Origin of the sequence: Kitasatospora sp. NA04385, from assembly GCF_013364235.1 — a bacterium.
Lineage (GTDB): Bacteria > Actinomycetota > Actinomycetes > Streptomycetales > Streptomycetaceae > Kitasatospora.
In genome coordinates this window covers 7,432,127-7,547,469 of the sequence record NZ_CP054919.1, presented here as the reverse complement: position 1 = coordinate 7,547,469, position 115,343 = coordinate 7,432,127, and the positions used below count along the sequence as shown (strand labels likewise).

The window sequence follows — 115,343 nt, the reverse complement described above, 5'->3', positions numbered from 1 at the left end:
GGCGGTGTCGGCGGTATAGCCGGCCAGGGTGTCGTGGCCGAGGACGACGCTGGTGCGGCGGCCGTCGGGGTCGGGGACGTCGAGGCGGTGCAGGATGCCGCCGCGGTCGAGCACCTCGGCGCGCACGCCGGTGCCGGCGTCGAGCGTCCAGCGGTCGACGGGGGTGCCGTCGGGCAGGGTGCCGAACGGGCTGCGGGTCACGGACGGGAGCGGCAACGGGTGTCCTTCGGCGGTGGTGGGCGGGGGCTCAGCCGCGGTGCGCGGCGCGTCCGGCGGTGGACTCGCGGACGACCAGGGTGTGGCTGGGCAGGATGCGGCGGGGCGGTGGCGGGGTGCGGCCGGGGGCGGCCTCGATCCGGCCGATCAGGCAGTCGACGGCGAGGCGGGCGATGGCGGCCTTGTCGGGGGCGATGGTGGTGAGGGTGACGGCGCCGTAGCGGCCGTCCTCGATGTCGTCGAAGCCGACCACGGCGACCTGTTCGGGCACCTTGACGCCGCGTTCGGCCAGCACCCGCAGCGCGCCGAGGGCGACCAGGTCGTTGTAGGCGAAGACGGCGTCGGGCGGTTCGGGCAGGTCGAGCAGCCGGGTCATGGCGACGGCGCCGTCCAGGCGGTCGTAGCCGTCGGTGGCGATCACCAGGTCCTCGCGGGGGGTGCGGCCGGCGGCGAGCAGTTCCTCGCGCCAGCCGCGCAGCCGCAGGTGGGCGGGTTGGCGGCGGCTGTCGCGGCGGGCGCCGACGAAGGCGATCCGGTGGCGGCCGAGGCCGAGCAGGTGGCGGACGGCGAGCCGGGCGGCGGCGACGTTGTCGATGGCGATGTGGTCGAACGGGGCGTCGTACTCGCGTTCGCCGAGCAGGACCAGCGGCGGCCGCTCGGGGCGGTGCAGCAGGTCCTCCTTCTCCAGGTGGATGGGGCTGAGGATGAGCCCGTCGATCAGGTGGGAGCGGAAGCCCTGGGAGACCAGGGTCTCGTTGGCGCGCAGCCCGGCGGTGTGGTCGAGCAGCACGGTGTGGGCGTGGTGGGCGGCGGCGTCGATGACGGCGGTGGCGAGGTCGGCGAAGTAGGGGTTGCCGAGTTCGGGGACGGCGAGGGCGATGATGCCGCTGCGTCCGGTGCGCAGCTGCCGGGCGGTGGCGTTGGGGCGGTAGCCGAGTTCGTCGATGGCGCGCTGGACGCGGTCGCGGGTGCCGGCCCGCACGTGCGGGTAGTCGTTGACCACGTTGGAGACGGTCTTGACGGACACTCCGGCCCGCAGCGCGACGTCCTTGAGGCTCACGCCCATGGCCCTGGTCCCTCTCGTTCGGTTCTGGTCGGATCGGGCGCGCGGCGGGCCGCCGGGGGCCCGGCGGCGGGCGCGGGCGCGGCGCTCACTCGTCCCGGCGTCCCCGGTTGAGCAGAGCCTGGGCGAGCACCACGGCGGCCAGGAAGGCGCCGTTGACGGCGTCGGTGACGGCGGAGCCGTACTGGGAGGCGGAGCGGTCGATCAGGTTGTGGACCACCGACAGCAGCAGGACGCCGGCGACGGTGCCGCCGACCGAGCCGCTGCCGCCGGTGAGCAGGGTGCCGCCGATCACCACCGAGGCGATGGCGGTGAGTTCGTAGCCGACGCCGACGGTGGTGACGCCGGAGCCGAGCCGGGCGCCGCCGAGGGCGCCCGCGGCGCAGGCGAGCGTCGCGGACAGCACGTAGACCAGGGTCTTGGTGCGGGCGACGGGCAGGCCCATCAGGGTGGCGGCGTGCTCGTTGCCGCCGATCGCGGTGGTGGTGGCGCCGAACCGGGTGCGGGTGAGCAGCAGCGCGCCGAGGCCGAACAGGGCGGCGGAGATCAGCACCGGCGTCCAGGTGCCCTCGCCGAGCGAGCGGAACGCCGAGCCGCGCGGCACCAGGTGGGTGTTCGCGCCCTCGTCGGTGACCAGTTGGAGCAGGCCGCGGGCGCCGAGCAGGCCGGCCAGGGTGACGATGAACGGGGCCATCCGGGCCCGGGCGACCAGCAGTCCGTGCACGCAGCCCCAGGCGGCGCCGACCGCGAGCGGCAGCAGCAGGGCGGCCCAGGTGCCGTACCGTTCGGCCGCCCAGGCGGCGAGGACGCCGCCGAGCGCGTACATCGAGCCGACCGACAGGTCGATGCCGCCGGTGAGGATGACGAAGGTCAGGCCGAGGGCGAGCAGCCAGACGAAGGCGTTGTTGCCGAGGATGGCGCCCAGGTTGTCGGTGCTCGCGAAGCCGGGCGAGAGCACCGAGGCGCCGATCACCAGCAGGGCGAGCACGGTGAGCGCGCCGTGCCGCTGGATGCGGGCGGCGAGCCGTTCGGCGGGGCTCTCGGCGGGGCGCCGGTCCGCGGTGAGGGTGGTGGGGGTCATCGGGTACCACGCTCCTGGGAGGCGTAGACGGCGGCGCAGATCACGACCGCCTCGACGATCTTGGTGAGGGAGGCGGGCACGTCGTGCTGGGTGAGCACGGCGGCGGTCAGCTGCATGAACAGCGCGCCCGCCACGGTGCCCAGCACCCGGACGCTGCCGCCGGCCAGCGGGGTGCCGCCGACCACGACGGCGGTGATCGCGTCGAGTTCGATGTTGCGCCCCTGGTTGGCCGGGTCGGCCTCGGCGCCGTGCCCGACGATCACCGCGCCGGCCAGCGCGGCCAGCACGCCGGAGAGCAGGTACACCGTCAGCAGCACCCGCCGCACCGGCAGTCCGGCCAGCCGGGCGGCCCGCCGGTTGTCGCCGATCGCGACCAGCTGCCGCCCGAACGTGGTGCGGTGCACCAGCACGGCGGTCAGCGCCACGCAGGCGGCCGCCAGCCAGGCCGTCAGCGGGACGCCCAGGAGGGCGTCCGAGCCGAGGGTCAGCAGCGCGTCGTCGGTGACCGGCTTGGCGGAGGCGCCGTTGACCAGCGAGGCGACGCCGCGCACGCCGATCATCAGGGCGAGCGTCGCCACGATCGGCTGCACCCGGGTGAAGGCGACCATCGCGCCGCCCGCCAGCCCGCTGAGCGCCCCGAGCGCGACCGCCACCAGCAGCGCCACCGGCAGCCCCCACCCGATGTAGAGCGGGATCACGGCGGCGGCCAGCGCGATCACCGCCCCCACCGACAGGTCGATCCCCTCGGTGCCGATCACCAGCGCCATCCCGAGCGCGACCAGCAGCGTCGGCGCGACCTGGAACAGCTGGATCCGCACGTTCCCGGTCGACAGGAACCCGGTGTCCAGCACCACCGCGGCCAGGAACAGCACCCCCAGCGCCAGGTACACCCCGTAGCGTCGCAGCACCCGCAGCACGGGAGCCCGCCCGCGCAGGACCCCCGCAGGGGCGAGAACGCTCATCACTGCGCTCCGTTCGTCTCGTCGTCGGCCGGGGGCCGGGTTCCGTCGGCCGGGGGCCGGGTTTCGTGGGCCAGCGCGGCGAGCAGCTCGTCGGGGTTGACCCGGACGCCGGTGAGCTCGTCGACGGGGGCGCCGTCCTTGAGGACCAGGACGCGGTCGGCCCCGGCGATCAGCTCCTCCGCGTCGGAGGAGATCAGCAGGACGCCGAGGCCGTCGGCGGCGAGTTCGTCGATCAGGGTCTGGACCTCGGCGCGGGCGCCGACGTCGATGCCGCGGGTGGGTTCGTCCAGCAGCAGGACCTTGGGGGCGAGGCAGAGCCAGCGGGCCAGCAGGACCTTCTGCTGGTTGCCGCCGGAGAGGTCGGCGACCTTCTGCTCGGGGCTCGCGGCCTTGATCCGCAGCCGGGCCATGAACTTCTCCACCACCTCGTCCTGCCGGGCGCGGGAGACCAGGCCGGCCCGGGAGAGCCGGGGCAGCGCGGCCAGCACGATGTTCTCCCGGACGGACAGCCCGGGCACGATGCCCTCGGCCTTGCGGTCCTCGGGCAGCAGCACGACACCGGCCCGGATCGCGGCGGCGGGGCTGCGCCGGGTCAGCTCCGCGCCGTCCACCTCGACCCGTCCGGCGTCCGCGCCGAGCGCGCCGACCACGGCCTTGGCGGTCTCGCTGCGCCCGGAGCCGAGCAGTCCGCCGAGGCCGAGCACCTCGCCGCGGTGCACGTCGAAGCCGACGTCGTGCACCCGGTGCCGCACCCGCAGGCCGCGGGCGCGCAGCGCGGGCCGGGCGTCGGGGTCGGGCACGTGCCGGGCGGCGCGCTCGCGGGCGGCGCCGAGGGTGCGGCCGAGCATCAGGGCGACCAGGTCGCGGCGGCCCAGGGCGGCGAGTTCGCCGGTGTGCACGACCCGGCCGTCGCGCAGCACGGTGACGTCGTCGCAGAGGGTGTAGAGCTCGTCCATCCGGTGGCTGACGTACACCACGGCGGTGCCGCGCGCGGTGAGGTCGCGGACGACGGCGAACAGGGTGTCGACCTCGCGGGGCTCCAGCGAGGAGGTGGGTTCGTCCATCACGACGACCCGGGCGTCGACCTGGACGGCGCGGGCCAGGGCGACCATCTGCTGGGCGCCGAGGCCGAGTTCGCGCAGCGGCCGGGTGACGTCGGTGTCCACGCCGTAGCGGAGCAGCAGCTCGGCGGCCTCCCGGTGCATCCGGCGCAGGTCGAGCAGGCCGCGGCGGCGCGGTTCGCGGCCCAGGTGCAGGTTGCGGGCCACCGACATCATCGGGACGAGGTTGACCTCCTGGTAGACGGTGGAGATGCCGGCCCGCTGGGCCTCCAGCGGGGTGCGGAACTCCCGTTCCTCTCCGGTCAGTTCGAGCCGTCCGGCGTCGGGTCGGTGCACGCCGGTGAGCACCTTGATCAGGGTCGACTTGCCGGCGCCGTTCTCGCCGACCAGGGCGTGCACCCGTCCCGGCCGGAGCGTCAGGCCGACGCCGTGCAGGGCGTGGACGCCCGCGAAGCTCTTGTCGATCCCGGTCGCCGCCAGCACGGGCGCCTCGACGGGGCCGTCGGGCCGGTCCGTCCGGGTCATGGGGGTTCCTCCTCCTGCGGTTGTCCTGCGGTTGTCGTCGGGCGGGGACGGGGCCGGGGGCCGCGGGCGGGCGGCCCCCGGCGGCGGGGCGGCGGGGCGGCGGGTCAGTACACCAGGCCCTGGTCGAGCGCCTGCTTGGCGCTGTCCGCGGTGAAGTGGCCGTCCTTGATGATCACCTTGGGCTGGACCCCGGCGGTGCCGTAGAAGTCCTTCAGCGACTGGAAGGCGAGCGGGCCGAACCGCGGGTTGGTCTCGATGTCGGCGACCAGCTGCCCGTCGACCACGCCCTGCACGGCCTGCCGGATGCCGTCGATGGACACGATCTTGATGTCCTTGCCGGGGGTCTTCCCGGCCGAGCGCATGGCCTGGATCGCGCCGAGCGCCATGCCGTCGTTCTCGGCGTACACGGCGTTGATGTCGGAGTGGGCCTGGAGCAGCTGCTCCATCACCTTCTGGCCCTCGGTCTGGTCGAAGTTCGCCGTCTGGGAGGCCACCACCTGCATGTTCGGGTACTTGGCGGCGAGCTGGTCGGTGAAGCCCTTGGTGCGGTCGGCCGAGACGTTGTTGCCGGGGGTGCCCTGGAGGATCGCCACGTGCGCCTGGCCGCCGGTGGCGCCGGCCAGGTCGTCGGCGGCGATCTTGGCCTGGCCGTAGAAGTCGGAGCCGATGAAGGCGACGAAGTCGGAGCAGGCGGCGCCGCCGACGGTGCGGTCGATGGTCAGCACCGGGATCTTCTTGGCCTTGGCGGCGGCCAGCGCCGGGCCCAGGCCGTCGGAGTTCTCCGGGGCGACGATCAGCACCTGGGCGCCCTGCGCGATCATGTCCTGGATCTGCGCGTTCTGGGCGTTGACGTCGGCGTTGGCGTTGCGCTCGATCAGCTTCACGCCGAGCTTCTTGGCCTCCGCCTCGATGCTGGCGGTCTCGGCGGCCCGGAACGGGTTGCTGGTGGACTCCGACTGCGAGAAGCCGACGACCGTCTTGCCGTCGGTCAGGTCGAGCTTCGGCGCGCCGTAGGTGTCCGCGGTGCAGCCCGGCCCGGCGGCCGACGCCGTGGGCGAGACGACCTGCTGGGCGGCCGCGGTGTTGTCGGGGGCGGCGGCGGTGTGCCCGGAGGAGCCGCTGTCGCCCTGGTTGGTGCAGGCGGACACCGACGCGCACAGCCCGGCGAGGAGCAGTGCGGCCATGACGGACTTGGCGCGCGGGGTGGGGTTCATACGCCCGATCACATCCTTGACTGCGAGGGAGGGGGAGGGAGCTCGGAGGAGTGGGAGGAGCCGTCGGAGGCACCGGCTACCCGCCGGTTTCCAACGTTGCAGAGGGACAATGAGCCATCCGCCGAGACGGTGTCAAGAACTTGCGCACCGACCGGCCGCTTCGGCCCGCCGGGCTGACTGCCCGTCAACCGGCCGCTTCCTGCGCTGATCTGCGATCCCGTCGGCGGGTCCGCCCCGATCCCGGCGCGAGGTCTGGACAACGCAGGCCGGGCCTGCTGTGATGCCTGCGCGACCGGATTTCCAACGTTGTGAAAAGGGTTTCCTGACATGGACACCGACCCGCTCCGGGCAGCGGCGGGCCGCCGCGGGTGCAGCCGCCGCGACGGTTGTCCGGCATGCTCTCCGCTTCCCCGGGTAGCCGGTCGGCGTCGCGGACGGCACGGTGCCGTCCGGGGCGAGAGGGGACGTGGACCATGACGCAGAAGATCGTGAGCGGGTACGACGGATCCCCGCGGGCACGCGCCGCGACGCGCTGGGCGGCGGAGGAGGCCGCCCGGCGCGGCGCGGAACTGACCCTGCTCCGGGTCTGGCCCTGGCTGGGGGCGGCCGACCCGGAGGGCCCGGGCGCCGACCCGGTGCAGCAGGCCGAGCACGACGAGCTGGAGGCCCTCGCGGCGGACCTGCTCGCCGCGTACCCGGACCTGGCGGTGGCCACCCAGGCCGCCGCGGGCGACCCGGCCGACATCCTGGTCGAGGCCGCCACCGGCTACGACCTGGCGGTGCTGGGCTCGGGCGGCCCGGGCGCCGCCGCCGACCTGCTGGGCGGCTCGGTGGCCCTGTCCGTGGCCGCGCGCGCCACCTGCCCGGTGGTGCTGGTGCGGGAGCGGCCCGCCGACGAGGACGCGCAGCTGGTCGAGGAGGACGCCCCGCTCACCGCGGTGGCGGAGGCCCCCGCCCCGGCGGCGGTCCCGGTCGGGGCACCGGCCCCGGTGACGTCCCCGGTCGGACTCCCGGACGGGCTCCCGATCGAGTCCCCGCTCGACCCCCCGGTCCACGACGGCGCCCCGCTCGGGACGGCGACGGCCACGGCCACCGCGACCGCGCCGCCGCCCGCGGAGGCCGCGCCGCTCACGACGGCCCGCCGCCGGCCGCGCGGCCGGGGACGGCCGCCGCGGGCCCGGACGGGCCGGAGATCGTGGTGGGCCTGGCGGGCGACTCCTCGCTGGCCGCCGTCGAGTTCGCGCTCGCCGAGGCGGCCCGCTCGGGCGGCCGGGTGCGGGCGGTGCACGGCTGGGAGATGGTGCCGCTGCTGGCGGCCGCGCCCGGCTGGCTGCCGCCGAACCCGGACGCCGACCACCAGGGCGAGCAGATCGAGGCCGACCTGGACCGGATGCTGGCCCCCGTCCGGGCCGCCTTCCCGGACGTCGACCTGCGCGTCGAGGCCGGTCTCGGCGGCGCCACGGGCGCGCTGCTCGCCGCCGCCGAGCACGCCGACCTGCTGGTGATCGGCCGCCACCCGCACCTGTTCGGCCACCGCCTCGGCCCGGTCGTCCACGCCGCCGTCCGGCACAGCACGGCCCCCGTGGTCCTGGTCCCGCACGAGTGACCCGCGACTGACCCGCGGGGCCACCCCGTGTTTCCGCCCGCCCGGATGAGCGAACCTCAGCCCCGGGCGGGCGGAATCAGTTCCTCCCGGCGCGCCGACCCGGCCTCCCGGGGCGCCGACCCGGCCTCCCGGGGCCGGGCCGTCCCTAACGCACCGGCTGGCTCCGCCCGCGGGCCTTCCGCCCGGCCCAGCGGGCCAGCAGCGCGCGGTCCTCGTCCCGGCCCGCCGCGACCACGTTGACCAGCCGGGAGCGGTAGGTCGGGGCGAGCAGCGCGGACGGGGCGCAGGCGGTGACGGTGCGCCGCGCGGTGTCCACCACGTGGATCTCCTCGTACGCCTCGGCCAGCAGTTCGACGAACTCCTCGGCGTCCGCCCCGCACCCGGCCAGTTGCGGCGGGCAGAACTCGGCGAACAGCACCGGCCGGTCGCGCACCAGCAGGCGGCGGGCGCCGCGCAGCGCGTGCACGTCGTAGCCCTCGACGTCGATCTTCAGCACGTCCACCGGGCGCGGCCCGCCGTGTTCGGCGAACAGCACCGGCAGCCGGGCGTCCAGCGCGACCTGACGCACCGCCAGCCCGCCCCCGCCCCCGCCCCCGTGCCCGGCCGTGTCTCCGGCGGCGACCCGGTGCAGTCCGATGTCCTCGGCCAGCCGCAGGGTGGTGCGGCCCTCGCACGGGCCGACCGCGTGCGGCTCGATCCGGACGGCGGGGCCGGGGCGGCCGGGGTTGCGGCGCAGGTTGGCCTCCAGCCGGGCCAGGTTGCCGGGGGCGGGCTCGTAGCAGACCAGCAGGCCGTCGGCGGGCATCGCGCGGGCCGCCAGGCAGGCGTACGCGCCGAGGTTGGCCCCGACGTCGACGACGGTGCGGCGCCGCGCGCACAACTGCTCGAACAGGTCGAGTTCGCGCTCCTCGTAGAAGCCGCCGAGCAGGCCCGCCGCGATCGACGCGCTGGCGGTCGGCACCGCCAGTTCCAGGCCGCGGAACGCCGCCAGGACCTCGCCGTCGCCGTGCCCGGCCTGCACGAACCAGCGCAGCACCGTCCCGGCCAGCGGCAGCCGGCCCACCGCCGTGCCCTTGAAGCACGACCGGCCCGCCCGCACCACCGCGTCCGCCGCCCGCCTGCGCAACTCCCGTGCCATCGCTCCGCCTTCCGCCGCTCCGCCGCCGACGCCGTGCCGCCGTGACGCCCTGCCGCCGTGGCGACCAGGTATCGCCGATCGGCCGCGGACCGGGCGGGCAGCCACCCCGGCGGTCACCGCGGACCACCCGGGCGGCGCAGCGGCCACCGGGCCCTCCGGGTGAATCACGAGCTGACAGTGCGTCAGCGAACCGACCGCGGTCAATGGCTGTGCGGGCAGCCCGGGTGAAGGCACCCGGGTCCGACCCCTCCTGTCAGGAGCATCCATGACCAGTCCCCCCAGGGGCGTGCTGCGCTGCGGCGCGGCCGCCCTGCTGTTCGTCTCCGGCGCCGCGCTGGCCGCACCCGCCGCAGCGGCCGCGCCGGCCTTCGACACCCTGGCGCCCGTCGCGGGCAGTTACCCCGTCAGCAACGGCACCCTGACCGCCACCAGCCGGACCACCGGTCTGGCCCCGGGCAGCAGCGTCGCCGTCACCGGCGGCGGCTACCAGCCCGGCGGCACGATCGAGTTGACGCTGTTCTCGACGCCCGTGGCGCTCGGCACGGCCACCGCCGACGGCTCCGGCACGTTCAAGGCGACCGTCAAGCTGCCGGCCGACACCGCCCCCGGCACCCACACGATCCAGGCCGTCGGCCCGGACGCCCGTGGCGGCACCCGGGTCGACACCTTGACCGTCGAGGTCGGCGGCAACGGCGCCGCTGACGGCAAGGGCGGCCGCCACCTGGCCGACACCGGTGGCGCCGCCACCGCGTCGGTCGGCTGGAGCGGCGGCGAGGCCGCGGGCGTCGCGGCGGCCGGGGTGGCGCTGGCCGTCGGCGCGGCGCTGACCGGCCGGCGGATGTACCGCAGGTCGCGCGGCTGAACGGGCGGCGATGACGCAACCTCCGGCATCCGCCCACGCGGTGACCGCCGACGGGCCGGTGGCCCGGAACTCCGCGGAGGAGTTCCGGGCCACCGGCCCCGGTCTGCCCGTCGGCCCGACCGCCGCCCTGGCCGGCGGACTGCTCGCGCTGCGCGGGCTGACCGACCTCGGCCTGCACACCGCCGCCGGGCACCTCCTCGGCCCCGACCGCTACGGCGCCCTGGCCGCCGTGCTCGGCCTGCTCGCCGCGGTCGGCGTCGCCCTGGCCGCCGTCCAGACCGTCGTCGCCGCGGCCGTCCTGCGCGCCACGGCCGCCACCGCGACAGGCGCCCCCGGTGCCGGGGCCGCCGGCCGGGCCCGGGGCCGACCCGCGTCCGCTGCTGCTGCGGGCCGTCCGGTACGCCGCGCTGGCCGTGCTGGTGGCCGCGCCCGCCGCCGTTCCGCTCGCGCGGGTGCTGCGGCTGCCCGGGCCGCTGCCGGTGCTGCTGACGCTGGCGGTGCTGGTGCCGAGCACGGCGGTGGCGGTGCTGTGGGCGCACGCGCTGGGCAGCCGGGGGCCGCTGGCCGCGTCCTGGCCGCTGCTGGGCGGGGCGTCCGTCCGGCTGCTGGCGGCCGGGGGCGCGCTGTGGTGGGGGGCGGGGGTGAGCGCCGTGCTGGCGGCCACCCTGCTCGGGGAGTGCGTGGCCGCGCTGCTGCTGGCCGTCCGGCTGCCCGCCCGGCGGGCGGGCGGGGAGCCGCTGCGGGTCCGGCCCCGGGTCCTGGTGCGCGCGGTGACCGGGTTCGCCGGGCTGTGGGTGCTGACCGGCGCGGACCTGCTGTGCGCCCGGCACTGGCTGAGCGCCGAGTCGGCGGGCGGGTACGGCGCGGGCGCGCAGCTCGCCAAGGCCTCGCTGGCCTGCGCCAACCTGATCGTGCTGCTGCTGATCGGCCGACTGGCCTCCGCGGACCGCCGCACCGCGACCCGCGCGCTCACCCGCGCGCTGGGCGCCGCCGTGCTGGCGGGGGCGGGCGTGGCGCTGGTGCTCGCGGTCGGCGGCGGCACGGTGCTGCCGCTGGTCTTCGGCCCGGGTTTCGCCGTCGGCCCCGGCCTCGGCCTGCTGCTGGGCATCGACGCGACCGCGCTGCTGGTGCTGACCGTGCTGCTGCACTACCGGGCCGCGCACGGCGGCGCCCCGCTCGGCGGCTGGGCGGGGGCGGCCGCGTTCCCGCCGCTGGTCGCGCTCTTCCCCGCCACCGCGCAGGGCATCGCCGCCGCGCACGCGCTGGCCGTGCTGCTGGCCGTGGCCTGCGCGCTGCCCGGCACCGGCCTGCGCCTGGGCCCGCGCCCCCGCGCCGGGACCGGGACCGGCCGGGTGCTGCCCGTGGCCCGCGCCGAGCACGAACTCGACCGCGCCGCCCGGGTCGAGATCAGCGTGGTCGTCCCGTACTACAACCCGGGCCCGGCCGTCGCCCGGCACCTGTCCGGGCTGTTGCGGGTGCTGGACCGGCACGGCGCCAGCTACGAGGTGCTGGCCGTCGACGACGGGTGCACCGACGGCAGCCGGCGCCGGGTCGCCCGGCTCGGGCACCGCCGGCTGCGGCTGCTCGGGCACGCCGCCAACCGGGGCAAGGGCGCCGCGCTGCGCACCGGGTTCCGGCAGTGCCGGGGGCGCTGGATCGCCTTCATCGACGCCGACGGCGACCTGCCGGCCGAGCTGCTGCCCGGCCTGCTGGACGCCGCCCGCCGGGCCGGTGCGGACGCCGCCGTCGGGGTCAAGCACCTCCAGCACGGGCGGGTCCGGCGGCTGTGCTCGGGGGCGTTCCGGCTGCTCGCCCGGGTGCTGTTCCGGCTGCCGGTGCGCGACACCCAGACCGGGCTGAAGGTGTTCCGCCGCGAGGCGCTGGCCGGGGTGCTGCCGCTGTGCCGCGAGGACGGCTTCGTCTTCGACCTGGAGCTGCTCGCCCTGCTGCACCGGTACGGCCACCGCCGGATCGCCGAGGTCCCGGTCGCCGTCCGCCCCCGCACCGGCAGCACCGTCCGCCCCACCACCGCCCTGCGGATGCTCGCCGAAGCCCTCCGCCTCGGCGCCCGCCTCCACCTCACCCCCCGCACCACCCCCGCCCCCACCGACCCCCGCCACCTCCTGCGCGCCCTCCCCGACAACGCGGGCTGACCCCCCGTCAGCCTCAACCCCCGACGCCCCGCACCCCCGACCCACGACCCGAGCCCGCCCCGCAGAGGCTTCCCCGCCGTCTCCCTCCCACGACCCGAGCCGAAGCCCCACCACTCCCTCCCCAACCCCCCGAGCCCGCCCCGCAGGGGCTCCCCCTCCCTCTCCCGCCCGCACCCCACCCACGACCCGAGCCGAAGCCCCACCACTCCCCCACCCCCCGAGCCCGCCCCGCAGGGGCTCCCCCTCCCACACCCCACCCACGACCCGAGCCGAGGCCATGCGCATCTGCGTCTTCAACTGGAAGGACACCACCCACCCCGAGGCCGGCGGCGCCGAGGTGTACACCGACGAGGTGGTCACCCGGTGGGCCGCCGCCGGGCACCGGGTCACGCTGGTGACCTCGGCGGTGCCCGGGGCCCCCGGCCGGGAATCGCGGGGGGACGTGCGGATCGTCCGCGGCGGCGGCCGGTTCGGGGTGTACCGGGCGGCCCGGCAGTGGTACGCGGCGCACGGGGCCGGGCGGTTCGACCTGCTGGTGGACGAGGTGAACACCCGTCCGTTCGGCTGCGCCGCCTGGTCCGCGGGGACGCCGTCCGTCGCGCTGGTGCACCAGGTGGCGCGGGAGATCTGGGACGCCAGGTTCCCGGCGCCGCTGTCCTGGCTGGGCCGGTACGTCGCGGAGCCGCTCTGGCTGCGCGCCCTGCGCGGGACGCCGGTGCTGACCGTCTCGCCGTCCAGCCGGGAGTCGCTGCGCGCGTACGGGCTGCACGACCTGCACCTGGTGCCGGAGGGGCACACCCGGCGGGCCCGGCCGCCGGTGGCGCGGGAGCAGGCGCCGACGGTGGCGTTCCTGGGGCGGCTGTCGGCGGTGAAGCAGGTGGACCACGTGCTGGCGGCGTTCGCGCTGCTGCGCCGCCGGATGCCGCAGGCCCGGCTGTGGGTCGTCGGCGACGGCCCGGAGCGGGCCCGGCTGGAGCGGCTGGCACCGCCGGGGACGGTGTTCCACGGGCGGGTGCCGACCGCGCGGCGGGACGAACTGCTGGCGCGGGCGCACGTGTTGGTGGCGACCTCGATCCGGGAGGGCTGGGCGCTGGTGGTGGATGAGGCCGCGGCGATGGGCACCCCGACGATCGGCTACCGGCGTCCGGGCCTGTGCGACTCGGTGCCGGCCGCGGGGGGCCGGCTGGTCGCCCCGCATCCGGCGGCGCTGGCCCGGGCGCTGGCCGAGGAGCTGCCCGGCCTGGTCGCCGCTCCGGCGCCGGCCGGCTGGCGGGCGGGCGCTGCCCTGGGACGAGGTCGCGGAGGCCGTGCTGCGCACCGCCGTCGCGGCCGTCGGCCGCTCCCGCTGCCCGCCCCGCGGTCTCCGGCGGTGCCGCGCAGTGACCACGACCGTTCCCACCCCGCCGCCCGGCCGTCGCCGCCGCGCCGCGCTCCGCCCGCCGTCTGCTGCGCACCGCGCGCGGCCTGGCGTACCGCCACCGTGACGCGCTGCTGCGCCACGCCCTGCCGGGGCTGGTCGCGGCGGTGCTGCCGCTGCTGTGGTTCCGGCCCGGGCGGGACTTCGCGACGGGGGACGTGGGCCCGTTCCGGCGGGAGGCGCTGGGGGCGGAGCTGGGGAGCGTCTGGGGCCACCAGATCACCGGCACCGGCGGGCCGTCGTACGAGGTGGTCCGGCTGCCGGACCTGCTGCTGGTCCGGGCGTGCGGCCTGTTCGGGCTGGGGCCGGGGGTGGCGCAGGCGGTGCTGTACGCGCTGGTGCTGGCGGGGGCGGCGACCGGGGCGGCGCGGCTGGCGTCGGTGTGGCTGCGGCACCCGCTGGCGGCGGCGTGCGCGGGGCTGCTGGCGGTGGTGAACGTCTACACGCTGGTGTCGCTGCTCAATCCGCTGCCGGTGCTGGCGACGGCGCTGGTGGCCTGGTTCGGCGGGCACCTGCTGCACGCGGCGGCGGGGCGGCGGGTGCGGGCCCGGACGGTGGCGCTGACCTCGCTGCCGCTGTGCTACCTGGGGATGAACCCGCCGCTGCTGGCGGTGGTGACGGGGGCGACGGCGGTGCTGGCGGTGGCGGCGGCACCGCTGACCGGCGGGCGGTGGCGGCCGGTGCTGGGGCTGGTGGGCCGGGCGCTGCCGCTGCTGGTGCTGGCGCAGCTGTGGTGGCTGGTGCCGCAGGCGGTGACGCTGTCCGGCGGCGGTGCGGGGACGGACTTCAGCGCGCAGACCAACGTGCAGGCGTGGGCGTGGACGCAGGTGCGCAACACGCTGCCCAACATCCTGGCGCTGAACGCCCACTGGGGGTGGACGCACCCCGAGTACTACCCGTTCGCGGCGGCGGTGGACCGGGCGCCATGGGGGGCGGCGCGCTGGGTCCCGGCGCTGCTGGCGCTGGCGGGGGCGGCGCTGCCGCCGGGGCCGCGCCGCACCCGGTGGGCGGTGCGGTCGCTGGCGGCGGCGACGGGGGTGCTGGTGCTACTGTGCAAGGGGCTGCACCCGCCGCTGGCGGCGGTCAACGGGTGGCTGTACGCGCACGTGCCGGGGATGTGGCTGTTCCGCGAGCCGATGAGCAAGTTCGGCGTGCTGCTGGTACTGGCGGTGGCGGTGCCGGCGGGTGCGGCGGTGCAGCGCGCCCTGGACGCCGGGCGCAGGGCCCCGGCGGTGGCCGCCGTCGCGGTGGCCGCCGCGCTGGCCCACCCGTGGCCGCTGTGGACGGGGGCGGTGGTCACCCAGGCGCGGCCGCCGCTGCCGTCCGCGTCGGTGGCCGTCCCGGCGGACTGGCAGCGGGTGGCGGACGCGGCGAACGGCTCGCCGGTGCCCGGGAAGGTGCTGGAACTGCCGTTGCAGGGCTACTACCAGGTGCTGACCGACTGGGGTTTCCACGGCGTGGACGACGTGCCGCGCAACCTGCTGACCCGGCCGCTGCTGCAGCGGTTGCCGGGCGGCTACTTCGACAACGCCTCCGGCCCGGCCCGGCTGCTCGCGCTGGCCGAGCGGAGCCTCGCGGCCGGGGACGGCGACGCCGCCACGGGCGCGCTGCGGGCGCTGGGCGTCGGCCAGGTGCTCCTGCGCCGGGACTTGCGCTCCACGGCGGGCGACGCCGTCACCGCCGACCCGGCGGTGCTCGGCGCGGCCCTGGACCGGCTGCCGGGGGCGCGCCGCGCCCTGGCCACGCCGGTCGCCGACCTGTACGAACTCCCGGCCCCCGGGGGCGGACCGGCCGCTCTGGTACTCGATCCGGCGGCCGATCCGCGCACCGCCGCCGAGGCCGCGCTGCACGGCGCGGCCACCACCGCCGACCCGGCGGTGCCGGTGGACGCGGCCCGACTCGCGTTCACCGCCCCGGCGCCGCCGAGGTGCGGCTGCGCGCGGACGGCGGCCCGTACGCGGCGCGCGCCGACCGGAGCGCGGGCACTGCGTACCTGCCCGCGCGCACCGAGCGGGGTGCGGCCGACGCCGGGCGGGCTGAGGTGGACGGCGTGCCCGCCCGGCCGCGCCGGAGCTGGACCTCGACCTGCCGGCCGGCGCCGAGCCGGCCGCGCTGCTGGTCGGCCCGGAGGTGCTGCCCTGGCAGCCGGGCTGGCCGGTGGCCGTCCGCCCGGGCGACCGCGTCGCGGTGGCCCTCGCCGACGGCCCCGGGCTGGCGGCCGACCTGCGGGCGCAGGCCGACGGCGGCTGCGGCGGCGTCACCTCCCGCGCGGAGGACGGAAGTTGGGCGCTGCGGGCGGAACAGGGTACCGCCTGTGTCCGGCTGCCGCTGGCCGGTCCGCCCGCCGACGGGCTGATCGAGGTCGCGGTGGAGTACCGGGGCGGCGCGCCCCGGATCTGCCTGTGGCAGGACGGCCCGGACCGGTGCGCGGTCGAGCGCGCGCTGCCGGCCGCCGCCGACTGGCGGAGCTTCCGCACCGTACTGCGGCTGGCCCCCGGCACCACCGGCGCCGTGCTGTACGGGTACGCCGACGCGGACGGCGCCCGCCCGGGCGACGCCGCCTACCAGCGCCGCGGGCCACCGCGTTGGCGTCGCCGCCGGGGCCGCGGCCCCGCCGACGGCCCGTCGCTGCCGCTCGGCCCGGCCCGCACCGGGTCACCGCCGATCCGGGCCTGCCCGCCGCCGGGGCGCCGGTGTTCAGCGCGCTGCAGGACTGCGGCCGCACCGACGGGCGCGGCTTCGCCGAGGCCGGCCTGTCCGCGACGGCGCTGGGCCCGGACGGCGTCCGGCTCACCGCCCGGGCCCACACCGCCTGCGTCCGCGTCCCCGTCGACACCTTCGAGCCCGGCACCGGCCACCGGCCCGGCAGCTACCGGCTGACCGTCGACTACCGCACGCTGAGCGGCAGTCCGGCCCGGCTGTGCCTGTGGCAGGGCGGCCCGGACCGGTGCGCGGAGCTGCCGCGCACCGTGGACGGCGCGCAGCGGCACACCCTGGACACGGTGGTCACCCCGCCCGCGGACGTCCGCGACCTGGCGCTGTACCTGTACGCCGACGGCGACGACGTGGGCACCACCGAGGTCGAGTACACCGGCCTGCGGCTGACGCCGGTGCTGCCGCTGACCGTCCGGATCGACCCCGCCGGGCCGGGCGCCGGGCCCGCCGTGGTGGCCGCCGAGCCGGACGGCGCCGGGCGCTACCGGGCCCGGCTGAGCGGGGTCGGCGGCCCGGTGGCGGTCGCGCTGCCGGACTCCGCCGACCCGCGCTGGGAGCTGTCCGGGCTGCCCGCCGGGTGGAGCGCCCGCCCGCTGACCCTGGACGGCTACCGGGCGGCCTGGCTGGTGGACGGGTCCGGCGACGCCGACCTGCGGGTCGCGTTCGGGCCGGACCGCTGGTGGCGGATCGCGCTCGCGCTGTCCGCCGCGACCGTGCTGGCCTGCGTCACCGTGCTGCTGCCGCGCCGCCGCCGCACCTCCCCCGATCCCCTCCTGGAACCCGTGAGGCCGCCGATGCCCCCCGTCCCGTCCACCCCGTCCACCCCGTCCGCCCGGCCGCGGATCGCCGTGGTCGTCCCCACCCGGGACAGCGTCCCGCAGCTCGGCCGGCTGCTCGACTCGCTGGTGCAGCAGCGCGAGGGCCTGGAGGTGCTGGTCAACGAGGACGAGCGGACCAGTCGGCCGCTCGCCCCCGCGCTGCCCGCCTTCCACGCCCGCGGCCTGGACGTCCGTCTGGCCCGCGACAACCCGTCCCGGGCCGCCGGGCGCCGCCGCGGGGTGCGGCTCACCAGTGCCGCCGTCGTCCTGCACCTGGACTCCGACATGACCGCCGGGCCCGGCCTGCTCGACGAGTGCCGCCGGCTGATCGAGGACGAGGGCTACGACGCCCTGGTGATCCCCGAGGTGTCGGTCGGCGAGGGCTTCTGGTCGCGCTGCAAGGTGCTGGAGAAGCGCTGCTGGGACGGTGACGGCGCCGTGGAGTCGCTGCGCTGCCTGCGCCGCGAGCTGTACGACCGGGTCGGCGGCCACGACGAGGAGCTGGTCTGGTCCGAGGACAAGGACCTCGACCTGCGGGTGCGCGCCACCGGCGCCCGGATCGCCACCACCCGCAGCGTCCTGGTCCACGACGAGGGCCGCACCACGCTGCGCGCCGCGATGCGCAAGAAGGCCCACTACGCGGCCACCGCCGGGCGCTACGCCGCCCGCCACCCCCGGCACTTCGCCGCCCAGGCCGGGCCCTGGCGGCTGCCCGTGCTGGCCGCACGGGCCTGGCGGCTGAGCCGCGACCCGCTGCTGACGGCCGGTCTGCTGCTGCTCAAGAGCTGCGAGTTCGCCGCGGCCGGGACCGCGCTGCTGGTCTCGGCGCTGCCCGGCGGGCGCCGCGGCGGGCGGGGGTGAGGCCCGCCCTGCGCGTCGCCTCCGGCGCGCTCGCCACCACCGCCCTGCTGCTCACGGCGGTCGCCACCCCCGCGTACGAGCCCCCGGCGCGACCGCCCGCCGCCGCGCCCGCGCTCGCCGGTGCCCCGGCCGCGGCCCCGCCCCCACCGCTCCCGCCGACCCCGGGGGCGCCGCGCCGCCGCGCCCCGCGCCGGGGGCGGAGCTGGGCACGCTGACCGTCCCGCGCCTGGAGCAGCTCGGCCTGCCCTCGGTCTTCCCGGTCCGCGAGGGCGTCGACCGGGACACCGTGCTCGACTCCGGCGCCGTCGGGCACTACGCGGACACCCAGCTCCCGGACGAGCCGGGCAACGTGGGCCTGGCCGGGCACCGCAACGGGCACGGCGAGCCGTTCCGGTACCTGGACCGGCTCGCCCCCGGCGACCGGGTGGTGCTGCGCACCGCCGGGGCGGTCCACACCTACGTCCTGGACCGCGAGCTGCCCGAGACCGGCGCCGACAACTACGAGGTGCTGGACCCCGTCCCCGCCCAGGCCGGGTACACCGCCCCGGGCCACTACCTCACGCTGACCACCTGCACCCCGGAGTTCACCTCGCTGTACCGCCTGGTCTGGTGGGGCCACCTGGTCGCCGACGCCCCGGCGGCGCCCTGAGGACGCGGCGCGGGCGGGCCCGGACGACCGGCTGCCCGGCCCCGGACGGTGACGTCCGGGACCGGGCAGCCGGGGTGCCGGTGGCCGTGGTGCGGGTGGCCGTGGCGCGGGGCGGCGCCTACGGGTAGGCGACCACGTTGACCGGGACGGTCCCGGTCGGGGTGACGCCCCCGGTGTCGTTGATGACGTGCGAGATGGTGCCCTGGTAGCCGAGCGAGACGCTGAGCACGTCGTGGAACTTCACGCCCGCCGTGTTCGGCACCTCGAACGCGTGGTAGGCGTTCACGGCCGGGTTGACGTTGAAGTAGCAGTAGCTGCCCAGGCCCCAGGCCTCGTGGCTGGTGACGTTGCTGCCGACCTTGTAGGCGGCGTAGCCGTTCAGGCCGGACGGCGACTTCCAGGCCGCCTGGTTGGGCACGTCGTACGGCATCTCGTTCTGGAAGAAGATCGTCCGGCCGTTCTGGCCGTTCCAGGTGACCTCGTACTTCTGGTAGTGCTCGACGAACAGGCCGGTCGCCAGGACGTTGTTGCCGTTGACGACCACGCCGTTGTCGGCGGTGTTGACCGTCCAGCCCACGGTGCCCGCGTTGCCGTGGTCGGCGCGCCAGGCCCAGATGTGGTCGATGATCGTGTTGTTGCTGTTGACGACCAGGCTGGTGGTGGCCTTGCCCGCGAACTCGCCGCCGATCCGGAAGAACACGTCCTGGATGGTGGTCGGGTCGGCGGCGTGGTTCGCCGTGGAGCCGCCGGCGCCGACGGTCAGCAGGGCGGCCGAGTTGGTGGTGCCCGCGTCGAAGAGCAGGCCCTTGAGGCGGACGCCGTCGACGTCGGCGACCTGCATCGCGTTGACGCCGTTGTCGGGGACGAAGGTCGGGTAGCCGATGCCGAGGACGACGGTGTCGGCGCGGGTCACGTTGAGGGTCTGGTTGAGGTGGTAGACCCCGGGGGTGACGAACAGGTTGCAGCCCTGGGAGAGCGCGTTGTTGATGGTCGCGGCGGTGTCCCCGGCCTTGACCACGTAGAACCGGCTCATCGGCAGCGAGCTGCCCGGGGTGCTGCCGGACGCCCAGCTGGGGCCGGTGGCGTTGGTGCGCAGGGCGGGCAGGAAGACCCGGTACTTGCCGGAGCCGTCGACGTACAGGTAGGGCACGTCACGGGAGACCGGGGTGGTGGCGAGGGTGGTCTCCGGCGGGTTGGGGAAGGTGTTGGCCGGGGCGCCCTGGACGCCGGAGAAGACCATGTTCCACACGCCGCCGTCCCAGCTGCCGAGGCTGCTGTCCCGGGTGTACCACTGCTGCTGGGAGATCGAGGCGGCCTGCCCGGTCACCTTGCTGTCGGCGACGTAGCCGCCGCTGGCCCAGCCGTAACTGGCCGGGTACAGCGCCAGGTTGCCGTGCACGTCGATCCGCCGGAACGGCGCGGCCTGGGCGACCGCCCAGCGGTTGGTGCCGCCGCCGGGGTTGATCGCCAGGTTCTCGGCGGAGCGCCAGAAGTTCTGGGTGGCGTTGCCCGCGTCCGAGGCGTTGAAGGCGTCGACGGTGATGTTGCCGTTGATCGTGACGTCGTCGGGGTTCTGGCCGAGGCCCGCGACCGAGGTGTAGAAGCCGACGTTGTCGTTGACGTTGTAGGTGCCGGGCTTGAACAGGTCGGCGACCCGGTTCTCGGCGAACTGGGCGCTCTGGGTGTCCTTCATCTGGTTGAAGTGGGCGTCCAGTTGGGCCTGGATGGTGGCGCTGGACATGCTCGGGTCGTAGATGTGCACGTTGGGCCCGAAGTTGGGCGTGTCGGACTGCGCCGGGCAGGTGCCGGTGCCGGTGGGCGTCGGCGTGGGTGTCGGCGTCGGGCTGGGCGTGGGCGTCGGGCTGGGGCTGGTGGTGCTGCCCATGGTGAAGGTGAAGTGCGGGCTGTCGTACTGCGGTCCGCTCTTCTCGTAGGTGAACCAGTACTCGACGGCGTTGCCGGTGGCCAGCGAGCCGACGGTCCAATTCCAGGTGCCCGCGCTGTTGGTCATCCGGATGTTCTGCTGGTTCGCCCCGTTGACCAGGTAGTGAACGTCCACGTAGAGCGCGGACGTGGTCGGGGTGAAGGCAATCTTCAGCTGGGTGGCGCTCAGTTGGGTGGCGCTCTGGGTGTAGTCGGCCGCGGCGGAGGCGGGGCCCGCGGTGGCGGCCAGGCCGAGCAGGGCCGCGACGGTCAGCGCCAGCGCGGTGAGCAGGGCGAGCACGCGCGGACGCGGCTGCCGCGCGCGGGGGTGGGGGTGGGAAAGGGCGGTCGTCCTTCGCATGGGGGTCCTCTCGTCTGGCTTCGCAAAGTGAACGCCAGTCCGAAGTGGGGGAAGGGGTTGGTGTCGCCTTTCTGATGAGCCCGGGTGGTCGAGATCGGTTGAGAGCGCTCTCTGAGCTCGTACGGAAGTGTTGGGGCGGTGAAGGCCCACCGTCAAGTGGCGTGCTGCCTTCATCTCTCGAAGGCAGCACGGAAGCAGCCGACCGGGGCCGGGCCGGGGCCGACGACCGGTGCAGACCCGGGCCGACGACCGGCGCGGGCGGGGTCGGTGCGGGCGGGGTCAGCCCTCCCAGTAGTCGAGGTCGGGCAGCTTGAACCAGCGGTCGGCGGGGCCGGTGACGGCGCGGGCGTCGGCGGGCCGCAGACCGGCGAAGGCGCAGGCGGCGGCGACCGCGCTGCGGCGGTACAGGTACCCGTCGAGGACCCGGTCGGCACTGTCCCCGGAGTCCGGGCCGCCGCCGGGGTGCAGGTCCCAGGCTTCGACGGTGCCGTCGCGGACGATGCTGCCCTGGTTGCCGCTCTTGGGGTTGGCGTACAGGCCGTAACCGAAGGTGCCCGCGGTCAGCCGGGCCATCGCGCCCGGGGTGGAGGGGGTGTAGCCCCAGGGCTGGGTGACGACGCAGCCGCCGGGGACGGTGGTGGCGCCCGCGATCAGCAGCCCCTCCTCCATCTCGTACGCGTACGGGTCGTCCAGGAACTCCTCCAGGTACTCCGCGTCCAGCGGTTGGCCGCCCAGCCGGCGGACGGCCTCGGCGGCGTCGATGCCCGCGACGCAGGCCAGACCGGTGCCCTCGTAGGGGAACTCGCCCAGGGCGGCGACGAGTTCGCGCCCGCTCCGGACGGTCTCCCGTTCGGTGGGCGTCAGTTCGGTGGCCACCGGTTCCGCGGTCGTCGCTCCGGTGGCCGCGCCGCCCCCGGCGGGCCGCGGGAACAGGTCGGGGACGGGCCCGGCGAGCGCGAGGCGGCCGGGCGACCAGCCGCCGAGCTGCGGACGCCAGGGGTCGGCCCCGGCGGCGGCCAGCACCCGGGCGTTGTCCGGCCGGTCGGCCAGCACGGCCCGCCACAGCGCGGTCGTCCCGTGCTCCCGCGCGTCCACGTCCGCGACCCGGGCGGCGAGTTCGGCCACCACCTGCGGGGAGCCGTAGGCCGCCGCGTGGTGCAGCGGACGACCGGCACCGCACCACTCCGGGTCGGCGCCCGCCCCCAGCCGGGCCAGGACCTCCGCGTGGTCGCTCCAGCCCGCCCAGGCGATCCCGTCCCAGCCCGTCATCGCACCCCTCCGTCCGCACCACCCCGGCGCAGCCGCCGAGTTCGTCCGCACACTGTCGCACCCGGGGCCGACACCCCGGCGCGCCCGCCCCTGCGGCGGCCCCTGCGGCGGCGTTCGGCAGCGCGCGCCGGAGGCCGGGCCGGGGCCTGCCGCTGCGCGGCGGGAGCGCCGGGGAGCGAAGCGGAGGCAAACCCTCCCCCGGCGAAACGGCGTCGATCGACCAAGCGTCAGGCCCCCGAGGCAAAGGGCTGGTTCGGATCGGCGCCGACTCCTTGTTGGGCATGAGCATGACCCCCTAGTGTCGAACGCCAGTCCGCCCCCACGCGGACACCCGGCCGAACGGCAGCCCGAACCCCGCCTTCGCGCCCGCCCCGCCGCGCTCCCGGAACACCATCCGTCCGCGCGGCCCGGCATGCACCGCTTCCGGTCACCCCAGCCAAGGAGGCACTTCCGCATGCGCACTTCCGCCACCGCCCGCCGCACCGCCCTCGCCGTCGCGGGCACCGCCGCCCTCGCCCTCTCCGCCCTCACCACCGCCGCCCCGGCGGGCGCGACCGCCGCCCCGCAGGCGCGCACCGGGGGCGGCACGTCCTGGGTCCGGGCCTGCGACACCCTCGCCCACGGCGACACCGTGGCCTGCCACGCCCTGCGCGTGACCAGCACGGTGGAGCCGGTCGCCGCGTTCGGCGTCAGCCCGCACCTCACCCCGTCCGGCTTCGGCCCGAGCGACCTGCTCGGCGCGTACAAGCTGCCCGCGAACGGCGGCGCGGGCACGACCATCGCCATCGTCGACGCCTACAACGACCCCAACGCCGAGTCGGACATGGCCGTCTACCGCGCCCAGTACGGCCTGCCCGCCTGCACCAAGGCCAGCGGCTGCTTCAAGCAGGTCAACCAGAGCGGCGGCAGCAGCCTGCCCGCGAACAACTCCGGCTGGGCCGGGGAGATCTCCCTCGACCTCGACATGGTCTCCGCCATCGCCCCCAACGCGCACATCGTGCTGGTCGAGGCCAGCAGCGCGACCATGGCCAACCTCGGCACCTCGGTGAACACCGCGGTGAGCCTGGGCGCCAAGTTCGTCTCCAACAGCTACGGCGGCGGCGAGTCCTCCGCCGACACCTCGTACGACACCTCGTACTTCAACCACCCGGGCGTCGCCATCACCGTCTCCTCCGGCGACTCCGCGTACGGCGCCCAGTACCCGGCCGCGTCCAAGTACGTGACCGCGGTCGGCGGCACCGCCCTCAAGCGGGACAGCAGCAGCCGCGGCTGGTCGGAGAGCGTCTGGCTGACCAACTCCACCGAGGGCACCGGCTCCGGCTGCTCCAAGTACGACACCAAGCCGACCTGGCAGAAGGACACCGGCTGCACCAAGCGCACCATCGCCGACGTCGCCGCCGTCGCCGACCCCGCCACCGGCGTCGCCGTCTACCAGACCTACGGCGGCAGCGGCTGGGCCGTCTACGGCGGCACCAGCGCCGCGGCCCCGATCATCGCGGGCGTCTACGCGCTGGGCGGCGCCCCCTCGGCCGGCTCCAGCCCGGCGTCCTTCCCGTACGCCCACACCACCGCCCTGTTCGACGTCACCTCCGGCTCCAACGGCTCCTGCTCCCCCGCCTACCTGTGCAAGGCGGGCACCGGCTACGACGGCCCGACCGGTCTCGGCACCCCCAACGGCACCACCGCCTTCAAGGGCTGACCCCGCGTCGACCCGGGAGGCCGCCACGCCGTCCGCGTGGCGGCCTCCGCCGCTGCCCGGCTGGGCTGGGCAGGGCTGGGCTCAGCTCAGCCGGAGCGTCACCGCGTGCTCCGAGCGGACGAGCCGCAGCATCGGGCAGCGCTCGTCGGCGGCGGCCAGCAGCCCGGCCAGCGTCTCCGCGGGCACGTCGCCGCGCAGGTCCACGGTGGCCGTCAGGTCGTACGGGACGGCGGGCGCGTCGGTCGGCACGCCGAAGAACCGGGCGTCGTTGTTGCGGGCCCGGACCTCGACCTCGGCCCGGTCCAGCGGGACGTCCTCCAGTGCGGCGATGCACAGCAGGGTGTGGGTCAGGCAGGTGCTGACCACCGCGCACAGCAGTTCCGGCGAGGACGGCCCGAGGTTGAACCCGCCGATGTCCGGGCCGCCGTCGCCGAGGAACGACCACTCCCCCACCCGCACCTTGCGCACCCCGGTCGCGTCGTCGGCGACGCAGACCGCGCTGACCTCCTCGTCCCAGTCCGCACTGCTCGGCCGCCGCCGCGCGGCGTCCCGCATCGCCGCGCCCTTGTCCTTCAAGTGCTCGGCCAGGCCCGGCCGTTGAACCGGATATGTGTTCGTCATGGCCGCTAGCGTAGAGGGCCGGGGGGAGCCGGCCACCCGGATGTCCGCCGTCCGGGCGCCGCCGGGGTGGCCGCGGTGGCGGCCGTCGTCGTGCCCACCGGCACCGGCGCGGCGGCGGACGGCGCGGTCCGGCGCCGCGCCGCGACCGGCCGGTCAGCGCACGGCGAGCAGGTTGTTCCGGCGCACCACGTCCAGGGACAGGGTGCGGTAGCCGACGCTGTCGAAGAGGACCGTCAGGTGGCGGTCCTCCTCGCTCATCACCGCGCCCTCCCCCCAGTGCTCGTGCCGCACCAGCGCGCCCGGCCGGAACGGGTGCCGGTCGTCGGCGAGGGCGGCCGAGTCGTCGTCCGGGGCGGACGGCCCGGGCAGCGGGCCGCCGGTGCCCGCCAGCACGGCGGGGCCGCCCGCCGGCCCCTGCCGGGAGAGCTCCGCCGCCTCGCAACGGTCGCAGGAGCCGCAGGAACCGGTGTCGGACGCCTCCCGGGGCTGGCCGAAGTAGCCCAGCAGGAAGCGCCGCCGACAACCGGCGCTCTCCGCGTAACCGCGCATCATGTCCACCCGGGAGCGCTCCAACTGCTGGTGGGCGTCACCGAGTTCCACCGCCTCCCGGGCGGCGTCCACCGGGTCGACGTCGACGGTCGGCTCCAGGTCGCCCTCCCCGGTGGTGGCCACCGCGCCCACCTGCTCCAGCAGGTTCACCACCGCGGTCAGCCGACTCGCCGTCAGCCGGGTCTCGGCCCGCAGCTCACCGGGGTGGACCGGCCCGTCGCAGTCCGCCAGGGTGCTCGCCACCCGGGCGACGGTGTCCGGGTCCGGACGACCCGCCGCGAAGAACCGCTGCAGCCCCAGGTCCTGCGGCCGGTAGGCGAGGATCGCCCGCGCCGGCTCCCCGTCCCGCCCCGCCCGCCCGATCTCCTGGTAGTAGGCGTCCAGCGAACCGGGAACGGAGGCGTGCAGCACGAACCGCACGTCCGGCTTGTCGATCCCCATCCCGAACGCCGAGGTCGCCACCACCACGTCCAACCCGCCCGCCAGGAAGCGGTCGTGGACGGCGGCACGCTCCGCGGCGGGCAGCCCCGCGTGGTAGGCCGCCGCGTCGAAGCCGAGCTGTTCGAGCTCCACCGCGTACTCCTGCGCCTCCCGCCGCGTCGCCGCGTACACCAGCCCCGGTTTGGGCTCGGCCGCCGCCCGCTCGACCACCGCGCGCCTCTTCACCGCCGCGTCCCGGAACGGCACCACCTCCAGGTGGATGTTCGGCCGGTCGAAGCCGGTGACCACCTCGTGCACCTCGCGCATCCCGAGCTGCGCCACGATGTCCGCCCGCACCGGCGCCGCGGCACTCGCCGTCAGGGCCAGCACCGGCGGCCGCCCTATCCGGTCGATGACCTGGCCCAGCCGCAGGTAGTCCGGCCGGAAGTCGTGGCCCCAGGACGACACGCACTGGGCCTCGTCCACGACGAACAGGGCCGGCCCCGCCGCGGCGAGCTGCTCGACCACCTCGTCCTTGGCCAACTGCTCGGGCGCCAGGAAGAGGAAGTCCACGTCCCCCTCGCTGATCCGGTCCCAGACCGAGGAGTTCTCCCGTCCGCTCTGCGCCGAGTTGACCGCCGCGGCGTCCGTCCCCGCCCGGCGCAGCAGGCCCTGCACCTGGTCGCGCTGCAGCGCGATCAGCGGCGAGACCACCACCGTCGGTCCGGGCAGCAGCAACCCCGGCACCTGGTACACCGCGGACTTGCCGGCCCCGGTGGGCATGACCACCAGGGTGTCGCGCCGCTCCATCACCGCCTCCATCGCCAACAGCTGCTCCGGCCGCAACCGCTCCCAGCCGAAAACCTCCCGCGCGCTCCGCTGCAACCGCCGCGCCGACGAAGTGGCCATCTCGCTCCTCGGGTTCAAGCCCGTCCGGCACACCGGCCGGCCCGGGGACGGCGTGCGAATACCCCGCCAGGACGAACTGACGCGTCCTCACCGGCCCGGTGCGCGACCATGGCCCCATGACCGAGAACCAGCAGGTCGAGCACACCCCCGACGGCCACCACGTCCTGATCGGCGGCCGGCGCTGGCGGGCGACCGACCCGGAGGTGCCGGAGGGGGTCCGCGACCGCCTCACCCACCACCTGATGGCAGCCCGCCGGGCCCTCGCCCGCCTCACGGACGACCCGGACGCCGAACGGGCCGCCCGGGCCCGCGTGCGGCTCGCCAAGACCGGCCTGGGCGAACGGGGCACCCCCTGGTGGGAACAGACCCTCCCCGAACGCCGCCGGCGCTGGGAACACAGCCTGCGCGCCCTGGACGACGCGGACCGGCCGCCCCGACCGGCCGACGGCTGAGGACGCGACCGCGGGGCCGCCGCGCGGCCCGGGGATCCGGGCCCCCGGGTCAGCGGGCGGCGGGCGGCACCGGGTCAGCGGGCGGCGGACGGCACCGGGCCGGTGCTCTCGCGCTGGACCAGGCGGGTGGCCAGTTCGACCCGCGGGAGGTCGACCTGCTCGCCGTCGACCAGGCGCAGCAGGGTGCGGGCGGCCATCGCGGCCATGTCCTGGAGCGGCTGGCGGACGGTGGTGAGCATCGGGTCGCTCCAGCGGGTCACCGGGACGTCGTCGAAGCCGACGATGCTGATGTCCTGCGGGATGCGCAGGCCGCGTTCGCGCAGCGCCGTGTAGGCGCCGAAGGCCTGGAGGTCGCTGGCGGCGAACACCGCGGTGGGCGGCTCCTGTCCGGTCGCGGCGAGTTCGTCGAGCAGGGCGGTCAACTCGTGGCGGCCGGAGCGGTCGTTGAACTCGCCGAAGCGCAGCCAGCCGTCGGGGACCGGGAGTTCGGCGCGTTCCATGGCGGCCCGGTAGCCGTCCGCGCGGGCCCGGCTGCACAGCAGCTGCCGGGGGCCGGCCAGGTGGGCGATCCGGCGGTGGCCCAGGCCGATCAGGTGGTCGACGGCGGAGATCGCGCCGGCCCAGTTGGTGGCGCCGATGGTCGGGACGCCGGCGTCCGCGGTGCCGACCGGGTCGACGAGCACGAACGGCACCTTCAGCGCGGCCAGCCGGGCCCGCTGGCGCGGCGTCAGGTCGGAGACCACCAGGATCGCGCCGTCCGAGCGGCGGCCGGCGATCTGCTCCAGCCACTCGCCGGTGCCGGTGCTGCTGCCGTGGACGGCGGAGAGCACCATGCTGACGCCCGCCTCGGCCAGGGCCTCCTGCGCGCCCCGGATGATCTCGATCGACCAGAGGCTGTCGAGCTCGTTCATCACCAGGTCGACGATGCCGCCGCGGCGGCGCGGGCGGCGGCGCTGGTAGTGGTGGCGGTCCATGATCTCCTGGACCCGCTCGCGGGTCGCGGCGGAGACGTCGCTGCGGCCGTTGAGCACCTTGGAGACGGTGGCGTTGGAGACACCGGCCTCGGCGGCGATCTCGCCGATCGTCACCTTGGGTCGTGCCTGGCCCGCCATCTGTCGTCCGTTCCTCGTGGTCCGCGGCCCGGGGGCGGTGGGTGGTGCGCCGGTGCCGCCCCGGGTCACAGCAGGATAGTGCGGGCGGCCGCCGGCCGGGTCGGCGCTCACCGCGGGGCGAGGTAGGACGGGGCGGAGAACGCGGCGGGCATCCGGGCGCCGGTGAGGTCCTGGGCGCAGACGCTGGTGAAGGCGCCGGTGAAGCCCCAGCTGGTGTAGTGGCCGGTGTGCGCGTCGCCGACGGTGGCGTAGTCGTCGGAGAGCCGGGAGGCGTCGAGTTCGGGCCCGGCCGGCCGCCAGCGGGGGGCGCCGCCGGCCGGGGTCCAGGCGAACCGGGCGGCCGCGCCGTGCACTTCGAGCCGCAGCCGCAGCGGCCCGGCGCCGACCGGGGCGGGGGCCGCGGGCTCGGTGTAGCGGCCGCGGTCGCAGACGCCGAGCCGCAGGACCCGGCCGAGCGCCTCGTCCCAGCTGAGGTGCAGGTAGTGCCAGAGCTCGGTGTTGTAGAGGTGCACCAGTCCGGCGGCCTGGCGGGGCGAGCGGGGGTCGGCGTCCACCGTCGCCTCGAAGTCGAACTCGGCGTGCGTGCGGCGGCGGGCCAGCAGGCTCTGCCGGTGCCGGGAGGAGAGCGACTCGTCGCCGCGCAGCAGCAGCCGTCCCCGGTCGAGGGCGATCCAGGACGGGTCGGGGTGGCGGCGCAGGGTCATCCAGCCGGGGCCGGGGCGGTCGGTGCCGAAACCGACCGGCGGCTCGGGGGCGGGGGTCGGCGTCGCCGCGCCGCGAGCCGGGGTCGGCCGTCGGCCGTCCACTCGACCCGCTGGATCGCGGTCTCCCGGCCGAGCACGCAGGCGCCGAGCGGGTGGAACTGCTACGGCGCCGACTTCTACCAGCAGGCGTTCGCGTACATCAAGGGCCGGATCGACGCCCTGGGCGCGAACAACGTCGCCACCGTCTGGCAGTCCGCCGCCTGGCCGCTCAACGCCGGGGCCGGGCGCTGGGAGCAGCCGCTCACCGTCAAGTCCGGTGACCGGGTGACGTACTGGTTCGACTACCAGCGCTCCGACCAGACCTTCCAGGTCTCCACCCCCGCCTACAGCGTCACCCTCTGACGCCCCCGCCCCCGCCCGCGCCCCCGCCCCCGCCCCCGCCCGCGCCCGGGGCGGCGGTGGCGGCGGTGGCGGTACCGTCGGAAGGAAATTCTCACCGACCTGTCGGATTCGGCCGCGGCTCTTCGTCGTACGGGTGAACCGTTCGAAAGGGGAATGCCGTGAAGTACGTGCTGTTCATCGCCACCGACCCGGCCGGGGAGCCGATCGACCAGGACCCGGAGGCGTGGGTCGAGGAGTGGAACGGCCGGGGCGTCCGGCTGGAGGGGATGCCGCTGAAGCCGGTCGCCGAGACCAGCACCGTCCGGGTCCGCGGGGAGCGGGTGCTCGTCACGGACGGCCCGTTCGCCGAGACCACCGAGTGGATCGCCGGGTACGACCTGCTGGAGGCCGCCGACCTGGACGAGGCCATCGAGGCCGCCGCCGCGCACCCGATGGCGACCGGCGGGCGCGTCGAGATCCGCCCGGTCGAGCCGCTCGACCTCGGGCCCGGCACCGCGAACCTCCCGCACGCGGGCGACGCCCCCGCCGCCCGCTACCTGGGCGTCTTCCGGGCCGACCCGGACGCCCCGGCCCCCGGGCCGGACCGGGCCGAGGTCGCCGAGTGGGTCCGCGCCGGGCTCGCCTCCGGCCGCTACCTCGGCGGGGAGCACCTGCGCCCCGTCGAGGACGCCACCCTCGTGCGCCGCCGCGCGGGCGAACTGCTGGTCACCGACGGGGCGTACGCGGACGTGCCGCAGTGGGTCACCGGCCTGGTGTTCCTCGACGGGGAGCGGCAGGAGGCCCTCGACTACCTCGCCCGTTCCCCGATGGCCCGCACCGGCATCGCCGAACTGCGCGAGTTCTGGGCGGACTTCGCGTGACGGCCGGGCCGGCGGAGGTGCGGGCGGCGCTCGCCGCGGCGCACCGCGCCGAGTGGGGCGTCGTCTTCGGCACCCTGGTGCGCCTGACCGGCGACTGGGAGCTGGCCGAGGACTGCGCGCAGGAGGCGTTCGCCCGCGCCCTGCCGGCCTGGGAGCGCGACGGCGTGCCGGACCGGCCGGGCGCCTGGCTGGTCACCACCGCCCGCAACCGGGCCCTGGACGTGCTGCGCCGGCGGAGCACCGAGCACGGCAGGCTCGCCGAACTCGCCGCGGCCGAGGCGGTCCGCGAGCCGCCGCCGCCCGGGGACGAGCGGCTGCGGCTGGTCTTCACCTGCTGTCACCCGGCGCTGCCGCTCGAATCCCGGGTCGCGCTCACCCTGCGGGCGGTCGGCGGGCTCACCACCCGTGAGATCGCCCGGGCCTTCCTGGTCTCCGAGGAGACCGTCTCGCAGCGCGTCCTGCGCGCCAAGCGCAAGATCGCGGCGGCCGGCATCCCCTACCGGGTGCCGCCGCCCGGCGCGCGGGCCGAACGCCTCGGCGGGGTGCTCGCCGTCCTGTACCTCGTCTTCACCGAGGGGTACGCGCCCAGTGACGGCAGCGCCGTCCGCGACCCGCTGGCCGAGGAGGCGATCCGGCTCGCCCGGCTGGTCGTCGCCGAAGCCCCGGAGGAGCCGGAGGCGCGGGGGCTGCTCGCGCTACTGCTGCTCCAGCACTCCCGGCGGGCCGCCCGCTTCGGCCCGGACGGGGCCCCGATCACCCTGGCGGACCAGGACCGCGGCCGCTGGGACCAGGCGCTCGTCACCGAGGGCGCGGCCCTGGCCCGCACTGTGGCAACGTCCGGCGGCCCCTACGCGCTCCAGGCCGCGATCGCCGCCCGGCACGCCCTGGCCCCGGACGCCGCCGCCACCGACTGGGCCGCGATCACCGCCCTGTACGACCGGCTGCTCGCCCTGCGGGCCAACCCGGTCGTCGAGCTCAACCGGGCCGTCGCCCTCGGCATGCGCGACGGTCCGCAGGCCCAGCTGGACGCCCTCGACGCCCTCGGGACGCCCGCCGCGCTGGCCCGCCACCACGCCCTGCCCGCCGTCCGCGCCGACGCCCTGCACCGCCTGGGCCGCACCCGCGAGGCCGCGCGGAGCTACCGGGCGGCCCGGGACCTCGCCCCCGACGGGGCGACCGCCCGGGAGTACGCCCGGCGGATCGCCGAACTCGGCTGACGGCGCGCCGGTGTCCGCGCCCCGCGACGACACCGGCGCGCTGCCCTCGCCCGGACGATCCCGTGCGCGCGGGGCCGATAGGATGCGCGTGCAGGTGATCGGGTGGGAGGAGGGCACGTGAGGAATGCGCGTGCTGTGCCGACGCTCGATTCCGTCGGGACGGGCGACCACGTCTGCTGGCTGGTCGGCCCCGGGGACGATTTCACCGCGACGGCCCGGGCCTTCGCCGCCGACGGCGCGCTCTTCGGCGACAAGGTGCTGCTCATCGGCGCGCCCGACAGCCGGTGGTCGCTGGACGGCACGCCCCAGGGGCTGGTCGTCGACCCCGTCGCCGAGCGCGCGGGCGGGGCGGCGTGGGGCCCGGCGACTATGCTGGACATGGTGCACCGGGAGGCGGACGCCGCGAGCCGCCAGGGCTTCCGCGCCCTGCGGGTGCTCGCCCGGATGGACCGGGTGTGGCCCGGCGGCGCGAGCCCGCAGGAGATCGCCCGGCACGAACTGGACCTGGACGGCGTGGTGCTCGCCAGGGCGGCCGTCGTCGTCTGCGCCTACCACCGCGCCGGCTTCCGGCCCGGCGCCCTGGAGCAGGCCACCGGAGTACATCCCCACCTGCTGGGCACACGCGCGGAGATGCCCGGTTTTCGGATGTACAGCGCGGGAACGGACTGCTGGAGCGTGAGCGGCGTGGTGGATTTCGAGGGCGTCGAGTCCTTCCGCACCGCCCTGGACGCACTGGTCGCCCGTTCGGCCACCGTGCGGCTGCGCTGCGAGGGGCTGGAGCTGGTGGACGCCGCGGGCATGCGCGCCCTGGTCGACGCGGCCTGCGGGTCCCCCGGCCGCCGGATCGTGATCGAGAACCCGGACGAGACGTTCCGGCGCTGCTGGTCGCTGCTCGGCTACGACGTCCCGCAGATCCCCGTGGAGCTGGCACCGTGAGCGAGAACGGCACGACGCGCCCGGAAGCCCCCTCCCAGGACTCCGCCTTCCGGCACGAGCTGTACCCCTACGACGGGGACGCGCAGTTCCTCGACGGCGCCATGTCCTTCATCCACGACGCCCACGCCGGGAGCGAGCTCGTCCTGGTCGCGGTCGGGGAGCCGAAGGAGCGCATGCTGCGCAGCGAGTTGGCGGGCACGGACATCGCCGGGGGCGTCACCTTCCTCGACACCGCCGCCCTGGGCCGCAACCCCGGGCGGCTGATCCCCGCCTGGCGCGACTGGGTCTCCAAGGCCGCGGAGGGCCATCCGGTCCGCGGCATCAGCGAGTCCGCGTGGAGCGACCGCTCCCCGGCGGAGAGCACCGAGTTCGGTTACCACGAGTGGCTGCTGAACCTGGCGTTCGCCCAGTCCCCCGCCTGGTGGCTGCTGTGCCCCTACGACACCGCCGTGCTGGAGCCCGCCGCGATCGAGTCGGCCCGGCGCTGCCACCCGATGCTGCTCAGCGAGGGGGCCCACGGCCCCAACAGCGCCTACGTCCAGGAACCGTACGCCTTCCCCGAGTTGACCCCGGCCGCCGACCATCCCCAGGAACTCCCCTACCAGCGGGGCCTGCTCTCGGCGGTGCGCGCCCACATCACCGCCTGTGCGAACCGGCACGGCCTGGAGGAGACCCGGCTGCGCGAACTGCTGATCGCCGCCACCGAGGTGGTCGGCAACAGCATCAAGCACGGCGGCGGCCGGGGCGTCCTGCGCACCTGGGTGGAGGGCACGGACCTGATCTGCGAGTTCCACGACGCCGGCCACCTCCAGGACCCGCTGGTCGGCCGGCTGCGGCCCACCGCCGACCAGGTCGGCGGCCGCGGGCTCTGGCTCGTCCAGCAGCTCTGCGACCTGGTCCAGATCCGCTCCACCGCGGAGGCCGGCACCACCGTCCGGCTGCACACCCGGCTCCTGGGCTGACCGCGCCCGGCCGATCCGGATATCGGCGGGAGGGATGCGCCCGTCCCCGGTTTTCCCGGGCCCGGGAACCCGGCATTCGCCCGGGGCGGGGCGAATTGCGGGGCGAATGTGGTGGATGGGTTCGGTGTGACGGGTGTGATGTGAGGGCCGTTTTGTTTTCGGGGGCGGTTTTTCGTGGTGTTCCGGTCCAATTCTCGTTTTAACGGGCGGGGGGAGTAATCGCTTTACTCTATCGGCGGGTGGAGTGGCGATACATGCTGACCCAGAGGAACGCGTGGGGGCGGTGGTTCGCCGGCGGTCGGGGCGGTTGTCCGGGCGGGCGGCCGTTTCCGCGCGCTGTCCGGCCCGCCCGATGCCGGCCGCGCCCGTCCGTCGTACCCGCCGTGCCGGTCAGGCACGCGGTCCGGCGGGCGCGCGGGCGTGCGGGTGGCGGGTGCCGTCGCGCCGTTCGCCTACCCGGAGGAACCCCATGGACGACTCCCCCCAGTCCTACACCGTCGTGTCGAACGACGAGGAGCAGTACTCGATCTGGCCCGCCGGTCGGGACCTTCCCGCCGGTTGGCACCACGCCGGTGTCACCGGCACGAAAACCGACTGCCTGACCCACATCGGCACCGTGTGGACGGACATGCGACCCCTGAGCCTGCGTCGGGTCTCGGAGTAATCCCCCCAGTTCCAGCCCCCACTTCTCCCGGCAGTGAAGGATGACGCGCGACATGGTCCTCAACGAATTCCACGCCCGAGTGATCGAAGCACCCGACACCATCGCCGTACAGGACGGTGAGCTGGAACTGACCTACGGTGCGCTGGCCGCGCACGCCCACGCCCTGGCGGCCGACCTCACCGACCGGGGCGTGGGCCCCGACAGCGTGGTGGCCGTGTACGCCGACCGGTCGGCGCACCTGGTGGTCGCGGAGGTGGCGGTCCTGCTCGCGGGCGGGGCGTACCTGCCGCTGGACCCGGCCCACCCGGCGGCGCGGGTGCGCCAACTCCTGGACGCCTCGGGCGCGGTGGCCGTGCTGACCACCGCCGCGCTGGCCGCCGGCGACGCGCCGCTCGGCGAGGACGTCGTCCTGGTGGACCTGGAGCGCGAGGTTCCCGGCGGCGCCACGCCCCCGGCCCCGCCCGCGGTGGACGGCGCCTCGCTGGCCTACGTCATCTACACCTCCGGCTCGACCGGCCGCCCCAAGGGCGTGGCCGTCAGCCACGCGAGCCTGGCGAACCTGATGCGCTGGCACCACGCCACGTACCTCACCCGCGCCGACGACCGCAGCACGCTGCTGGCCAGCCCCGGTTTCGACGTGTCGGTCCAGGACATCTGGTTCACCCTGACCGCGGGCGCGACGCTGGTCGTGCCGCCCGCGCGGGTGCGGACCTCCCCGCCGGAGCTGACCACCTGGCTGGCCGACGAGCGCATCACCGTCACCTTCCTGCCCACGCCGCTGGCCGAGGCGGTCCTGGAGGAGTCCTGGCCCGCCCACACCGTGCTGCGGACCCTGCACACCGGCGGCTCGGCGATGCAGCGCGGCGTGCCCGAGGGCCTGCCGTTCGCGGTGGTGAACCTGTACGGGCCGACCGAGGCAACGGTGAAGGTGACGGCGGGCGAGGTGCTGCCCGGCGGGCCGGTGCCCCCGCCGATCGGCGTGCCGGTGGACGGGGTGCGCTGCTACGTGCTGGACGGCCTGGACCCCGTCCCCGACGGCGAGGCCGGCGAGCTGTGCCTGGCGGGCGCGTGCGTGGCCCGCGGCTACCTGCACGAGCCGGCGGCCACCGCCGCGGCGTTCGTCCCGGACATCCTGGTGCCCGGCGAGCGGATGTACCGCACCGGCGACAAGGTGCGCCGCCGCGCGGACGGCGTGTTCGAGTACATCGGCCGCTACGACGACCAGGCCAAGATCCGCGGGTTTCGGATCGAGCCCGGCGAAGTGGCGACCGTCCTCAAGCAGCACCCCGGCGTCCGGGACGCCTTCGTGGCGGTCGAGCACTCGGGGCAGCCGAACGCCCGCCTGGTGGGCTACGTGGTCAGCGCCGTTCCCACCGCCGAGCTGGTCGAGTTCGTCGCCGGCCGGCTGCCGTCCTACATGGTGCCGGGGGCCGTGGTCGCGCTGTCCGAGCTGCCGCTGACGCCCAACGGGAAGGTCGACCGGGCCGCGCTGCCCGCGCCGGACCGCTCGGCGTCGGGGCTGGCCGCCGACGCGGCGGCGCCGAGCACGCCCACCGAGGCGGCGCTGGCGCGCATCGTCTCCGGGCTGCTGGGCGGCGCCGAGGTCGGCGTGCACGACGACTTCTTCGCCCTGGGCGGCAACTCGCTGCTGGTGGCGGGCCTGGCGGCCAGGATCGCCGCGGAGCTGCACGTGGTGGTGACCGTGCCGGAGCTGTTCGGCGCGCCGACCATCGCCACGCTCGGCGAGATCGTCGACCGCCGCCACGCCGACGGCGCCGATGCGGACGCGGGCGCGGTCGAGGCGCCGGCCCCCACCCCGCCGCCGCTGCGCCGCTCCGCCCGCAACCGCCCCGTCCCGCTGTCGCTGCCCCAGGAGCGGGTCTGGTTCTTCGAGCAGCTCTCCCCGGGCAACCTCGCCTACAACTTCCAGGCCACCGTGTCCCTGCAGGGCGAGGTCGACGTCGAGGCCCTGCACGCCGCGCTCGACGAGATCGTCCGCCGCCACGAGGTCCTGCGCACCACGTTCGTCTCCGTCGGCGGCGTCGGCTACCAGCGCCCGCTGGCCGAGGCCAAGGCCTCGCTGCTGGTCCTGGACGTGCCCGCGGAGCAGGCCGACGAGGCGGTGGCCGCGCAGCTGCGCGAGCCCTTCGACCTGACCAAGCCCCCGCTGGCCCGCTGGGTGCTGCTGCGCCACGGCGACGGCAACAACACCTTCCTGCACGTAGAGCACCACTTCGTCCACGACGGCTGGTCGCTGTCGATGTTCCTGTCCGAACTGCGCGCCCTCTACCCGGCGTTCGCCGCCCACCAGCCCTCCCCGCTGCCCGAACTGCCCGTCCAGTACGCCGACTACGCCATCTGGCAGCGCGACTGGATGAGCGGCGAGGTGCTGCGCGCGCACGTCGACCACTGGACCGCCCGGCTGGCCGGCGCCCCCGACACCCTGGAGCTGCCCGCCGACCGGCCGCGCCCGCCGGTGATGACCTTCCGCGGCCGCGCGCCCCGCATCCTCGTCCCCGCCCCGCTGGCCCGCCGGATGCGCGCCTTCAGCCGCGAGAACCGCATCTCGCTGTTCACCACCATGTACGCGGGCTTCGCCGCGCTGCTGTACCGCTACACCGGGCAGCAGGACATGCTGGTGGGCACCGGCGCCGCCAACCGCAACCTCCCCGAGCTGGAACCGCTGCTGGGCATGCTCGTCAACACGCTGGTCCTGCGGACGAAGGTCTCGGGCGACCAGCCGTTCAGCGAGCTGCTGGCGCAGGTGCGCCAGAGCGTGGCCGAGACGCTGGCCTGGTCGGACACCCCGGTGGACGCGGTGATCGACGCGATCGACCCGTCCCGCGACCCCTCGCGCACCCCGCTGTTCCAGGTCATGTTCAGCTTCCACGACTCCGCGGTGCCGGACATCGACTTCGGCGGGCTGACCGGCAAGGTCACCGAGCGCTCGAACAAGTCCGCCAAGTCCGACCTCAACGTGATCGTGATCCCGCGCGCCGAGCAGCGGATGGGCCGGGCCCCGCGCCCCGAGGACGACGACCTGGCGATGATCTGGGAGCACTCCTCGGACCTGTTCGACGAGGCCACCATGGATCGGATGATCGCGCACTACCTGACCCTGCTCTCCGACGCGATGGAGCGTCCCGACAGCACGGTGGGCAGCCTGCGCCTGCTCTCGGACGCCGAGTCGGACCAGCTCCGGAGCTGGACCCTGGGCTCCGCCGGGGACACCTCCGCCGCAGAGGGTGCCGAGGGCGCCGAGAGCGCCGGAGCGTCCGACCTGCCGGTGACCGAGCTGATCGCCCGCCAGGTCGAGCAGCGCCCCGACGCCGACGCGGTGCGCTGGAGCGGCGGACGGCTCAGCTACGCGCAGCTGTGGCAGCGCGCCGGAGCGCTGGCCGCCGAGCTGCGCGCCGCGGGCCTGGCCGCCGAGGAGCCGGTGGCGGTGTACGCCGAGCGCTCCGCGGAGCTGGTGGTCGGCGAGCTGGCGGTCCTGCTGGCCGGCGGCTGCTACCTGCCCGTGGACCCGAGCTACCCCGCCGAGCGGGTGGCCTTCATCCTGCGGGACGCCGGTGCGCGCACCGTCCTGGCCACCGGCCGCACCCGCCCGCAGCTGCCGCCCACCGAGCAGGACCTGCGCGTCCTGCTCGTCGACGCGGACGCGCCCGTCGACCCGGCCGCGGCGGTGCAGGCCGACGCGCTCGCCCCCGACCGCCTGGCCTACCTCATCTACACCTCCGGCTCCACCGGCCGCCCCAAGGGCGTCGCCCTGGAGCACCGCGGCCTGAGCAACCTGGTCGCCTGGCACACCGCCCAGTACGCGCTGGACCCCGCCCACCGCACCACCCTGTTCGCCAGCCCCGGCTTCGACGCCTCCACCTGGGAGATCTGGCCAGCCCTGGCCGCCGGCGCCACCTTGAACGTCGTCCCCGACGACCTGCGCGCCGACCCGGCGGCCCTGGTGCGCTGGCTCGCCGCGGAGGGGATCACCACCTCGTTCCTGCCGACCCCGATCGCCGCGGCCGTCCTGACCGAGAGCTGGCCCGCCGACACCGCCCTGCGCAGCCTGCTCACCGGCGGCGACGTGCTGCCCGCCGCACCGCCCCAGGGCCTGCCCTTCGACCTGTACAACCACTACGGGCCCACCGAGACCACCGTGGTCGCCACCGCCGCCCTGGTGCCCCCGCAGACCCACGTCGGACGGCCGCCCATCGGCCGCCCGATCGCCGGCACCACCGCCCACGTCCTGGACGCCCAGGGCCGCCCGGTGCCCACCGGCGTGCGCGGCGCGCTGCACATCGGCGGCGCCGGCGTGGCCCGCGGCTACGTCAACCGCCCCGACCTGACCGAGCAGAGCTTCGTCCCCGACCCGTTCTCCGACACCCCCGGCGCCCGCCTCTACCGCACCGGCGACCTGGTCCGCTGGCTGCCCGACGGCCAGTTGGAGTTCCTGGGCCGCGCGGACGAGCAGGTCAAGATCCGCGGCTTCCGGATCGAGCCCGGCGAGGTGGCCGCCACCCTGCGCGAGCACCCCGACGTCAAGGACGCCGCCGTGCTGGCCCGCACCCCGGCCCCCGGCGCCGACACCACCCTGGTGGCCTACGTCTGCACCCACGGACACGGCGAGAGCACCTCCGAGGACAAGCTCACCGCCTTCCTCCAGGACCGGCTGCCCGTCTACATGGTCCCCGAGCGCGTCCTGCTGCTGGACGCGCTGCCGCTGACCGGGCACGGCAAGGTCGACCAGGACGCCCTGGCCGCGCTCGCCCTCGACGTCCCGGCCGCCGCCCGGGAGCGGCAGGAACCGCAGGGTCCGACCGAGGAGCGGATCACGCAGATCGCCTCCGCGCTGCTGCGCGACCAGCCGCTGGGCCGCAGCGACGACTTCTTCCGGGCCGGCGGCCACTCGCTGCTCGCCGCCCGCCTCGTCGCGCAGGTCAACGAGGCCTCCGGCACCGCCGTCCCGATCGCGGTGTTCCTGCAGCGGCCCACCGTCGCCGGCCTCGCCGAGGCCGTCGACGCCGCCGCCGCGACCGGCTCCGGCCCCATCCTGCCGCGCGCCCGCCGCGCCGCCGCCCCGCAGGAAGACGGGGGGCGGCAGTGAGCACCCCCCTGGGAACCGGCGCCGACGAGGACGACCGCGCTCCGCTGTCCTACGCCCAGCAGCGCCTGTGGTTCCTCGACCAGCTCCAGCCCGGCAGCTCGGTCTACAACGTCCCGCTGGGCTACGACATCACCGGCCCGCTGGACGCCGACGCCCTCCAGCAGGCGCTGACCGAGACCGCGCGCCGCCACGAGATCCTGCGCACCGCCTTCCGCTCGGTCGCCGGGACGCCCCACCAGGTGGTCCTGGCGCCCGCCCCGGTGGCCGTCCCGGTCACCGACCTCACCGGCCCCGGCCGCAGCCCGGAGCAGGTCGCGGCGCTGGCCGCGACCCTGGCCGACGAGGAGGCCGCCGTCCCCTTCGACCTGGTCGCCGGACGCGTCGTCCGCGCCCGCCTGCTGCGCCTGGGCCCCGAGCACCACCGCCTGCTGCTGACCGTGCACCACCTGGCCTGCGACGCCCCCGCGGTCGGCACCCTCGGCAAGGAGATCGAGGCCCACTACCGCGCCGCCCTCGAAGGGGGGAGCCCGCAGTCCGGCGAACTGCCCATGCAGTACGCCGACTTCGCGCACTGGCAGCAGGAGACCCTGGCGGGCCCGGAGCTCGGCCGCCTGCTGGGGTACTGGAAGCAGCACCTGGCGGGCATGCCCGCGCAGAACCTGCCCACCGACCGTCCCCGCCCGCCGGTGCAGAGCTACCGCGGTGCCGCGCTCACCTTCACCCTGCCCCCGGAGGCCGTCCGGCGCCTGGAGGAGCTGGGGCGCGGCGAGGGCGCCACCCTCTACAGCGTCCTGCTGGCCGCGTTCGCGGTCCTGCTGCGCGCCCACGTGGGCCAGGACGAGGTCGTCGTCGGCACGCCCGTCTCGGGGCGCGAGCGCCCCGAACTGGCGCCGCTGATCGGCTTCTTCACCAACACCCTGGTGCTGCGCTGCGACCTGGCCGCCCGTCCCACCTTCCGCACGCTCGTCCAGCGCCTGTGGGAGGAGGTCAAGGGCGCCCTGGCCCACCAGGACCTGCCCTTCGAGAAACTGGTCGAGGAGCTCCACCCCGACCGGGACCTCGCCCAGAACCCGCTCTTCCAGGTGCTGTTCAGCTACCGCCACGAGGACCGGGACGGCGGCCTGCAACTGCGGGGCTGCCGGGTGACCCCGGTCCTGGGCGACACCGGCGCCGCCCGCTTCGACCTCACCCTGAGCCTCACCCGCACCCCCGACGGGGTCACCGGCCGCCTGGAGTACAGCACCGACCTGTTCGAGGCGGCCACCGCCCGGCGGCTGGCCGACCGCTACGCCCGGGTGGTGGCGGCCGCCGCGCAGGACCCGGACCTGCCGGTGGACGAACTGGCCGTCCTGCCGCCCGAGGAGCTGAGCACCCTCGCCGCCTGGCAGGCCGGCCCCCCGGCGCACGGCTCCGAGGCCCTGGTGCACCGGCTGCTGGCCCAGCGGGTGGCCGCCACCCCCGACGCCACCGCGCTGATCGCCTCCGACGCCACCTTGACCTACCGCGAACTCGACGCCCGCGCCGAGCAGTTCGCCGCCCGGCTGCGCCGCCTGGGCGTGGCGGCGGACGAACCGGTGGGCGTCCACCTGCACCGCACCTCGCTGCTGATGGTGGCCCTGCTGGGCATCCTCAAGGCGGGCGCGGCCTACCTCCCGCTGGACCCGGACTACCCCTCCGGCCGCCTGGCGTTCATGGTCGCCGACGCGGGCGTGCGCCTGGTGGTCGCCGACCCGGCCAACGCCGCCTCCGCCGGACGGCTGGGCGCCGCCCGGGTCGTGGTCCCCGGCGAGCAGGACGACGAGCACGGCGGGGACGGGCACATCGGCGTCGGGTACACCGGCGACGGGCACAGCGGCGCCGCCGCCGGTCCGGAGGTGACGCCGGACAACCTGGCCTACGTGATCTACACCTCCGGCTCCACCGGCAAGCCCAAGGGCGTCATGGTCACCCACCGCAACGTGGCCAACCTGTTCGCCGGCATGAGCGAGACCTTCGGCGAGGACGAACCCAGCACCTGGCTCGCCCTCACCAGCGTCTCCTTCGACATCTCCGTGGTCGAGCTGCTGTGGGCGCTCACCCACGGCCACCGCATCGTGCTGCGCCGCGAACCCCCGCTGCGCGCCGCACCCGCCGGCGGCGGCCCGGACCTCCAGGCCCGCTCCCGTCCGATCGACTTCAGCCTGCTCTACTTCGGCAGCGACAGCGAGGCCAGCCCCGAGGACCGCTACCGGCTGCTCCTGGAGGGCGCGAAGTTCGCCGACCGCAACAACTTCGCCGCCGTGTGGACGCCCGAACGCCACTTCCACCAGTTCGGCGGCCTCTACCCCAACCCCTCCGTGATGGCCGCCGCGGTCGCCGCCGTCACCGAGCGGGTGCACGTCCGCGCGGGCAGCGTCGTCATGCCGCTGCACGACCCGCTGCGGGTGGCCGAGGAGTGGTCGGCCGTCGACAACCTCTCGGCCGGCCGGGTCGGCATCTCGCTGGCCTCCGGTTGGCACGCCAACGACTTCGTCCTGGCCCCCGACCACTACGCCGCCCGCAAGCAGCTGATGATGGACGGCCTGGCCGAGGTCCGCAGCCTGTGGAGCGGGCAGAAGACCACCCGCCGCAACGGCGTCGGCGCCCAGGTCGAGGTCGGCATCTACCCCAAGCCGGTCCAGGACCGGCTGCCGGTGTGGCTGACCAGCGCCAAGCACCCCGAGACCTTCCGGATGGCGGGCGAGGCCGGCACCGGCGTCCTCACCCACCTGCTGGGGCACAGCCTCGACGAGCTCGCCGAGAAGATCGCGCTCTACCGCAGGACCTGGCGCGAACACGGCCACGGGCCCGGCGACGGCCACGTCGCGGTCATGGTGCACACCTTCGTCGGCACCGACCTCGAAGAGGTCCGCGAACTGGTGCGCGAGCCGATGAGCCGCTACCTGGAGACCTCCTTCGACCTGATCGCCTCCCTGGGCGCCACCACCGGGAGCGCCGAGGACTTCAAGGCCCTGCCGCCCGGGGAACTGCGCGCACTCGTCGACCGGGCCTTCGAGCGGTTCTTCGCCACCGCCAGCCTGCTGGGCACCCCCCAGGTCTGCGCCGACATGATCGACCGCATGAAGGCCGCCGGGGCCGACGAGGTCGCCTGCCTGGTCGACTTCGGCGTCGAGGACAAGGCCGCCCTCGACGCGCTGGCCCACCTGGTCACCGTCCGCGACATCAGCGAGGAGCGCAGGGCCGCCGCCCTGGCCGAGAGCGAGGAGCCCCTCGCCGAGCAGCTGCGCGCCCACGAGGTCACCCACCTGCAGTGCACGCCCTCGCTGGCCCGCGCCCTGCTGGCCGACCAGGACACCCGCGCCGAACTGCCCCGGCTCGCCCGGCTGCTGGTCGGCGGCGAGGCGCTGCCCACCAACCTGGCGCACGCCCTCGCCGGCACCGTCGCGGGCACCGTCCACAACATGTACGGGCCCACCGAGGCCGCGGTGTGGGCCACCACCTCCCCGGCCGGCGCCGACGGCCCCGCCACCATCGGGCGCCCGCTGGCCGGCGTCCGCGCCTACGTCGCCGACCAGGACCTGCGCCTGTGCCCGGTCGGCGTCCCCGGGGAGCTCCTGCTGGCCGGCGACGGCATCGTCCGCGGCTACCTCGGCCGCAACGGCACCACCGCCGAGCGCTTCCAGCCCGACCCGTTCTCCGGCACCCCCGGCGCCCGGCTCTACCGCACCGGCGACCTGGCCCGCTGGACGTCCCGGGGCACCCTGGAGTTCCTCGGCCGCCTCGACGACCAGGTCAAGTTCCACGGCCACCGGATCGAACTCGGCGAGATCGAGGCCGCCCTGGCCCAGCACCCCGCCGTGCGCTCCGCCGTCGCCGTCATCCGCGGCACCGGTGCCGAAGGACGCCTGATCGCCTACTACGTCCCCGCCCCCGGGCGCACCGCCACCGCCACCGAGCTCCGCGCGCACCTGGCCACCCGGCTGCCCGGCTACATGCTGCCCGGCGCCGTGCACGCCATCGACGCCGTCCCGCTGACCCCGAACAAGAAGGTCGACCGCAACGCCCTGCCCGACCTGGCCGAGAGCCGCCCCGAGGGCACCAGCGCCTACGCCCCGCCCACCAACGACACCGAACGCCTGGTCACCGAGGTGTGGCGGGACGTCCTGGGCGTCGAACGCGTCGGGCTGGACGACAGCTTCTTCGCCCTGGGCGGCAACTCGCTGCTCGTCGTCGTCGCCCGGGCCCGCCTGCTCGAACAGCGGGACAGCGCCCTGTCCCTGGTCGACATGTTCCGCTACCCCTCCGCCCGGGCGCTGGCCCAGGCCATCGACCGCGCGCCCGGGTCCGACGACGACAGCCCGGCCGCGGGCGCCGCCGCCCGCGCCGCCGCCCGCCGCGGCGCCAAGCACTCCGCCGCACGCCGCGCCGGCAGGACAGGAGCGTGAGCGTGCCCACCACCACACCGATCCGGCAACGAGCACGAGGGGGCCTCGGGTGAGTACCGAGACAGAAGACAGCATGGAACCGATCGCGGTCGTCGGGCTCACCGCACGGCTGCCCGGCGCCCCCACCGTCGACGCGTTCTGGCGCAACCAGCGCGACGGGGTGGAGTCGATCTCCCGGTTCAGCACCGAGCAGCTGACCGACGCCGGCTGGCCCAAGGAGATGATCACCCACCCCGACTACGTGCCCGCCGCCGGGGTCATCGAGGACGCCGACCGCTTCGACGCCGACTTCTTCGGCTACACCCGCGAGCAGGCCGAGATCAGCGACCCCCAGCAGCGGATCTTCGCCGAGTCCGTCTGGCACGCCCTGGAGGACACCGGCCACGACCCGGCCCGCTTCGACGGCTCGATCGGCGTCTACGCGGGCTGCTTCGCCAGCAAGTACCTCCCGCTCAACCTGCTGGCCAACGCCCGCTTCCGCGGCTCCCTGGCGGCCTTCTCCGCCCGCCCGTACAACGACAAGGACTTCCTCGCCACCAGGGCCGCCTACCTGTGCGACCTGCGCGGCCCGGCGATGACCGTCCAGTCCGCGTGCTCCACCTCCCTGGTCGCCATCCACCTCGCCTGCCAGGCCCTGCTGGGCCACGAGTGCGACATGGCGCTGGCGGGGGGAGTCGCCCTGCCCATCCCGCTGATCGGCGGCTACCCCGTCGTCGCGGGCGGCATCTTCGCCCGCGACGGGCACTGCCGCCCCTTCGACGCCTCCTCCAGCGGCACCGTGCCCGGGTACGGCGTGGCCGTCGTGGCCCTGCGCCGCCTCAGCGACGCGCTCGCCGACAACGACAACATCCGCGCCCTGATCCTGGGCAGCGCCCTCAACAACGACGGCTCCTCGAAGTTCGGCTTCAACGCCCCGAGCATGCAGGCCCAGGCCGAGGTGATCGCCACCGCCCAGGCCGTCGCCGGCGTCGGCGCCGAGAGCATCGGCTACGTCGAGGCCCACGGCACCGGCACCCCGCTGGGCGACCCGATCGAACTCGCCGGCCTCACCCAGGCCTTCGGCACCGAGGAGCGCGGGTACTGCGCGATCGGCTCCACCAAGGCCAACATCGGCCACCTGGACGCCGCCGCCGGAGCCGCCGGCTTCACCCGCGCCGTCCTGGCCCTCCAGCACGCCGAGATCCCGCCCAGCATCAACTACGACGCGCCCAACCCGGCCCTCCTGCTGGAGCGCACCCCCTTCTACGTCCCGACCACCGCCCGCCCCTGGCCGCGCGGCGCCACCCCGCGCCGCGCCGGCGTCAGCGCCTTCGCCGTCGGCGGCACCAACGCCCACATCGTCCTGCAGGAGGCGCCCGCGCCGCGCCCCGCCGCACCCGGCTCGCGCGAGCACCACCTGCTCCTGCTGTCCGCCCGCACCCCCCGGGCGCTGGACGACGCCGCCGCCGCCCTCGCCGAGCGCCTGGAGGGCGACGAGGACCTGCACCTCGCCGACGTCGCGCACACCCTCCAGGTCGGCCGCCGCGCCTTCGCGCACCGCCGCCACCTGGTGTGCCGCGACCGCGCCGAGGCCGTGGCCGCCCTGCGCGAGGCGGCCGCCCCCGGCGCCGCGGGGACCGCGAAGGCCCGCCGCAGCATCTTCGTGCTGCCGGGCAGCGCCGGTCACCGCCCCGGGGCCGCCGCGGAGGTCTACCGCAGCGAAGCCGTCTTCGCCCGCGAGGTCGACCACTGCGCCGAGCTGGCCCGCCCGCTGCTCGGCCAGGACCTGCGCGCCCTGCTCTTCCCCGCCGACCCGGACGGCTCCCGCGCCGCGGCCGACCGCGGCGCGGACGCGGACCGCACCGACCCGCGCGCCACCGCGCTCGCCGCCTTCACCCTCCAGTGGGCCCTGGCCCGGCTGTGGCAGTCCTGGGGGGTCCAGCCCGCCGCCGTGATCGGCGATGGCGACGGCGAGTACGTGGCGGCCTGCCTGGCCGGCGTCCTCGACCTGCCCGACGCCCTCGCCGTCACCGCCGCGGCCGCCCTCGCGCGCGCCCGCACCGCCGCCGACCCCGGCTCCGCCGACGCCCACGCCGCGGCCTTCGCCGCCGACGTGGTGGGCCGCAACCCCGGGCCGCCCCGGCTGTTCTACAGCACCGCGGCCACCGGCACCTGGGCCACCGCGGAGGACACCGCCGACCCGGCCGGCTGGGCCCGCCAGCTGAGCGCTCCGGCGCCCTTCGCCGACGCCCTGCGCGCGGCGGCCGCCCTGGCCGACCACGTCCTGCTGGTGATGGGGCCCGCCGACCGCCTCACCGCGGACCTCGGCCGCCAGGAGGACACCCGGCACCTCACGGCGCTGCCCTCGCTCGGCTCCGCCGACACCGACCGGGCCGGCCTCGCCACCCTGCTGGACACCCTCGGCACCCTGTGGCGGGCCGCCACCGACATCGACTGGGACGCCGTCCGCGGCACCGCGCGGCCGCGGCGGGTGTCCCTCCCGGGCTACCCCTTCCAGCGCACCCGCTACTGGATCGGCCCGGACACCGGAAGCTACGAACCCCTGGGTCTGGAGGAGCCGTCATGGACGAGCCGCTGATCGCCGTCGTAGGTGCGGGCGTCATGGGCACCGGAATCTCGACGCTCGTCCTCGGGCAGGGACTGCCCGTCGTCCTGGTGGACATCGACCAGGGCGTGCTGGACCGCGCCACCACCGCGATCCGGCACGGCCTGCGGCACGCCCAGCTGACCGGGGCGCTGCCCGCCGGCACCGCCCCGGGCCGGCTGCACACCACCCTGCGGCTGCACGACGTCGCCGACGCCGCCGTGGTGATCGAGGCCGTCACCGAGGCGCCCGACCGCAAGGCGGAGGTCCTGGCCGCCGTCTCGGCGCTGGTCGGCCCCGGGACGCCCGTCATCTCCAACACCTCCGGCATCCCCATCGACGAGATGGCCGCCTGGGTCAAGGACCCCGGCAGCCTCATCGGCACCCACTTCATGAACCCCGCCTACCTCATCCCGATGGTCGAGGTCATCCGCGGGCCCCGGACCACCGACCGGACCGTCGAGCGGGTCCTGTCCACCCTCACCCGGATCGGCCGCCGCCCGGTCGTCGTGCGCGACGCGCCCGGCTTCGTCACCAGCCGGCTGCTGCACCCCATGATCAACGACGCCGCCCGCATCGTCAGCGAGGGCACCGCCACCGCCGAGGACGTCGACACCCTCATGCAGGGCTGCCTCGGCCACCCCACCGGCCCGCTGCGCACCGCGGACCTGATCGGCATCGACAACCTGGTCGACGCCCTGGAAGAACTCCACGCCCGGACCGGCGACGAGCGCGCTCGCCCCAGCGAGCTGCTCCTCGAGAAGGTCCGGCGGGGCGAGCTCGGCCGAAAGAGCGGCCGCGGCTTCTACTCCTACACCAGTGAGGGACAGTCATGACCCCCGAGCAGCACACCGCCAAGGCGCCCCTCGACACCGACGCCGTCATCGACCGGATCACCCGCTTCGTCGCGGAGGAGACCCGCACCACCCCCGACGCCGACCAGGACCTGTTCACCACCGGCCTGGCCAACTCGATGTTCGCCATGCAGCTGGTGGTCTTCCTCGAGCAGACCTACGCCGTCACCGTGGCCGGGCCCGACCTGCAGCTGTCCAACTTCCGCACCGTCAAGAGCATGGCCGCCCTGGTCGGCCGGCTCCAGGCGCAGGCCGCCACCGATGTCTGACGCGCCGACCCCAGGGGACCGGGACATCTGGAACCTGGTGCGGCGGGAGGCCGGTGCCTGGGACACCGCCGGCGAGATCCCCCGCACCGTCCTGGGCGAACTGGGGGCCGCCGGCGTGCTGTGCGCCGAGGTCCACAAGCAGTACGGCGGCCTCGGCCTCACCAGCCTCGACAGCGGCGAACTCACCGCCCACGCCGGGAGCCTGTGCAGTTCGCTGCGCAGCGTGATGACCTCCCAGGGCATGGCCGCCTGGACCATCCAGCGGCTGGGCAGCGCCGAGCAGCGCGCCGCCTTCCTGCCCCGGCTGACCGGCGGCCGCCTCGCGGCCGTCGCGTTCAGCGAACCCGACGCCGGCAGCGACCTGGGTGCCATGAGCACCCGGGCCCGGTACGACGGCGACGACGTGGTCCTGGACGGCGAGAAGACCTGGATCACCGCCGCCGCCTACGCCGACCTGATCGTGGTCATCGCCAGGAGCGGGGACGGCGCCGTCGCCGTGGTCGTCCCCGCCGACGCCCCGGGCGTGCGGATCGAGAAGGTCGTCCACCCGATGGGCTGCCGGGCGGCGGGCCACGCCCAGGTCCACCTGGAGGGCGTGCGCCTGCCCGCCGCCAACGTGCTGGGCGGCGCCGCGCTCGCCCTGCCCTTCCTGATCACCACCGCCCTCGCCTACGGCCGGATGTCCGTGGCCTGGGGCTGCGTCGGCATCCTGCGCGGCTGCCTGGCCGCCGTCACCGAACACGCCGCCACCCGCCGCCAGTTCGGCCGGCCGATCGGCGAGCACCAGCTCGTCGCCCGCCGGATCGCCGAGCTCTACGCCTCCGAGCGGATCGCCACCGGCGTGTGCCGGGAGGCCGCCGGGCACTGGGAGGCCGGCTCGCCGAACCAGGTCATCTCCACCGTCCTGGCCAAGCACGTCAGCGCGACCCAGGCCGTCCTGGGCAGCGCCTCGGCCCTACAGGCGATGGCCTCCGCCGCCGCCGTCGACGGCCACGTCGTCGCCCGCGCCTACCGCGACGCGAAGCTGATGGAGATCATCGAGGGCAGCAGCGAGATCTGCCAGCTCGAACTCGCCAGGCACGCCCTGGCCACCGGGAGAACCACCGCGCGAAAGGAGTCGGCGCAGTGAGCGGACCGCAGCCGTCCGACCAACCGCCCCCCACCGTCAAGTGCGTCGTCTGGGACCTCGACAACACCCTGTGGAAGGGGACCCTGCTGGAGGGCGACGACGTCGCCGTGGACGAGCGGATCCGGGAGACCGTCCTCGGCCTCGACGCCCGCGGCATCCTCCAGGCGGTCGCCAGCAAGAACGACCACCGGCCCGCCTGGCAGCGCCTGGAGGACCTCGGCCTCGCCGAGTACTTCGTCCAGGCCAGGATCGGCTGGGGCCCCAAGTCGACGTCCGTCCGGGAGATCGCCGACGAGCTGAAGTTCGCCCCGCACACGATCGCCTTCGTCGACGACCAGCCCGCCGAGCGGGCCGAAGTGGCCTTCCACCTCCCGCAGGTGCGCTGCTACCCGGCCGAGGCCGCGTCCGGGCTGCTGGACCTGCCCGAGTTCACCCCGGCCACGGTCACCGTCGACTCGCGCCGCCGCCGCCAGATGTACCAGGCCAACGCGCGCCGCCAGGCCGAGCAGGAGTCCTTCGAGGGCCCCTCGCAGGAGTTCCTGCGCTCCCTGGAGCTCGCGATGGAGATCCGCCGGGCCACCCACGAGGACCTCTCGCGCATGGAGGAACTCACCCTGCGCACCAGCCAGATGAACGCCACCGGCGTGCACTACTCCGACGCCGACCTGCGCGCGCTCCTGGACGACGCCCGGCACGAGGTCCTCGCCGTCACGATGAGCGACCGCTTCGGCTCGCACGGCGCCGTCGGCGTCGCCCTGGTCGAACGCGGCCCGGCGGTCTGGCACCTCAAGCTGCTGGCCACCTCCTGCCGCGTCGTCTCCTTCGGCGCCGGCGCCACCGTGCTGAACTGGCTGGTCAGCGAGGCGGCCGCGGCCGGCGCGCACCTGATCGCGGACTTCCGCCCCACCCCGCGCAACCGGGTCATGGAGGTCGCCTACCGCTTCGCCGGGTTCACCGACGAGCTCTGCGCCTGCCTGGCCCAGCTGTCCCAGCCCGAGGGCGGCCGGACGCAGCGGCTGCACATCACGCCGGCCCCCAGGCCGGCGCCCGAGACGCTGCGCCTGACCGCGGTCGCGCTGGCCGCCGCGCCCTGACCCGTCGCTCCCCCTCCGGCGCGCCTTGCGGGCGCGCACCGGGCAGCGGCGCCCGCGCCCGTCCGTCCCCGCCCACCGGCGGGAGCGGGCGGGCGCAGGCGCGTACGGGAGCAGGCGCGTACGGGAGCAGGCGCAGGCGCGTGCGGGGCTGCGTGTCGGCGTTCCGGCACACGTGCAGGCGTCCCGGAACGCGGCGGAGTCCCCCGACCGGCGGTCGGGGGACTCCCTGGTTCCTCGGGTCACCGGGCCCGTCTCCGGGGCCGCGGTGTCAGCGCTTGCGGGCCAGCGTGATGCCGTCGGCCATGGTGAGCATGGAGACGTCCACCCGGGGATCCTCGTGCAGCGCCGTGTTGAGGGCCCGGACCGCGACGGTGTCCGGGTCGTGGCTGTCGGGGTCGACGACCCGGCCGAAGAACAGCGTGTTGTCGATCACGATCAGCCCCTGCGGGCGGGTGAGGCCGAGCGCGGCCTCGTAGTAGGTGCCGTAGTTGGCCTTGTCGGCGTCGATGAAGACGAGGTCGAAGCTCTCCTTGCCCCGTTCGTCGAGGAGGGCGCCCAGGGTCTGCGCCGCGTCGCCGAGCCGGACGTCGATCCGGTCGGCGACGCCGGCCCGCCGCCAGTAGTCGGCGCCGATGGCCGGCCACCGCCCGTGGAGGTCGAGGGTGACGAGCGTGCCCTGCGGCGGCAGCGCACGGGCCATGCACAGCGTGCTGTAGCCGGTGAAGGTGCCGATCTCCAGGACCGACCGGGCGCCGGTCAGGCCGACCAGGAGCCCCAGCAGCTGGCCCTCCTCGGCCATCACCTGCATCGCCGAGCCGCCGGGCAACCCGGCGGTCTGCTCCCGCAGTTCGGCCAGCAGCGGGTCCTCCCGCAGGGAGACGGCCCGCACGTACTCGCGGATTTCCGGGGTCGCGACGATCTGCTCCGCCATGGCGCGGTCACCGCCGCCGGGCGACGCAGGAGAAGGACAGCGGGATCGGGTCGCCGGGGATGCGCCAGTTGTGCTCGCCGTCGGGCACCATCAGCGGGAGCCGCTGCCGGGCGTCGTAGGGGACCTCGCGGACCCGCTCGATGGTCAGGCCGGCCTTGACGAGGGCGTTGATGACCTGCTCCACGCTCCAGCGCCAGCCGTAGATGCTGTGGGTCTCCACCTCCACCTCGTCGGCGATCTTGTCGGCGTAGCTGGAGGACATCTCGTGGTGCACGTCCCGGGACTTGAACAGCGAACGGGCGATCCGCAGTTCGCCGTCCACGTCGCTGCACAGGGTCAGCATGGGGTGGATCTCGACCACGGTGAGGGTGCCGCCCGGCTTGACGTACTGCGCCGCGATCTCGGCCCAGCGGTCGATGTCGGGCAGGAAGGACAGGGTGCCGTACCCGGTGAAGACCATGTCGAACTGGCCGTCCAGGACGTCGGGCAGGTCGTAGAGGTTGGCCTGGACGAAGCTGGCGTCGAGGTCGAGGTCGGCGGCCAGTTCGCGGGCGATGTCGATGGCCTCGTCGGAGATGTCGGTGCCGGTGACCTTCGCGCCCAGGCGGGCGAGCGAGAGCGAGTTGACGCCGATGTGGCACTGGAGTTCGAGCAGGGACTTGCCGCTGACGTCGCCGAGCTCCTCCTGCTCCAGCTTGCGCAGCATGTTGTAGCCCTGCTTGAACCGCTCGACGCTGTAGTAGGAGGACTGCATGTGCGCCCGTGCTCGCAGGTTGAAGCCTTCCCGGTTGGCCGATATCTTCTCGAGGTCGCTCATGGAGGTCATCGCTGTTTCCCTTCGACGTGGACGGGCGGTTGGATGCGGTCGCCGACGACCAGCGGGCCCAGCTCGCGGCGGTTGGCCACCCCGAGCTTCTGGTAGGCGCGGCCCAGGTAGTTGTCGACGGTGCGGGCGGACAGCGCCAGCCGGTGTCCGATGACGGGGCTGGTGGAGCCGCCCGCGGCCAGGAGCACGACGTCCCGTTCGCGGCTGGTGAGCCCGACCAGGGGTGCGGTCAGTTGCAGCAGCGGGGTCGTCGCGGTGGGACAGGCGAGGGTGCTGGGGGGTGCGCAGGTGCGGCGCAGGGCGGCCGCGGCGGTGGCGGTCTCCGCGGCGAGCAGGTCCATGCCCAGCTCGGTGAACTTCGCGGTGACGAGGTCCAGGGCCGCGGGGTCGGAGCGGGACAGGGCGGCCGCCGCGTCGGCCAGGGTCGGCACCACCGGTCCGGGGACCAGGTGGGTGAGCGCGGCCAGGCGGTGGCGGACGGCGTGCGGGTTGCCCAGCCGGGCCGCGTCGTAGCTCGCGGTGGCCTCGACGGCGTACTGGCCCAGGGCCATGGCGGTTTCGGCGGCGGCCAGGGCCTGGCGGGCGGCGAGGGTGGTGTTCCCGCCGGCCGCGGTGGCCCAGGCCCGGCTGAGCGTCGACCAGGGGAGGAAGAGGCGCTCCTCGTGCTGCCCGTCCCGGTCGGCGGCGGCCTGGTCGCCGAAGACGGCGAGTGCGGCGGGGCGCGGTGCCAGCATGAGGCGGGGAGCGGGGAAGCCGAACGGGTGCGCGGCGCCGACCGCGTCGGTGACCCGGCCGCGCATCGCCAGCCAGCCGTCGGCCCGCGCGGTGTTCCCGGCGGCCACCTCGTGGCGGTAGCCGTTCTCGGCGATCCGGCACGCGTGGCGGACCTGACCCGCCATCAGCAGCGCGAAGCAGTGCGCGTAGCCGATCTCGGCGAACCAGGGCCGGCCCGGCTCGGGCGGGTCGGCGGCGGGGGCCCGGGCCGCGACGACCAGGGTGGTGACCGCCGGCCGGATCGCCGCGTCGAGCACGTGCCGCCCGGCCGGGGACGGTTCGGGGGCGGTGCCCCCGGCGGCGCAGCCGTCCAGGAACAACAGGTCGGCCCAGTGGTCCCGGGCCTCGTGGCCCTCGGCGCCGTCCTCCGTTCCCGGGCGGGCGACCGCACCGGCGGCCGCCCCCTCCCAGGGGGAGATGGCGGCCGCGGTCACCGCCCAGTGGGTGCAGCCGACCGGGGCGTCCGCCGGATGGTGGGGCGGCGGCTCGGCCAGTGCGAGAGAGCCTAATCGGTGTCCGGCGGATTCGTTCGCCGGTGTCGCTTTCACGGTGCCGCTGCCGGTGATCACGATGCCGACTCGGTGCGCCGGTCCCGTCTCGACAATTGACTGCACAACAAGGAACCCCCCCTGCATCATGAAAGGATACATTTCGTGCTGCGATCCCCGCCCGGAATGTGACCGGGCGGGGGGCAAACGGAATTCCGTCCGTCCGTTTTCCGGCAGGGTGCGGGACGCCGCCGTTCGCGCGACGTTCCGTACCGCTCCTGCCGGAGCCCGCGGCCGGTCCGTGGTCCACGGAACGACCGGCGGGCATTCGCGGATTCCCGGCGTCGGAACCGACGCCGGGAATCCGCTCCGGACCGGTGCCGCGCCGTTCCGGGGCCCGGGTGGCGCGGCCGCGGGGTGCGGCCTAGGCGGCGTCGACCGCCTTCTCGACGGGGGTCGATCCGCCGACCACCACGTAGATGCGGCCGGCCGTGGCGGGCCGGTCGATGAGCGCCTCCAGGACGCCGGCGACGTCCTCCCGGGCGACCTGGTCGAACCTGGCGTGCCGGGGGGCGACCCTGGCGCCGGCGGTGAGTTCGACGGTGCCCTCGCCGCCGCCGTCGGTGAGCACGCCGGGCCGCAGGACCGTCCAGTCCAGCTCGGTGCGGGAGAAGACGTGCTGCTCGGCGGCGTGCTTGGCCCGCAGGTAGACGGCGTATCCCTCGCCGATGCCGCGGTCCTCGGCGCAGCCGACGTTGATCGAGCTGACGTGCAGGAACCGGCGCACGCCGGCCTTCTCGGCCGCGTCCATGACGAGCACGACGGCGGCGCGGTCCATCTTGTCCCGGCGGGCGGCGGTGGCGCTGTTGCCGGAGCCGGCAGAGAAGACGACGGCGTCCGCTCCGGCCACGACCGCGGCCACCTCGTCCACCGTCGCGCGTTCGAGGTCGAGCAGGGCGGCGTCCCCGCCGATCTTCCTGATGTCCTCGACGTGGCGGGGGTTGCGCACGATGCCCACGACGGAGTCGCCCCGTCGCGCGAGCCGCCGGGTTAACCTCATGGCGATCTTTCCGTGGCCGCCGGCAATGACAATCTTCATTCGTTGACCTTTTCCAGATTCAGTGCTTCGGGTTTCCCCGGATTCGGTACCCAGGGTGTGCGGAACCGCCCCGCCCAGCCCGTGCCGCACCCATGGTCCGGCCCGGCGGATTGCCCGGTCCGGACCTCGGTGCGCACGTTCGAAAAAGCAAAATCGTGCCGTCTCCCGGTCGGCCGCCGTGGCGGCTCCGGGCGTTTCACTCGAATGGTGAATGAGTCAAGCACCGGTCACGTCGATCGGTCAATCGTGCCTGACCCGTTGTTTTCGCGGGGGTCGGGGTCGATCGGCGGACGGGCGGCCAGCGACCACAGGTAGCTCAACGGCTCGCCGTCGGCCTCGTCGGCGCACTCGGCGATCAGGGCCTCGATCCGGCGGTGCAGCGCGTCCACCGACTCGGGCCGCAGCCGGAGCACCCCGCGCTTGGCGCCGCGTCCGGAGTCCTTGCCCGCGGCTATCAACTCGGTCCGGTGGGCGCCCAGGACGGCCAGGTCGACCTGCTGGGCCAGACCGGAGTCGTCGGGCGGGATGATCAGCCCCCGGGTGCGCGCGGTGGCCCGGTAGGGCCGCTGGAGCGCGCCGTGCTCGCCGGTGCAGACCGGTTCCGCCACCAGGAAGTCGGTCTTCACCAGTGCGCGGACGTGGCGCAGGGTGGTCGCAGGAGCGAGGTCGAGTTCGACCGAGAGCTCCTTGTTGGTGAAGGCGCGGTCCAGGCACAGCCGCAGGATTCGCCAGCGTACCGGGTGTCCGAGGGCTTTGAGGTCTTCGATGGTCGCTTCCACGGACTGGACTCTACCTTGCCAACGGGCCGTCAGTTTGCTTGACTGCGTATCGATTTCATTCTGTGCAATCGGTTGGAGGGTCTGTGATCAAGCAGCTCCAGGAGTGGGTCGAGGCCCGCGATCTGGACGGTGAGCTGGCGGACTGGATCTCCCGGCCGAGCGTCAGCCGCACCGGTGAGGGCATGGCCGAAGCCGCCGCCCACGGCTTACGCCTCTTACGGGCCTCCGGCCTGGAGGCCCGCGAGGTCGACACCGGCGGCTGGCCCGCCCTGGTGGGCACCGCCGACGGCCCCGGACCGCACGTCCTGATCTACGGCCACTACGACGTCCAGCCGGCCGGACCGCTGGAACTGTGGACCTCACCCCCCTTCGTCCCCTCCATCCGCGACGGCCGCATGTACGGCCGCGGCACCGGGGACAACAAGGGCCAGCACCTCGCCCAACTCCTGGGCCTGCGCGCCCTGCGGGAACTGACCGGCGGATTCCCCTGCCGCGTCACCGTCCTGCTCGACGGCGAGGAGGAGATCGGCAGCCCCAACCTCGCCACGGCCGTGCGCCAGGTCGGCCGGCCCGACCTGGTGATCTGGAGCGACGGCCCGGTCGACGACTCCGGCCGGGCCAGCGTGGTCCTCGGCGTCCGCGGCATCCTGATGTTCGAACTGCGCGCCCGGGGCGCCGACCGGCCCCTGCACTCGGGCAACTGGGGCGGGATCGCCCCCAACCCCGCCTGGACGCTGGTGCAGCTGCTGGCCACCATGCGCACGGCCGACGGAACCGTCACCGTCCCCGGCTTCGCCGACCGGGTCGCCCCGCTGACCGACGGCCAGCTCGCCGCCCTGGCCGACCTGCCCGTCGACGTCGCCGCGACGCTCCGGGGGATCGGCGCGACCGGCATGGAACCGCCCGCCGCCCTGGGGTTCCACGAACGCCTGGCCCGGCCCACCCTGACCGTCAACTCCCTCAGCTGCGAGGACTCCGGCGACCACCGCGCGGTGATCCCCGACGTCGCCGTCGCCCGCTGCGAGGCCCGCCTGGTCGGCGGCCAGAGCCCCGAGCAGGTCGCCGACGCCATCCGGCGCCACGTCGCCCGGCACGCCCCCGACGTCGAGTTCGTCCCCGGCGCCGCCATGGCCCCCTCCACCACCCTGCCCGAGACCCCCTACACCGCCACCATCCTCCGGGCGGTCGAGGACGTCCTGGGCCAGCGGCCCCTGCTGGTGCCCTCGCTCGGCGGCAGCCTGCCCATGGCCGTCCTCAGCGACGTGCTCTCCTGCCCCTGCTACGGCGTGCCGCTGGCCAACGCCGACGAGGCCAACCACGCGCCCGACGAGAACCTCGACCTCGACCGGTTCCGCCGCGGGATCGTCGCCGCCGCCAGCATCCAACTCGCCCTGGCGGCCCACTCATGACCCTCTGGGGAGCCTGGCCCGCGAAGGACGGCTTCGCATACGTCGGCGACGAGTCCGGCCGCCCGCAGCCCTGGTTCCAGACCTGGGACGGCGAACGGCGCATCCTCCCGGTCGAGGGCGCGGTCACCCGCCTGGCGTGGCGGCCCGACGAGACCCGGCTGCTCGCCGTGGTCGACGTCACCGGCGGCCAGGACTACCGGCTGGCCGAGATCGACCCCGCCACCGGCGAGGTGGAGTGGATAGCCCGGGAGCCCGGCGTCCGGCGCGAGATAGGCGTGCCGTACTCCACCGCGAGCACCCCCTACAGCCCCGACGGCCGCCTGCTCGCCTACGCCACCAGCGCCCGCGACGCCACCTGCCTCGACGTCTACGTGCGCGACCTGGACACCGGCGCCTGCACGATGGTCCTGCAGGGCGACGACCGCTACGTGCCCGTCTGCTTCTCCCCCGACTCCCGGCAGCTGCTCGTCCTGAAGTTCCACCAGAACACCGACCAGGACCTGTACGCCTGCGACCTCGCCACCGGCCTCAGCCGGCACCTCACCCCGCACGAGGGCCCCGCCAAGTACCAGCCCGGCGGCTGGAACGAGGACGGCATCCACCTGTGCACCACCGAGGGCCGCGACCACCTCGGCGTCGCCCTGCTCGTCCCCGGCCGCCCCCTGCGGTGGATCGCCACGCCGGACGCCGACATCGAGAACGTCGTCGTCGGCCCCGACCGGGTCGTGTGGGCCCTGCCGGAGGACCAGCGCACCGTCCTGTGCTCCGCCGGCTCCCCCGACGCCCCCGGCATCCGGATCGAACTGCCGGGGTTCGCCTCCCAGCCCTTCGGCTACGACGGCTTCGTCCCGCGCTTCAGCTCCGCGGGACACCTGCTCGCCCAGGTCGGCGCCCCCGACCGGGGCACCGAGTTCTTCTCCGTCGACCCGGACACCGGCCGCACCGAGCAGCTGACCCGCTTCGGCGAGGACCTGCCCGACGACCTCGTCGTCCCGCGGACGGTCCGCTTCACCTCGGCGGACGGGCTGGAGATATCCGGCCTGCTCTACCGCCCGCCCGCCGCGACCGGCCCCGTCCCCGCGGTGCTGACCATCCACGGCGGCCCGGAGTGGGCGGCCCTGCCCGTCCACGACCCGCTGATCCAGCGCCTGGTCCGCGCCGGCATCGCCGTCCTGGCACCCAACGTCCGCGGGTCCACCGGCCGGGGGCTGGCCTACCAGCGCCTGATCTACCGCGACTGGGGCCGCGGCGACCTCGCCGACTTCGACGCCGCCGCCCACTACCTGCGCGCGCTGCCCTGGGTGGACGGCGACCGCCTCGGCGTCCACGGCATGTCCTACGGCGGCTTCGCCGCACTCAGCTGCCTGGCCCGGCTGCCGCACCACTGGAGCGCCGGGATCGCCATCTGCGGGCCCGCCGACCTGGAGACCGACATCCGCGCCCTGCCGCCCACCTGGAGCCGCCGCGTCACCGAATGGATCGGCGACGTCGACGACCCGCAGGACCTGGCCAGGCTCCGGGAGGCCAGCCCCCTCACCCACGCGGCCGCCATCCGGGCGCCCCTGCTGCTCGCCCACGCCGAGGGCGACACCACCGTGGCCATCAACGCCACCGAGCAGCTCCACGAGAAGCTCGCCGGCCTGGGCAAGACCGTGCGCTTCATCCGCCTCTCGCGCGGCCACCTCCCCGACGACCGGGACGAGCGCGACGCGCTCGACGCCGCCTTCGCGCAGTGGTTCCACGACCACCTCCAGCCCTGACGGAACGGCAGGACGACGGCCGGCGGACACCGCCGCCCGTCCGGACACCGAGCCGTCCCGGGCAGCCGACCGGGCTGCCCGCACCCATCACCGAAAGCACGCCCATGAGACAGATCGCGCACACCGCACCGGCCGCCTCCCGGCCCGGCCCGACCGGCCGGGGCAGCACGAGCGCGGCCCCGCCGACCGGCACCGGCCCGTCGCACCCCCCGCACCACTGACCAGTACTCGAAGAACCCGGAAGGGACAGGCACATCCCATGCCTTCTGCAGTCGCCGGCGCCGGAGCGCCGCCTCGCCGACGCCTCGGCTTGATCCTGGCACTGCTGGCTTTCGCCCAGTGCATCTACGCTGTTGACTACAGCATCGTCTTCGTCGCCCTGCCGGAGATCCGGACCGGCGTCGGCTTCTCCGCGCAGACCCTCCAGTGGGTCGTCAGCGCCTACGCCGTCGCCTTCGGCGGCTTCCTGCTGCTCGGCGGCCGCGCCGCCGACCTCTTCGGCCGCCGCCGGATGTTCACCTTCGGCCTGTTCCTCTACGCGGTCTCCTCGCTGGCCGGAGCGCTGGCCGGCGACCCCACCACGCTGATCGTGGCCCGCGCGGTCCAGGGCATCGGCGGCGCCTTCCTCGCCCCGTCGACCCTCTCGCTGGTCACCACCACCTTCGCCGAGGGCCCCGAGCGCAACCGCGCGCTGGCCATCTGGGGCGGGGCCGGCGGCAGCGGCATGATCCTCGGCTCCCTGCTCGGCGGCGTCCTGACCGGCGCCTTCGGCTGGGCGTCGATCTTCTTCGCCAACGTCCCGCTGGCCGGCGGCGCCATGCTGCTCGCCTTCGCCATCATCCCCAAGGACACCCCCCAGAGCCTCGGCGGCCGCAAGTTCGACCTGCCCGGTGCGCTCACCGCCACCGTCGGATCGACCCTGCTGGTCTTCACCCTCGTCCAGGGCCCGGAGTCCGGCTGGACCTCCCCCACCATCCTGATCACCGCGGCGATCGCCGTGGTCATCCTCGCGGTCTTCTTCACCATCGAGGGCCGCGGCCCCGACCCGCTGCTGCCGCTGCGCCTGTTCCGCAACCGCAACCTGAGCACCGGCACCGTGGTCACCTTCATCTTCATGGGGACCTTCGGCGCGCTGCCCTACTTCTTCACCCTGTACTTCCAGAGCGTGCACGGGTACTCCGCCACCAAGAGCGGCATCGCCTTCCTGCTGCCGTGCGTCGGAGTGCTCATCGGCAACCTGTCCGGCGGAAAGCTGGCCACCCGCTTCGGCGTGCGGGCCACGCTGTTCGGCGCCCTGGTGCTGGGCCTGATCGGCACCATCGCCTTCGCCTTCTCCGTCTCGCCCGGCGGCAGCTACCTGCAACTCGTCCCGGGCGTCCTGATCCTGAGCCTCGGCCAGGGCACCATCTTCACCGCCATGTACGCCGCGGCCACCACGGGCGTCGCGGCCGAGGACCAGGGCATCGCCTCCGGCGTCGCCGCCACCGGCCAGCAGGTCGGCGCCGCGGTCGGCCTCGCCGTCCTGGTGGCGATCGCCAACTCCGGTCACGAGGGACTGACCGGCGAGGCCCTGCGGGTGGCCACCTCCGACGGGGTGCGCACCGCCATGTGGGCCACCGCCGCCGGCATCGTGCTGATCATGCTCGTCGTGCTGAACTTCAGGCGTCCGCCCGCGGCCCCGGCCGCCGAGGAGCCCGAGCTCCAGGACGGCGTGGCGTCCGCCGTGTGACGTGAACGGGCGGCAGAAGGTGGTTCCACTCCGTGTGCACCGAGCGCGGGTGGGATCACCTTCTGCTTCCGCCCGACGACCCGACGACCCGTCAGCCCGTCCCGTCCGTCTGCCCGCCCGTCCGCCCGCTACCGCAACCCGCACCGCGAACACCCCAGATCCCCGAAAAGAGAAGGAGGCGCCACCAGTGCACCGGATCGTGAACGTGGTCGGTGTCGGCGGTTCGAGCCGGCCCGGGTCCACCGCCGAACAGGCCCTGCGGATCGTCCTGGACGCGGCACAGAGACGCGGCGCGTCGGTGCAGCTGATCGCGGGCCCCGCACTGGCCATGCCGATGTACGACCCGCGCAGCGGCACCACCACCCCGCAGGCCAGCCGGCTGCTGTCCGCCATCTCCGGCGCGGACGGCCTCGTGCTGGCCAGCCCCGCCTACCACGGCGGCATCTCCGGCCTGGTCAAGAACGCCCTCGACCACGTCGAGGAACTGCGCGAGGGCGACCGGCCCTACTTCAGCGAACGGGCCGTCGGATGCGTGGCCGTCGCCAACGGCTGGCAGGGCGCCGCCTCCACCCTGGCCGCCCTGCGCGACGTCACCCACGCCCTGCGCGGCTGGCCCACCCCGCTGGGCGCCGCCATCAACACCTCGACGACCCGCTTCTCGCCCGCCGGGGACTGCAAGGACGACCGCGTCCAGGCCCAACTGGAGGAGATCGCCGCCCAGGTCGTCGACTTCGCCACCCGGCGGGTGCTCGCCGGGGCCCCGGCCGAGAGCCTGCGCTGAGCCCCGGCCACCAGCCCCCGCCGCTGTCCCCGTCAGCGGCGGGTCCGCCGACGGCCGGGGACGGGCGGCCCCCGGAACCCGTCGTTCCGCGGGGCACCCGTCCCCGGCCGTCGGTGCCGGGCCGCCGCGCGCTCCGGCGCGGCCGGTCGGGTCAGCCGATCGGCGCCGCCAGGTACTCCAGCGCGTAGCCGGTGCCGGCCGGGCTCACCCGGGCGATGCCGGGGGAGTCCAGGTGCGCCCCGGCCACGAAGTGGTCCGGCCGCGCCAGCCGTTCGAGCAGGCCCGCCCGCGCGGCCCGGGCCCGGGGCTGGTCGCCGTCGAGCTCCCAGGACACCTCCGGCCGGTCGAACTGCAGCGTCGGCACGTGGACGGTGTCGCCCCACACCAGCAGGTGCCCGCCACCGCTGCTGATGTCGTAGACGGTGTGCCCGGGCGTGTGGCCGGGCGCGGGGAGCGCGGTCGCCCACCCGTTGATCGCGACCTCCTCCGACACCGGCACCACCCGGTCGCGGATCGGCTCCAGCCGACCGGTGAACACGGACGCGTCGGCCGCGCCGATCCACACCCGTTCGAGCTTGCCGAACGCCTCCGAACCGTCCGGCGCGATCAGCCCGCTGACGTGGTCCTCGTGCCGGTGGGTGATGGCCACGTCGGTGATGTAGCCCCGGTCGATCCCCGCCTCCTCGAACGCCTCGTGGAGCAGGCCCATCGTCGGGTCGTGCCAGACGTTCGACGCACCGGTGTCGATCAGGAGCGACCACGTGCCGTCGGTGACGAAGAAGGCGTTCACCGACAGCCGCAGGTTCTCGCCCGCCAGCGGAACGGCGGCCGGGAGCACGTCGAGCACCCGCCCGTCCTCCCCGCGCAGGCGGGTCGGCGGCATGTCGATGTACCCGTCCCGCAACGACACCACCTGCAGATCACCGAACTCGAACGTGGCGTGGAGCCGGCCACTAGAGACCAGACGCATGGAACCTCCAACGTGCTGTGCGTCTTCTACGCACGGACCGTCCCACCCTCCATCCCCACGGCCCCGACCGCGGCCGAACCGCCCCGGGATCACCCGTTCGTGGCCCACCCGTCCCTCCCCGGAGCGGCGCGCCCGGCTCCGGCCGCCGGGGTTACGCACTCCGTTCGGGGGACGCCGGAAGGTCACGCCCGCTCCCCCGGCCAAGCGAAATCCCGCCCCCAGGCGGCGCACGGCCGCAGCGTCGTCGGGCCGGTCGCGGCGGGGCCTCGCCTTGCATGGACGGCATGTCAACTCTTCGACACGGGCGTCACCGCACGCTCCGGTCCGGTTCGCTGCTGCGCTGGGTGCGGCAGACCTGCGCCCCCCGGCGGCGCCCCGCCGTCTCCGCCGCGGCCTGGCGCTCGCTGCTGGCGGTGACCGCGCCGGCCGGTGCCGGTCTGCTGCTCGGACGGCCCGCCGAGGGGGTGATGGTCGCGCTGGGCGCGCTCTCGGCGGTGCTGACCGACGTGGCCACCGCCTACCGGCACCGGGCGGTCACCATGCTGCTGCCCCAACTGCTGGGCATGGCCGGGGCGTTCGCGACCCTGGCGGCCGAGGGCGGCCCCGCCGCGCCGTACCTGCTGCCCGGGCTGGGGGTGGTCGCGGGGGTGCTGGCCTGCCTGAGCCCGGAGGGCTCGCTGGGCGCGATGATCCTGCTGATGGACGCCCAGGTGGCGCTGGACCTGCCGCTGCCCGGCCCGCTCTGGCGGCCGCCCGCGCTGATGCTGCTGGGCGGGCTGTCGGTGGTGGCGCTGGCCCTGGCCGGACGCCCGTTCTTCCGGGGCCGGGCCGAACGGGCGCTGCTGGCCCAGTGCCTGACCGGCTGTGCGGCGGTGCTCGAACCGGACGCGGCGGGACCGGCCGGGACCGCGCGGCGGCGCGGGCTGCACGACGCGCTGGAGCGGGCCCGGCACACCGGCGCGGTCGGCGGCAGCGCGCTGCTGGCCCGGCACCTGCCCGGGCTGCTGGCGCTCGCCGAGACGGCCTGCTCGGCCGGGGCCCGGGCGCTGCCCTCCGACGGCGCGCTGCGCGGGCGGCTGCGCGCCGAGGCGGAGCGCGTCGCGGCGAACCGCCCGCCGCTGGACGCACCGTGGCCGTCCGGGCCCGGCCCGCTGGACGCCCGGCTGGCGCGGGCGGCGCGGGCGGCGATCGTTCCGGGGCGCCCGCCCGGTCCGCGGCCCGGTCCACGGCCGGGGTGCCGCCGGTGCGGCGCCGGATACGGGTACGGCGCCGGATGCGGCTCCGGCCGGGCCGGGTGACTGGCGGGCGGGGCGGCGGCGGGCGGTGGCCCGAGCGGTGCTGGCCGACCCGCAGTCCTGGCTGTGCGGTCTGCGCGTCGGCCTGGCCCTGCTGCTGGCGGGCACGGCGGCCACGGCCCTCGGCCTGCCGCACCCGTACTGGGCGGTGCTGAACGTGACCTTCGTCTGCCGTCCGGACATCGGCCCGGTCACCGGCCGTGCGCTGGAACGGTTCTGCGGGACGGCACTCGGGCTGCTCTGCAGCGGCCTGGTCCTGGCCTGCGGCGGCCCCGGCTGGGCGCTGCTGGCCGTCCTCGCCCTGGCCGCCGGGCTGGTCCCGGCGCTCTCCGGCACCGGCTACCTCTACCAGGCGGCGGCCCTGGCCACCGTGGTGCTGATGGTCACCCAGATCGCCGGTGACCCCGGTCTCCCGCTGCTGCTGCCCAACCTGGCCTGCTGCGCGATCGGCTGCCTGTCCGCCGTCCTCGCCGGCGAACTGCTCGCCCCGCACCACCGCCAGCTCGCCGTGGCCCGCCGCCTGGCCGCCGCCGTCGAGCAGGCCACCCTCGCCCTGACCCCGCACCGTCCCCGCACCGCCCCGACCCCCCACCTGCACCTCGCCGCGGCGCGGGCCGAACTCGACCGCGCCCGCCGGGAACCCCCCTGGCGCCAGTCCTCGACCGCCCGCTGGGCCGCCCTGGCCGAGGAGGTCGAACGCACGGTCGACGCCGTCCTCCCGCTCACCCCCGCCGACCACCGCCACTTCGACACCACCCGCCACCACCTGCACCGCCTGGCCGACCGGCTCCCCCACCCCGACCACCGCCACCGCCCGGCCCCGCCCGCACCCCGCCGCCCCGAGGCCGCGCCCGGCGTCCGGACCGGGTAGCGGCTCGGGTAGCGGCACGGCCGGTCCGGGCTTCCCCGCGCGGCCGGGCCCTTGACGGCGGGAGCCCTCCGTCGGGAGCATCTGCGGGTGAAGATCCTGGCCCTGATCGGGCGCCGCGCCGTCCTCCTGCTCTGGCCGCTGTTCCTCGCCGCCCTGGTCGCCGTCGGCTCGGGAGCGGGCTGGGGCCTGGTCGAGGGCGCGGTGCTCTACGCGTGGTGGATTCCGGCGCTGGGCTTCCGGCGGGCGACCTGGCCGCGCCGCCACCAGAACCTGGCGTTCGGGTGCTTCGTCGGCGTCCTCGGGTCGCTCTTCCTCGCCCTCACCGCCGGTGCCCCGCTGCACCTGGCCACCCGCTGGCCGATGTGGGGCTGCGCCCTGGTCGCCCTCCTGGCGGGGACGGCCGTGACCGCCGCGATGTGGCCCGCCCAGCGCCGCTTCTACGCCACGACGGCGCCGACCGGCGGCCGAAGCGCCGCGACCTGACGGCGGTTCACCACCCGGGCCGGGCCGCCGGTGCCGGAGGGGCGGGGGCGGGGGCCGCTCTGCCCGCAGCGAATCTGCGGCGGGCAGAGAAACGTCCGGAGGCGGGTGCCGGGGGGCAACAGTGGGGTGACCGACCCGACGTCACCCCACTTCCGGGAGAACCGATGACTCCACTCAGCACGCTCCGCCCCCGGGCGGAGGACGGCGAAACCCCGCCCAGCCCGTTCGACGACCACCTGGCGGCGCTGCTGCTGGCCCGCCGGATCGTCCTGCTCGGCACCCAGGTCGACGACGTGTCGGCGAACCGGGTCTGCACGCAGCTGCTGCTGCTCTCGGCGGAGGACCCGGGCACCGACATCAGCCTGTACATCAACAGCCCGGGCGGCTCGGTGACGGCGGGGCTGGCCATCTACGACACCATGCGGCTGATCCCGAACGACGTGTCGACCCTGGCGATGGGGTTCGCCGCCAGCATGGGGCAGTTCCTGCTGACGGTGGGCGCGGCGGGCAAGCGGTTCGCGCTGCCGAACGCGCGGATCATGATGCACCAGCCCTCGGCGGGGATCGGCGGCACGGCCTCCGACATCGAGATCCAGGCGGAGAACCTGGAGTACACCAAGCGGGCGATCGAGCGGATCACCGCGGAGCACACCGGGCAGAGCCGGGAGACCATCGCCCGGGACGGCGACCGGGACCGCTGGTTCACGGCGGAGCAGGCCCGCGAGTACGGGATGGTCGACCGGGTGCTGGAGTCGCTGGCCGAGGTCGGCAGCGGCGCGTCGCGGCGACGGGCGGGGCTGTGACATGGCCTCCTACCCGATTCCCTACGTGATCGAGCGGACCGCGCAGGGCGAGCGCTCGTACGACGTGTTCAGCCGGCTGCTCAACGAGCGGATCGTCTTCCTCGGCACCGAGATCGACGACGGCGTGGCCAACGCGGTGATCGCCCAGCTGCTGCACCTGGAGTCCGCGGGCCCGGAGCAGGAGATCGCGCTCTACCTCAACTCCCCCGGCGGGTCGTTCACCTCGCTGATGGCGATCTACGACGCGATGACGTTCGTGCAGTGCCCGATCGCCACCTACTGCGTCGGGCAGGCCGCGTCCACCGCGGCGGTGCTGCTGGCGGGCGGCGATCCCGGGCGGCGGGCCGTGCTGCGGCACGCCCGGGTGCTGCTGGGGCAGCCGGCCAGCGGCGGGCGGCGGGGGACGGTGTCCGACCTGAGCCTGGCCGCGAAGGAGGTGCTGCGGATCCGGGCCCAGGTGGAGGAGGTGCTGTCCCGGCACACCGGCCACTCGGTGGAGACCCTGCGGGCGGACATGGACCGGGAGAAGGTGTTCGGCGCCGAGGAGGCCGTCGCCTACGGGCTGGCCGACCGGGTGCTGAACAGCCGCCTCCCCGCCGCGGGTTGACCGCACGGGCCGGTCCGGCTCCGCCCGTACGGGCGCGGGCTGCCGCTCAGGCCGCCAGGCAGAGCCCGCCGTACCGGCCCGCGGTCGCCGTCCGGCCGGACAGGGTGCTCGCGCTGCGCACCGCGACGAGTTCCTGCTGCACCAGCGAGAGCACGTCACCCAGGCCCAGGCCGAGCGCCCGGGCGGCGGCGGCGAGCACCTCGGAGGAGGCTTCCTTGCGGCCGCGCTCCAGCTCCGAGAGGTACGGCACCGAGATCCGGGCGGCGTCCGCGACGTCCTTCAACGTCCGTTCCTGGGCGAGGCGTTCGCGCCGCAGCACCCCGCCCACCACGTCGCGCAGCAGCGGTTCCCTGGGCTGCGGCGCGGGCGCTTCCGGCCGGGGGCGCAACGGGACGACACGGGCCGGGGAGGAGGGTCGAGTGCTCATTGCTCCAGCCTAGACAGCGCCCGGCGCGGCGCCAGTGCGCGTCGCTCTGCCCTCAGCAGAACGGGGAAGGGCCGGCCGCCGGGGGGCGGGAATCCCCCCGGCGGCCGGCCGTGCGGACGGTGGTGCGGGGCGGCGGCTAGGGCACGGCGAGGATGCAGAGCAGCGAGCAGGCGACGGCCGAGGAGCGGGCGGTGGTGGTCGGGGTGGTGCCGGCGGGCGAGTTCGCAGCGACGAAGCTCGCCGAGGCGGTGTTCTTCAGCGGGAGGGCGAGCAGCAGCGAGTCGCAGTGGACCTGGCGGCTGGTGCCGGCGGCCAGCGCGAAGGTGCCGGCGGCGGTTCGGCAGGCGGGGGTGGACGGGTCGTCGACGGTCACGGCGGTGGCGTCGACCGGGCCGGCGTTGGTGACGGTGATCCGCCAGTGGGCGGTGCCGAGCAGGCCGAGCAGGCCGACGGGGCTGGTCTTGGCCCAGGGCCCGGGCCCGCCGGGGGCGCAGTCGTGCGGGTTGAGCGAGCCGCAGATCTCCTTCTGCACGCTCACCTGGGGCTGGCAGCCGGTGCCGGGCGCGACGGGGGCGGTGACGGTGTTGGAGGTGAGGGTGCCGGTGGCGTCGGTGCCGGTGGCGGTGTTGCTGACGGCGGTGGTGGCGCAGTCGGCGGCCACGGTGGTGCGGAAGCAGATCTGCGGCGCGTCGCCCCGGTACTCGACGACCAGCATCGGGTGGTTGGTGGCGGTGAAGTCGCCGGTGGTGGTCAGCACCAGTTGGGCGGTGACGGTGAGCGCGGGGTGGGCGGCGGGGTCGACGCCGGACAGGTCGACGGTGCCGTCGGGGGCGAGGCCGGGGCTGGCGACGGGGGTGCCGTCGGGGTCGGTGACCAGGACCCGGGAGGCGGCGAGGTCGAGGTGCGAGAGGTCGAGGTCGGTCAGCCGGGCCCGGGTGTAGGACTGGACGTGGCCGGTGCCGCCGTCGCAGTAGAAGTCGGCGGGCCTGAGCGTGACGGTGGCGCCGCTGTGCAGGCAGGGGCTGGCGGCGGTGGCCGGGTCCATCGAGAACAGCACGCCCGCGTCGCCCAGCCCGATCAGGCAGCGGGTGGTGCTGTCGTAGCTGTAGCCGTAGTCGCGGGTGGTGCCGCCGTTGGCGGTGGGGTGGGTGGCGGGCAGCGGGAAGCCGGCGCAGGGGGCGGCGGTCCGCCAGTCGTAGCAGAGGGTGGCGCCGTTGCCGCCGCTGCCGCCCCAGGCCGGGAAGTAGCTGCGGGTGCCGGTGTCGGTGCTGACGGTCTCGGGGTCGAAGGTGAGGGTGTTGCCGCTGAGGGTGGCGAGGATGCCGGGTGCGGTGAGCGGCGAGCCGTCGACGGCGTAGCAGGTGGTGAGGACGTTGGCGCCGCCGACGGTGCTGGTGCAGACGCCGTCGGGGTGCCCGGCGGTGTCGTAGGCGGTGAAGGCGTCGTAGGTGTAGTAGGCGGAGCCGGGTCCGGCGGGGTGCGGGGTGCTCCAGCCGGTGCAGACGGCGTTGGTGGCGGTGTCGAAGCAGCCGAGGACGGGCGCGCCGGGGACGGTGGAGCCGCCGGCCTGCGGGGCGGAGGAGGCGAACACCTTGTCGCCGACGGCGGTCAGGCCGCCCTGGTAGAGGGCGCCGGGGTTGCCGGGCAGGTCGTGGTTGGCGGCGACGATCTGCGCGTAGGGCTGGCCGGCGCAGGGGGTGCGGCCGGGCAGGGTCATGCACAGCACCCGGCCGGTGTTGGCGACCGCGTACAGGTTGTCGCCGACCTTCACCAGCCCGGCGATGTTGTTGGCGCTGCTGGGGGAGGTGCCGTTGGGGGCGAGCGCGGTGTAGCCGCAGTTGGCGTGGGCGGCCAGGTCGAGGCAGCCGATGCCGACGCCGGTGGCGGTGTTGGCGGGGTAGTACAGCAGGTTGGGCTGCTGCGGGTCGAGGACGTACTTGGAGGTGAGCGGGCTGCCGAGGTCGCCAGTGGCGCCGCTGCCGAGCGGTCCGGTCGCGGTGTTCAGCGGGCGCGGCCAGGGGCCGCCGGTACAGGGCTGGCCGGTGGTCAGGCTGCTGCACACCACCTTCGGCGCGGCCGGGGCGGCGTGGTGGTAGATGTTCCAGGCCTGCACCTCCCCGGTGGGGGTCCGGTACAGCACGGGGGTGTAGCCGTCGCCGCCGGTGGCCTGCGCGGTGGGCTGGACGGGGGCGAGCAGCAGCGGGGAGATCCCGGTGCCGCCGGAGCGGGCGACCGGGTTCTCGGCGCGGACGGCGACGGTGGCCGCGCCGGTGTCGTCGGGTCCGAAGGTGCTGCCGTCGGTCGACCAGGACGGGGTCCAGCCGGGCGGCACCTTCAGCGAGCCGGGCACGTAGGCGCCGGCGCCGGTGACCGGGTCGGTGATGCGGGCCGGGGCGGCGTCGTCCCCGGTGGCGTTGTTCCGGTAGCTCACGGTCCAGTCGAGGGTGTCCCCGTGCTGGGCGGTGGCGGCGCCGGGGTGGGTGGCGTTCCGCACGCTCTTCACCAGGGTGGAGCCCGTCCCGGTGTCGGCGGTGGTGGCGGTGGTGACGGCCCGGCCGCTGGCGGGGGCGGTGCCGCCCAGTCCGAGCAGCAGCAGGGCGGAGCTGAGCGCCACGGCCAGGGTGGCCCGGCGGGGGCGGGGGCGGGGGCGACGGATCGGCAGGGGCGGACGCGGGCTTTGCAGCACTGTTTCTCCACCTCGGATCGACAGCTGGCCTGACGGTTCGTCAGGTCACGCCGCGGACCAAGGTAGGGTGGCGGCCCGTTCGCCCCGGACCTGAATTTTCCTATTGGTCACATCATGACCGAATACGACCGCGCGGCTTCCGGCATACCCGGCCGCGGCCGCCCCGGGAAACGAACACCCGGCCGCCGGTCGCGCCCGGGTTCGCTCCCGCCCCCGCCCTGCCCCGACTCACCCCGGCCGGTGAGGGGCGGCCGGGAGTCAGGGGTTTCGGGGGTGGTGCGGTGGACCAGGGCGGCGGCGGCGAGGGTGGTGGTGGCGAGGACGGGCCAGAGGACGACGGGGGTGAGGGCGGTGAGCACGGCGGGGGAGACGGCGAGGCCGAGGCCGGTGGAGAGTTGGAGGCGGGCCAGGGCGCGGCCGCGGCGGAGGGCCGGGGTGCGGGCGGTGACCAGGGCGGTGGCGCTGCCCGCGTAGAGGATCTCGCCCAGGGTGCAGGGCACCGCGACCAGGGCGACGGCGAGCGGCCCGAACGGGGTGGCGAGCAGGAACGCCAGGTAGCTCACGGCGAGCACCACCCCGGCCAGGACCAGGACCCGGGCCCGCGACCAGCGGGCGCCCGCCCACGCGGTGACGGGCACCTGGAGGGTCACCACCAGCACGGTGTTGGCGACGAACACCGCGGCCGGCCAGGCCGGCGAGGCGTGCAGGACGGTCACGAGCACCAGCGGCAGCGCCACTTCGGGCACGTTCAGGCAGAACACGTACACCACGTTGGCCAGCAGGAGCGCCCCGAGCCGCGGTGCCGCCCCGTCCGCCGCGGGGGCGGTCCGTCGCGCCGCCCCGTCGCGGACCCGGACCGAGCGGGCCAGCGCCGCCGCCGTGAGGAAGCCGAGCCCGGAGGCCAGGGCCAGCGCCCGCAGGGCGGTGGGACCGCCGGCCAGGCAGGCGGTGGCGAGCAGCGCGCCGGCGCCGAGTCCGGCGTTGCGGGCGGCCCGGGCGGCCGCCAGGACGGTGTCCCGCAGGTGTTCCTCGGCGACCGAGGCGACCAGTGCGGCGTGCGCGGCGGGCCAGGACTGGTTGCCGATGCCGAGGAACAGCGCGGCGACGGTGAACAGCGCGACGCCGCCGGTGGGCGCCGCCAGCAGCGCGGCCACGCCCAGCACCCGCACCAGCATCGACGCGGCCACCGCCGTGCTGCGCGTGCCCCGGTCGAGCCAGCGCCCGAGCGCCGGCATGCAGGCCAGCCCGGCGACGATGCCGCCGGTCATCGCCAGGCCGGTGGCGGCCGTGCCGAGGTCGAGCACGGTGATCCCGTACAGCAGCAGGAACGGCCGCAGCAGGCCGGTGCCGAGGGCGTCGACGAGCAGCGCGGCGGCGTAGCGCGGCCCGCCGCCGGCCCGGACGAGCTGCCGGACCGTCGGACGGGTCGACGGCGGGGGCGAGGGGCGGACCGGTGGCCGGGTCGGCGGTGGCTGGGTCGGCGGTGGCTGGGTCGGCGGCCGGGGCGTGGTGGTGCGGGCGGCAGGGGGGCTGGTGGTCATGGCGCCAAGGTGCGGGCGGGGGCGCGGCGCGGTCACGTCGATTGACGCTTTCCGTCAACCGGTGCCGGTGGCGCGGCCGTGGACAGCGAGAATGCGGGGGTGACCCTGCGCATCGACCTCGCCGGGACGCCGCCGGAGCGCATCCGGTTCGGCGTCTCGCCGCTCGCCGAACTGACCGCGATGCTGCACGTGCTGGCCTCGCCGGAGCACCACCCGCACCTGGCCGGGTGGGCGGCCGGGGTGTGGGCGGGCCTGCGCCCCGAGCTGGCCGAGCGGCTGCGGGAGGCCGAGTTCCTGTGGCGGTCCTCGCGGGCCGACTTCCTGGTGCCGGCCCGGCCGCGGGCCACCCTGGCCGCGGAGCTGGACCAGGTCGACCTGATCGGGGACGAGCGGTACGCGCACGCCGCGCTGGTCACCACCTGCGGCTCGAACCGGCGCACCTTCGCCGGCCGCTCCCCGCTGCACGACCCGGCCGCCCGCGCCGACGCGCTGGACCGGGCGCAGGCCCGCGGCCCCGTCCAGGAGGCGTTCGCGGAGCGCCTGCTGGCCGATCCGCCGGCCGTCCGGGCCCGGCTGCGGGAGACCCTGGAGCAGTGCGCGGAGGCGTTCTTCGACACCGAGTGGCCCGCGCTGGCCGCCCGCCTGGGCCGGGACGTCCGGGACAAGACCGAGCTGAGCCGCCGTCAGGGCCTGCCCGCCGCGCTCGCCGAGGTGTCGACGGCGATCGCGCTCACGCCCGACGGCGGCTCGCTGGTCCTCGACAAGCTCCAGGACTCCGCCGCGCAGGCCGGCCCGGCCGGCGTCACCTTCCTGCCCAGCGTCTTCGGGCATCCGCACCTGGTCGCCGTGTACGCCCCGGGCTGGCAACCCGTCGTCCAGTACCCGGCCGCAGACGGCGACCGCCCCGCGGCCGTCCCGCTGGAGACCGTCGCCCTCCGCCTGGAAGCGCTGGCCCACCCCGTCCGGCTGCGGCTGGTCCGCACCCTGGCCCGCGGCCCGCACACCACCGGCGAACTCGCCTGCGCCTGGGAGCTCACCCCGCCCGAGGTCTCCCGGCACCTCGCCGTGCTGCGCCGGGCGGGCCTGCTCACCGCCCGCCGCCGCGGCCGCCACGTCCATCACGCGCTCGACCTCGGCGCCACCGCCGTGCTCGGCGCCGACCTGCTCTCCGCCGTCCTGCGCTGAGCACCGGCGCCGTCCCGCGCCGTCCGGTGCGGGGTGCCTCCCGGTGCGGAGTGCCGACCGGTCGTCAGGGCGCGGTCGGCGGTTCGGCGTGCAGGCTCGGCAGGTTGACCACGATCGCCTCCTGGGTGCTGCGGGCGATCACCACCACGGCCTCGTGCGCGGGGTCGGGGTTCTCCTCGCGGTGCGGGACGTACGGCGGCACGAAGATGTAGTCGCCCGGCCCGGTGCGCAGCCTGACCTCGACCGGCTCGCCGGAGGAGTGGTCCAGGAAGACGAACTCGGGGTGGCCGCTGACCACGTGGATCGCGGTCTCCGACTCGCCGTGGTGGTGGTCGGAGGAGGCGGTGGCGGGGGCGACGTGGGTCTGGCCCATCCAGAGCTTCTCCGAGCCGACGGTGCCGCCGCTGATCGCCGCGAACCGCCGCATCCCCCCGGTCTGCGCGGTGTCGCCGTCGAGCGCGTCGGCCCGGATGTGGTGCAGGCGGGCGCGGAGCGGGACGGCGGCGTCCGGGCCGGCGGCGTCCGGCGCGGGCAGGTGCGGGTGGAAGCCCTCGCCGGCACAGGTCCGCCCACCCCCGTCGGTCGCCGGGTCGGGGCGGTGCGGTGCGGTGGACACGGGGTCTCCCGGGTGGTGGGCGCGGTCGGCGGGGTGCCGGGGATGGGGGGAACGCTAGGCGCGGCCGGAAAAGGATGTCAAGAGGTGTCCTTTCATCCCGCGCGTCGTCCCGCGCGTCGTCCCGGGCGCCGGAACGCCCGCCCCGGACGGGACTTGATGATCGCCCGGCCCGGTGGATACTTCGGGGTATGCATATTTCCGCCAAGGCGGACTACGCCGCCCGCGCACTGGTCGAGCTGGCTTGCGACACGGGGCGTCCGCTCACCTGCGAGGCGATCGCCTCGTCCCAGGAGATCCCGTTCCGGTTCCTGAAGTCCGTGGTCGGCGACCTGCGCCGGGCCGGCCTGGTCCGCAGCCAGCGCGGCTGCGAGGGCGGCTACTGGCTGGGCCGCCCGGCCTCGGACATCACGCTGCTCGACGTGGTGCGCGCCGTGGACGGCGAACTGATCACGCTCCGCGGCGAACCGCTGGCGGGGCTCGCCTACCCGGGCCCGGCGGACGCGCTGCCGGGGATCTGGCGCGAGGTCGAGGAGCGCACCGGGGAGGTGCTGGCGGGCACCACCGTGGCCGCGCTGGTCCGCCGCTCCGGACGCCCGCTGCCCCGGCCGGTCGCGGAGGCGGTGTGACCGGCCGGGACAGCGGGCCGGAGACCGCCCGGCCCGGGGGCGGGCCCGCAGGCGAGACCGCGCTCGAACCCGTCCTCGAACCCGTCCTCGAAGTCGTCGAGTTCACCGACCCGTTCTGTCCGTGGGCCTGGGGGTCGGAGCCCGTGCTGCGGGCGCTGCGCCGGGTGCTGGCCGGGGCCGCCGCACACCGGCGGGTGTTCGGCATCCTGTTCGACGACGACGAGGACCCGGCGCCGGACCCGGCCGCGGAGGCCGCCTGGTACGGGGAGTTCGTGGCCCGGGTGTCGGCGCACACGGGTGCGCCGCGACCGGCCCGGCTGCGCTGGGTCGCGGCGAGCAGCTGGCCCGCCTCGCTGGCCGCCGCCGCGGCGGAGCAGCAGGGCCGCAGGTGGCCGAGCGGGTGCTGCGGCGGCTGCGCGAGTCGGCGTTCGTCCTGGGCGAGCCGGCCGACACCCCGGAGCGGATCGCGGCGGCGCTGCGCGGGTGCCGGGCCTGGACGCGGCGGCGCTGGCGGCGGCCGCGGCCTCGGCGCAGGTGCGGGAGCGGGTGGCGCGGGACCGGGCCGAGACCCGGGCGCCGCGCCCGGAGGTGGTGGGGCTGCGCGGGCCGGGTCCGCACCCGGGCGGGGCGAAGGAGCTGGCGGACGGGCACCGCTACGCCCTGCCCACGCTGCTGTTCCGGGGCCCGGCGGGGTGCCGGGTGGTCCCGGGCTGGCGTCCGTCGGCGGAGTACCTGGCGGCGGCCCGGGCGGTGTGCCCGGGCCTGCCCGCGGGGAGGCCGGAGGACCGGCCCGATCCGGCCGAGCTGCTGCGCCGCTACCGGAGCCTGACCGCGCCGGAGTCGCCGGACGGCCCGCCGGACGGCGCGGTGACGGTCGCCACCGCGGGCGGCCCGCTGTACCTGTCGCCGGAGGAGGCCGCCGTCTCCCCGCTCCTCCCCGCGCCCTGAACCCCGGCCCCGGCGCCCTCCGCCACCCGGCCTCCGAATCACCGTTTCCCACCAAGTGAGACATCTCTTCCCGGATCACGAGACGCCCGGCGCGACCGCCGATCGGCCCGCAGCTCACCCCCCGCGGCCCGACGGTCCGTCAGTTTCCTTCCGCTGCGGTGCGATTGGCAGCTCGCGCCGCAGCCCGCAGCTGCCCCGGCGGCCCGCCGCCCAATGGGACACCTTTTGGTGTCCATTGACACCGGGCCCGCCCGCCCGACAGGATGGCGGCATGCTTTCGACGCACCCCAACGTGGTGTGCCGCTACGTGGACTTCCGGCGCACCAGCAGCGATCTCTGTCTCTGAGTGCCCCCCTCCGCGCCGGTGGCACCGTCCGCCCGCGCTCCCGGAACACGGCCGTCCCGTGCCGTGCGGCAGGCCCCGGCCGCCGTTCCCGGGCCTCCTCCTCCTGCCAGGCTCCGTCCCGCCCGTGACCGGGCGGCGGCGGCCGCCGCCCCCTCCCCCTGCCGGTGCCCTGTCGCGCCGTCGTGCCCGTTCCCCGCCGTCCGCGGTCCCCCCGCGTCGACGCCTGCGTCCGGGCACCCGCCGCGCCGTGAAAGGTGACGCACGCCCATGACCAGCTCCGCCCTGCCCTCCCCCGCCCTCGCCAGACGCTCCTTCCTCGGCCTCGGCCTGGGCGCGGGAGCCGCGCTCGCCCTGGCCGCGTGCGGCGGCGCCACCGTCGCCCAGACCGGCTCGGCCGGGACCTCCGGCACCCTCAAGTGGGGCTGGGCGCTGCCCACTTCGTGGGACCCGGTGTTCTCCTCCGCGGGCTGGGACGTGCACGTGCTGTCCCTGGTGTACGCCGGTCTGACCAAGCTCGACGAGAGCGGCAAGGCCGTGCCCGCGCTGGCCACCGGCTGGACGTACAGCGCCGACGGCACCAGCCTGACCTTCACCCTGCGCCCCGGGCTGGTCTTCGAGGACGGCACGCCGCTGGACGCCGCCGCCGTGAAGAAGAGCCTGGACCGCGGCCGCACCGAGCCCAAGTCGCTGGTCGCCCCGCAGCTGACCCAGGTCAAGCAGGTGCTGGCCCCCGACGCCGCCACCGTGGTGATCGAACTCGCCTCCCCCGACTACCAGTTGCCCAACCTGCTGGCCGGCAAGACCGGCCTGGTGGTGAACCCGAAGGCGTTCGAGTCGGACGCCGCGGGGCTGGCCTCCAAGCCGGCCGGCGCGGGCCCGTTCAGCCTGGTCTCCTACGTGCAGAACAGCAAGGCCGTGCTGCGGCGCAACCCGCACTACTGGGACGCCGCCTCGATCGGGCTGGAGAACTTCGAGGTCTACCCGCTGCCGGACGCCGCCACCGTGGTCGGCGGCCTGCAGTCCGGGCAGTTCGACGTCGCGCAGATCCCCGGCAGCCAGGTCGAGGCCGCGAAGGCCGCGGGCCTGGAGGTGCAGGAGATCCCGTCGCTGGTGGTGGCGGTGCTGGACGTCAACACCACCAAGGCGCCGTTCGACAACCCGGACGTGGTCGAGGCCCTGAAGTACGCGATCGACCGCGAAGCCCTGGTGAAGACCCAGCTGTTCGGGCACGGCGAGGCCAACTACCAGCCCTTCCCCAAGGGTTACGTGGGCTACGACCCGGGCTCGGCGGACCTGTTCCGCTACGACCCGGACAAGGCGCGGGCGCTGCTGGCGAAGGCCGGGCACCCGGACGGCGTCGACCTGACGCTGACCACCAGCGCCGCGCAGGGCCTGCCCGAGCAGCTGCAGGCGCAGCTGAAGGAGGTCGGCATCCGGGCCACCATCGAGGTGATCCCGGCCGCGCAGGCCACCCAGATCGTCTACGTGCAGCACTCCAAGGCGCTGTTCACCGACCAGTTCGCGGGCCGCGACTCGGCCGCCCAGGCGTTCCAGGTGCTGTTCGGCGAGCAGGGGCTGATGAACCCGGGCCGCAGCACGCCGCCGGAGCTGCTGGCGGCCGTGCAGCAGGTGTCGCGCACCCCGCTGGACTCGCCGGAGTACCCGAAGGCGCTCCAGGCGGCGACCGCGCTGGCGGTGCGGACGATGCCGAACGTGTTCCTGTACAGCGTGCCGCGGCTGCTGGCCCGGCGGAAGTCGGTGTCGCCGATCCCGGCGTTCACCGTGGTGCAGCGCTTCGAGGGGGTGAAGGTCGCGTGAGCGCGGCGCTCCCGGCGGCGGGCTCGCGGGCCGCCGGGTGGGTGGTGCGCCGGGCGGCCCGGGCGCCCCGCTCGCTCGGCCGGGTGCTGGCCTCCGCCGCCACGGTGTTCCTGCTCTCCTCGGTCCTCACCTTCGGGCTCGGCGCGGTCTCCGACGCCAACCCGGCGGCGGCGGTCCTCGGCGAGACCGCGACGCCCGCCGACATCGCCCGGCTGAACCACGAGTTCGGCCTCGACCGGCCGCTGTGGGAGCAGTTCGGCGGCTGGCTGGGGCACGCCGTCCAGGGCGACCTGGGCCGGTCCTGGTTCACCACGCTGCCGGTGGGCGACTCGATCGCGGCCGCCCTGCCGGTGGACCTGTCGATCGCCGGCCTGGCGCTGCTGTTCGCCGTGCTGCTCGGTGCGGCCGCGGGCATCGCGGCGGCGCTGCGCCCCGGCAGCCGGCTGGACCGCTCGGTCACCGCGCTGTGCACCCTGCTGGGCACGCTGCCCGCGTTCGTGGTGGCGATCGGCCTGATCACCCTGGTCTCCGTGCAGCTGCGGCTGCTGCCCTCGGGCGGCTACGTGCCGCTGGAGCAGGACCCGGGCCAGTGGCTGCGGTTCGCGGTGCTGCCCGCGCTGGCGCTGAGCCTGGACGCGGCGGCGGGCATCGCCCGGCAGCTGCGCACCTCGCTGGTCGGCGCGCTGCGGGAGAACTGGGCGACGGGCGCCACGATGCGCGGGCTGTCGCGCCGCCGGGTGCTGTTCGGGCACGTGCTGCGCAACGCCGCCGGACCGGCCGTGACGGTGCTCGGGATGAGCGTGCCGATGCTGATCGGCGGCGCGGTCGTCACCGAGCGGATCTTCAACCTGCCGGGGATCGCCCAGCTGTCGCTGCGGGCCGCCGAACAGCACGACGTGCCGGTGATCCAGGGCACCCTGCTGGTGACCGTCGCCGTGGTGCTGGTCGCCAACCTGGCGGTGGACGCCGGGCTGCTGGCCCTCAACCCCGCCGCCCGCCGGCGCCCGGCCCGGGCGGGTGCCCGGTGAGCGCGGCGCTGCGCCGCCCGGTGGTGCGGGCCTCGCTGGCGGTGCTGGGCGCGGTCGTGCTGCTCGCCGTGCTCGGCGGCCGGCTCGCCCCGCTCGACCCGCTCGCCCAGGACACCGCGCACCTGCTCCAGGGGCCCGGCGGCGGGCACCTGCTGGGCACCGACTACCTGGGCCGGGACGTGCTGAGCCGGCTGCTCGCGGGCACCGGCCCGTCGGTGGCCGCGGCCGCCGAGGCGGTCGGCACGGCACTGCTGCTCGGCGTGCTGCCCGGGCTGGCCTCGGTGCGCTTCCCGGCCGTGCCGGCCTGGCTCGCGCTGCGGGCCGTGGACGCCCTGATGACGCTGCCGTTCACGCTGTTCGCGATCGCCGCGGTCGGCGTCCTCGGCAACGGGCTGCACCAGGCGATGCTGGCGCTCGGCGTGCTGCTGGCCCCGCTGTTCTTCCGGGTCGCCCGGGCGGCGGCGCTCGGCCTGGACCGGGCGCAGTACGTGGAGGCCGCCGAACTGATGGGCGCCGGACGGCTCACCGTGCTGCGCACCCACGTGTGGCGCAAGGTGCTGCCGACGATCGCGGTGACCACGGCGCACGCGCTGGCCACCGCGCTGCTCACGGTCGCCTCGCTGACCTTCCTCGGCATCGGCGTCCAGCCGCCCGCGCCGACCTGGGGCGGGATGCTCGCCAGCGACCTGGGCTTCCTCGCCCAGCAGCCGTGGGCCCCGGCCGTCCCCACCGTGCTGATCATGCTGACCGTCGGGGCGCTCAACCTGCTGGCCGACGCCCTGCGGGACGCCGAACCGGCCGGGTCCGCCGGGTCCGCCGAACCCGGCGCCCCGGCGCAGGCCCCCGTCCCGACCCCGCTGCGAGCGCCGGAGGAGGCCCGCGATGACCACCGCGTCCGTGTCTGACCGCACCGAGTCCGGCCGTCCCGGGCCGGGCGGCCCCGTCCTGGCCGTCGAGGGGCTGCGGGTGACCGTCGGCCACGGCGCCGCCGAGGCGGTGCGGGAGGTGTCCTTCACCGTGCGCGCCGGGCAGTCCGTCGGCCTGGTCGGCGAGTCCGGCAGCGGCAAGACGCTGACCTGCCGGGCCGTCCTCGGGCTGCCCGCGCCCGGCGTCGAGGCCGCCGCCGACACCCTCGCCCTGGGCGGCACCGACCTGCTCGGCCTGGACGCGCCCGGCTGGCAGCGGCTGCGCGGCGACCGGCTCGGCGCGGTCTTCCAGGACCCGGGCTCCTTCCTCAACCCCTCGCTCACCGTGGGCCGGCAGCTCGCCGAGCCGCTGCGGGTGCACGGCGGCCTGTCCCGGGCGGACGCCCGGCGCCGCGCCGTCGAGCTCTTCGACTCGGTGGGGCTGCGCGACCCGGACGCGGTGTACGACCGCTACCCGCACGAGCTGTCCGGCGGCATGCTGCAACGGGTGCTGATCGCGATCGCGGTCAGCGGCGACCCGGAGCTGCTGGTCGCCGACGAGGCCACCACCGCGCTGGACACCGTCGTCCAGGCCGAGGTGCTCGACCTGCTGGCCCGCCTGCGCGAGGAGCGCGGCCTCGGCCTGCTGCTGGTCAGCCACGACCTCGCGGTGGTCGCCGACGCCACCGACCGGCTGCTGGTGCTGTACGCGGGCGAGGTCGTCGAGGACGGCCCCACCGCGAGCGTGGTGGCCGCCCCCGCCCACCCCTACACCGAGGCCCTGCTCACCGTCGCCGGCCTCGGCCCCGGGGAGCGCACCCGCTTCCCGGTCATCCCCGGCCGTCCGCCCGCCGCCGGCACCCCCGCCCCGGGCTGCCGCTTCGCCCCGCGCTGCGCGTACGCGGCCCCGGAGTGCACCCTCGTCCCCGTCCCGCTGACGACGGCGCCGGACGGCCGCAAGGTGCGCTGCCTCCTGCCGCGCTGAGAGGCAACCCCGCCAGGGGCTCGGGGAACGGCGAGTCCGCGCTGCTGACGGCCGGAGCCCATCGGAAAGTCCGTGCTGCTTCGGGCCGTGGCAACAGGACCCGAAGCCACCGCGCGCACGAGCAGTGCACCCGCGGCGGCCCCGGCCCCGCCGTTCCCCGGGCCCCTGATTTCTCCCGCGATTTCTCCCGCATTCGACCCACCGGAGGTGCCTGTCATGACCGCTCTGCTCGAAGTCCGTTCGCTGGAGGTGGAGTTCGACCGCGGCGCCCCCGTACTGGACGGGATCGACCTCCAGGTCCGGGCCGGGGAGATCCTCGGGGTGATCGGGGAGACCGGCTCCGGGAAGACCACGCTGGCGCGGGCGGTGGTGGGGCTGGCGCCGGTCGCCGCGGGGCGGATCACCGTGGACGGGCGGGACCGGGCCCGCCTGCGCGGGCGGGCGCTGCGGGCGGCGCGGCGGGCCGGGACGGTGCAGTACATGTTCCAGGACCCGCTGCGCTCGCTGGACCCGGACCTGACGGTGCTGCGGCTGGTGGGCCAGCCGCTCGCGGTGGCCGGCGTCCCGGTCGGCGAGCGGCGGCAGCGGGTGCTGGCGGCGCTGGACCTGGTCGGCCTGGACCACGCGCTGGCCGAGCGCCGACCGGCGCTGCTCTCCGGCGGGCAGCGCCAGCGCGTCGCGCTGGCCCGGGCGATCGTCACCCGGCCCCGGCTGCTGCTGGCCGACGAGCCCGTCTCGGCGCTGGACGCCTCGAACCGCAACCACGTGCTGCGGCTGCTGGACGAGTTGCGCCGGGAGCTGGACCTCGCGGTGGTGCTGATCTCGCACGACCTGGAGTCGCTGGCGGGGGTCGCCGACCGGCTGGCGGTGCTGTACCGGGGCCGGATCGTGGAGAGCGGCCCGGCGGCGGACGTGCTGGGTCGGCCGCTGCACCCGTACACGGCGCTGCTGGCGGCCTCCGCGCCGGGCGGGGGCGCGGCCCGGCGGGCCGAACTCGCGCTGCTGCGCGCTCCGGCGCCCGCCCGGCCGGAGTCCTCCGCGTGCGCGTTCGCGCACCGCTGCCCGTTCGCCGGGGCCGGCTGCGCGGACCGCCCGGCCGAGACCGAGCCGCTGCCGGGCCGGACGGTGGCCTGCCACCGCGCCGCCGACTGGCGCACCCGCCCGTCCGGCTGACCCCGCCGACCTCCCGTCGCCCTCCCGTCGCCCTCCCGTCGCCCTCCCGTCGATCCCTGGAGCCCGAACGCCGTGTCCAGTCTTCCCACCACCTCGCACTGGGGTGCCTTCCGGGTCCGCCCGCGCCCCGCCGGCGGGGTGCTGGTCGAGCCGCACCCGGAGGACCCGGCGCCCTCCCCGCTGCTGGCGGGCGTCGCCGGGTCGCTGGACCACCGCACCCGGGTGCGCCGGCCGGCCGTCCGGGAGGGCTGGCTGCGGGGCGGGCCGGGGACGGGCGCCGGGCGCGGGCGGGAGCCGTTCGTGGAGGTGTCCTGGGAGCGGGCGCTCGACCTGGTCGCCGGTGAACTGGCGCGGGTGAAGCGGGAGTTCGGGCCGCAGGCGGTGTTCGGCGGCTCGTACGGCTGGGCGTCGGCGGGCCGGTTCCACCACGCACAGAGCCAACTGCACCGGTTCCTGGCCCTGTTCGGCGGCTACACGGCATCCCGGAACTCGTACAGCCTGGGCACCTCGCTGGTGCTGCTGCCCCGGGTGGTGGGGGACGCCGAGGCGGTGCTGCGGGCCGCGTCCTCCTGGCCGACGATCGTCCGGCACACCCGGCTGCTGGTCGCGTTCGGGGGCGTCCCGGCGAAGAACGTGTACGTCACGCCCGGCGGGGTGACCCGGCACACCACGCCCGGGTTCCTCGCCCAACTGGCCGACGCCGGAACGGAGGTGGCGCTGGTCTCCCCGCTGCGCGACGACCTGCCGGACGGCCCGGCCACCGACTGGCTGCCGATCGCCCCGGGCACCGACACCGCGCTGATGCTGGCGCTCACCCACACCCTGGTCGCCGAGGACCTGCACGACCGGGCCTTCCTGGCACGCTGCACCAGCGGCTGGCCGGTGCTGGAGCGCTACCTGGACGGCCGGGCCGACGGCACGCCCAAGGACGCCGACTGGGCCGCGCCGATCTGCGGCCTGGCCGCGGAGCGGATCCGCGCGCTGGCCCGGAGGATGGCCGCCACCCGGACGCTGGTCACCGTCACCTGGTCGCTGCAGCGCGCCCGGTACGGCGAGCAGCCGGTCTGGGCGGCGCTCGCCCTGGCCTGCGCGCTCGGCCAACTCGGCCTGCCCGGCGGCGGGTTCGGCCACGGCTACGGCTCGATGGGCGACGTCGGCGACACCGGCCCGGCGCTGCGTCTGCCCTTCCTGCCCCAACCGGCCAACCCCGTCGAGGAGTTCATCCCCTGCGCGCGGATCGCCGATCTGCTGCTGCACCCCGGCGAGGAGTACCGCTACGACGGCACCACCCGCCGCTACCCGGACGTCCGGCTGGTGCACTGGGCGGGCGGCAACCCGTTCCACCACCACCAGGACCTGGGACGGCTGCGCCGGGCCTTCGCCCGTCCGGAGACGGTGGTCGTCCACGAGCCGCACTGGACGGCCACCGCCCGGCACGCCGACATCGTGCTGCCCGCCACCACCCCGCTGGAGCGCGAGGACTTCGGCGGCGGTCGGCGCGACACCCACCTGATCGCCATGCACCGCGCCGCCGCCCCGGTCGGCGAGGCCCGCGACGACCACGCGATCCTCGCCGCGCTCGCCGAACGCCTTGGCTTCGCACCGGAGTTCACCGAGGGGCGCAGCCCGCGCCAGTGGCTGGAGCACCTGTACGGGCAGTGGGCCGGGCGGCTGCGCGCGGACGGCGCGGGCGACCCGCCGCCGTTCGACCGGTTCTGGGCCGACGGCGAGTGGCGGCTGCCCGAACAGGCCGCCGAGCGCACCCTGTTCGCCGAGTTCCGGGCCGACCCGGAGCGGCACCCGCTGGCCACCCCGAGCGGCCGGATCGAACTGCACTCCCCCGCGATCGCCGCGCTCGGCCTGCCCGACTGCCCCGGCCACCCCGCCTGGCTGGACCCGCCCGAACGGCTCGGCACCCCGGCCGCCCGGCGCCACCCGCTGCTGCTGGTCGCCAACCAGCCCGCCACCCGGCTGCACAGCCAACTCGACGTCGGGGCGGCCAGTCTGGCCGCCAAGGTGGCCGGCCGGGAGGCCGTCGAGCTGCACCCCGCCGACGCGGCGGAGCGCTCGATCGCCGACGGCGACCTGGTGCGGATCTTCAACGACCGGGGCGCCTGCCTGGCCGGGGCCCGGCTCAGCGACCGGCTGCGGCCCGGCGTCGTGCGGCTGCCCACCGGCGCCTGGTTCGACCCCGTCCCCGGCACCGAACCGCCGCTGTGCGCGCACGGCAACCCCAACGCGCTCACCGCCGACCTGCCCAGCTCGCAGCTCTCCCAGGGCTGCACCGGTCAGCACGCCCTGGTCCAGCTCGAACGCTGGACGGGCGGCGAGCCCCCGCCGGTGACCGTCCGGCACCCGCCCGCGCTGCTCCGCGACACCGAGACCGACACCGACACCGAGACCGCCGGCGGCACCAGCACCGCACCCGCACCGCCCACCACCCCCGTCCAGTCCACCGCACCCACGCCCGTCCAGCCCACCGCACCCGCGCCCGCACCGTCCCCGGAGGCCGCCCGATGACCAGCCACGCCCCGCCCGTCCTCCCGGCCCCGCCCGCCTTCGCCGCCCCGCCCGCCTTCCGGGCCCCGGCGCTGGACCGGCTGCCGGAGGTGACCGCCGCCCTGGCCGGCTGCGCCGCCGAGCACGACCGGGACGCCGAACTGCCGCTCGCCGACTTCGAACTCCCGCACGAAGCAGGCCTGTTGACCGCCACGGTGGCCACCCGGCACGGCGGGCCGGAGGCCGGGCTGGCGGACACCGTGCGCATCCTGCGGGCGCTCGGCGCGGGCGACCCGGCGGTGGCGCTGGTCACCGCGATGACGCTGTTCACCCACGCCGCCGAGGCCCGCGCCCCGCACTGGCCGGCCGGCCCGCTGGCCGACCTGCTCGCCGAGTCCGCCCGCCGCCCGGTGCTGGTGAACGCGCTGCGGGTGGAGCCCGAACTCGGCAGCCCGGTGCGCGGCGGCCTGCCCGCCACCACCGCCCGCCGCCGGGGCGACGGCTGGGAGCTGACCGGCCGCAAGATCTACTCCACCGGCGCGCACCTGCTGGACTGGCTGCTGGTGTGGGCCGCCACCGACGAACAGCCGCCCCGGGTCGGCTCGTTCCTGGTCCGGGCCGGCAGCCCGGGCGTCGGCGTCGAACCGGTCTGGGACCACCTGGGCCTGCGCGCCTCGCGCAGCGACGACGTCCGCCTGGACGCCGTCCCGGTGCCCGGCGACCGGGTCGCCGCCCTGGCGCCGCCCGGCGCGGACGGCGGCGCGACCCGGTCGGCGGCGCCTGGAACGGCCTCGGCCTGGCTGCCCTCTACCTGGGCGTCGCGGGCGCCGCCCGGGACTGGCTGCTCGGCTTCCTGCACGAGCGCACCCGAGCGCGCTCGGCGCGCCGCTGGCCTCGCTGCCCCGCTTCCAGGCCGCCGTCGGCGAGATCGAGGTCTCGCTGGCCGGGGCCGACCGACTGGTCGACGCGCTCGCGGCGGCCGTGGACGCGGGCGAGCCGGGCGCCGCCGAGCAGGCCGGCGGCGCGAAGGTGCTCGGCACCCGGGCCGCGATCGACGCCGTCCAGCAGGCGGTGGCCCTGGTCGGCAACCACGGCCTGACCCGCCGCCACCCGCTGGAGCGCCACCTGCGCGACGTGCTGTGCGCCCGCGTCCACACCCCGCAGGACGACTCGGTCCTGCTCGCCGCCGGACGCGCCGCACTCGGCCGCGTCCGCCCCCTGTGACCTCCCCGTACTCCCCTCCTCCCGAAAGGACCACTGCCATGCCCGTCGAGTTCGTCGGCATGATCTCCACCCACGACGTCTCCGAGACCCGCCCGGCCACCGGCCCGGTGGTGGACGTCGACTACACCCGCCGGTTCGCCCAGGCCCACGAGCAGGCCGGCTTCGACCGCATCCTGATCGCCCAGTCCTCGGGCAGCCCCGACCCGAACCAGGTCGCGGCGTTCGCCGCCGCGCACACCGAGCGCCTGGGCCTGCTGGTGGCGCACCGCCCCGGCTTCCTCGCGCCGACCGTCGCGGCCCGCACCTTCGCCACCCTCGACCAGTTCTCCGGCGGCCGGGTCGCGGTGCACATCATCACCGGCGGCCACGACGCCGAGCAGCGCCGCGACGGCGACTACCTGACCAAGGACGAGCGCTACGCCCGCACCGACGACTACCTGACGGTGGTGAAGCGGGCCTGGACCTCGGACGAGCCGTTCGACCACGAGGGCCCGTACTACCGCCTGGCCGACTTCCGCTCCGACGTCCGGCCGGTGCAGGAGCCGCGGATACCGCTGTACTTCGGCGGCTCCTCCGAGGCCGCGTACCGGGTGGGCGGCAAGCACGCCGACACCTTCGCGCTGTGGGGCGAGCCGCTGGCCGAGACCGCCGAGCAGATCGCCCGGGTCCGGGCCGCCGCCGAGGCCGCCGGGCGCACCGACGTGCCGGGCATCAGCGTCTCCTTCCGGCCGATCCTGGGCCGCACCGACGAGGAGGCCTGGGAGCGGGCCCGGGGCATCCTGGGCACCATCGAGCAGCGCGGCAGCACCCTCGGCTGGCGCCGGGGCACCCAGCTGTCCGGCGGCGCGGCGCCGGAGAACGTCGGCTCGCAGCGGCTGCTGGCCGCCGCCGCCAAGGCCGACCTGCACGACCGGGCGCTGTGGACGGCCACCGCGAAGGCCACCGGCGCCGGGGGCAACTCCACCGCGCTGGTCGGCTCCCCCGAGACGGTGGCGCAGGCCCTGCTGGACTACGTGGACATCGGCGCGACCACGCTGCTGATCCGCGGCTACGACCCGCTGGACGACGCCCTCGACTACGGCCGCGAGCTGCTGCCGCTGGTGCGCCAGGAGGTCGCCCGCCGCGACGCGGCCGCCGCCCGGGCCGCCGCCGAGGCCGCCACCGCCGTCCCGGCCGCCGGCGCCCGGTGACCGCGCCCGTGCTCGCGCTCGCCACCGCCGAGACCGCCGCCACCGGGTCCGGGACCGACCCGGCACCGGACGGCCGTTGGGAGCCCGCCCCCGGCACGACCGTCCGGGGCACCGTGGTGCTGCTGCCCGGCCGGGGCGAACACCCCGGCGTGTACGCCCGGTTCGGCCGCCGGCTGGCCGCCGACGGCTACCGGCTGCTTGTCCCCGCGCACGCCGTCCCGTTCGCCGACCCGCTCCGCACCTCCCCCGCCGACGGCAGCGCCGGGAGCACCGGGATCGCCGGGAGCCCGGTCGTCCTGTTCGCCCGGGCGCGGGCCGAGCAGGACGACGGCGGGCCGGTGGTGCTGGCGGGTTCCGACCTGGGCGCGCTGCTGGCGCTGGCCCTCGCCGCCGAGGTCCGTCCGGACGGGCTGCTGCTGGCCGGGCTGCCGGGCGGCGACGGGCCGGTCCGGACGGCGGACGAGCTGTCCGCGCGGACGGCCTGCCCGGTGCACCGGGGTCTGCTGGCCGGTGATCCCGGGTTCCGGCCCGGTGCGCTGTTCGAGCCGGTGCCCGCGGCGCTGGCCGGGGCGGCGGCCGCGGCCCGCCCGGCGGTGCCGGTGCTGGCGTTCCACGGCCTGGCCGACGAGGTCGCCCCGGTCGGGGCGCTGCGGGAGCTGGCCGGTCGGCTGCCGTCCGTCGAGGCGGTCGCGGTGGCCGACGGGCGCCACGACGCGTTCAACGACGCCGCGCACCGCAGCGTCGCGGCCCGCACCGTGCTGTGGCTGGAGCGGCTGCGCGCCGGTCTCGACCGGCTGCCGTCCCCGTCCACGTCCCCGCCGCCGCCGCTGCTCGTCCCGCTCGACCTCCACGGGTGAACCGCCCCGGCCCGGGCCCGTCCGCGGCCGCCCGGGCCGGCGGTCCGCTCCTCCCTCCGCTCGAAAGGACCGTCCGATGACCACGCTCGACGAACGCCCGCCCGCCGGGGCACCCGCCGCCCCGCCCGCCGAACTGCTGCGCAGCACCCTGCGCCGGCACGCCTCCGGGGTGGTGGTGATCACCGTGCCGGGCCCGGCCGGGTTCACCGCGACCTCGTTCACCTCGGTGAGCCTGGAGCCCGCGCTGGTCTCCTTCTACCTGGCCGCGGGCGCCTCCACCGCCGCGGCGGTGCGCGCGGCGGACGCGTTCACCGTGCACGTGCTGCGCCGCGAACAGGAGCCGCTGGCCCGGGCGTTCGCCCGCAGCGGCACGGACCGGTTCGCCGGGGTGCAGTGGCGGGAGGGCCCGTACGGGACGCCGCTGCTGGAGGGCGTCGCGGCCCGGCTGACGGCCCGCCGGACGGGGGTGCACCCGGTCGGCGACCACCTGCTGGTGGTGGGCGAGGTGGTGGCGGCCCAGGTGCCCGGCGGGGAGCCGCTGGTGCACCACGACGGCGCCTTCGGCGGGTTCGCCCCGGGCGCCGGGGAGGGCCCGTGGCACTGACGGTGCACTGGTTCCTGCCGACCACCGGGGACAGCCGCGAGGTGGTCGGCGGGGGCCACGGCTCCACGCCGGGGGCGTCCGGCGGGGACCGGCCGCCGTCCCTGGGCTACCTGGGGCAGGTCGCCCGGGCGGCCGAACAGCTGGGGTTCTCCGGGGCGTTGACCCCGACCGGCCCGTGGTGCGAGGACGCCTGGCTGACCACGGCGATGCTGACCGGCCTGACCGAGCGGCTGCGCTTCCTGGTGGCGTTCCGGCCGGGCCTGCTCTCGCCGACGCTGGCGGCCCAGATGGCCACGACCTACCAGAACCTGTCCGGCGGCCGGCTGGCGCTGAACGTGGTGACCGGCGGCGAGTCCCGGGAGCAGCGGGCGTACGGGGACTTCCTCGACAAGGACGGCCGGTACGCGCGGGCCGGGGAGTTCCTGTCGGTGACCGGGCGGCTGTGGCGGGGCGAGCGGGTCGACCACGAGGGCGCGCACCTGCGGGTGGCGGGCGCGGAGCTGACCCGGCTGCCCGATCCGGTGCCGCCGGTGTACTTCGGCGGTTCGTCGGCGGCGGCGGAGCGGGTCGCGGCCCGGCACGCGGACGTGTACCTGACCTGGGGGGAGCCGCCGCCGCTGGTGGCGGCGAAGGTAAAGCGGATCCGGGCGCTGGCGGCCGCGCACGGGCGCCGCCCGCGGTTCGGCGTCCGGCTGCACACCATCACCCGGGACACCTCCGCCGAGGCGTGGGCGGAGGCGGACCGGCTGCTGGCCGGGATGGACCCGGCGCGCATCCGGGAGACCCAACTCGCCCTGGCCCGCAGCGAGTCGGAGGGGCAGCGGCGGATGCGGGAGCTGCACGGCGGGTCGGTCGACCGGCTGGAGGTGTACCCGAACCTGTGGGCCGGTTTCGGCCTGGTGCGGGGCGGCGCGGGCACCGCGCTGGTGGGCAGCCACGCGGAGGTCGCCGACCGGATCGAGGAGTACCACCGGCTGGGCGTCGAGGAGTTCGTGCTCTCCGGGGTACCGCACCTGGAGGAGGCGTACCGGGTGGGCGAGGGCCTGCTACCGCTGCTCGCGGCCCGGGGGCTGCTGGCGCCCGCCGCCCGCCCGTGAGGGTTCCGGGGCCGGGCGCCCGGGGGCGCGGCGGCGGCGCCCGACCGGGGCCGCTCAGCCGTCCCCGTCCCGCAGGATCGCCGCGCAGGGGGCGTCGCCGGGGGCCCCGGCCGGGAGCAGGGCGCGCTCGGCGGCGGTGAAGTCCCGGGCCGCGCCCCGGCACAGGGCGCGGGCCATCCGCTCGGGGCGCAGGTCGAGGTCCTGGTACCAGACCTCGCCGGCGATCACGAGGCGGTCGCCGATGACGCGCACCCCGAGTTGCAGGGGGACGTCGAGGAGGGCGATCCGGGTGCCGCTCGCCAGGTCCCAGAACCGCAGGTTCGAGACGTCCTTGGTGATCAGGCGGTTGCCGGGGGCGTACCCGAACGGCTTCTCGGTGGAGGTGATCGCGTCGGCGCCGCCGGGCAGCGGTGTCCCGCTGTCGATGTCCCACTGGCGGATGGTCCGGTCGTCGCGGGCCACGGCCAGGCGTCCGCCGTCCGGGCTGATCAGCAACCCGCTCGGCGTACCGGACTCGTGGTACGGCAACGGGCCCACGGTGAAGGCGTGTTCGCGCGTCCCGGTGCGGAGGTTCCACAGTTCCACCGTGCCGCCCTCGCTGTTCGTGCCGGTCACCAGCACGACCTGGCCGGGGTGGCCCGGGCGGGCCCGCAGTTGACCGCCGGGGAACGGGGTGCCGGACTCCGTCCCGCTCCTGCGCTCCACGTCGAGGGGCGGCCCGACCCGCCCTCCGGTGGCGGCGTCGGCCCGCAGCAGCAGGCCGTCCGCGGTGAGGACCGCCAACTCGGCGCCGTCGAGCGGTTCGACGGCCTCCACTCCTGCGGACCGGGCGGGTCGGCCGGTGTCCCGCGGCAGGTCGACGTCGGTGACGGGGCCGCTCAGGTCGTCCACGGCGTAGGAGACCAGCGACTCGTCGTCCAGCCGGAGCACCAGCCGCCGGGAGTCGGCCGTCCAGACCGGGGGGAAGCCGCGCCGCAGCCCGGACCTGGTCCGGACCGTGCGCCGGCTGCCGGTGGCGACGGTGAAGACGGTCAGGACGTCCTCGTCGGCCTCGGCCAGGAGCGAGCCGTCGGGCGACAGGGCGCCGTCGGCGGTCGTGGGCCCGTGGCCGGACCAGGTGGGGAGGTCCGCCGGTCCCGCCCCGGCCGTCAGCAGCGTCTCGCCGTCGGGCAGCAGCACGGTGGGGGCGCCGTCCTCCGCCGCGACGACGGCCCGGATCGTCTCCCGCCCTTCGCCGCCCGTCGCGGGCACCCTGGTGCGGTAGGTCCGGGCGGTGCGGACGTCGGTCAGCAGCAGTTCGTCGACCTGCCCGGAGCCGACGGCCTCGCTGACGAGGAAGCGGCCGGTCCGGTCGAGTTCCCCGTCGCCCGTGTCGAGGACGACCGGCGGGCCCGCCGGGTCGACGGAGGTGGAGTACGAGGCGCCGGGCCGGCCCGGAGTCCCGGCGTACGGCGGCACGGCCGGGCCGACCAGGCGCTCGCCGCCGTCGGCGACCAGCGGGGCCCCGTACGGGTCGGGCGGCAGGACGCGCAGGTCCCGCCCGGTGGCCACGTCCCGGACGGAGCTGGCCGCCCAGCCCGGCCCCAGGTACTCGCCGCCGACGGCGAGGTGGTCGGGGTCGGCCGCGAGCGCGATGTCGCCGCCGCCGATGCCCCGGGCCAGGTCGGGGGCGGTCGGCAGCGGGCGACCGCGCTCCGTCTCCCAGAGCGAGATCCGGGCGGTGCGGTCCTCCTGCCCGGACGGGGCGCTCTCGTCGTAGAAGGTGAGCTTGAGCAGCAGGCGCCGCCCGTCGCCGCTGAAGTCCAGGCTGGTGTCGGCCAGCCGCCGGCCGGTGGTGTCCGCCGGCTCCAGCACCCTGGCCGGCGCGCGGGCCGGGAGGTCCCACAGCAGCACCCGTCCGTCCGGGGCGGTGAGCGCGAACCAGCGGCCGTCCCGGCTCAGCGCCGCGCGGTGGGGGTCGAGCGTCCCGGCCGACTGCTGCTCCGGCAGCGGCCGGTGGGCCGGGGCGGGGCCCAGCGGGTCGGTGACCACCGTCAGCACGTGCCGGTCCTCGCCGTCCGTCGACTGGACGACCATGGTGCCGCCGTCCGGGGTGATCACCGTGTTCTCGAAGCGGCCGGGCCACAGGCCGGCCCGGGCGCCGGTGAGGTACTGGCCCCCGGGGTACTCGCGCAGCAGGGCGGCGAAGGCCTCGGGGGTGCGGTCGGTGCTCCAGGCGGCCAGGGCCAGTTGGAGGGAGCGGGCGGGTTCGTCGGCGGCCCGCTGCTCGGCGGCGCCGGCCAGCAGGCGGGAGACCTGGGTGCGCAGTTGGGCGGTGACCTGGCGGCGGCTGCGGTCGGCGAGGTAGGCCAGGGAGCCGGCCAGCAGGGCCAGGACGGTCAGGCAGGCGGTGACGGCGCGCCAGGTCCGGACCTCCCGGCGGCGGTGGCGGGCGCTGAGCCCGATGTAGGCGCGTTCGGCGGCGGGGATGTCCTCGGGGTGGCGGGCGAGCCGGTCGGCGGCCTCCGCCAGGGCACTGCCGCGCAGCAGCCGGGAGGGCTCCCGGTCGTGCGCGGACCAGCGGGCGAGCGCCTCGCGCAGTTCCTCCTGCCAGCGGCGGAAGTCGCGGGAGTCCTCCAGCCAGTCGTGCAGCCGGGGCCACAGGACGGTGAGCGCCTCGTGGGCGAGGTCGACGGTCTGCGCGCCGTCGGCGGCCCGGCCGAGCACCACCAGCCGGGTGGGGGCCAACCGGTGGGCGAGCGCGCGCAGTTCGGGGTCCAGGTCGGCGGTCCTGGCGGGCTGCCGGGCGAAGCCGCCGGAGCCGTTCGGCCGGGCGAGCTGGGTGAACAGCCGGCGGGCCCGGTCCGGTCCGCCGGGGCCGGGGAGGTGCTCCAGGCACTCCTCGGCGTAGCCGACCAGGGCGCCGGCCACGCCGCCGAGCGACTCGTACGCGGCGTGGGTGAGTGCCGCGCCCTCGCGCAGCTCCCAGAGCCGGGTGAGCGCGAACTGCACCAGCGGGGTGCGGCCGGGTTCGTCGGCGGCGTCGGCCAGGATGCGGGCGGGCAGGCCCTCCTCGAACCGCAGGCCGGGAACGTGCGCGACGGGGGCGGTGACGGCCTCCCGGAGCTGTTCGGCGGAGAGCTGGGCCAGGTACTGGGTGGCGCCGCTGAGCCGGTCGGCGGTGCGGGCGGTGATCAGGGTGTCCAGCGACTCGGGGCGGGCGGTGGCGACCGCGGTGAGCGCGGGGGCGGCGGCGCCGGGCCCGGGGGCGCCGAGGTCCAGCAGCAGTTCCAGGAGTTCGGCGGCGGCCGCGGGGTCGGCGGCGGCGTACTCCTCCAGCTGGTCGACGAAGAGCAGGTGGCCGCGGCCGCCGGTGCGTTCGAGCAGCTGCCCGCGCAGCTCGGCGAGGACGGCCCCGCGGGCGGGGCCGTCGGCGAGTAGGGCGGCCAACTCGGCGGCGGCCCGGGCCCGTTCGACGCCATCGCCACCGCTGCCACCACCGCCGTCGCCGTCGTCGCCGTCGCCGTTGTCGGGGGCCAGCAGGGGGGCGAGGGCCTGGGCGAGCACCGCGGCGGCGCCCAGGCCGGGGCCGGTGCGCAGTTCGGAGACCGCGCCCCGGCGCTCGCGGCGCAGCCCGGGCAGCAGCCCGGCCCGCACCAGCGAGGACTTGCCGCTGCCGGAGGGGCCGACCACCAGGGTCACCGGGCCGCGGCCGACGGCGGCCAGGATGCGGGCGGTGTCGGCCCGCCGGCCGTGGAACAGCTCCGCGTCGTCCTCGGTGAACGGGGCGAGGCCGCGGAACGGGCAGGCGGGGCGCAGGACGCGGCCGTCCACCAGGGCGGCCGAGGGGATCAGGTACGCGGTGGTGGTGTCCGTTCCGCGCTCGACGGCCACCGTCATCCCGACCGCGCCGCCCTGGGCGTCGTCCCAGACCGGCGAGCCGCTGAAGCCCGGGGCGATCCGGCGCCCGGGGCGGGCCGTCTCCATCTGCAGCCAGCCGGCGCCCTGGTGGGCCCGCAGCACGCCGGACGCCCACACCCCGTGGTCGGCGTCCCGGGGGAAGCCCAGCACCCGGAACGGGTGGTCCCACACGCCGTCCCCGTCCACCAGCGGCATCGGACGGCTGCCGGGCACCGGCTCGCGCAGCCGCAGCAGCGCGACGTCGCCGCCGCCGTCCGGATCGACGGGGCGCCACGACTCCACCACGGCGGCCCGGACCGGCCCGGTGCCGCCGGCACCGCGCTCACCGGCCCCGCCGCCCCCATCGGCCCGGCCGCTCTGGCCGCCCGCGCCGCGCAGCAGCGGGAAGTCCACCGCCACCTCGTCCGCCGGGGCCCGCTCGGCCGTGCCGGGCAGGCCCAGGGCCTGCGCCACCACGTGGGCGCAGGTGCAGACGACGTCCGCCCCGACCAGGAACCCGGCCCCCACCACCCGGCCGTCGGCCGCCAGCACCCGCACCAGCCCGCGGGCCAGTGCCGCCTCCTCCTGCCCGCCCGTCACCGGGGACGCCCCGCTCAGGCCCGGCCGCCCGGCTTCCGGGCACACCCGCAGGACCGCACCCGCACCCGCACCCCGCTGCCGCCGGTCGGCCGCAGCTCGCCCGCGTACGCCATGGTGCCCGCCTCCCCCGTGGTCACTTTCCCCTCAGACTATCCGAACGGTCTTGCAGCACAAGGGAATTACCCTTGCCGCCACCCCTTGCCGCCGGTGCGCCGGTCGGGCCCGGCGCCCGGCCGAGGTGAGTACCCGCACTCAGGCCGGAGCGCCCTCCCGCCCGCCACAATGGGCGTGCCGCCCGGGCCGGGCGGCGTCCGATCCCGAGACCCTGGGGCCCCACCATGCTGAGCGCCGTCGCCCGTGCCGTCGTCCCGGTCCTCGGGCGGTTCACCGTGAGCGCGGACGAGGCCGCGGTGCTGGCCCCGGGCAGCATCGTCGCGCCCAACCACTCCTCGCTGATCGACCCGGGCGTGGTGCTCGCCGCGGTCCGCCACCTCGGCGTCGAGCCGGTGGTCCTGGCCACCGCCGGGCTGTGGCGGATACCCGTGCTGCGCGGCGCGCTGCTCCGCGAGGGGCACATCCCCGTGCACCGCGGCACCGAGCGGGCCGCCCGGGCGCTGGAGGACGCGGCCGCCGCGCTGGCGGCCGGGCGGGTCGTCGTCATCTACCCCGAGGGCCGGCTCCCCCGCCGCACCGACCCGGCCGACAGCGCCCCCGGCCCGTTCCGCACCGGCCTGGCCCGGCTGGCCGCCACCGGCGCCCCGGTCGTCCCGCTCGGCCAGGCCGGGGCCCGCCGGATCAGTTCGGGGTCCACCGCCAAGCAGCTCGCCGGGCTGGTCACCGCGCCGCTGCGCCGCCCCCGCGTGCACGTCCACATCGGGGCGCCGGTCCGGCTGGACGCGGACGTGGCGACCGCCACCGCCCAGGCCCACGCGGCCGTGACGTCCGCCTGGCGGACGGCGTCCGCCCGGCTGGCGGGCCGTCACCTGTAGATGGTGCCCGGCTCCGCGGTGCCCGGGGCGAGCAGCTGCCCGACGGTGACGAAGGTGTAGCCCTGGCCGTCGAGCGCGTCGAGGACGGCGGGCAGCGCGGGCACGGTGCCCTTGTGCAGCGGGTGCAGCAGGACGATCCCGTCGCGCCCGGCGCCGTCCAGGACCCGCTGGGTGATCAGCGCGGTGTCCTCGGTCGCGTAGTCCTGCGCGGTCACCGTCCACAGCACCTGGGCCATGCCGAGCTCCCGCGAGATCCTGGAGACCCGGTCGTCGGTGCGGCCCTCCGGCGGGCGCATCAGGGTGGGCCGCCGCCCGGTGACCTCCTCGATGGCGTCCGCGGTCCGGACGAGCTCCTCCCGCACCTGCGCGTCGGGGACCTCGGTCAGCCGGGGGTGGTTCCAGGTGTGGTCGCCGATCTCGTGCCCCTCCTGCGCGATCCGCCGCACCACGTCGGGGTGCGCGTGGATGTCCCGTCCCTCCAGGAAGAACGTCGCCTGGGCGTGGTGCTGCGCCAGCAGGTCCATCACCCGCTCGGTCGGCTCCCCCGGGCTGCCGTCGAAGGTCAGCGCGATGCACTTGCGCTGCGAGCAGTCCACCTGGCCCGCTGCCGGGCCCGCCTTCGCCCGCTTCCGCGCCTGCCCGGGATCGACCGTGACCATGGCGAAGCTGCGGATGACCACCACCGTGACCAGCGCCGCGACCGCCAGCACCGCCACCCCCAGCAGGACGTAGAACCGCGGCCGCCGCTTCACCAGTCTCATGGGGCAAACCCTACATTTGCCCTTTCCTCCGTTTTCCCCACCCGCCCCGCCCCACGCCGGGAACCGCACCGGGAACCGGTCCGGTCCGGCCCGATCCGGCCCGGTCCGGTCCGGTCCGGTCCGATCCGGTCGAACGAGGTCAGGGCACGCAGCCGGTGAGCGGCCCGGTGTCACCGGCCGGGCGGCCGCACAGGTGGTCGGTGACCGGCACGCCCTGCGCGTCGCGCCGGACCCGGATGACGTGCAGGCCGTGCCCGGGCTGCGGGTCGGTGGCCAGCGGGGCGGCCGCCCGGAAGTCGACCGTCCCGGTGGGCCGGTTGTTGAGCTGCACGGCGCGCAGGGCCGCCATCACCGAGCCGGTGCCGGTGCGCTGCGAGGCCCCGGCCTTGGCCGCACCGGCCTGCAGCGCGGCGGTGGCGTCGTAGGCGAGGGCCAGCGAACCGTCCGAGAACACGTCGTCCTCGTACGGGTTGGCGCCGCGCGGCACCAGGTGCAGGACGCTCGCGGCGGTGGCGGCCAGGTCGGAGCCGCGGGCCGTCGCGGCCGGGTCGCTCAGCGCGGTGTAGTACAGGGTGGCCTGCGGGGCCACCCCCGTCCCCCCGGTGCGGAACTGCGCCTTGGTCAGGTCGTCCCCGGTGAGGACGGTGAGCGGCCGGGCGCAGCCCTTGTCGTCGGCGAGGCGCCGCATCAGCTGGTTGACGTCGTCGGCGCGGCCGGCCAGGTACAGCACGGCCGGCGGGTGCTCGCCGTGGCAGGTGGTGGCGAGCGCCTGCTCGTAGTCCGGGTCCCCGTTGTTGGTCAGGCGGTACTCCAGGGGGTGGCCGCCGATCAGCCGGTACCCGGCGTCGGTGAGCATCTCGCTGCCGTAGCGGGCGTGTTCGGGGCTGTAGCGGTCGTCGGGGGTGGGGGTGCGGGTCAGGACGGCCGCCCAGCGCTCCTCGGGCGGGGTGCCGAGGCCGTCGACGATCAGGCGCAGCGCCGCGGCCTCCTCCTGGTCGGTGGCGGCGAGGCCGAAGTAGTTGACGTGGCCGCGGGCCAGGTAGCTGGCCGAGTTGGTGGTGCTGACCACGGCCAGGCCGGCCTGCTGGAGCAGGGTGAGCGCGGTGTCGCTGTCGGCGGTGTCCCGGCCGAGGCCGACCACGCCGGCGATCGAGCGGTCCCGGGCGGCCAGGTCGACGATCCGCCGGACCATCTCGGTCTGGAAGTACATGTCCTGCCCGCCGTTGGCGACCAGCACCTTGACCTTCAGCGGGTCGCCCGCGTTGTTGCGCATCTGGGCGAGGTGGACGCCCGCCAGCTCCTTGAGGCCGTTCAGCGCCCGGCCCTCCTGCCCGGCGGCGGTGGTGAGCGCGCCCGCGTAGACCACGGTGACGTAGCGGACGTCCGGCAGGGCGTCGACCCGTTCGTTCTCGCGCCGGATCGCGTCCTCCAGCGCGCCGAGCCCGGTGTCCGCGCCGGTGCGGTCGGTGTCCCGGCCGGGCAGCGCGCCGCTGAGCCGGATGCCGCCGTCGCCGCCCGCGAAGGTCACCGACCCGGTGGCGACGCCGATGCACTCCCGCGTCCCGCCCGGGCCGGTGCGCCACACCGCGTCCGGGTTCGAGCCCACCAGCCGGGCCTCGCAGTACTGCCCGGCGAGCTGCTGCACCCGCAGCCCCGCCCCGGCGGCCACCAGTACCAGCGCCAGCAGCACCGACCAGCGCGACCACAGGAACCACCAGGAGCGCCGCACCGGGACGGGCGCCAGCCGGGTGGTCCCGCCCGCCTGCAACTGCTGCCTGGTCAGCCGCACCGGCAGCGTCCACGCCAACGCCCGCCCCCGGCTGGGCGACTGGCGCACCCGCAGGTCGCTCACCCAGTTCTCGTACGGGCCGCTGAGCGGCTCGGGGCCGGACGCGCCGGTCGGGGCGGTGCGGTCGCCCTCCAGCCAGGCCGCGACGTCCGCGCGGGCGACGGCGGCCAGCACCAGCAGCGGGTCCTGCTCGCTGCGGCGGCTGCGCACGTCGGAGATCGCGCCCAGCACCTGGAGCGCGCCGCCGGCGCTGTCCGCCCGGGGCACGAAGACCACCGGCGGGACGCGCCGCTTGCGGCCCCGGGCGTCCGGCGCCCAGGAGCGGTGAGCCCGCCGCAGGTCCTCCAGCAGGGCCAGGGTGCGCAGTTGGAGGTGGAACTGCTGGGCGCGGTCGCGGTCCGCGGCCGGGGTGCCGGGCAGTTGGGCCTTCAGGATCTCCCCGGCCACCTCGCGGGCCCTGGCCTGCGTCACGTCCCAGGACATCCGGGGCCGCCAGAGCGACCAGGCCGCCGCCTGCCGGCCCGAGGCGGCCAGGAAGGTGGTGGTGGCGAACCAGCGGCTGGCCGACCCCAGCCAGGACAGCGGCGCGGTGTTGCGCCGCACCCAGCCGGTCGCCCCGAGCACCGCCACCGCGCCCAGCAGCACCACCGTGACCAGCTGCCAACTCGCCTGCGTCAGCAGGCTGGTGAGCGCGGCCAGGACGAACGCCCCGATCAGCGTGGTGGAGTTCAGGACGGGCGACAGCAGCCGCTGCAACTCGCCCCCGGCGCCGCGCGGTTCGGGCCGCCAGTGCAGGTCGCGCAGCCGGGCGAGCACCGACTCGACCAGCTCGTCGAACGGCCGCGCGGCGCTCTGGACGGTGCCGGACGCGGCGGGCACGGACCCGGCGGGCGCCGACCCGGGGGCCGGGGAGCCGTCCAGGACGTGCCGGGTGGCGGCCTCGATCGCGGCGACCAGCCGCGAGCGGGGCGCGGGGTAGCCGCGGTACCAGGACGGCCCGCGGCGCGCCCACGGCCCCTTCGCCAGGCCGTCCAGGATCGCGATCGCGTTGTCGTGCGGATCGCCGTCCGGCACGTGCGGCACCGTCCGGTGCGGCAGGTCGCCGCCCTCCTGCGCCTCCTGCACCGACCGGACCACGGCCCGGACCTCCGCGTCCAGCTCCGGGTCGTCCTCCTGCGCGTACAGCACCACCACCGGCATCGGCAGCCGGGCCGCGCTGAACTGCGCCACCAAGTCCTTTACCAGCGCGTCCACTTCGTACTTGGCGGTGGTGCGCACCCCACCGATCCCCGCGCCGCTCCGCCCCGCACCGGACGCCATCGCCACCCCCGTAGCCACCGCCCCGCGGCCGGAGCCGCGCTGCGCCCGATTCGGCGTCAGGGAACAAATGTAGACCTCGGCCCCGACAGCGCACACGGGGTTCGCCGGGGCCTGTCCGCCCGGTCGGACGGCGCCCGTCCGCCCGCCGCCCGCTCGCCGACGGCCCGGAACCCCGAGTGGGAGCGCTCCCATATCTGCCTCCGGCCGTGTACGATCACGCCGATCCGCCCGCCGGAGCACCACCCCGCACCACCCTGCGTCTGCCGCACCCACCGGGCCCGCCACACCCGCGCGCCCGCGCACCGACACCTGGGGAGCAACCCTTGTCCGACGCCGCGTTCACCGTCATCGACCTCGGCGGCACCACCCTGCGGACCGCTCGCTACGGGGTGGCCGACGACGCCGTCACCGACGTCCGGCGCGTCCCCACCGACGGCATAGCCGGGCATCCGGGCCGGCCGGTGGCCGAGTTGCAGGCCCGGGTGCTCGACCAGGTCGCCGCCCTCGCCGCCGAGGCGGTCGCACGCCACGGCAGCGGCGCCGTCTGCGTCTCCTTCGCCGGGCCGGTCACCGCCGACGGCCGGGCCCTGGCCGCACCGACCGTCTGGGGCGGCCCGGGCGAGCAGGTCGCGGTGCGGCAGCGGCTGGAGGAGCGGCTCGGCCTGCCGGTCGTGGTGGTCAACGACCTGACGGCGGCGGTCTGGCGGTACGTCGACCCCGCGGACGACCGGCCGTTCTGCCTGATCACGGTGAGCTCCGGCATCGGCAACAAGGTCTACCGGGCGGGCGAGGTGCTGCTCGACACCGAGGGCCACGGCGGCGAGATCGGCCACTGGACCGTCGACCCGTCCCCCGACGCGGCCCCCTGCGACTGCGGCGGCCGGGGCCACCTGGGCGCCCTCGCCTCCGGCCGCGGCGCCCTGGCCGCGGCCCGCCGCGCCGCCCTCGCCGACCCGGCCGGCTACGCCCGCTCCGCGCTGGCGGCCAGCGCGCCCGACCCCGAACTGCTCGACAACCGCGCCCTGGTGGCCGCCGTCCGGGCCGGGGACGCCTTCGCCACCGCCGCCGTGCGGGTCGGGATCACCGCGCTCGCCACCGCGATCACCGCGGTGTTCACCTCGATCGGCATCCGCCGCTACGTGCTGATCGGCGGCTTCGCGCTCGCCCTCGGCGCGCGCTACGCCGAACTCCTCACCGCCGAGCTCGAACGGCTCGGCTGCTTCGGCCTCACGCCCGAGGAGGTCCGCCAAATGGTCGTCCTCGGCGCCGAGGACGACGACTCCGGCCTGATCGGCGCGGGCCGCCTGCTCGCCGCCACCCTCCCGGCCCCGGCCCCGGCCCCGGCCCCGACCAGGTAACCCACCCGGCGCTCCCCCGCACGCCCCGCCGCACGCCCCGCCCGACGGCCGCCAAGTGCCGGATCACGAACAGATCATGGCCGTCCTGGCCACCACCGGGGACGGATATCCTGTCCGCCGTGACAGACGCGGACGGCATGCTGATCGGTGGACGGTACCGGCTGATCGAGCCGGTCGGGCGGGGCGGGATGGGCCGCGTCTGGCGGGGGCGGGACGAGACCCTGCACCGCGAGGTCGCCGTCAAGGAGATCCTGTTCCCGGCCGGACTCGAGGACGAGCAGCGGGAGTTGCTGCTCCAACGGGTGATGCGGGAGGCCCGGGTCGCGGCCGGGATCAACCACCCGGGCATCATCACGGTGTTCGACGTGGTGGAGCACGACGGCGCCCCGGTGATCGTGATGGAGTTCGTGGTCGGCTCCTCGCTGGCCGCCACCGTCCGGGACCACGGCCGACTGCCCGCGCCGCGGGTCGCCGCGATCGGCCTGGCCGTGCTGGAGGCGCTGACCGCCGCGCACGCCGCGGGCGTCGTCCACCGGGACCTGAAGCCGGACAACATCCTGCTCAGCGGCAACCGCGTGGTGCTCACCGACTTCGGCATCGCCAGCATCGCCGACGCCACCATGTCCCTCACCAACACCGGCACCCTGCTCGGCACCCCGGCCTACATGGCGCCCGAGCAGCTCGACGGCAAGCCCGCCTCCCCCGCCTCCGACCTGTGGTCGCTGGGCGCGACCCTGCACACCGCGGTCGAGGGCGAGGCCCCGTTCACCGCCGGCACGCTGACCGCCCTGTACGTCGCCATCCTCACCCAGCCCCCGCGGCCGTCCCGGTTCGCCGGCCCGCTGACCCCGGTACTGCTGGGCCTGCTGGTGAAGGACCCGGCGCTGCGGCTGACCGCCGAGCAGACCGCCCGCCTCCTGGCCGCGGCCGCCCAGCCCGCGGTGGCGCCCGCGCCGCCCGCCCCGCAGACCCCGCCGCGCCAGGAGACGGCCCGCGACGCCGTCCCGCCGCCGCCCGTCCCGAGCGCCCCGCCGCCCTTCCCGAGCGCCCCGCCGACCACCCCGCCGCCCGCCCCGGACCAGGCCCGGGACGCGACCCCGCACCCGTACGCGCACCCGGCCCCGGGCCCGGTGGACACCCCGCACCCGTACGCCTCGCCCGACCCGTCCCCCGACCCGGCCCCCAATCCGTACGCCTCGCCCCTCCCGTCCCCGAACCCGTACCTCTCCTCCGCGCCGTTCCCCAATCCGTACGCCACGCCGCTGCCGCCGGTCGTGCCGGCGCCCGGGCCGGCGGCGCCGGGCGGTCCCGGTCGGCGGCGGCGGGCCCTGCTGTTCGGGGCACTCGGCGTGGTAGCCGCGGTGGTGCCGGCCGGTCTCCTGCTGCCGGGCCTGCTGAACCGCTACGAGAACGCGGGCGGCGAAGTCGGCGGAGTCGGCAGCTCCTCCCCCTCGCCCTCGTCCTCCCGCCGGTCGAACGACGGGGGCGTCACGACCACCACGACGGCGGCGTACGACGCGGCGATCGACCAGGTGCTGAACCCGTCCGACCGGAAGGGCGGCACCCTGAACCTGGGCACCTCCGGCGACGTGGACTCGCTGGACCCGGCGCGCAGTTACTACGGGTGGGCCTGGAACTTCCAGCGGCTCTACGTCCGCACCCTGTACGCCTACGCCGGTGCGCCCGGCCGGGACGGCACCGCCGTGGTGCCCGACCTCGCCGCCGCCGCGCCGGAGGTCTCGGCCGACGGCCGGACGTACACCGTCCGCCTGCGGCCCGGGCTGAAGTTCGAGGACGGCACGCCGATCACCGCCAAGGACGTCAAGTACGGCATCGAGCGCTCCTTCGACCAGGACGTGCTGTTCGGCGGCCCGGTGCTGCTGTCCGACGTCCTCGACCAGGGCCAGGGCTACAAGGGCCCGTACAGCGACTCCGACCCGGACCGGCTCGGCCTGAAGTCGGTGCGCACCCCGAACGACCTGACCGTGGTCTTCTCCCTCGCCGAGCCGAACGGCGACTTCCCCTACCTGCTGACCCTGGGCACCACCGCGCCCGTCCCGAAGGCCGCCGACACCCGCGACAAGTACGGCGAGAAGCCGGTCTCCTCGGGCCCGTACAGGTTCCGCACCGTGCAGACCGGCAAGAGCTACGAACTGGAGCGCAACCCGGCCTGGGACCAGTCCACCGACCCGCTGCGCAAGGCGCTGCCGGACCGGATCCGGCTGACCGTCGCGGGCAGCGGCGAGGAGGTCGACAACCGCCTGCTCTCCGGCGGGTTCGACCTCGACCTCGCCCAGGCCGGCCTGCAGCCCGCCACCCAGGCGAAGGTCCTGGCCGACCCGGGCCTGAAGGCGCGCACCGACGACCCCGCCACCGGCGTCGTGCGCTACGTGGCGCTCGTCCCGGCCGTCCCGCCGCTCGACAACCAGCACTGCCGCAACGCCGTCCTGTACGCCGCCGACCCCGGCGCCCTCCAGACCGCCCGCGGCGGCCCCCAGTCCGGCACCCCCGTCGGCACCCTGCTCCCCCCGACCGTCAGCGGCTCGGACGACTACGACCCCTACGGCCTGACCGACGGCCGCCCCGACCCGGCCAAGGCCAAGGCCGAACTCGCCGCCTGCGGGAAGCCGAACGGCTTCGACACCACCATGGCGGTGCGGGCCGACAACCCGAAGGAGCAGGCCGCGGCGCTGGCCCTGCAGAACTCGCTGAAGTCCGTCGGCATCAACGTCACGCCCCAGACCTACGAGCTCAAGGACATGGCCGACACCGTCGGGTCGCCCGACACCGTCAAGTCCAAGGGCTACGGGCTGATCATGTCCAGCTGGATCGCGGACTACCCCTCCGGCGGCGTCTTCCTCCAGGACCTGACCGACGGCCGCCGGATCCGCGGGACCGGCAACTACAACTTCACCGGCCTCAACGACCCCGAGATCAACGGCTGGTTCGACCAGGCCACGGCGCAGACCGACCCCGCCCGGGCCGCCGAGCTCTACCGGAAGGTCAACCACAAGGTCGCCGACGGCGCCTACTACCTCCCCTACCTCGCCACCCGCACCCTCAACTACCGCAACCCCCGTCTCACCAACGTCTACGTCACCGACGCCTACGGCGGCGTCGACCTCCAGGCCCTGGGCCTCTCCGACGGCAAGTAGCCCGCCCCCGGCGGGCCCCGGTCACCCCTCCGGCGGTGCGGCACGGCGCTGTTACAGCGTCACAGTCTCGGAACGGGCCGCTCCCGACCCCTGCCGCGGCGGGCCCGGCGGCTGCCACAGTGAGCCGGACGCGGGCCGCTGGGGCCGGTCGGGAACGAGGTGGGACAGATGAGGAGACGTCTGGCGGGGGTGCTGCTCGCCCTGGCGCTGGCCGGCGGCGGCGCCGTGTCGGCCACCGGCACGGCGGCGGCCACGACCCCGGTGCCGCGCACGGCGGCGGTCGCGGCCGGGCCGCAGGGGTCCGCTCCGGCGGCCGGCGGGCAGGTGCACGTGTCGGCCGGGCAGCGGGCGCAGGAGTCCGTGCAGCTGGCGAAGAGCTCGGCGAAGAAGAAAAAGAAGAAGTCCAAGGGCGGCCTGATCGGCTTCCTGGCCGTGTCGATCCTGCTGGTGCTGATCGTCGGCGTGGTGATCTGGCTGGTCGTCCGCAGGAGCCGGCGCTCCTGAGCCCCGCCCGGCTTCCCGGCACGCGCGCGGGCCCCTCCCGGTTCCGGGAGGGGCCCGCGGGCCGGTGGCGGGTCACGGTGCGGACCCGCCGGTCCGGGGTGGTCAGCCGATGTTGGCGCAGGAGTTGCCGAACGCCGGGTTCAGCGCGCCGATCAGGTTGATGCTGTTGCCGCACACGTTGACCGGGATGTGCACGGGGATCTGGATCACGTTGCCGGACAGGACGCCGGGCGAGCCGACGGCCACACCCTGGGCGCCGGCGGACGCGGAGGCCGCTCCGGCGGTGCCCAGGACGGCGGTGGCGGCCAGCGCGACGACGGCGAAGTACTTGCGGGTGCGGGACATGTCGACTCCTCGATGTCGGGAAGGGCGCCGTCCCGGACGGGGCGGCACCCTCGGTTCGGGGTGCTCGGGCCGGCGGCGCGTACGGACGGCACGCGACGGGTCGGCCGAGACGTACTGTCCCCCGCCACCGCCCCGGGTTCACCGCCGACGGGCCCTGACGCCGCCCGGCCACCCGTGCGGCCCAGCCCGGCCACCCGTCCGGAGGACGCCGGACCGGAGCGCGGAGTCCTGGTCGGAGCAACAACGGGGGGCGACCGGCCCCCCTGCCGCATCCCCGGGGCGCCCCCGGACGCGCAGGCCGCGGGGCACCCACGCGCCGGGCCGTCCCGGGGCGGTCAGTCGGGGGGCTCGTCCTCGCTCCGGGCCTCGGTGGTCTCGGCGGCGGTGCGGTTCCGCTCGGGGGCCGGCCCCTCGGTGCGATCGCGGCCCTCCTCGGCGGCCGGGCCGGTGTCGGGCACCACCACCTCCATGTCCGGCGCCTCCGTCCCGGGGGCGGGCGGCAGGTCGGGCGTTTTGGGCGTCCGGTCGGGTGCGGTCATGGCGGGTTCCCTCCGCTGCTCCTGGTCCGCCGGTACTTCCGGCTCTCCGCGCGGATGCCCACTGCGGGTCCGCGCACGCCTGTGCCACGCGCTCCTGTACTGCGCACACCTGTGCCGCGCGTTCCTGTGCCGCACACCCGGTCCGCGCATGCCCGTGCCGCGCGTTCCTGTGCCACGCACATCCCTGCCGCACATCCCCGGTCCGCCCACAACCGTGCCACGCACGCCCCTGCCGCACATCCCCGGTCCGCCCACACCCGTGCCACGCACACCCCTGCGGCGCATTACCCTGCCGCGCGTACGCCTCCGGCAGCGACCGGCGTCGGTCCCGTCGCCGACGGAGGCGTACGCGTGGCACCTCGTCCCGGTGCTGTTCCGGCCCTTCGCCGAGGGCCTGCCCGGCCGGATCACCGCCGTGGCGGGCACCCCGTCCGTTCGAGGTCGGGGCGGCGGAGGGGCGCTCAGCCGTTGCGGCGGGCCAGTGATCCGCTGAGCGCGGTGGCGAACAGGCACCACGCGGCGTAGGGCGCCAGCGCGGCGGCGGCCGCGGGGTCGTGCCGGGCCGTCCGCCTGATCAGGGCCAGCGTGTCGGCGTCCAGCAGGACGCTGCCCGCGACGCCCGCGGCGGGGCTGCGCAGGCCGAAGAAGAGCCAGGTCCACCCGGCGTTCACCGCCAGGTTCGTCCCGTACGCGGCGGCCAGGGCGGCGCGTTCGCGGCCGCGGGCGCGGCCGAGCGCGTGTCCGGCGCTCCAGGCGATCGAGGCGTACAGCGGGGTCCACACGGCCGGGAACACCCATGGCGGGGGCTGCCAGCCGGGTTTGTCCAGCGACCGGTACCACGCGGTCGCGGGGCCGGCGGCCCGGGCGCCCACCGCGGCGGCGGCCGCCACTGCCAGGGCGGCTCCCGCGTACGGGACCGCGCGTCGTGCCTTCGTCTGCCGGGTCGTCCACCTGGTGCGCATGTCCCGCGTGTGTCCGGCCCGCCCCGGTCCATGCGCCCGCTCGTCACCCCGGTCGGCCGGGCCGGTTCACGGGGCGGGGCCGGGAGCGGGGGCCGGTCGGGGCTCCCGTGCCTATCGTGGAAGCACTCCCCGACCGGGACCCGGCGGCGTACGGCAGGTGATCGTGAGCGGACCCGTGATCGACTACCCGGGCGTCTTCCAGGCCCTGCCCGGCGCGGTCGCCCTGCTCACCCCCGACCTGGTGTTCGCGGACGTGAACGAGGCGTACCTGCTGCTGTCCGGGCGGGACCGCGCGCAGGTGGTCGGCCGCTTCCTGTTCGACGTCTTCCCGGACAACCCCGGCCAACCGACGGCCAGCGGCGTGCGCAACCTGCACGCCTCGCTGCGGCGCGTCCTGGCCACCGGGGTGCGCGACGCCATGGCCCTGCAGCGCTACGACGTGGAGGAGGCCGGGCGTCCCGGGGAGTGGGAGGAGCGGTACTGGAGCACGGTCAACGTGCCCGTCCTCGGCCCGGACGGGGAGGTGGTGCTCCTGGTGCACCGGGTCGAGGAGGTCACCGAGCTGATCAAGGCCCGCGGCATCCGCGACAGCGGCCGGACCCGGGTGCTGGGGGCCGAGCTGTACAGCCGGGCCCGGGAGCTCCAGGACGTCAACGAGCGCCTGCGCCGGGCGCACGCCCGCGAACGGGAGGTGGCCCTGCACCTCCAGGCCGCGATGCTGCCCGCGCTGCGCCCGCCGGACCACCACCGGGCGGCCGTCCGCTACCGGCCCGCCGCCGGTGCGCTGAACGTGTGCGGCGACTGGTACGACCTGGTCGAGCTGCCCGGCGACGGCCGCACCGCGGTGGCCGTCGGCGACGTGGTCGGGCACGGGCTGCGCGCCGCCGGGGTGATGGGGCAGCTGCGCAGCGCGCTGTCGGCCGCCTCCCGGGTCGCGGCCGGCCCGGCCCAGGCCCTGGAGGTGCTCGACCGGTACGCCCGCTCCGTGGACGGCGCGGAGAACAGCACCGCCGTGTCGGTCTTCATCGACCGGGCGGAGCGCACCCTCGCCTACAGCTGCGCCGGCCACCCGCCGCCCGCCCTGTGCGGGCCGGACGGGGCCGTGACCTTCCTGGACCGGGCCACCGATCCCCCGCTGGGCGCCCGCCCCGAGTGGGCCGGGCGCCCCCAGGCGCGGACGGCCTTCGTCGAGGGCTCCGTCCTCGTCCTGTACACCGACGGCCTGGTCGAGCGCCGCCGCGAGGACATCGACGTCGGCCTGGCCCGGCTGGCCCGCTCGCTGGCCCGCCACCGCCGCGCCGAGCCGGGACCACTGGCCGACGCCCTGCTCGCCGACCTCGTCCCGCCCGCCGGGCTCACCGACGACACCGCCCTGGTCGTGCTGCGCCTGTGAGCGGGCCCGGCCGGTCCCGCCGTCCGCCGCCGGTGCGCGCCGGGCCGCCCCGGCTCACCCGGCCGGGTCGCCGACCGGTTCGGACGGCGTGCCGTCGGTGACAGCGTTCCCGGACGGCGTGGCGGGGCTTCCGGACGACGTGGCGGGGCTCCCGGACGGCGTGCCGTCGGTGACGGCGCTGATGAGGTCGACCAGTCCGGCGCGCCCGTTGCGGCGCAGTTCGCGGCGCTGGCGGACGGCGCCGTTGCCCTCGGTGAGCAGCCGCGCCAGCAGGGGTTCGACCCACTGGGCGTCGCCGTTGCGGCGCAGCGCGGGGCCGAGGGCGTCCAGGACGCGGTCCACCACCACCGGCGGGGAGTCGAGGGTGCCGGTGAGGGGGTCGGGGAGGCGCTCGGTGCAGCCGCGCCGGGCGGCGTACCAGACCGCGGCGGCCAGGGCCTCGGGGTGGGGCTCGGGGGGTGCGGCGGCGCGGCCGGGGTCGGTGAGGAGGGTGGCGGTGATCGCCCGGACCAGGCCGGCCAGCATCACCGCCTCGTCGACGCGGAGCTGGACGTCCATGGCCCTGGTCTCCACGGTGGGGTAGCGCTCGGAGAGCCGGGCCTGCCAGTAGAGCCCGCCGGTGTCGCCGACCAGCCCGGTGTCGACGAGGGCGTGGATGCGCTCGTCGTAGTCGGCGGCGCCGTCGAACCGCGGCGGCACCCCGCTGATCGGCCACCGGCTGAAGACCACCGTCCGCCAGTCGGCGAAACCGGTGTCGGTGCCGTTCCACAGCGGCGAGTTGGCGGACAGCGCGACGAGCAGCGGCAGCCAGCGGCGCAGTCCGTTGAGGACGGCGACGCCGGCCCCGCGGTCCGGCACGGCGGTGTGCACGTGCATGCCGTTGATCAGCTGCTCGTCGGTCAGCTGCGGGGCCTCGGCGCGGATGGTGCGGTAGCGGGGGGTGTCGCTGACCGGTACCGCCAGGCGGTCGGCGAAGGGTGCGGCGCCGCAGGCGGCCAGTCGGCAGCCGTGCTCCGCGGCGGCGGCGGCGAGGGCGCCGCGCAGCCGTTCCAGGTGCGCGGCGACTTCGTCGAGCGTCTCGCAGACCGGGGTGGCGATCTCCAACTGGGCTTGTAGGAGCTCGCGTTGGACCTCGGACCGGTCGATCGCCGGTTGCAGGCCGGCCGTCTGCCGGACCTGTTCGGCCCGGGCCACCGGCACCCCGGTGGCGGCGTCCAGCAGCAGGTACTCCTCTTCCACACCCACGGTCAGCATGTGCGGCGGTTACCCCCGGTCCGGGCGTCCAACCACCGCCCCCCGGGCCGGCCGGGCGGGGTGACCGATCCACCGGGAACCCCCACCCTTCTCGTTGACTTTGGTTTGATTCTGTTGAATTCTGATCGAGTAGCACGGTGGGAACCGTGGGCATCGAGTGGTGGAGGTCAGCGGGCATGGGCACGTACCTGGTCACGGGCGGAGCCGGTTACGTCGGGAGCGTGGTGGCGGCGCACCTGCTGGAGGCGGGCCACCGGGTGACGGTGCTGGACGACCTGTCGACCGGGTTCGCGGAGGGGGTGCCGGAGGGGGCGGAGTTCGTCCGGGGGCGGATCCAGGACGCGGCCGGGGTGCTGGATTCCTCCTTCGACGCGGTGCTGCACTTCGCGGCGTCCTCGCAGGTGGGGGAGTCGGTGGCGGACCCGGAGAAGTACTGGCGCAACAACGTGGCCGGTTCGCTCGAACTGGTGGCGGCGATGCGCAAGGCGGGCGTGGGCAGGCTGGTGTTCTCCTCGACGGCGGCGGTGTACGGGGAGCCCGAGCAGGTGCCGATCAAGGAGAGTGCGCGGACCTCGCCGACCAACGCCTACGGCGCCACCAAGCTGGCCGTGGACCACCTGATCACCTCCGAGGCGATCGCGCACGGCCTGGCGGCGGTGAGCCTGCGCTACTTCAACGTGGCCGGCGCCTACGGCCGCTACGGCGAGCGGCACGAGCCGGAGTCGCACCTGATCCCGCTGGTCTTCCAGGCCGCGCTCGGGCAGCGCCCGCACATCGCGGTCTTCGGCGAGGACTACCCCACCCCCGACGGCACCTGCATCCGCGACTACATCCACATCGCCGACCTCGCCGAGGCCCACCTGCTGGCGCTGGCCGCCGCCCGGCCCGGCGAGCACCTCATCTGCAACCTCGGCAACGGCACCGGCTTCTCGGTGCGCGAGGTCATCGAGTCCGTCAGGCGCGTCACCGGCCGGGAGATCCCCGTCCAGGTCGCCGACCGCCGCCCGGGCGACCCGGCCGTCCTGGTCGCCGCCGCCGACCGCGCCCGCGAGGCCCTCGGCTGGACCCCGCGCCACCCCGACCTCGACCGGATCGTCGCCGACGCCTGGGAGTTCACCCTCGCCCACCGCGCCTGACCAGCCCCGCGCCCACCACGACGGGCGGACCCGACGGCGGCGGACGGCAGCGGATTCGGTCGGGCCCGGATCGGGCGGCATTCTCCTGGCGACAGCGGGGAGACGGGGGGCACGCGTGTACGACCCGCTGCCCGCCGCTTCCGTCCCTGGGGGGAACTGCCGTGCCCGTCCACTCCCGTCTCGCCGCCCTCGGTGCCGGAACCGCCCTGGGCACCGTCCTCGTCCTCGGCGGCGCCCCCGCCGCCTGGGCCTGCGGCGAAGGGCCGGCCGCCACCGCGCCCCCGGCCCCGCCCTCCGCCCCCGCGCCCGCGTCGGACCCGGCGTCCGACCCCGGCGCGGCGAGCGCGAGCGCGACGGCGAGCACCGGTGCGAGCGCGACCGCGACCAGCACCCCGTCGGCGCCGACCGCTTCGGTGGCGCTCCTGCCGCTCGCGGACCGGACGCTGGTGGCGGGCGGGGCCCCGGTCGAGTTCACCGCGGAGGTCGACAACACCGGGGCCACCGCCCTCACCGGCGCCCCGCTGCCCGCCCTCCGGAACGACGCCGCCCGAGAGCCCCAGGAGGCGCTGCGCGCCGACGAGTTGCTGCTCCAGGTGCGGACGCCCTCGGGCTGGACACCCCTCCCGCTGACGGTCGGCTGCGACCGTTCGCTGCGCGGCGGCGGCAGCGCCCTGCCGAGCACCGACCTGGCGCCGGGCGGGAGCGCCCGCTACACCTTCCGGCTCTCCGTCACCGCACCCGGGGCCGCCGCGCAGCAGGTGGACGTCCGGCTCGGGCTCCGGTCCGGCGCGGCGGACACCTTCGAGGCCGCCCCGCACACCACCCTCCGGGTCACCCGTCCGACCGCGCCCGCCGCCGACGCCGAAGCACCGGCCGCCGCGGAGTCGGCGCCGACCGACCGGGCCGCGACCGGCTCCGGCCCGACCCCCCGCACCGAGGTGCTGGCCGTCGGCGCCCTCCCCACCCCCGCCGACGGCCCGGGCCGGAGCGGCACCGCCACTCCCCCGGCCACCGCGGCCCGCCCCGACCCGGCGCGGGGCCTGGCGGCCTCCGTGGCCGGCGAACGGCCGCCCACCTCGCTGCTGGTCAGCGGCGTCGTCCTGGTCGCCCTCGGCGCCGTCGGTTTCGCCCTCGTCCTCGCCCACCGGCCCGCCCGCCACCGCTGACGGCCCGTCACGGGCCCCGGGGCGCCCGGACGAGGAACGCGACGCCGCCCGGGCCGGTCACCGATCCGGCCCGCCGCCGACCCGGCCGACCCGCGACGAGCGCCGCCCGGGTCGGCGGCGGGCGCCGGGAACAACCGCACCGTCAGCTGTCGGACGAATGACGGGTATTCGTACAATCGAGCGGCCATGCCGTTCCCCGGGACCACCAGCCCCGTTCAGGACGGCTGCCACCCCGGCCCGCCGACACGGCGTCCCGTGCCGACTTCCCCACCGCCGTCCGGGCGGGGGCGGGCCGACGCGTGCCCCGTCCGCTCCGGCCGGAGGTCCACCCCTCTTCGAACGGAGCGGTCATGCCCGCCCCCCTCCCCGCCGACGCGCCCGCGCCCGCGCCCGCGCCGGACCAGGTGCTCACCGAGGCCCCCGCACCGGACCGGGCCCCCGCCGACGCCCCCGCGCCGGACCCGGTCCTCGCCCGCCCCCGGCTGACGGTGACCCTGCTGATGGCGGGCAGCTGCCTGCCGATCCTCGGCGCCGTGCTGATCGCCCCGGTCCTCCCCAAGCTCCAGGACCACTTCGCCGACGTCTCCGGCGTGGACGCCCTCGCGCCCGTGGCACTGACCGTCCCCGCGCTCTCCCTCGCCGTCATGGCGCCCTTCGCCGGTGCGATCATCGACCGCCTCGGCCGCCACCGCCTGCTGGTGATCGCCACCGTGCTCTACGCGATCGTCGGCACCGCCCCGCTCTGGCTCGACTCGCTGCCCGCGATCATCGCCAGCCGGGCCCTGGTCGGCGTCGCCGAGTCCGCCATCATGACCTGCTGCACCACCCTGATCGGCGACTACTGGAGCGGCCGCCGGCGCGAGAAGTACCTCGCCCTGCAAGCGATCTGCTCCGCCGTCTCGGCCACCGCCTTCTTCGCCCTCGGCGGCGCCGCGGGCTCGGCGGGCTGGCGCGCCCCGTTCTGGGCCTACGCCGTCGGCCTGCTGCTCGCCCCCCTGCTGGCCACCATGCTGCGACCGGCCGGGCGCCGCACCGACGCCGCCGCGGCCCCGGCCCTGACCCCCTTCGCCCCGCTGCTGCGCCGCCTGCTGGCCCCCTGCGCCCTGACCTTCTTCGGCGCGATCGTCTTCTACACCGTCCCCGTGGAGACCTCCTTCCTGCTCAAGGACCTCGGCACCGAGGCCCCCGCCACCATCGGCCTGTGCACCGCGATCGCCAGCGCCGCCACCGTCGCCGGCGCGGCCGCCTTCACCCGCCTCACCGACCACGCCGACCGCCTGCTCCCGGCGACCCTCGCGCTCTGCGCGGTCGGCTTCGGCATCATCGCCTTCGCCGGCAGCGTCCCCGTCCTGGTCGTCGGTGCGGTCGTCAACTGCCTCGGCACCGGCCTGCTGCTGCCCACCCTGATCACCCGCACCGTCGCACTGCTCACCCCCGCCAACCGGGGCCGCGGCACCGGCCTGTGGAACAGCGCCTTCTTCCTCGGCGAGTTCGTCTGCCCGCTGGTCCTGCTCGGCGCGGCCAAGCCCACCGGTACCCTGGCGCACTCGATCGGCGCCCTCGGCGCCGCCGCCCTGGTCGTCGCCGCCGGCCTGGCGCTCACCCGCTCCCGCCGGACGGCCCCCCGCCCGCCGGAGGGCGCCACCGCCTGACCCGGCCCCGACGCGGCGCCCGCGACCCGGGCGCCGCACGCCGTCCGGCGGCCCCGGCTCCGGCTCCGGGCGGGGCCCGGCGTCCCGTCAGGCGGGCCGGACGGTGATGGTGCACAGGCGCTTGGTGGCCCGGGTGAGGGCCACGTACAGGTCCCGCTCCCCGCCCGGGCGGGTGGCGACGATCTCCTCCGGGTCGGGGACGACGACCCCGTCGAACTCCAGGCCGCGCGCCTCGGAGGCCGGCACGATCCGCGCCCGGTCCGCGACGCCCCGGGCCGTCAACTCACCCACCCTGGCGTCCGCGCAGACCACGCCCAGCAACTCGCCCGGGTGCGCGGCGCGCTGGGCCCGGAGCTCCCGGACGACGGCGTCGACCACCCCGTCCGGGGGCGCGGTCACGGTGCGGGGGCGCTCCCCGCTGCGCAGCGACCGGGTGGGCCGCTGGTCCGGGGCGATCCGCGCGAGCAGGCCCCGGACGTCCGCCAGGATCTGCTGCGTGGTGCGGTAACTGACCGTCAGGTCGTGCAGCCTGAACCGCGGCCCGACGTGCGGGGCCAACGCCTCCGTCCAGTCCCGCGCCGTCGCGACCGGGCCCGCCTGCGCGAAGTCCCCCACCAGCGTCATCGCCCGCGCCGGGCAGCGGCGGACGATCATCCGCCACTGCATGGCCGTCAGTTCCTGCGCCTCGTCGACCACGACGTGCCCGTACGTCCGCCCGGGCGGGCCGTCGACCAGGCTGGCCGCCTCGTCCAGCAGCGGCACGTCCGCGTCGGTCCACGGGTCGTCCGGGCCGCGCAGCAGGAGGACGCGCTCCTGCGCGGTCAGCGCGGGCAGGTGCTCGGCGAGGGCGTCGGCGTCGGTCAGGAGCGCCTTCACCAGGTCGCCGGGCACCAGCCGCGGCCAGAGCGCCTCGACCGCCCGGTCGACGCCGGGGTCGGCGAGCAGGTCGGCCCGGACGGCGTCCAGATCCAGTTCGTGGACCGGGCCCGGATCGGCCGCGCCCTCGACCCGGCGCCCGGCGGCTCCGGTGAACCGGTCGAAGTCGATGCCCGTCATCGCCTCGGCGTCGGCGTCGATCTGCGCCAGGAGGTCGCCCATGTCCCGCTGCACCGCGTCGGCCACCGCGTCGACCAGCAGCTCCTTGAACACCTCCCGGGCGGGGTTGTGCCCCGGCACGGCCGCCACCGCGGCGTCCCGTGCCACGGCCACCTCCCGGCCCGGGAGGCGGACCGGTTCCCGTCCGACCCGCACCGCGAAGCCGCCGCCGGGCGCCTGGTGGACGCGCAGCAGGCCGGCCAGGGCCTCGGCGAGGACCGCCCCGCCCTTGAGCCGCGCCACCTCGAACGACCGTGCCACCTCGGACGACCGTGCCGCACCGGACGACCGCGCCGCACCGGACGATCCGGCCGCGCCGGACGGCTTCGCCTCGTCCACGGACACCCCGGCCAGCTCCCGGCAGGTCGCCAGGACGACGTCGTTCTCCCCGAGCGAGGGCAGGACCCGGGAGATGTAGTCGATGAACCGGGCGTTCGGGCCCACCACCAGGACGCCCTCCTCCGTCGCCCGCGGGAACGCGTACAGGACGTAGGCCGCCCGGTGCAGGGCCACCACCGTCTTTCCGGTGCCCGGCCCGCCCTGCACCACCGTCACCCCCCGGTGCGGGGAGCGGATGATCTCGTCCTGCTCGGCCTGCAGTGTCGCGACGGCCGCGTGCATCCGGCCCGTGCGCCGCACCGACAGCGCCTCGGCCAGCGGCCCGTCCCCCAACACGTCGTCCTCGGTCGGGGCGGTCCCGTCCAGCAGCTCGTCGCTCACCGAGACGACCGTGCGCCCCTCGACGCGCAGGTGCCGACGCCGCCGCAGGTTCATCGGCCGGACCGGCGTCGCCTCGTAGAAGGGCCGCGCCGCGTTCGCCCGCCAGTCCACCAGCCGGGGCAGCTCCTCCTCCCCCACCTGGAGCCCGATCCGCCCGATCCGCAGGGCCGTGCCGTCCGCCCGGTCGATGCGCCCGAAGACCAGCCCCTGCTCCGTGCCCTCCAACCGGCCGATCTCCCGCCCCAGCCGCTCGACGACGAGCTCCCGCTCCCGCGCCTCCCCGGCACTCTCCGCCGGAACCTCCAGCAGGCCCGCCCGTTCCGCCCGCGCCGCGGAAATCCGCTCGGCCAGCACCCCGTACAGGGAGAACACGTGGTCCCGCTCCGTTTCGACCGCGCGCACGGCGGGATCGTCGACATTCGCCACCAGGGGTCTCCTTCATTCGCTCCGCACTCCACCGCACCGACCCCGTCCTTCACCGGCGCGCGGCCCAACGACCTTGCCGCGAAAGCATGGTGAGAAAAGCGGCAGCAGCCCCGGGCAGAGCACCGGCGCCATTCCGACGCTTTTCCTATCGCCGACGGGAACTCGGCCGACCGAAATATAGGCAGGCCCCACACCACTGTCAAGTTTCCATTTCCCCGCCGAAGCCATTGCGGCCGAACGAAATACGTGCCCTCACCGGATTTGCCTTGTGCGCTTTTCCGTGCCCCCGGCCGATTGCCAACAACCGGAATTCGTGCCCCCCGCCACCGGCTGCCGAAGGGCGGTCACCACCGGGACGGGCCGGGCCGGAGCGAGCGGCCACCACGCAGTCGGCCCGACCCGGACAGTTCCGCCCCAGGCCAGTTATTCATACATACATACTCATGTGAGGACCGCGCCGACCGCGGTGCTCAGTCGCCCGGGTGCGCCATCGTGTCGATGGCGATGACGGCGGCCAGCACGGTGGCGTGGTCCGCGTCCGGGCCGACGTCGATGCCGTAGGTGTCGCGCACCCGGAACCACTTCTTCGACACTTCGGCGACCTTGATGCCGTCGTTCTCGATGGTGTACTCGTGGTCGAGGACGTTGCCGTGGACGTCGAGGTCGGGGCCGTCGGGCTGTTCGATGTGCCAGCGGTCGCGGAGCGGGTTGATCAGGGCCTTCTTGACCATGGCGATGCGGTTGCCGTCGGCGTCCTCGATCTCCATGGAGTCCTTGATCCGCAGTGCGCGGCGCTGGACGGTGGCGACGCGGTGGCCGGAGCGGTCCTCGATGTGGAAGGTCTTGCGCAGGCGCAGGGCCTTGCCGTCGACCTTGTAGACGTGGTCGCCGGCGTCGTCGTCGATCCAGTAGTCGTCGCCGACGGCGAGGACCTTCTGCTGCATGCGGTAGCGGGTGACCCCGTCCCCGTGCTCGAAAGCCCGGTTGGCCTGGTGGCGGGCGCGTCGTTCCTCGAACATCCCGGCGTCCTTCCTGAGCGTGCGGCGGTGCGGCGGTGCAGCGGTGCGGCGGTGCACCGCCACGGCGAACGGACGCCGCACCGTCCAGGGGTGCGGCGTCCGTCAGCCCTTCGTACCGCCGTCCGGCCGGGGCCGCACCTTTTCGGCGGGCCCGGGCGAGCCGGGCCGGGCGGGCCCAAGGGCCCTACCGGGCGCGGCGGGCCGGTGGTTACCGTCGGAGGCCCGATGCCGGTGGTCGCCACCGGATGCGCGCGGGTACGCCGGTGCGCGGGAAGGTGAGAGGGAGCAGCGCGATGTCGTCGACCGTCAACGAGCCGGGCCGGACCGGGCGGGGGCGGTGGTGGGCGCGGCCGTGGGTCGCGCCGGTGGCGGCGATGGGGCTGGTGGCGTTGGCGGACCTGCTGCTGGGGCCGTCCCTGGGGCTGCTGCCGCTGTTCGCGGCGGGCCCGGCGCTGGCGGCCGGGCGGGGTGCGCCGCGGACGGTGCTGGGTTCGGCGCTGCTGGGGGTGGTGCTGGTGCTGCTGCTCTCGGTGTGGGACGGGGTGTGGGGGCACACCCGGGTGTGGGTGGCGCTGGGCGGGGTGGTGTTCACGGCGCTGGCGGCGTGCTGGGTGTCGGTGACGCGGCGGCGGGCGGAACGGGAGCTGGTGGACGTCCGGGCGGTCGCGGAGACGGTGCAGAACGTGCTGATGCCGCCGCTGCCGCCCCGGTTGGGGCCGTTGGAGCTGACGGGTTCGTACCGTTCGGCGCACCGGACGGCCCGGGTCGGCGGTGACCTGTACCAGGCGGTGCAGGTGCCGGGCGGGGTGCGGATCCTGGTCGCGGACGTGCAGGGCAAGGGCTTGGAGGCGGTGAGCGCGGCGGCCGTGGTGCTGGGGGCGTTCCGCAACGCGGCGCCGGTCGCCCCGGACCTGGGCTCCCTCGCCGGGCAGGTCGAGCAGGCGCTCGCCGAGCAGACCTCCGGGGACCGTTTCGTCACCGCGCTGCTGGCCGACGTCCGGGAGGACGGGCGGACGACGCTGCTGGACCACGGCCACCCGGTGCCGGTCCTGCTGCGGGCGGGTGGAGCGGGAGCCACCGGCGCGGCCGGGACCGCGCCGGTGCTGCCGAAGCTCGACCCCGCCCCGCCGTTCGGGCTGGCCGCGCTGACGGGCGCGCCCGCGCCGCGGCCGACGGCACTGACCCTGCACGAGGGCGACCGGCTGCTGTTCTGCACGGACGGTCTGACCGAGGCCCGGGACGGCTCCGGCCGGTTCTACCCGCTGGCCGACCGGGCCGCGGCGCTGCTCGCCCCGCCGTGCCCGCAGCAGGCCCTGGCCCGGCTGCGGGCGGACGTGGAGGAGTGGACGGGCACCGGTCCGGACGACGACTCGGCGCTGCTGCTCTGCGACTTCCGCGCCTGAGCCCCGGCGGACGACCGGCCCGGCGTCAGCCCCGGCTCCGGCGGCGGCGGGACAGCAGCCCGCCGAGCGCGGCGCCGACCAGCAGGGTGACCAGGAGGACCAGCCACAGCGGCAGCGTGACGGTGGGGATCCACAGGCGGATCTCCACGGAGGCGGTGTTCACCGCGATGAACCAGATCGCCAGTACTCCGAGCACCAGGAACGTGATGGTCCTGATGCGCATCTCGCGGCCGCCGACCGTGACCGAGGCCGGCCGCTCCGCACTGCTCGTCTTGTCAGCCATACGGCCCATTATCGGAGCAATGTCCCACTTCGGCCCGCCGAGCCCGGCCACCGGACCCGGACCAGGGCCCGGCCGCCGGGGCGGTCCCCTCCGGCAGCCGGGGCCGGGGTCTCAGCCGCAGTTGATGATCAACGTGGTGAGCGCCGTGCAGCTGCGCCCGGCGCTGTCGTCGCTCGGGTCGGGGTCGACGGGCGTGGCGGCGGTGCGGGTCGCGGTGGCCCGGTAGGTGGTGCCGAGGCTGAGCAGCGCGACCGGGAGGCTCGCGGTGCGGCGGGCGGTGGCGCCGGGGGCGAGGTGGGTGACGGTGCAGGTGAGGCGGCCGGGGGCGGCGGTGCAGCCGGGGGCGGTGGTGGTGGGGGTGATGCTGCCGGGAGTGAAGGTCACGGTGACGGTGGCGGTGTCGGACGCGGTGGTGGTGCTGGTGTTGGTGACGGCGAGGGTGTAGTCGATCCGGCCGCCGATCAGGGCGGGGACGGCGGCGGCGTCGAGGGTGACGGCGAGGTCGGCCTCGGTGCGGACGGGGGCGGGCGGGGCGGGGATCACCAGGTCGACGGGGCCCTGGACGTTGCGGACCCGGTCGATCACGGTGCCGGTGGTGGTGTCGACCACGGTCAGGTGGTCGTTGGCCCGGTTGGCCACCCACAGCTGCCCGCCGTCGGGGGTGAGGGCGAGCGCGCTGGGCTCGTCGGGGGTCTCGACGATGCCGGTGACCTGTCCGCTGCCGGTGGCGAAGGCGGTGACGGTGGGGCCGAGGGCGCTGGTGGCGTAGCCGCGGGCGCCGTCGGGGGCGAGGGCGACGCCGTCGGCGCCGGCGTAGACCTGGACCTCGGCGGTGACGGTGCGGGTGGCGGTGTCGACGACGGCGACGATGCCGGTGTCGTACTCGGTGACGTACGCGTGCCGGCCGTCGGGGGCGAGGGCGACCTGCCGGGGTGAGCCGGGCAGCGGGAGGGTGGCGGTGACGGTGTTGGTGCGGGTGTCGACGACGGTGAGGCCCTGCGGCTGGGTGAGGTAGAGCTCGCGGCCGTCCGGGGAGACGGCGGCGTCCTCGGGGAGGAAGCCGAGCGGGACGGTGGCGGTGACGGTGCGGGCCGCCGGGTCGAGCACCGAGAGCTGCCCGAGGGCCGGGTCGCCCTGGTGGTCCCCGGCGTACAGGCGGGTGCCGTCGGGGGAGACGGCGATGGCCTGGGTGCCGGTGCGGGTGGCGATGGTGGCGCTCTGGCCGGGGGCGGCGGGGTCGACGATCCGGACGACGGGCGCGCCCTGGTCGGTGACGTAGAGGCGGCGGCCGTCGGGCGCGGCGGCGATCCGGGCGGGCCGGCTGCCGGCCGGGAAGGCGATCTGTCCGGTCGGCTGCCGGGTGGCGGTGTCGACAG

Annotated in this window: 88 protein-coding genes and 3 pseudogenes (2 of these 91 running past the window's edge); 56 read left to right on the top strand and 35 right to left on the bottom strand. The window is 76.1% G+C overall.

Annotated features, from left to right (window positions below):
- The 6 genes from HUT16_RS33380 to HUT16_RS33355 all read right to left on the bottom strand — a co-directional run.
- Nucleotides 1–216, bottom strand: partial view of an aldose epimerase family protein gene (locus tag HUT16_RS33380; RefSeq protein ID WP_254898110.1) — the start only. The gene continues 861 nt to the left of window position 1, outside the view; only the first 216 of its 1,077 coding nucleotides appear in the window; it begins with the start codon at nucleotides 214–216; the stop codon falls past the left edge of the window.
- A 31-nt stretch (nucleotides 217–247) separates the two neighbouring features.
- Complete coding sequence (locus tag HUT16_RS33375; protein ID WP_176191738.1) at nucleotides 248–1,282, bottom strand: LacI family DNA-binding transcriptional regulator; 1,035 nt, start codon at nucleotides 1,280–1,282, stop codon at nucleotides 248–250.
- Between the two features lie 85 nt (nucleotides 1,283–1,367).
- On the bottom strand, nucleotides 1,368–2,360 hold the full coding sequence (locus HUT16_RS33370; protein ID WP_176191737.1) for an ABC transporter permease: 993 nt from the start codon (nucleotides 2,358–2,360) through the stop codon (nucleotides 1,368–1,370).
- Nucleotides 2,357–3,322, bottom strand: coding sequence for an ABC transporter permease (locus HUT16_RS33365; RefSeq protein WP_176191736.1), 966 nt, complete (start codon nucleotides 3,320–3,322; stop codon nucleotides 2,357–2,359). Before HUT16_RS33365 ends, HUT16_RS33370 begins: the two co-directional genes overlap by 4 nt.
- Entirely contained in the window at nucleotides 3,322–4,908 is a 1,587-nt protein-coding gene (locus HUT16_RS33360; protein ID WP_176191735.1) for a sugar ABC transporter ATP-binding protein, read from the bottom strand. Before HUT16_RS33360 ends, HUT16_RS33365 begins: the two co-directional genes overlap by 1 nt.
- 104 nt (nucleotides 4,909–5,012) lie before the next feature.
- Nucleotides 5,013–6,122, bottom strand: a complete 1,110-nt coding sequence (locus HUT16_RS33355; RefSeq protein WP_176191734.1) for an ABC transporter substrate-binding protein — start codon at nucleotides 6,120–6,122, stop codon at nucleotides 5,013–5,015.
- 395 nt (nucleotides 6,123–6,517) lie between these two features.
- Here HUT16_RS33355 and HUT16_RS39915 point away from each other — a divergent pair.
- Nucleotides 6,518–6,991, top strand: a pseudogene (locus tag HUT16_RS39915) (universal stress protein); the annotation flags it as partial.
- A gap of 326 nt (nucleotides 6,992–7,317) precedes the next feature.
- The gene (locus HUT16_RS38850; protein WP_254898109.1) at nucleotides 7,318–7,728 is read left to right on the top strand and encodes a universal stress protein; all 411 of its coding nucleotides are present in this window, start codon (nucleotides 7,318–7,320) and stop codon (nucleotides 7,726–7,728) included.
- 145 nt (nucleotides 7,729–7,873) lie between these two features.
- Here HUT16_RS38850 and HUT16_RS33345 read toward each other — a convergent pair whose 3' ends face one another.
- Entirely contained in the window at nucleotides 7,874–8,866 is a 993-nt protein-coding gene (locus tag HUT16_RS33345) for an FkbM family methyltransferase (protein WP_176191732.1), read from the bottom strand.
- Nucleotides 8,867–9,131: 265 nt separating this feature from the next.
- Here HUT16_RS33345 and HUT16_RS33340 point away from each other — a divergent pair, with 265 nt between their 5' ends.
- The 6 genes from HUT16_RS33340 to HUT16_RS33315 all read left to right on the top strand — a co-directional run bounded on the left by HUT16_RS33340 (nucleotide 9,132) and on the right by HUT16_RS33315 (nucleotide 18,341).
- A complete protein-coding gene (locus tag HUT16_RS33340) occupies nucleotides 9,132–9,728 on the top strand; it encodes a hypothetical protein (RefSeq protein ID WP_176191731.1) in 597 nt (198 codons plus the stop codon).
- 335 nt (nucleotides 9,729–10,063) lie between these two features.
- Nucleotides 10,064–11,881, top strand: coding sequence for a glycosyltransferase family 2 protein (locus HUT16_RS33335; protein WP_176191730.1), 1,818 nt, complete (start codon nucleotides 10,064–10,066; stop codon nucleotides 11,879–11,881).
- A 277-nt stretch (nucleotides 11,882–12,158) separates the two neighbouring features.
- Nucleotides 12,159–13,733 carry a glycosyltransferase family 4 protein gene (locus HUT16_RS38845; RefSeq protein WP_254898108.1) on the top strand — a complete coding sequence of 525 codons (1,575 nt, stop codon included), beginning with the start codon at nucleotides 12,159–12,161 and terminating at the stop codon, nucleotides 13,731–13,733.
- 155 nt (nucleotides 13,734–13,888) lie between these two features.
- Nucleotides 13,889–17,692, top strand: a complete 3,804-nt coding sequence (locus HUT16_RS39910; RefSeq protein WP_368662751.1) for a glycosyltransferase family 2 protein — start codon at nucleotides 13,889–13,891, stop codon at nucleotides 17,690–17,692.
- The gene (locus HUT16_RS33320; protein WP_176191728.1) at nucleotides 17,689–17,907 is read left to right on the top strand and encodes a hypothetical protein; all 219 of its coding nucleotides are present in this window, start codon (nucleotides 17,689–17,691) and stop codon (nucleotides 17,905–17,907) included. Before HUT16_RS39910 ends, HUT16_RS33320 begins: the two co-directional genes overlap by 4 nt.
- Nucleotides 17,895–18,341: a sortase gene (locus HUT16_RS33315; RefSeq protein WP_176192998.1), complete on the top strand. Its 447-nt coding sequence runs from the start codon at nucleotides 17,895–17,897 to the stop codon at nucleotides 18,339–18,341. Before HUT16_RS33320 ends, HUT16_RS33315 begins: the two co-directional genes overlap by 13 nt.
- 118 nt (nucleotides 18,342–18,459) lie before the next feature.
- Here HUT16_RS33315 and HUT16_RS33310 read toward each other — a convergent pair whose 3' ends face one another.
- A complete protein-coding gene (locus HUT16_RS33310; RefSeq protein ID WP_217712197.1) occupies nucleotides 18,460–20,226 on the bottom strand; it encodes a coagulation factor 5/8 type domain-containing protein in 1,767 nt (588 codons plus the stop codon).
- A 678-nt stretch (nucleotides 20,227–20,904) separates the two neighbouring features.
- Complete coding sequence (locus HUT16_RS33305; RefSeq protein ID WP_176191727.1) at nucleotides 20,905–21,894, bottom strand: ankyrin repeat domain-containing protein; 990 nt, start codon at nucleotides 21,892–21,894, stop codon at nucleotides 20,905–20,907.
- A gap of 454 nt (nucleotides 21,895–22,348) precedes the next feature.
- Between HUT16_RS33305 and HUT16_RS33300 the strand changes: the two genes are divergently transcribed.
- Complete coding sequence (locus tag HUT16_RS33300) at nucleotides 22,349–23,593, top strand: S53 family peptidase (protein ID WP_176191726.1); 1,245 nt, start codon at nucleotides 22,349–22,351, stop codon at nucleotides 23,591–23,593.
- Nucleotides 23,594–23,674: 81 nt separating this feature from the next.
- On the opposite strand, the gene HUT16_RS33295 is transcribed toward HUT16_RS33300, so the two are convergent.
- The gene (locus tag HUT16_RS33295) at nucleotides 23,675–24,214 is read right to left on the bottom strand and encodes an OsmC family protein (protein WP_176191725.1); all 540 of its coding nucleotides are present in this window, start codon (nucleotides 24,212–24,214) and stop codon (nucleotides 23,675–23,677) included.
- Between the two features lie 153 nt (nucleotides 24,215–24,367).
- Nucleotides 24,368–26,092 (bottom strand): ATP-dependent DNA helicase RecQ, encoded by a 1,725-nt coding sequence (locus HUT16_RS33290; protein ID WP_176191724.1) that lies wholly within the window; start codon nucleotides 26,090–26,092, stop codon nucleotides 24,368–24,370.
- 116 nt (nucleotides 26,093–26,208) lie between these two features.
- On the opposite strand from HUT16_RS33290, the gene HUT16_RS33285 reads away from it, so the two are divergent.
- Nucleotides 26,209–26,544 (top strand): hypothetical protein, encoded by a 336-nt coding sequence (locus HUT16_RS33285; RefSeq protein WP_176191723.1) that lies wholly within the window; start codon nucleotides 26,209–26,211, stop codon nucleotides 26,542–26,544.
- 74 nt (nucleotides 26,545–26,618) lie between these two features.
- Here HUT16_RS33285 and HUT16_RS33280 read toward each other — a convergent pair whose 3' ends face one another.
- Together HUT16_RS33280 and HUT16_RS33275 are read right to left on the bottom strand one after the other, a co-directional pair.
- The gene (locus HUT16_RS33280; RefSeq protein WP_176191722.1) at nucleotides 26,619–27,656 is read right to left on the bottom strand and encodes a LacI family DNA-binding transcriptional regulator; all 1,038 of its coding nucleotides are present in this window, start codon (nucleotides 27,654–27,656) and stop codon (nucleotides 26,619–26,621) included.
- A gap of 107 nt (nucleotides 27,657–27,763) precedes the next feature.
- Complete coding sequence (locus tag HUT16_RS33275) at nucleotides 27,764–28,360, bottom strand: hypothetical protein (RefSeq protein ID WP_254898106.1); 597 nt, start codon at nucleotides 28,358–28,360, stop codon at nucleotides 27,764–27,766.
- Here HUT16_RS33275 and HUT16_RS38835 point away from each other — a divergent pair.
- The 13 genes from HUT16_RS38835 to HUT16_RS33215 all read left to right on the top strand — a co-directional run bounded on the left by HUT16_RS38835 (nucleotide 28,343) and on the right by HUT16_RS33215 (nucleotide 48,859).
- A complete protein-coding gene (locus tag HUT16_RS38835) occupies nucleotides 28,343–28,762 on the top strand; it encodes a hypothetical protein (RefSeq protein WP_254898105.1) in 420 nt (139 codons plus the stop codon). The genes HUT16_RS33275 and HUT16_RS38835 overlap by 18 nt on opposite strands.
- Before the next feature lie 158 nt (nucleotides 28,763–28,920).
- Nucleotides 28,921–29,622 carry a YciI family protein gene (locus HUT16_RS33270; protein WP_176191721.1) on the top strand — a complete coding sequence of 234 codons (702 nt, stop codon included), beginning with the start codon at nucleotides 28,921–28,923 and terminating at the stop codon, nucleotides 29,620–29,622.
- Nucleotides 29,619–30,839, top strand: coding sequence for an RNA polymerase sigma factor (locus HUT16_RS33265; RefSeq protein WP_254898104.1), 1,221 nt, complete (start codon nucleotides 29,619–29,621; stop codon nucleotides 30,837–30,839). Before HUT16_RS33270 ends, HUT16_RS33265 begins: the two co-directional genes overlap by 4 nt.
- Before the next feature lie 135 nt (nucleotides 30,840–30,974).
- The gene (locus HUT16_RS33260; RefSeq protein ID WP_176191720.1) at nucleotides 30,975–31,775 is read left to right on the top strand and encodes an MEDS domain-containing protein; all 801 of its coding nucleotides are present in this window, start codon (nucleotides 30,975–30,977) and stop codon (nucleotides 31,773–31,775) included.
- Entirely contained in the window at nucleotides 31,772–32,737 is a 966-nt protein-coding gene (locus HUT16_RS33255) for a sensor histidine kinase (RefSeq protein ID WP_176191719.1), read from the top strand. The genes HUT16_RS33260 and HUT16_RS33255 overlap by 4 nt, the downstream gene beginning before the upstream one ends.
- 469 nt (nucleotides 32,738–33,206) lie before the next feature.
- Nucleotides 33,207–33,401 carry an MbtH family NRPS accessory protein gene (locus HUT16_RS33250; protein ID WP_176191718.1) on the top strand — a complete coding sequence of 65 codons (195 nt, stop codon included), beginning with the start codon at nucleotides 33,207–33,209 and terminating at the stop codon, nucleotides 33,399–33,401.
- Nucleotides 33,402–33,453: 52 nt separating this feature from the next.
- Entirely contained in the window at nucleotides 33,454–38,505 is a 5,052-nt protein-coding gene (locus HUT16_RS33245) for a non-ribosomal peptide synthetase (RefSeq protein WP_176191717.1), read from the top strand.
- Complete coding sequence (locus HUT16_RS33240) at nucleotides 38,502–42,929, top strand: MupA/Atu3671 family FMN-dependent luciferase-like monooxygenase (RefSeq protein WP_176191716.1); 4,428 nt, start codon at nucleotides 38,502–38,504, stop codon at nucleotides 42,927–42,929. Before HUT16_RS33245 ends, HUT16_RS33240 begins: the two co-directional genes overlap by 4 nt.
- A gap of 73 nt (nucleotides 42,930–43,002) precedes the next feature.
- Entirely contained in the window at nucleotides 43,003–45,507 is a 2,505-nt protein-coding gene (locus HUT16_RS33235; protein WP_176191715.1) for a type I polyketide synthase, read from the top strand.
- The gene (locus tag HUT16_RS33230) at nucleotides 45,492–46,349 is read left to right on the top strand and encodes a 3-hydroxyacyl-CoA dehydrogenase family protein (RefSeq protein ID WP_176191714.1); all 858 of its coding nucleotides are present in this window, start codon (nucleotides 45,492–45,494) and stop codon (nucleotides 46,347–46,349) included. The genes HUT16_RS33235 and HUT16_RS33230 overlap by 16 nt, the downstream gene beginning before the upstream one ends.
- Nucleotides 46,346–46,636 (top strand): acyl carrier protein, encoded by a 291-nt coding sequence (locus tag HUT16_RS33225; RefSeq protein WP_176191713.1) that lies wholly within the window; start codon nucleotides 46,346–46,348, stop codon nucleotides 46,634–46,636. The genes HUT16_RS33230 and HUT16_RS33225 overlap by 4 nt, the downstream gene beginning before the upstream one ends.
- Nucleotides 46,629–47,765, top strand: coding sequence for an acyl-CoA dehydrogenase family protein (locus HUT16_RS33220; protein WP_176191712.1), 1,137 nt, complete (start codon nucleotides 46,629–46,631; stop codon nucleotides 47,763–47,765). The genes HUT16_RS33225 and HUT16_RS33220 overlap by 8 nt, the downstream gene beginning before the upstream one ends.
- Nucleotides 47,762–48,859 carry an HAD family hydrolase gene (locus HUT16_RS33215; RefSeq protein WP_176191711.1) on the top strand — a complete coding sequence of 366 codons (1,098 nt, stop codon included), beginning with the start codon at nucleotides 47,762–47,764 and terminating at the stop codon, nucleotides 48,857–48,859. The genes HUT16_RS33220 and HUT16_RS33215 overlap by 4 nt, the downstream gene beginning before the upstream one ends.
- Before the next feature lie 268 nt (nucleotides 48,860–49,127).
- Here the strand turns inward: HUT16_RS33215 and HUT16_RS33210 are convergent, their stop codons facing one another.
- The 5 genes from HUT16_RS33210 to HUT16_RS33190 all read right to left on the bottom strand — a co-directional run bounded on the left by HUT16_RS33210 (nucleotide 49,128) and on the right by HUT16_RS33190 (nucleotide 53,756).
- The gene (locus HUT16_RS33210; RefSeq protein ID WP_176191710.1) at nucleotides 49,128–49,790 is read right to left on the bottom strand and encodes an O-methyltransferase; all 663 of its coding nucleotides are present in this window, start codon (nucleotides 49,788–49,790) and stop codon (nucleotides 49,128–49,130) included.
- 7 nt (nucleotides 49,791–49,797) lie between these two features.
- Nucleotides 49,798–50,607, bottom strand: a complete 810-nt coding sequence (locus HUT16_RS33205) for a class I SAM-dependent methyltransferase (RefSeq protein WP_217712128.1) — start codon at nucleotides 50,605–50,607, stop codon at nucleotides 49,798–49,800.
- 5 nt (nucleotides 50,608–50,612) lie between these two features.
- Nucleotides 50,613–51,824: a helix-turn-helix transcriptional regulator gene (locus HUT16_RS33200; RefSeq protein WP_176191709.1), complete on the bottom strand. Its 1,212-nt coding sequence runs from the start codon at nucleotides 51,822–51,824 to the stop codon at nucleotides 50,613–50,615.
- A 478-nt stretch (nucleotides 51,825–52,302) separates the two neighbouring features.
- Nucleotides 52,303–52,977, bottom strand: coding sequence for an NAD(P)H-binding protein (locus HUT16_RS33195; protein ID WP_176191708.1), 675 nt, complete (start codon nucleotides 52,975–52,977; stop codon nucleotides 52,303–52,305).
- 227 nt (nucleotides 52,978–53,204) lie between these two features.
- The gene (locus HUT16_RS33190; protein WP_254898103.1) at nucleotides 53,205–53,756 is read right to left on the bottom strand and encodes a transcriptional regulator; all 552 of its coding nucleotides are present in this window, start codon (nucleotides 53,754–53,756) and stop codon (nucleotides 53,205–53,207) included.
- A gap of 83 nt (nucleotides 53,757–53,839) precedes the next feature.
- On the opposite strand from HUT16_RS33190, the gene HUT16_RS33185 reads away from it, so the two are divergent.
- The 4 genes from HUT16_RS33185 to HUT16_RS33170 all read left to right on the top strand — a co-directional run bounded on the left by HUT16_RS33185 (nucleotide 53,840) and on the right by HUT16_RS33170 (nucleotide 59,435).
- Complete coding sequence (locus HUT16_RS33185) at nucleotides 53,840–55,165, top strand: M20/M25/M40 family metallo-hydrolase (RefSeq protein ID WP_217712127.1); 1,326 nt, start codon at nucleotides 53,840–53,842, stop codon at nucleotides 55,163–55,165.
- Complete coding sequence (locus tag HUT16_RS33180; protein WP_176191706.1) at nucleotides 55,162–56,925, top strand: alpha/beta fold hydrolase; 1,764 nt, start codon at nucleotides 55,162–55,164, stop codon at nucleotides 56,923–56,925. Before HUT16_RS33185 ends, HUT16_RS33180 begins: the two co-directional genes overlap by 4 nt.
- Before the next feature lie 259 nt (nucleotides 56,926–57,184).
- On the top strand, nucleotides 57,185–58,654 hold the full coding sequence (locus HUT16_RS33175; RefSeq protein WP_176191705.1) for an MFS transporter: 1,470 nt from the start codon (nucleotides 57,185–57,187) through the stop codon (nucleotides 58,652–58,654).
- Nucleotides 58,655–58,841: 187 nt separating this feature from the next.
- Nucleotides 58,842–59,435, top strand: coding sequence for an NADPH-dependent FMN reductase (locus tag HUT16_RS33170; protein WP_176191704.1), 594 nt, complete (start codon nucleotides 58,842–58,844; stop codon nucleotides 59,433–59,435).
- Nucleotides 59,436–59,586: 151 nt separating this feature from the next.
- On the opposite strand, the gene HUT16_RS33165 is transcribed toward HUT16_RS33170, so the two are convergent.
- Nucleotides 59,587–60,405, bottom strand: coding sequence for an MBL fold metallo-hydrolase (locus HUT16_RS33165; RefSeq protein WP_176191703.1), 819 nt, complete (start codon nucleotides 60,403–60,405; stop codon nucleotides 59,587–59,589).
- A 284-nt stretch (nucleotides 60,406–60,689) separates the two neighbouring features.
- On the opposite strand from HUT16_RS33165, the gene HUT16_RS33160 reads away from it, so the two are divergent.
- The 5 genes from HUT16_RS33160 to HUT16_RS33140 all read left to right on the top strand — a co-directional run bounded on the left by HUT16_RS33160 (nucleotide 60,690) and on the right by HUT16_RS33140 (nucleotide 64,464).
- Complete coding sequence (locus HUT16_RS33160; protein WP_176191702.1) at nucleotides 60,690–61,703, top strand: hypothetical protein; 1,014 nt, start codon at nucleotides 60,690–60,692, stop codon at nucleotides 61,701–61,703.
- Nucleotides 61,704–61,728: 25 nt separating this feature from the next.
- A complete protein-coding gene (locus tag HUT16_RS33155) occupies nucleotides 61,729–62,571 on the top strand; it encodes an FUSC family protein (protein ID WP_176191701.1) in 843 nt (280 codons plus the stop codon).
- 87 nt (nucleotides 62,572–62,658) lie between these two features.
- Entirely contained in the window at nucleotides 62,659–63,054 is a 396-nt protein-coding gene (locus tag HUT16_RS33150; RefSeq protein ID WP_176191700.1) for a hypothetical protein, read from the top strand.
- A gap of 164 nt (nucleotides 63,055–63,218) precedes the next feature.
- Complete coding sequence (locus HUT16_RS33145) at nucleotides 63,219–63,857, top strand: ClpP family protease (protein WP_176191699.1); 639 nt, start codon at nucleotides 63,219–63,221, stop codon at nucleotides 63,855–63,857.
- Nucleotide 63,858: 1 nt separating this feature from the next.
- Nucleotides 63,859–64,464, top strand: coding sequence for a ClpP family protease (locus tag HUT16_RS33140; protein WP_176191698.1), 606 nt, complete (start codon nucleotides 63,859–63,861; stop codon nucleotides 64,462–64,464).
- 46 nt (nucleotides 64,465–64,510) lie between these two features.
- Here HUT16_RS33140 and HUT16_RS33135 read toward each other — a convergent pair whose 3' ends face one another.
- The 3 genes from HUT16_RS33135 to HUT16_RS33125 all read right to left on the bottom strand — a co-directional run bounded on the left by HUT16_RS33135 (nucleotide 64,511) and on the right by HUT16_RS33125 (nucleotide 69,118).
- A complete protein-coding gene (locus HUT16_RS33135) occupies nucleotides 64,511–64,891 on the bottom strand; it encodes a helix-turn-helix domain-containing protein (protein WP_176191697.1) in 381 nt (126 codons plus the stop codon).
- Nucleotides 64,892–65,027: 136 nt separating this feature from the next.
- Entirely contained in the window at nucleotides 65,028–67,505 is a 2,478-nt protein-coding gene (locus HUT16_RS33130; RefSeq protein ID WP_176191696.1) for a hypothetical protein, read from the bottom strand.
- Between the two features lie 179 nt (nucleotides 67,506–67,684).
- Nucleotides 67,685–69,118 carry an MFS transporter gene (locus tag HUT16_RS33125; RefSeq protein WP_176191695.1) on the bottom strand — a complete coding sequence of 478 codons (1,434 nt, stop codon included), beginning with the start codon at nucleotides 69,116–69,118 and terminating at the stop codon, nucleotides 67,685–67,687.
- A 99-nt stretch (nucleotides 69,119–69,217) separates the two neighbouring features.
- Between HUT16_RS33125 and HUT16_RS33120 the strand changes: the two genes are divergently transcribed.
- Nucleotides 69,218–70,303: a DUF5937 family protein gene (locus HUT16_RS33120; RefSeq protein ID WP_176191694.1), complete on the top strand. Its 1,086-nt coding sequence runs from the start codon at nucleotides 69,218–69,220 to the stop codon at nucleotides 70,301–70,303.
- A gap of 64 nt (nucleotides 70,304–70,367) precedes the next feature.
- Here the strand turns inward: HUT16_RS33120 and HUT16_RS33115 are convergent, their stop codons facing one another.
- Nucleotides 70,368–70,919, bottom strand: a complete 552-nt coding sequence (locus HUT16_RS33115) for a cupin domain-containing protein (protein WP_176191693.1) — start codon at nucleotides 70,917–70,919, stop codon at nucleotides 70,368–70,370.
- Nucleotides 70,920–71,107: 188 nt separating this feature from the next.
- On the opposite strand from HUT16_RS33115, the gene HUT16_RS33110 reads away from it, so the two are divergent.
- From HUT16_RS33110 to HUT16_RS33050, 14 genes and pseudogenes are all read left to right on the top strand, one after another.
- Nucleotides 71,108–71,545, top strand: coding sequence for an Rrf2 family transcriptional regulator (locus HUT16_RS33110; protein WP_100839113.1), 438 nt, complete (start codon nucleotides 71,108–71,110; stop codon nucleotides 71,543–71,545).
- Between the two features lie 80 nt (nucleotides 71,546–71,625).
- Nucleotides 71,626–72,493 (top strand): annotated as a pseudogene (locus tag HUT16_RS33105) (hypothetical protein); the annotation flags it as partial.
- A gap of 613 nt (nucleotides 72,494–73,106) precedes the next feature.
- The gene (locus HUT16_RS33100; RefSeq protein ID WP_176191692.1) at nucleotides 73,107–74,657 is read left to right on the top strand and encodes an ABC transporter substrate-binding protein; all 1,551 of its coding nucleotides are present in this window, start codon (nucleotides 73,107–73,109) and stop codon (nucleotides 74,655–74,657) included.
- On the top strand, nucleotides 74,654–75,685 hold the full coding sequence (locus HUT16_RS33095) for an ABC transporter permease (RefSeq protein WP_176191691.1): 1,032 nt from the start codon (nucleotides 74,654–74,656) through the stop codon (nucleotides 75,683–75,685). Before HUT16_RS33100 ends, HUT16_RS33095 begins: the two co-directional genes overlap by 4 nt.
- A complete protein-coding gene (locus tag HUT16_RS33090; protein ID WP_176191690.1) occupies nucleotides 75,682–76,590 on the top strand; it encodes an ABC transporter permease in 909 nt (302 codons plus the stop codon). The genes HUT16_RS33095 and HUT16_RS33090 overlap by 4 nt, the downstream gene beginning before the upstream one ends.
- A complete protein-coding gene (locus HUT16_RS33085; RefSeq protein ID WP_176191689.1) occupies nucleotides 76,568–77,575 on the top strand; it encodes an ABC transporter ATP-binding protein in 1,008 nt (335 codons plus the stop codon). The genes HUT16_RS33090 and HUT16_RS33085 overlap by 23 nt, the downstream gene beginning before the upstream one ends.
- A 216-nt stretch (nucleotides 77,576–77,791) precedes the next feature.
- On the top strand, nucleotides 77,792–78,748 hold the full coding sequence (locus HUT16_RS33080) for an ABC transporter ATP-binding protein (protein ID WP_176191688.1): 957 nt from the start codon (nucleotides 77,792–77,794) through the stop codon (nucleotides 78,746–78,748).
- Nucleotides 78,749–78,820: 72 nt separating this feature from the next.
- On the top strand, nucleotides 78,821–81,268 hold the full coding sequence (locus tag HUT16_RS33075; protein WP_254898102.1) for a molybdopterin-dependent oxidoreductase: 2,448 nt from the start codon (nucleotides 78,821–78,823) through the stop codon (nucleotides 81,266–81,268).
- Nucleotides 81,265–81,894: pseudogene (locus HUT16_RS39905) on the top strand (acyl-CoA dehydrogenase family protein); the annotation flags it as partial. The gene HUT16_RS33075 and the pseudogene HUT16_RS39905, both read left to right, overlap by 4 nt.
- Before the next feature lie 133 nt (nucleotides 81,895–82,027).
- Nucleotides 82,028–82,471: an acyl-CoA dehydrogenase family protein gene (locus tag HUT16_RS38825; protein ID WP_368662750.1), complete on the top strand. Its 444-nt coding sequence runs from the start codon at nucleotides 82,028–82,030 to the stop codon at nucleotides 82,469–82,471.
- Nucleotides 82,472–82,509: 38 nt separating this feature from the next.
- On the top strand, nucleotides 82,510–83,661 hold the full coding sequence (locus HUT16_RS33065) for an LLM class flavin-dependent oxidoreductase (RefSeq protein WP_176191687.1): 1,152 nt from the start codon (nucleotides 82,510–82,512) through the stop codon (nucleotides 83,659–83,661).
- Nucleotides 83,658–84,518, top strand: a complete 861-nt coding sequence (locus tag HUT16_RS33060; RefSeq protein ID WP_176191686.1) for a lysophospholipase — start codon at nucleotides 83,658–83,660, stop codon at nucleotides 84,516–84,518. Before HUT16_RS33065 ends, HUT16_RS33060 begins: the two co-directional genes overlap by 4 nt.
- Nucleotides 84,519–84,594: 76 nt before the next feature.
- Nucleotides 84,595–85,122 carry a flavin reductase family protein gene (locus HUT16_RS33055; RefSeq protein WP_176191685.1) on the top strand — a complete coding sequence of 176 codons (528 nt, stop codon included), beginning with the start codon at nucleotides 84,595–84,597 and terminating at the stop codon, nucleotides 85,120–85,122.
- Nucleotides 85,113–86,219, top strand: coding sequence for an LLM class flavin-dependent oxidoreductase (locus HUT16_RS33050; RefSeq protein WP_176191684.1), 1,107 nt, complete (start codon nucleotides 85,113–85,115; stop codon nucleotides 86,217–86,219). Before HUT16_RS33055 ends, HUT16_RS33050 begins: the two co-directional genes overlap by 10 nt.
- Before the next feature lie 54 nt (nucleotides 86,220–86,273).
- Here HUT16_RS33050 and HUT16_RS33045 read toward each other — a convergent pair whose 3' ends face one another.
- Both HUT16_RS33045 and HUT16_RS39490 read right to left on the bottom strand, forming a co-directional pair.
- Nucleotides 86,274–90,698, bottom strand: coding sequence for a trypsin-like peptidase domain-containing protein (locus HUT16_RS33045; RefSeq protein WP_176191683.1), 4,425 nt, complete (start codon nucleotides 90,696–90,698; stop codon nucleotides 86,274–86,276).
- A gap of 14 nt (nucleotides 90,699–90,712) precedes the next feature.
- Nucleotides 90,713–90,835, bottom strand: coding sequence for a hypothetical protein (locus HUT16_RS39490; protein ID WP_303392118.1), 123 nt, complete (start codon nucleotides 90,833–90,835; stop codon nucleotides 90,713–90,715).
- A gap of 201 nt (nucleotides 90,836–91,036) precedes the next feature.
- Here HUT16_RS39490 and HUT16_RS33040 point away from each other — a divergent pair, with 201 nt between their 5' ends.
- Entirely contained in the window at nucleotides 91,037–91,687 is a 651-nt protein-coding gene (locus tag HUT16_RS33040; RefSeq protein ID WP_176191682.1) for a 1-acyl-sn-glycerol-3-phosphate acyltransferase, read from the top strand.
- Here HUT16_RS33040 and HUT16_RS33035 read toward each other — a convergent pair.
- Together HUT16_RS33035 and HUT16_RS33030 are read right to left on the bottom strand one after the other, a co-directional pair.
- Complete coding sequence (locus HUT16_RS33035) at nucleotides 91,678–92,448, bottom strand: polysaccharide deacetylase family protein (protein WP_176191681.1); 771 nt, start codon at nucleotides 92,446–92,448, stop codon at nucleotides 91,678–91,680. The two genes, HUT16_RS33040 and HUT16_RS33035, sit on opposite strands and share 10 nt — an antisense overlap.
- A 139-nt stretch (nucleotides 92,449–92,587) precedes the next feature.
- Entirely contained in the window at nucleotides 92,588–95,515 is a 2,928-nt protein-coding gene (locus tag HUT16_RS33030) for a hypothetical protein (protein ID WP_176191680.1), read from the bottom strand.
- A 365-nt stretch (nucleotides 95,516–95,880) separates the two neighbouring features.
- Here HUT16_RS33030 and HUT16_RS33025 point away from each other — a divergent pair, with 365 nt between their 5' ends.
- From HUT16_RS33025 to HUT16_RS33015, 3 genes are all read left to right on the top strand, one after another.
- Nucleotides 95,881–96,915, top strand: a complete 1,035-nt coding sequence (locus HUT16_RS33025; RefSeq protein ID WP_176191679.1) for an ROK family protein — start codon at nucleotides 95,881–95,883, stop codon at nucleotides 96,913–96,915.
- A 119-nt stretch (nucleotides 96,916–97,034) separates the two neighbouring features.
- Complete coding sequence (locus HUT16_RS33020; RefSeq protein ID WP_176191678.1) at nucleotides 97,035–100,070, top strand: ABC transporter substrate-binding protein; 3,036 nt, start codon at nucleotides 97,035–97,037, stop codon at nucleotides 100,068–100,070.
- Between the two features lie 168 nt (nucleotides 100,071–100,238).
- The gene (locus HUT16_RS33015; RefSeq protein ID WP_176191677.1) at nucleotides 100,239–100,574 is read left to right on the top strand and encodes a hypothetical protein; all 336 of its coding nucleotides are present in this window, start codon (nucleotides 100,239–100,241) and stop codon (nucleotides 100,572–100,574) included.
- 102 nt (nucleotides 100,575–100,676) lie between these two features.
- On the opposite strand, the gene HUT16_RS33010 is transcribed toward HUT16_RS33015, so the two are convergent.
- The 3 genes from HUT16_RS33010 to HUT16_RS33000 form a co-directional block, all read right to left on the bottom strand.
- Nucleotides 100,677–100,919 (bottom strand): chaplin, encoded by a 243-nt coding sequence (locus HUT16_RS33010; RefSeq protein WP_176191676.1) that lies wholly within the window; start codon nucleotides 100,917–100,919, stop codon nucleotides 100,677–100,679.
- A gap of 335 nt (nucleotides 100,920–101,254) precedes the next feature.
- Nucleotides 101,255–101,458 (bottom strand): hypothetical protein, encoded by a 204-nt coding sequence (locus tag HUT16_RS33005; protein WP_176191675.1) that lies wholly within the window; start codon nucleotides 101,456–101,458, stop codon nucleotides 101,255–101,257.
- Between the two features lie 461 nt (nucleotides 101,459–101,919).
- On the bottom strand, nucleotides 101,920–102,420 hold the full coding sequence (locus HUT16_RS33000; RefSeq protein ID WP_176191674.1) for a TspO/MBR family protein: 501 nt from the start codon (nucleotides 102,418–102,420) through the stop codon (nucleotides 101,920–101,922).
- A 163-nt stretch (nucleotides 102,421–102,583) separates the two neighbouring features.
- Between HUT16_RS33000 and HUT16_RS32995 the strand changes: the two genes are divergently transcribed.
- A complete protein-coding gene (locus tag HUT16_RS32995) occupies nucleotides 102,584–103,813 on the top strand; it encodes a PP2C family protein-serine/threonine phosphatase (RefSeq protein WP_254898101.1) in 1,230 nt (409 codons plus the stop codon).
- A 54-nt stretch (nucleotides 103,814–103,867) separates the two neighbouring features.
- On the opposite strand, the gene HUT16_RS32990 is transcribed toward HUT16_RS32995, so the two are convergent.
- Nucleotides 103,868–105,067 carry a glutamate--cysteine ligase gene (locus tag HUT16_RS32990; RefSeq protein WP_176191672.1) on the bottom strand — a complete coding sequence of 400 codons (1,200 nt, stop codon included), beginning with the start codon at nucleotides 105,065–105,067 and terminating at the stop codon, nucleotides 103,868–103,870.
- 176 nt (nucleotides 105,068–105,243) lie between these two features.
- On the opposite strand from HUT16_RS32990, the gene galE reads away from it, so the two are divergent.
- The 3 genes from galE (at nucleotide 105,244) to HUT16_RS32975 (ending at nucleotide 109,021) form a co-directional block, all read left to right on the top strand.
- Nucleotides 105,244–106,203 (top strand): UDP-glucose 4-epimerase GalE, encoded by a 960-nt coding sequence (gene galE / locus HUT16_RS32985; RefSeq protein ID WP_176191671.1) that lies wholly within the window; start codon nucleotides 105,244–105,246, stop codon nucleotides 106,201–106,203.
- Nucleotides 106,204–106,364: 161 nt separating this feature from the next.
- The gene (locus HUT16_RS32980) at nucleotides 106,365–107,369 is read left to right on the top strand and encodes a hypothetical protein (protein WP_176191670.1); all 1,005 of its coding nucleotides are present in this window, start codon (nucleotides 106,365–106,367) and stop codon (nucleotides 107,367–107,369) included.
- Between the two features lie 350 nt (nucleotides 107,370–107,719).
- The gene (locus tag HUT16_RS32975; RefSeq protein WP_176191669.1) at nucleotides 107,720–109,021 is read left to right on the top strand and encodes an MFS transporter; all 1,302 of its coding nucleotides are present in this window, start codon (nucleotides 107,720–107,722) and stop codon (nucleotides 109,019–109,021) included.
- 87 nt (nucleotides 109,022–109,108) lie between these two features.
- On the opposite strand, the gene HUT16_RS32970 is transcribed toward HUT16_RS32975, so the two are convergent.
- Nucleotides 109,109–111,208 carry an AAA family ATPase gene (locus HUT16_RS32970; protein ID WP_176192993.1) on the bottom strand — a complete coding sequence of 700 codons (2,100 nt, stop codon included), beginning with the start codon at nucleotides 111,206–111,208 and terminating at the stop codon, nucleotides 109,109–109,111.
- A 524-nt stretch (nucleotides 111,209–111,732) separates the two neighbouring features.
- A complete protein-coding gene (locus HUT16_RS32965) occupies nucleotides 111,733–112,281 on the bottom strand; it encodes an LURP-one-related/scramblase family protein (protein WP_176191668.1) in 549 nt (182 codons plus the stop codon).
- 293 nt (nucleotides 112,282–112,574) lie between these two features.
- Between HUT16_RS32965 and HUT16_RS32960 the strand changes: the two genes are divergently transcribed.
- Entirely contained in the window at nucleotides 112,575–113,684 is a 1,110-nt protein-coding gene (locus HUT16_RS32960) for a PP2C family protein-serine/threonine phosphatase (protein WP_176191667.1), read from the top strand.
- A gap of 25 nt (nucleotides 113,685–113,709) precedes the next feature.
- Here HUT16_RS32960 and HUT16_RS32955 read toward each other — a convergent pair whose 3' ends face one another.
- A complete protein-coding gene (locus tag HUT16_RS32955) occupies nucleotides 113,710–113,967 on the bottom strand; it encodes a lipopolysaccharide assembly protein LapA domain-containing protein (RefSeq protein WP_176191666.1) in 258 nt (85 codons plus the stop codon).
- Between the two features lie 111 nt (nucleotides 113,968–114,078).
- A protein-coding gene (locus HUT16_RS39485) for a YncE family protein (RefSeq protein ID WP_176191665.1) crosses the window boundary here: on the bottom strand, nucleotides 114,079–115,343 show its 3' portion. The gene runs 211 nt beyond the window's last position; the window shows 1,265 of its 1,476 coding nt (coding positions 212–1,476); the start codon falls outside the window, past its right edge; its stop codon occupies nucleotides 114,079–114,081.

Bases quoted from the DNA above. Each gene is read 5' to 3' on its own strand.
- HUT16_RS32965 (WP_176191668.1), bottom strand. From the start codon at position 112,281: ATGTTCGAGGAACGACGCGCCCGCCACCAGGCCAACCGGGCTTTCGAG.
- HUT16_RS33135 (WP_176191697.1), bottom strand. From the start codon at position 64,891: ATGAGCACTCGACCCTCCTCCCCGGCCCGTGTCGTCCCGTTGCGCCCC.
- HUT16_RS33010 (WP_176191676.1), bottom strand. From the start codon at position 100,919: ATGTCCCGCACCCGCAAGTACTTCGCCGTCGTCGCGCTGGCCGCCACC.
- HUT16_RS33015 (WP_176191677.1), top strand. From the start codon at position 100,239: ATGAGGAGACGTCTGGCGGGGGTGCTGCTCGCCCTGGCGCTGGCCGGC.
- HUT16_RS33210 (WP_176191710.1), bottom strand. From the start codon at position 49,790: ATGGCGGAGCAGATCGTCGCGACCCCGGAAATCCGCGAGTACGTGCGG.
- HUT16_RS33180 (WP_176191706.1), top strand. From the start codon at position 55,162: ATGACCCTCTGGGGAGCCTGGCCCGCGAAGGACGGCTTCGCATACGTC.
- HUT16_RS33140 (WP_176191698.1), top strand. From the start codon at position 63,859: ATGGCCTCCTACCCGATTCCCTACGTGATCGAGCGGACCGCGCAGGGC.
- HUT16_RS33160 (WP_176191702.1), top strand. From the start codon at position 60,690: ATGTCAACTCTTCGACACGGGCGTCACCGCACGCTCCGGTCCGGTTCG.
- HUT16_RS33000 (WP_176191674.1), bottom strand. From the start codon at position 102,420: ATGCGCACCAGGTGGACGACCCGGCAGACGAAGGCACGACGCGCGGTC.
- HUT16_RS33125 (WP_176191695.1), bottom strand. From the start codon at position 69,118: ATGACCACCAGCCCCCCTGCCGCCCGCACCACCACGCCCCGGCCGCCG.
- HUT16_RS32990 (WP_176191672.1), bottom strand. From the start codon at position 105,067: ATGCTGACCGTGGGTGTGGAAGAGGAGTACCTGCTGCTGGACGCCGCC.
- HUT16_RS33195 (WP_176191708.1), bottom strand. From the start codon at position 52,977: ATGAAGATTGTCATTGCCGGCGGCCACGGAAAGATCGCCATGAGGTTA.
- HUT16_RS33035 (WP_176191681.1), bottom strand. From the start codon at position 92,448: ATGAGACTGGTGAAGCGGCGGCCGCGGTTCTACGTCCTGCTGGGGGTG.
- HUT16_RS33275 (WP_254898106.1), bottom strand. From the start codon at position 28,360: ATGACCCTGCGCCGCCACCCCGACCCGTCCTGGATCGCCCTCGACCGG.
- HUT16_RS33220 (WP_176191712.1), top strand. From the start codon at position 46,629: ATGTCTGACGCGCCGACCCCAGGGGACCGGGACATCTGGAACCTGGTG.
- HUT16_RS33175 (WP_176191705.1), top strand. From the start codon at position 57,185: ATGCCTTCTGCAGTCGCCGGCGCCGGAGCGCCGCCTCGCCGACGCCTC.
- HUT16_RS32960 (WP_176191667.1), top strand. From the start codon at position 112,575: ATGTCGTCGACCGTCAACGAGCCGGGCCGGACCGGGCGGGGGCGGTGG.
- HUT16_RS33285 (WP_176191723.1), top strand. From the start codon at position 26,209: ATGACCGAGAACCAGCAGGTCGAGCACACCCCCGACGGCCACCACGTC.
- HUT16_RS33360 (WP_176191735.1), bottom strand. From the start codon at position 4,908: ATGACCCGGACGGACCGGCCCGACGGCCCCGTCGAGGCGCCCGTGCTG.
- HUT16_RS33365 (WP_176191736.1), bottom strand. From the start codon at position 3,322: ATGAGCGTTCTCGCCCCTGCGGGGGTCCTGCGCGGGCGGGCTCCCGTG.
- HUT16_RS38845 (WP_254898108.1), top strand. From the start codon at position 12,159: ATGCGCATCTGCGTCTTCAACTGGAAGGACACCACCCACCCCGAGGCC.
- HUT16_RS33370 (WP_176191737.1), bottom strand. From the start codon at position 2,360: ATGACCCCCACCACCCTCACCGCGGACCGGCGCCCCGCCGAGAGCCCC.
- HUT16_RS33040 (WP_176191682.1), top strand. From the start codon at position 91,037: ATGCTGAGCGCCGTCGCCCGTGCCGTCGTCCCGGTCCTCGGGCGGTTC.
- HUT16_RS32975 (WP_176191669.1), top strand. From the start codon at position 107,720: ATGCCCGCCCCCCTCCCCGCCGACGCGCCCGCGCCCGCGCCCGCGCCG.
- HUT16_RS33295 (WP_176191725.1), bottom strand. From the start codon at position 24,214: ATGACGAACACATATCCGGTTCAACGGCCGGGCCTGGCCGAGCACTTG.
- HUT16_RS33205 (WP_217712128.1), bottom strand. From the start codon at position 50,607: ATGAGCGACCTCGAGAAGATATCGGCCAACCGGGAAGGCTTCAACCTG.
- HUT16_RS33310 (WP_217712197.1), bottom strand. From the start codon at position 20,226: ATGGGCAGCACCACCAGCCCCAGCCCGACGCCCACGCCCAGCCCGACG.
- HUT16_RS32955 (WP_176191666.1), bottom strand. From the start codon at position 113,967: ATGGCTGACAAGACGAGCAGTGCGGAGCGGCCGGCCTCGGTCACGGTC.
- HUT16_RS33280 (WP_176191722.1), bottom strand. From the start codon at position 27,656: ATGGCGGGCCAGGCACGACCCAAGGTGACGATCGGCGAGATCGCCGCC.
- HUT16_RS33100 (WP_176191692.1), top strand. From the start codon at position 73,107: ATGACCAGCTCCGCCCTGCCCTCCCCCGCCCTCGCCAGACGCTCCTTC.
- HUT16_RS33300 (WP_176191726.1), top strand. From the start codon at position 22,349: ATGCGCACTTCCGCCACCGCCCGCCGCACCGCCCTCGCCGTCGCGGGC.
- HUT16_RS33225 (WP_176191713.1), top strand. From the start codon at position 46,346: ATGACCCCCGAGCAGCACACCGCCAAGGCGCCCCTCGACACCGACGCC.
- HUT16_RS33145 (WP_176191699.1), top strand. From the start codon at position 63,219: ATGACTCCACTCAGCACGCTCCGCCCCCGGGCGGAGGACGGCGAAACC.
- HUT16_RS33230 (WP_176191714.1), top strand. From the start codon at position 45,492: ATGGACGAGCCGCTGATCGCCGTCGTAGGTGCGGGCGTCATGGGCACC.
- HUT16_RS33345 (WP_176191732.1), bottom strand. From the start codon at position 8,866: ATGGCACGGGAGTTGCGCAGGCGGGCGGCGGACGCGGTGGTGCGGGCG.
- galE (WP_176191671.1), top strand. From the start codon at position 105,244: ATGGGCACGTACCTGGTCACGGGCGGAGCCGGTTACGTCGGGAGCGTG.
- HUT16_RS33290 (WP_176191724.1), bottom strand. From the start codon at position 26,092: ATGGCCACTTCGTCGGCGCGGCGGTTGCAGCGGAGCGCGCGGGAGGTT.
- HUT16_RS33065 (WP_176191687.1), top strand. From the start codon at position 82,510: ATGCCCGTCGAGTTCGTCGGCATGATCTCCACCCACGACGTCTCCGAG.
- HUT16_RS33085 (WP_176191689.1), top strand. From the start codon at position 76,568: ATGACCACCGCGTCCGTGTCTGACCGCACCGAGTCCGGCCGTCCCGGG.
- HUT16_RS39910 (WP_368662751.1), top strand. From the start codon at position 13,889: ATGAACCCGCCGCTGCTGGCGGTGGTGACGGGGGCGACGGCGGTGCTG.
- HUT16_RS33005 (WP_176191675.1), bottom strand. From the start codon at position 101,458: ATGACCGCACCCGACCGGACGCCCAAAACGCCCGACCTGCCGCCCGCC.
- HUT16_RS33165 (WP_176191703.1), bottom strand. From the start codon at position 60,405: ATGCGTCTGGTCTCTAGTGGCCGGCTCCACGCCACGTTCGAGTTCGGT.
- HUT16_RS33250 (WP_176191718.1), top strand. From the start codon at position 33,207: ATGGACGACTCCCCCCAGTCCTACACCGTCGTGTCGAACGACGAGGAG.
- HUT16_RS33055 (WP_176191685.1), top strand. From the start codon at position 84,595: ATGACCACGCTCGACGAACGCCCGCCCGCCGGGGCACCCGCCGCCCCG.
- HUT16_RS33340 (WP_176191731.1), top strand. From the start codon at position 9,132: ATGACCAGTCCCCCCAGGGGCGTGCTGCGCTGCGGCGCGGCCGCCCTG.
- HUT16_RS33080 (WP_176191688.1), top strand. From the start codon at position 77,792: ATGACCGCTCTGCTCGAAGTCCGTTCGCTGGAGGTGGAGTTCGACCGC.
- HUT16_RS33355 (WP_176191734.1), bottom strand. From the start codon at position 6,122: ATGAACCCCACCCCGCGCGCCAAGTCCGTCATGGCCGCACTGCTCCTC.
- HUT16_RS33110 (WP_100839113.1), top strand. From the start codon at position 71,108: ATGCATATTTCCGCCAAGGCGGACTACGCCGCCCGCGCACTGGTCGAG.
- HUT16_RS33375 (WP_176191738.1), bottom strand. From the start codon at position 1,282: ATGGGCGTGAGCCTCAAGGACGTCGCGCTGCGGGCCGGAGTGTCCGTC.
- HUT16_RS33235 (WP_176191715.1), top strand. From the start codon at position 43,003: ATGGAACCGATCGCGGTCGTCGGGCTCACCGCACGGCTGCCCGGCGCC.
- HUT16_RS33305 (WP_176191727.1), bottom strand. From the start codon at position 21,894: ATGACGGGCTGGGACGGGATCGCCTGGGCGGGCTGGAGCGACCACGCG.
- HUT16_RS33245 (WP_176191717.1), top strand. From the start codon at position 33,454: ATGGTCCTCAACGAATTCCACGCCCGAGTGATCGAAGCACCCGACACC.